Annotated in this window: 102 protein-coding genes and 7 pseudogenes (1 of these 109 running past the window's edge); 47 read left to right on the top strand and 62 right to left on the bottom strand. The window is 71.4% G+C overall.

Annotation, left to right across the window (positions count from 1 at the left end):
* The 3 genes from ACZ4MF_RS22005 to ACZ4MF_RS21995 form a co-directional block, all read left to right on the top strand.
* Positions 1–1,170 carry the 3' portion of a LutB/LldF family L-lactate oxidation iron-sulfur protein gene (locus ACZ4MF_RS22005; protein ID WP_467493628.1) on the top strand. Its footprint begins 342 nt before the window's first position, so 1,170 of the gene's 1,512 nt are visible here — the last part of the coding sequence; its start codon lies beyond the left edge, outside the window; its stop codon occupies positions 1,168–1,170.
* Entirely contained in the window at positions 1,167–1,808 is a 642-nt protein-coding gene (locus ACZ4MF_RS22000) for a LutC/YkgG family protein (RefSeq protein WP_467493627.1), read from the top strand. The genes ACZ4MF_RS22005 and ACZ4MF_RS22000 overlap by 4 nt, the downstream gene beginning before the upstream one ends.
* Positions 1,809–1,869: 61 nt before the next feature.
* A complete protein-coding gene (locus tag ACZ4MF_RS21995; protein ID WP_467493626.1) occupies positions 1,870–3,024 on the top strand; it encodes an ABC transporter ATP-binding protein in 1,155 nt (384 codons plus the stop codon).
* Here ACZ4MF_RS21995 and ACZ4MF_RS21990 read toward each other — a convergent pair.
* From ACZ4MF_RS21990 to ACZ4MF_RS21975, 4 genes are all read right to left on the bottom strand, one after another.
* Positions 2,921–3,991, bottom strand: a complete 1,071-nt coding sequence (locus ACZ4MF_RS21990; RefSeq protein ID WP_467493625.1) for an ABC transporter substrate-binding protein — start codon at positions 3,989–3,991, stop codon at positions 2,921–2,923. The genes ACZ4MF_RS21995 and ACZ4MF_RS21990 overlap by 104 nt on opposite strands.
* Positions 3,988–4,659: an ABC transporter permease gene (locus tag ACZ4MF_RS21985; RefSeq protein WP_362819428.1), complete on the bottom strand. Its 672-nt coding sequence runs from the start codon at positions 4,657–4,659 to the stop codon at positions 3,988–3,990. Before ACZ4MF_RS21985 ends, ACZ4MF_RS21990 begins: the two co-directional genes overlap by 4 nt.
* Positions 4,660–4,681: 22 nt before the next feature.
* On the bottom strand, positions 4,682–5,425 hold the full coding sequence (locus ACZ4MF_RS21980; protein ID WP_467493624.1) for an ABC transporter permease: 744 nt from the start codon (positions 5,423–5,425) through the stop codon (positions 4,682–4,684).
* 109 nt (positions 5,426–5,534) lie between these two features.
* Positions 5,535–6,110 (bottom strand): TetR/AcrR family transcriptional regulator, encoded by a 576-nt coding sequence (locus ACZ4MF_RS21975; RefSeq protein WP_467493623.1) that lies wholly within the window; start codon positions 6,108–6,110, stop codon positions 5,535–5,537.
* A 120-nt stretch (positions 6,111–6,230) separates the two neighbouring features.
* Here ACZ4MF_RS21975 and ACZ4MF_RS21970 point away from each other — a divergent pair, with 120 nt between their 5' ends.
* The 4 genes from ACZ4MF_RS21970 to ACZ4MF_RS21955 all read left to right on the top strand — a co-directional run bounded on the left by ACZ4MF_RS21970 (position 6,231) and on the right by ACZ4MF_RS21955 (position 10,969).
* Positions 6,231–7,088: an AAA family ATPase gene (locus ACZ4MF_RS21970; RefSeq protein WP_467493622.1), complete on the top strand. Its 858-nt coding sequence runs from the start codon at positions 6,231–6,233 to the stop codon at positions 7,086–7,088.
* A 53-nt stretch (positions 7,089–7,141) separates the two neighbouring features.
* Positions 7,142–8,443, top strand: a complete 1,302-nt coding sequence (locus tag ACZ4MF_RS21965; RefSeq protein ID WP_467493748.1) for a VWA domain-containing protein — start codon at positions 7,142–7,144, stop codon at positions 8,441–8,443.
* A gap of 68 nt (positions 8,444–8,511) precedes the next feature.
* Positions 8,512–9,495: a pyridoxal-phosphate dependent enzyme gene (locus ACZ4MF_RS21960; RefSeq protein ID WP_467493621.1), complete on the top strand. Its 984-nt coding sequence runs from the start codon at positions 8,512–8,514 to the stop codon at positions 9,493–9,495.
* Between the two features lie 508 nt (positions 9,496–10,003).
* A complete protein-coding gene (locus ACZ4MF_RS21955) occupies positions 10,004–10,969 on the top strand; it encodes a pirin family protein (protein WP_467493620.1) in 966 nt (321 codons plus the stop codon).
* Between the two features lie 383 nt (positions 10,970–11,352).
* Here the strand turns inward: ACZ4MF_RS21955 and ACZ4MF_RS21950 are convergent, their stop codons facing one another.
* The 4 genes from ACZ4MF_RS21950 to ACZ4MF_RS21935 all read right to left on the bottom strand — a co-directional run bounded on the left by ACZ4MF_RS21950 (position 11,353) and on the right by ACZ4MF_RS21935 (position 13,224).
* Positions 11,353–11,532 carry a hypothetical protein gene (locus tag ACZ4MF_RS21950; protein WP_467493619.1) on the bottom strand — a complete coding sequence of 60 codons (180 nt, stop codon included), beginning with the start codon at positions 11,530–11,532 and terminating at the stop codon, positions 11,353–11,355.
* A gap of 94 nt (positions 11,533–11,626) precedes the next feature.
* Positions 11,627–12,115, bottom strand: coding sequence for a hypothetical protein (locus tag ACZ4MF_RS21945; protein ID WP_467493618.1), 489 nt, complete (start codon positions 12,113–12,115; stop codon positions 11,627–11,629).
* Complete coding sequence (locus tag ACZ4MF_RS21940) at positions 12,105–12,446, bottom strand: hypothetical protein (RefSeq protein WP_467493617.1); 342 nt, start codon at positions 12,444–12,446, stop codon at positions 12,105–12,107. The genes ACZ4MF_RS21945 and ACZ4MF_RS21940 overlap by 11 nt, the downstream gene beginning before the upstream one ends.
* A 355-nt stretch (positions 12,447–12,801) precedes the next feature.
* Positions 12,802–13,224 (bottom strand): SsgA family sporulation/cell division regulator, encoded by a 423-nt coding sequence (locus tag ACZ4MF_RS21935; RefSeq protein ID WP_467493616.1) that lies wholly within the window; start codon positions 13,222–13,224, stop codon positions 12,802–12,804.
* A gap of 911 nt (positions 13,225–14,135) precedes the next feature.
* Between ACZ4MF_RS21935 and dmpG the strand changes: the two are divergent.
* Positions 14,136–15,099, top strand: a pseudogene (gene dmpG, locus ACZ4MF_RS21930) (4-hydroxy-2-oxovalerate aldolase).
* A gap of 44 nt (positions 15,100–15,143) precedes the next feature.
* On the opposite strand, the gene ACZ4MF_RS21925 reads toward dmpG, so the two are convergent.
* The 6 genes from ACZ4MF_RS21925 to ACZ4MF_RS21900 all read right to left on the bottom strand — a co-directional run bounded on the left by ACZ4MF_RS21925 (position 15,144) and on the right by ACZ4MF_RS21900 (position 21,627).
* Positions 15,144–15,821: a GTP cyclohydrolase II gene (locus ACZ4MF_RS21925; RefSeq protein ID WP_467493615.1), complete on the bottom strand. Its 678-nt coding sequence runs from the start codon at positions 15,819–15,821 to the stop codon at positions 15,144–15,146.
* Positions 15,822–16,007: 186 nt separating this feature from the next.
* The gene (locus ACZ4MF_RS21920; RefSeq protein WP_467493614.1) at positions 16,008–17,054 is read right to left on the bottom strand and encodes a zinc-binding dehydrogenase; all 1,047 of its coding nucleotides are present in this window, start codon (positions 17,052–17,054) and stop codon (positions 16,008–16,010) included.
* Positions 17,055–17,272: 218 nt separating this feature from the next.
* Complete coding sequence (locus ACZ4MF_RS21915) at positions 17,273–18,364, bottom strand: tetratricopeptide repeat protein (RefSeq protein WP_467493612.1); 1,092 nt, start codon at positions 18,362–18,364, stop codon at positions 17,273–17,275.
* A complete protein-coding gene (locus tag ACZ4MF_RS21910) occupies positions 18,361–19,530 on the bottom strand; it encodes a DUF4331 family protein (protein WP_467493611.1) in 1,170 nt (389 codons plus the stop codon). Before ACZ4MF_RS21910 ends, ACZ4MF_RS21915 begins: the two co-directional genes overlap by 4 nt.
* Positions 19,531–19,566: 36 nt before the next feature.
* Entirely contained in the window at positions 19,567–20,895 is a 1,329-nt protein-coding gene (locus ACZ4MF_RS21905) for a Dyp-type peroxidase (RefSeq protein WP_467493610.1), read from the bottom strand.
* A 108-nt stretch (positions 20,896–21,003) separates the two neighbouring features.
* Entirely contained in the window at positions 21,004–21,627 is a 624-nt protein-coding gene (locus ACZ4MF_RS21900; RefSeq protein ID WP_467493604.1) for a hypothetical protein, read from the bottom strand.
* Positions 21,628–22,043: 416 nt separating this feature from the next.
* Between ACZ4MF_RS21900 and ACZ4MF_RS21895 the strand changes: the two genes are divergently transcribed.
* Both ACZ4MF_RS21895 and ACZ4MF_RS21890 read left to right on the top strand, forming a co-directional pair.
* Positions 22,044–22,391 carry a MarR family winged helix-turn-helix transcriptional regulator gene (locus ACZ4MF_RS21895; RefSeq protein ID WP_467493609.1) on the top strand — a complete coding sequence of 116 codons (348 nt, stop codon included), beginning with the start codon at positions 22,044–22,046 and terminating at the stop codon, positions 22,389–22,391.
* Between the two features lie 302 nt (positions 22,392–22,693).
* A complete protein-coding gene (locus ACZ4MF_RS21890; protein WP_467493608.1) occupies positions 22,694–24,427 on the top strand; it encodes an FUSC family protein in 1,734 nt (577 codons plus the stop codon).
* On the opposite strand, the gene ACZ4MF_RS21885 is transcribed toward ACZ4MF_RS21890, so the two are convergent.
* The 6 genes and pseudogenes from ACZ4MF_RS21885 to ACZ4MF_RS21860 form a co-directional block, all read right to left on the bottom strand.
* Positions 24,424–25,011: a TetR/AcrR family transcriptional regulator gene (locus ACZ4MF_RS21885; RefSeq protein WP_467493607.1), complete on the bottom strand. Its 588-nt coding sequence runs from the start codon at positions 25,009–25,011 to the stop codon at positions 24,424–24,426. The genes ACZ4MF_RS21890 and ACZ4MF_RS21885 overlap by 4 nt on opposite strands.
* Before the next feature lie 111 nt (positions 25,012–25,122).
* Complete coding sequence (locus ACZ4MF_RS21880; protein ID WP_467493606.1) at positions 25,123–26,634, bottom strand: MFS transporter; 1,512 nt, start codon at positions 26,632–26,634, stop codon at positions 25,123–25,125.
* Between the two features lie 45 nt (positions 26,635–26,679).
* Positions 26,680–28,017: an NAD(P)/FAD-dependent oxidoreductase gene (locus tag ACZ4MF_RS21875; protein ID WP_467493747.1), complete on the bottom strand. Its 1,338-nt coding sequence runs from the start codon at positions 28,015–28,017 to the stop codon at positions 26,680–26,682.
* A gap of 108 nt (positions 28,018–28,125) precedes the next feature.
* Positions 28,126–29,073, bottom strand: a pseudogene (cydB, locus tag ACZ4MF_RS21870) (cytochrome d ubiquinol oxidase subunit II); the annotation flags it as partial.
* A 21-nt stretch (positions 29,074–29,094) separates the two neighbouring features.
* On the bottom strand, positions 29,095–30,630 hold the full coding sequence (locus ACZ4MF_RS21865) for a cytochrome ubiquinol oxidase subunit I (RefSeq protein WP_467493605.1): 1,536 nt from the start codon (positions 30,628–30,630) through the stop codon (positions 29,095–29,097).
* 147 nt (positions 30,631–30,777) lie between these two features.
* Complete coding sequence (locus ACZ4MF_RS21860; RefSeq protein ID WP_467493604.1) at positions 30,778–31,401, bottom strand: hypothetical protein; 624 nt, start codon at positions 31,399–31,401, stop codon at positions 30,778–30,780.
* A gap of 540 nt (positions 31,402–31,941) precedes the next feature.
* Here ACZ4MF_RS21860 and ACZ4MF_RS21855 point away from each other — a divergent pair.
* Both ACZ4MF_RS21855 and nicT read left to right on the top strand, forming a co-directional pair.
* Entirely contained in the window at positions 31,942–32,262 is a 321-nt protein-coding gene (locus tag ACZ4MF_RS21855; protein ID WP_467493603.1) for a hypothetical protein, read from the top strand.
* A gap of 208 nt (positions 32,263–32,470) precedes the next feature.
* Positions 32,471–33,532, top strand: coding sequence for a Nickel transporter NicT (gene nicT, locus ACZ4MF_RS21850; protein WP_467493745.1), 1,062 nt, complete (start codon positions 32,471–32,473; stop codon positions 33,530–33,532).
* Here nicT and ACZ4MF_RS21845 read toward each other — a convergent pair.
* Complete coding sequence (locus ACZ4MF_RS21845) at positions 33,429–34,817, bottom strand: HAD-IC family P-type ATPase (protein WP_467493744.1); 1,389 nt, start codon at positions 34,815–34,817, stop codon at positions 33,429–33,431. The genes nicT and ACZ4MF_RS21845 overlap by 104 nt on opposite strands.
* Before the next feature lie 477 nt (positions 34,818–35,294).
* Here ACZ4MF_RS21845 and ACZ4MF_RS21840 point away from each other — a divergent pair, with 477 nt between their 5' ends.
* Together ACZ4MF_RS21840 and ACZ4MF_RS21835 are read left to right on the top strand one after the other, a co-directional pair.
* Positions 35,295–35,927, top strand: a complete 633-nt coding sequence (locus ACZ4MF_RS21840; protein ID WP_467493602.1) for a TetR/AcrR family transcriptional regulator — start codon at positions 35,295–35,297, stop codon at positions 35,925–35,927.
* A 140-nt stretch (positions 35,928–36,067) separates the two neighbouring features.
* Positions 36,068–36,577, top strand: coding sequence for a hypothetical protein (locus tag ACZ4MF_RS21835; RefSeq protein ID WP_467493601.1), 510 nt, complete (start codon positions 36,068–36,070; stop codon positions 36,575–36,577).
* A gap of 123 nt (positions 36,578–36,700) precedes the next feature.
* Here the strand turns inward: ACZ4MF_RS21835 and ACZ4MF_RS21830 are convergent, their stop codons facing one another.
* Positions 36,701–37,804 carry an AI-2E family transporter gene (locus ACZ4MF_RS21830; RefSeq protein ID WP_467493600.1) on the bottom strand — a complete coding sequence of 368 codons (1,104 nt, stop codon included), beginning with the start codon at positions 37,802–37,804 and terminating at the stop codon, positions 36,701–36,703.
* 910 nt (positions 37,805–38,714) lie between these two features.
* Here ACZ4MF_RS21830 and ACZ4MF_RS21825 point away from each other — a divergent pair.
* From ACZ4MF_RS21825 to mgtA, 3 genes and pseudogenes are all read left to right on the top strand, one after another.
* Positions 38,715–38,993: pseudogene (locus ACZ4MF_RS21825) on the top strand (diacylglycerol/lipid kinase family protein); the annotation flags it as partial.
* A gap of 101 nt (positions 38,994–39,094) precedes the next feature.
* Positions 39,095–39,709, top strand: a complete 615-nt coding sequence (locus ACZ4MF_RS21820) for a hypothetical protein (protein ID WP_467493599.1) — start codon at positions 39,095–39,097, stop codon at positions 39,707–39,709.
* Positions 39,710–39,865: 156 nt separating this feature from the next.
* The gene (gene mgtA / locus ACZ4MF_RS21815) at positions 39,866–42,592 is read left to right on the top strand and encodes a magnesium-translocating P-type ATPase (protein WP_467493598.1); all 2,727 of its coding nucleotides are present in this window, start codon (positions 39,866–39,868) and stop codon (positions 42,590–42,592) included.
* 263 nt (positions 42,593–42,855) lie between these two features.
* Here mgtA and ACZ4MF_RS21810 read toward each other — a convergent pair whose 3' ends face one another.
* The 5 genes from ACZ4MF_RS21810 to ACZ4MF_RS21790 form a co-directional block, all read right to left on the bottom strand.
* Positions 42,856–43,533, bottom strand: coding sequence for an HdeD family acid-resistance protein (locus ACZ4MF_RS21810; protein ID WP_467493597.1), 678 nt, complete (start codon positions 43,531–43,533; stop codon positions 42,856–42,858).
* Between the two features lie 246 nt (positions 43,534–43,779).
* Positions 43,780–44,823, bottom strand: a complete 1,044-nt coding sequence (locus tag ACZ4MF_RS21805; protein WP_467493596.1) for an NAD(P)-dependent alcohol dehydrogenase — start codon at positions 44,821–44,823, stop codon at positions 43,780–43,782.
* A 23-nt stretch (positions 44,824–44,846) separates the two neighbouring features.
* The gene (locus ACZ4MF_RS21800) at positions 44,847–46,103 is read right to left on the bottom strand and encodes a cytochrome P450 (protein ID WP_467493595.1); all 1,257 of its coding nucleotides are present in this window, start codon (positions 46,101–46,103) and stop codon (positions 44,847–44,849) included.
* Between the two features lie 59 nt (positions 46,104–46,162).
* Positions 46,163–47,566: an NAD(P)/FAD-dependent oxidoreductase gene (locus tag ACZ4MF_RS21795; RefSeq protein WP_467493594.1), complete on the bottom strand. Its 1,404-nt coding sequence runs from the start codon at positions 47,564–47,566 to the stop codon at positions 46,163–46,165.
* Positions 47,563–47,781 carry a ferredoxin gene (locus ACZ4MF_RS21790; protein WP_467493593.1) on the bottom strand — a complete coding sequence of 73 codons (219 nt, stop codon included), beginning with the start codon at positions 47,779–47,781 and terminating at the stop codon, positions 47,563–47,565. Before ACZ4MF_RS21790 ends, ACZ4MF_RS21795 begins: the two co-directional genes overlap by 4 nt.
* A 314-nt stretch (positions 47,782–48,095) precedes the next feature.
* Here ACZ4MF_RS21790 and ACZ4MF_RS21785 point away from each other — a divergent pair, with 314 nt between their 5' ends.
* Entirely contained in the window at positions 48,096–48,248 is a 153-nt protein-coding gene (locus ACZ4MF_RS21785; protein WP_467493592.1) for a hypothetical protein, read from the top strand.
* Between the two features lie 764 nt (positions 48,249–49,012).
* Here the strand turns inward: ACZ4MF_RS21785 and ACZ4MF_RS21780 are convergent.
* On the bottom strand, positions 49,013–49,180 hold the full coding sequence (locus tag ACZ4MF_RS21780) for a hypothetical protein (protein ID WP_467493591.1): 168 nt from the start codon (positions 49,178–49,180) through the stop codon (positions 49,013–49,015).
* Positions 49,181–49,292: 112 nt separating this feature from the next.
* Here ACZ4MF_RS21780 and ACZ4MF_RS21775 point away from each other — a divergent pair, with 112 nt between their 5' ends.
* Positions 49,293–51,293 carry a flippase-like domain-containing protein gene (locus tag ACZ4MF_RS21775; RefSeq protein WP_467493590.1) on the top strand — a complete coding sequence of 667 codons (2,001 nt, stop codon included), beginning with the start codon at positions 49,293–49,295 and terminating at the stop codon, positions 51,291–51,293.
* Between the two features lie 20 nt (positions 51,294–51,313).
* A pseudogene (locus ACZ4MF_RS21770) lies at positions 51,314–51,574 on the top strand (transposase); the annotation flags it as partial.
* A gap of 79 nt (positions 51,575–51,653) precedes the next feature.
* Here the strand turns inward: ACZ4MF_RS21770 and ACZ4MF_RS21765 are convergent.
* The 3 genes from ACZ4MF_RS21765 to ACZ4MF_RS21755 all read right to left on the bottom strand — a co-directional run bounded on the left by ACZ4MF_RS21765 (position 51,654) and on the right by ACZ4MF_RS21755 (position 55,097).
* The gene (locus tag ACZ4MF_RS21765; protein ID WP_467493743.1) at positions 51,654–51,998 is read right to left on the bottom strand and encodes a hypothetical protein; all 345 of its coding nucleotides are present in this window, start codon (positions 51,996–51,998) and stop codon (positions 51,654–51,656) included.
* A gap of 586 nt (positions 51,999–52,584) precedes the next feature.
* Entirely contained in the window at positions 52,585–53,982 is a 1,398-nt protein-coding gene (gene dctA / locus ACZ4MF_RS21760; RefSeq protein WP_467493589.1) for a C4-dicarboxylate transporter DctA, read from the bottom strand.
* Positions 53,979–55,097: a PrpF domain-containing protein gene (locus tag ACZ4MF_RS21755; RefSeq protein WP_467493588.1), complete on the bottom strand. Its 1,119-nt coding sequence runs from the start codon at positions 55,095–55,097 to the stop codon at positions 53,979–53,981. The genes dctA and ACZ4MF_RS21755 overlap by 4 nt, the downstream gene beginning before the upstream one ends.
* Before the next feature lie 146 nt (positions 55,098–55,243).
* Between ACZ4MF_RS21755 and ACZ4MF_RS21750 the strand changes: the two genes are divergently transcribed.
* Both ACZ4MF_RS21750 and ACZ4MF_RS21745 read left to right on the top strand, forming a co-directional pair.
* Complete coding sequence (locus ACZ4MF_RS21750; RefSeq protein ID WP_467493587.1) at positions 55,244–56,155, top strand: LysR family transcriptional regulator; 912 nt, start codon at positions 55,244–55,246, stop codon at positions 56,153–56,155.
* 189 nt (positions 56,156–56,344) lie between these two features.
* Positions 56,345–56,818, top strand: coding sequence for a hypothetical protein (locus ACZ4MF_RS21745; RefSeq protein ID WP_467493586.1), 474 nt, complete (start codon positions 56,345–56,347; stop codon positions 56,816–56,818).
* Between the two features lie 336 nt (positions 56,819–57,154).
* On the opposite strand, the pseudogene ACZ4MF_RS21740 reads toward ACZ4MF_RS21745, so the two are convergent.
* The 4 genes and pseudogenes from ACZ4MF_RS21740 to ACZ4MF_RS21725 all read right to left on the bottom strand — a co-directional run.
* Positions 57,155–57,391, bottom strand: a pseudogene (locus ACZ4MF_RS21740) (aldo/keto reductase); the annotation flags it as partial.
* 176 nt (positions 57,392–57,567) lie between these two features.
* Positions 57,568–58,581, bottom strand: coding sequence for an NADP-dependent oxidoreductase (locus ACZ4MF_RS21735; RefSeq protein WP_467493585.1), 1,014 nt, complete (start codon positions 58,579–58,581; stop codon positions 57,568–57,570).
* 42 nt (positions 58,582–58,623) lie between these two features.
* On the bottom strand, positions 58,624–59,199 hold the full coding sequence (locus ACZ4MF_RS21730; protein ID WP_467493584.1) for a TetR/AcrR family transcriptional regulator: 576 nt from the start codon (positions 59,197–59,199) through the stop codon (positions 58,624–58,626).
* A 5-nt stretch (positions 59,200–59,204) separates the two neighbouring features.
* The gene (locus ACZ4MF_RS21725; protein ID WP_467493583.1) at positions 59,205–59,900 is read right to left on the bottom strand and encodes a type 1 glutamine amidotransferase domain-containing protein; all 696 of its coding nucleotides are present in this window, start codon (positions 59,898–59,900) and stop codon (positions 59,205–59,207) included.
* A 203-nt stretch (positions 59,901–60,103) separates the two neighbouring features.
* Here ACZ4MF_RS21725 and ACZ4MF_RS21720 point away from each other — a divergent pair, with 203 nt between their 5' ends.
* Positions 60,104–61,063: a LysR family transcriptional regulator gene (locus ACZ4MF_RS21720; RefSeq protein ID WP_467493582.1), complete on the top strand. Its 960-nt coding sequence runs from the start codon at positions 60,104–60,106 to the stop codon at positions 61,061–61,063.
* On the opposite strand, the gene ACZ4MF_RS21715 is transcribed toward ACZ4MF_RS21720, so the two are convergent.
* Positions 61,038–61,355 (bottom strand): hypothetical protein, encoded by a 318-nt coding sequence (locus tag ACZ4MF_RS21715; RefSeq protein ID WP_467493581.1) that lies wholly within the window; start codon positions 61,353–61,355, stop codon positions 61,038–61,040. The genes ACZ4MF_RS21720 and ACZ4MF_RS21715 overlap by 26 nt on opposite strands.
* Before the next feature lie 126 nt (positions 61,356–61,481).
* Between ACZ4MF_RS21715 and ACZ4MF_RS21710 the strand changes: the two genes are divergently transcribed.
* Together ACZ4MF_RS21710 and ACZ4MF_RS21705 are read left to right on the top strand one after the other, a co-directional pair.
* Complete coding sequence (locus ACZ4MF_RS21710; protein WP_467493580.1) at positions 61,482–62,075, top strand: PadR family transcriptional regulator; 594 nt, start codon at positions 61,482–61,484, stop codon at positions 62,073–62,075.
* Between the two features lie 64 nt (positions 62,076–62,139).
* A pseudogene (locus ACZ4MF_RS21705) lies at positions 62,140–62,271 on the top strand (SGNH/GDSL hydrolase family protein); the annotation flags it as partial.
* A 47-nt stretch (positions 62,272–62,318) separates the two neighbouring features.
* Here ACZ4MF_RS21705 and ACZ4MF_RS21700 read toward each other — a convergent pair.
* Both ACZ4MF_RS21700 and ACZ4MF_RS21695 read right to left on the bottom strand, forming a co-directional pair.
* A complete protein-coding gene (locus ACZ4MF_RS21700; protein ID WP_467493579.1) occupies positions 62,319–63,362 on the bottom strand; it encodes a PP2C family protein-serine/threonine phosphatase in 1,044 nt (347 codons plus the stop codon).
* A 139-nt stretch (positions 63,363–63,501) separates the two neighbouring features.
* Positions 63,502–63,927, bottom strand: coding sequence for an ATP-binding protein (locus ACZ4MF_RS21695; protein WP_467493578.1), 426 nt, complete (start codon positions 63,925–63,927; stop codon positions 63,502–63,504).
* 193 nt (positions 63,928–64,120) lie between these two features.
* Here ACZ4MF_RS21695 and ACZ4MF_RS21690 point away from each other — a divergent pair, with 193 nt between their 5' ends.
* Both ACZ4MF_RS21690 and glpK read left to right on the top strand, forming a co-directional pair.
* Entirely contained in the window at positions 64,121–64,888 is a 768-nt protein-coding gene (locus tag ACZ4MF_RS21690) for an IclR family transcriptional regulator (RefSeq protein WP_467493577.1), read from the top strand.
* 45 nt (positions 64,889–64,933) lie between these two features.
* Positions 64,934–66,463 (top strand): glycerol kinase GlpK, encoded by a 1,530-nt coding sequence (gene glpK / locus ACZ4MF_RS21685; RefSeq protein WP_467493576.1) that lies wholly within the window; start codon positions 64,934–64,936, stop codon positions 66,461–66,463.
* A gap of 40 nt (positions 66,464–66,503) precedes the next feature.
* On the opposite strand, the gene ACZ4MF_RS21680 is transcribed toward glpK, so the two are convergent.
* The 7 genes from ACZ4MF_RS21680 to ACZ4MF_RS21650 all read right to left on the bottom strand — a co-directional run bounded on the left by ACZ4MF_RS21680 (position 66,504) and on the right by ACZ4MF_RS21650 (position 75,711).
* On the bottom strand, positions 66,504–67,820 hold the full coding sequence (locus ACZ4MF_RS21680) for a serine hydrolase domain-containing protein (protein WP_467493575.1): 1,317 nt from the start codon (positions 67,818–67,820) through the stop codon (positions 66,504–66,506).
* Between the two features lie 97 nt (positions 67,821–67,917).
* Entirely contained in the window at positions 67,918–69,591 is a 1,674-nt protein-coding gene (locus tag ACZ4MF_RS21675) for an ABC transporter family substrate-binding protein (protein WP_467493574.1), read from the bottom strand.
* A 66-nt stretch (positions 69,592–69,657) separates the two neighbouring features.
* Positions 69,658–71,742 (bottom strand): dipeptide ABC transporter ATP-binding protein, encoded by a 2,085-nt coding sequence (locus ACZ4MF_RS21670; protein WP_467493573.1) that lies wholly within the window; start codon positions 71,740–71,742, stop codon positions 69,658–69,660.
* Positions 71,739–72,692, bottom strand: coding sequence for an ABC transporter permease (locus tag ACZ4MF_RS21665; RefSeq protein WP_467493572.1), 954 nt, complete (start codon positions 72,690–72,692; stop codon positions 71,739–71,741). Before ACZ4MF_RS21665 ends, ACZ4MF_RS21670 begins: the two co-directional genes overlap by 4 nt.
* 1 nt (position 72,693) lies before the next feature.
* Positions 72,694–73,677, bottom strand: a complete 984-nt coding sequence (locus ACZ4MF_RS21660; protein WP_467493571.1) for an ABC transporter permease — start codon at positions 73,675–73,677, stop codon at positions 72,694–72,696.
* Positions 73,678–73,839: 162 nt separating this feature from the next.
* Entirely contained in the window at positions 73,840–74,274 is a 435-nt protein-coding gene (locus ACZ4MF_RS21655; protein WP_467493570.1) for an OsmC family protein, read from the bottom strand.
* 42 nt (positions 74,275–74,316) lie between these two features.
* On the bottom strand, positions 74,317–75,711 hold the full coding sequence (locus ACZ4MF_RS21650; protein ID WP_467493569.1) for an FAD-binding oxidoreductase: 1,395 nt from the start codon (positions 75,709–75,711) through the stop codon (positions 74,317–74,319).
* 311 nt (positions 75,712–76,022) lie between these two features.
* On the opposite strand from ACZ4MF_RS21650, the gene ACZ4MF_RS21645 reads away from it, so the two are divergent.
* Both ACZ4MF_RS21645 and ACZ4MF_RS21640 read left to right on the top strand, forming a co-directional pair.
* Positions 76,023–76,370 (top strand): tetratricopeptide repeat protein, encoded by a 348-nt coding sequence (locus tag ACZ4MF_RS21645; RefSeq protein WP_356033037.1) that lies wholly within the window; start codon positions 76,023–76,025, stop codon positions 76,368–76,370.
* A 93-nt stretch (positions 76,371–76,463) separates the two neighbouring features.
* Positions 76,464–77,108, top strand: coding sequence for a peptide deformylase (locus tag ACZ4MF_RS21640; RefSeq protein WP_467493568.1), 645 nt, complete (start codon positions 76,464–76,466; stop codon positions 77,106–77,108).
* 40 nt (positions 77,109–77,148) lie between these two features.
* Here ACZ4MF_RS21640 and ACZ4MF_RS21635 read toward each other — a convergent pair whose 3' ends face one another.
* Positions 77,149–78,579, bottom strand: a complete 1,431-nt coding sequence (locus ACZ4MF_RS21635) for a dihydrolipoyl dehydrogenase family protein (protein ID WP_467493567.1) — start codon at positions 78,577–78,579, stop codon at positions 77,149–77,151.
* Between the two features lie 166 nt (positions 78,580–78,745).
* Here ACZ4MF_RS21635 and trxA point away from each other — a divergent pair, with 166 nt between their 5' ends.
* On the top strand, positions 78,746–79,120 hold the full coding sequence (trxA, locus tag ACZ4MF_RS21630; protein WP_467493566.1) for a thioredoxin: 375 nt from the start codon (positions 78,746–78,748) through the stop codon (positions 79,118–79,120).
* Between the two features lie 49 nt (positions 79,121–79,169).
* Here trxA and ACZ4MF_RS21625 read toward each other — a convergent pair whose 3' ends face one another.
* The gene (locus ACZ4MF_RS21625; RefSeq protein WP_467493742.1) at positions 79,170–80,183 is read right to left on the bottom strand and encodes a LacI family DNA-binding transcriptional regulator; all 1,014 of its coding nucleotides are present in this window, start codon (positions 80,181–80,183) and stop codon (positions 79,170–79,172) included.
* Positions 80,184–80,330: 147 nt separating this feature from the next.
* Between ACZ4MF_RS21625 and ACZ4MF_RS21620 the strand changes: the two genes are divergently transcribed.
* Positions 80,331–81,017 (top strand): TetR/AcrR family transcriptional regulator, encoded by a 687-nt coding sequence (locus ACZ4MF_RS21620; protein ID WP_467493565.1) that lies wholly within the window; start codon positions 80,331–80,333, stop codon positions 81,015–81,017.
* 24 nt (positions 81,018–81,041) lie between these two features.
* Positions 81,042–82,208 (top strand): FAD-dependent oxidoreductase, encoded by a 1,167-nt coding sequence (locus ACZ4MF_RS21615; protein WP_467493564.1) that lies wholly within the window; start codon positions 81,042–81,044, stop codon positions 82,206–82,208.
* Between the two features lie 7 nt (positions 82,209–82,215).
* Here ACZ4MF_RS21615 and ACZ4MF_RS21610 read toward each other — a convergent pair whose 3' ends face one another.
* Positions 82,216–82,899: a TetR/AcrR family transcriptional regulator gene (locus ACZ4MF_RS21610; protein WP_467493563.1), complete on the bottom strand. Its 684-nt coding sequence runs from the start codon at positions 82,897–82,899 to the stop codon at positions 82,216–82,218.
* Positions 82,900–82,998: 99 nt separating this feature from the next.
* Between ACZ4MF_RS21610 and ACZ4MF_RS21605 the strand changes: the two genes are divergently transcribed.
* Together ACZ4MF_RS21605 and ACZ4MF_RS21600 are read left to right on the top strand one after the other, a co-directional pair.
* Complete coding sequence (locus tag ACZ4MF_RS21605) at positions 82,999–83,562, top strand: NAD(P)H-dependent oxidoreductase (RefSeq protein WP_467493562.1); 564 nt, start codon at positions 82,999–83,001, stop codon at positions 83,560–83,562.
* A 217-nt stretch (positions 83,563–83,779) separates the two neighbouring features.
* The gene (locus tag ACZ4MF_RS21600) at positions 83,780–85,201 is read left to right on the top strand and encodes an amidase (RefSeq protein WP_467493561.1); all 1,422 of its coding nucleotides are present in this window, start codon (positions 83,780–83,782) and stop codon (positions 85,199–85,201) included.
* Between the two features lie 40 nt (positions 85,202–85,241).
* Here ACZ4MF_RS21600 and ACZ4MF_RS21595 read toward each other — a convergent pair whose 3' ends face one another.
* On the bottom strand, positions 85,242–85,586 hold the full coding sequence (locus ACZ4MF_RS21595) for a hypothetical protein (protein ID WP_467493560.1): 345 nt from the start codon (positions 85,584–85,586) through the stop codon (positions 85,242–85,244).
* Positions 85,587–85,788: 202 nt separating this feature from the next.
* On the opposite strand from ACZ4MF_RS21595, the gene ACZ4MF_RS21590 reads away from it, so the two are divergent.
* Positions 85,789–86,235: a type II toxin-antitoxin system PemK/MazF family toxin gene (locus tag ACZ4MF_RS21590; RefSeq protein ID WP_467493559.1), complete on the top strand. Its 447-nt coding sequence runs from the start codon at positions 85,789–85,791 to the stop codon at positions 86,233–86,235.
* A gap of 37 nt (positions 86,236–86,272) precedes the next feature.
* Here ACZ4MF_RS21590 and ACZ4MF_RS21585 read toward each other — a convergent pair whose 3' ends face one another.
* Positions 86,273–87,151, bottom strand: coding sequence for a TIGR02452 family protein (locus tag ACZ4MF_RS21585; protein WP_467493558.1), 879 nt, complete (start codon positions 87,149–87,151; stop codon positions 86,273–86,275).
* A 275-nt stretch (positions 87,152–87,426) separates the two neighbouring features.
* Between ACZ4MF_RS21585 and egtA the strand changes: the two genes are divergently transcribed.
* From egtA to egtD, 4 genes are read left to right on the top strand one after another with little or no spacing between them, the layout of a single operon-like run.
* Complete coding sequence (gene egtA, locus ACZ4MF_RS21580) at positions 87,427–88,782, top strand: ergothioneine biosynthesis glutamate--cysteine ligase EgtA (protein ID WP_467493557.1); 1,356 nt, start codon at positions 87,427–87,429, stop codon at positions 88,780–88,782.
* Positions 88,779–90,131, top strand: coding sequence for an ergothioneine biosynthesis protein EgtB (egtB, locus tag ACZ4MF_RS21575; RefSeq protein ID WP_467493556.1), 1,353 nt, complete (start codon positions 88,779–88,781; stop codon positions 90,129–90,131). The genes egtA and egtB overlap by 4 nt, the downstream gene beginning before the upstream one ends.
* A complete protein-coding gene (gene egtC / locus ACZ4MF_RS21570; protein ID WP_467493555.1) occupies positions 90,131–90,946 on the top strand; it encodes an ergothioneine biosynthesis protein EgtC in 816 nt (271 codons plus the stop codon). Before egtB ends, egtC begins: the two co-directional genes overlap by 1 nt.
* Positions 90,943–91,902, top strand: a complete 960-nt coding sequence (gene egtD, locus ACZ4MF_RS21565) for an L-histidine N(alpha)-methyltransferase (RefSeq protein WP_467493554.1) — start codon at positions 90,943–90,945, stop codon at positions 91,900–91,902. The genes egtC and egtD overlap by 4 nt, the downstream gene beginning before the upstream one ends.
* 13 nt (positions 91,903–91,915) lie before the next feature.
* Here egtD and ACZ4MF_RS21560 read toward each other — a convergent pair whose 3' ends face one another.
* Positions 91,916–93,169 carry an extracellular solute-binding protein gene (locus ACZ4MF_RS21560; RefSeq protein ID WP_467493553.1) on the bottom strand — a complete coding sequence of 418 codons (1,254 nt, stop codon included), beginning with the start codon at positions 93,167–93,169 and terminating at the stop codon, positions 91,916–91,918.
* 183 nt (positions 93,170–93,352) lie between these two features.
* On the opposite strand from ACZ4MF_RS21560, the gene ACZ4MF_RS21555 reads away from it, so the two are divergent.
* A complete protein-coding gene (locus tag ACZ4MF_RS21555) occupies positions 93,353–93,568 on the top strand; it encodes a dodecin (protein WP_071377825.1) in 216 nt (71 codons plus the stop codon).
* A gap of 10 nt (positions 93,569–93,578) precedes the next feature.
* Here the strand turns inward: ACZ4MF_RS21555 and ACZ4MF_RS21550 are convergent, their stop codons facing one another.
* On the bottom strand, positions 93,579–94,094 hold the full coding sequence (locus ACZ4MF_RS21550) for a phosphatase domain-containing protein (protein WP_467493552.1): 516 nt from the start codon (positions 94,092–94,094) through the stop codon (positions 93,579–93,581).
* A 247-nt stretch (positions 94,095–94,341) separates the two neighbouring features.
* On the opposite strand from ACZ4MF_RS21550, the gene ACZ4MF_RS21545 reads away from it, so the two are divergent.
* From ACZ4MF_RS21545 to ACZ4MF_RS21535, 3 genes are all read left to right on the top strand, one after another.
* Entirely contained in the window at positions 94,342–95,349 is a 1,008-nt protein-coding gene (locus tag ACZ4MF_RS21545; RefSeq protein WP_467493551.1) for an LLM class flavin-dependent oxidoreductase, read from the top strand.
* Positions 95,350–95,422: 73 nt separating this feature from the next.
* Complete coding sequence (locus ACZ4MF_RS21540) at positions 95,423–95,611, top strand: antitoxin (protein ID WP_467493550.1); 189 nt, start codon at positions 95,423–95,425, stop codon at positions 95,609–95,611.
* Between the two features lie 33 nt (positions 95,612–95,644).
* Positions 95,645–97,975, top strand: coding sequence for an ATP-binding cassette domain-containing protein (locus ACZ4MF_RS21535; RefSeq protein ID WP_467493549.1), 2,331 nt, complete (start codon positions 95,645–95,647; stop codon positions 97,973–97,975).
* Here the strand turns inward: ACZ4MF_RS21535 and ACZ4MF_RS21530 are convergent.
* From ACZ4MF_RS21530 to ACZ4MF_RS21510, 5 genes are all read right to left on the bottom strand, one after another.
* Complete coding sequence (locus ACZ4MF_RS21530) at positions 97,965–98,825, bottom strand: lysophospholipid acyltransferase family protein (RefSeq protein ID WP_467493548.1); 861 nt, start codon at positions 98,823–98,825, stop codon at positions 97,965–97,967. The genes ACZ4MF_RS21535 and ACZ4MF_RS21530 overlap by 11 nt on opposite strands.
* Positions 98,825–99,595: a GNAT family N-acetyltransferase gene (locus tag ACZ4MF_RS21525; RefSeq protein WP_467493547.1), complete on the bottom strand. Its 771-nt coding sequence runs from the start codon at positions 99,593–99,595 to the stop codon at positions 98,825–98,827. Before ACZ4MF_RS21525 ends, ACZ4MF_RS21530 begins: the two co-directional genes overlap by 1 nt.
* Before the next feature lie 238 nt (positions 99,596–99,833).
* A complete protein-coding gene (locus tag ACZ4MF_RS21520) occupies positions 99,834–100,583 on the bottom strand; it encodes a succinate dehydrogenase/fumarate reductase iron-sulfur subunit (protein WP_467493546.1) in 750 nt (249 codons plus the stop codon).
* Positions 100,580–102,529 carry a fumarate reductase/succinate dehydrogenase flavoprotein subunit gene (locus ACZ4MF_RS21515; protein WP_467493545.1) on the bottom strand — a complete coding sequence of 650 codons (1,950 nt, stop codon included), beginning with the start codon at positions 102,527–102,529 and terminating at the stop codon, positions 100,580–100,582. Before ACZ4MF_RS21515 ends, ACZ4MF_RS21520 begins: the two co-directional genes overlap by 4 nt.
* A gap of 1 nt (position 102,530) precedes the next feature.
* Positions 102,531–103,202: a succinate dehydrogenase gene (locus ACZ4MF_RS21510; RefSeq protein WP_356033040.1), complete on the bottom strand. Its 672-nt coding sequence runs from the start codon at positions 103,200–103,202 to the stop codon at positions 102,531–102,533.
* Between the two features lie 120 nt (positions 103,203–103,322).
* Between ACZ4MF_RS21510 and ACZ4MF_RS21505 the strand changes: the two genes are divergently transcribed.
* Positions 103,323–104,207, top strand: a complete 885-nt coding sequence (locus ACZ4MF_RS21505) for a LysR family transcriptional regulator (protein WP_467493544.1) — start codon at positions 103,323–103,325, stop codon at positions 104,205–104,207.
* Positions 104,208–104,221: 14 nt separating this feature from the next.
* Here ACZ4MF_RS21505 and ACZ4MF_RS21500 read toward each other — a convergent pair whose 3' ends face one another.
* From ACZ4MF_RS21500 to ACZ4MF_RS21485, 4 genes are all read right to left on the bottom strand, one after another.
* Positions 104,222–106,375, bottom strand: coding sequence for a putative bifunctional diguanylate cyclase/phosphodiesterase (locus ACZ4MF_RS21500; protein WP_467493543.1), 2,154 nt, complete (start codon positions 106,373–106,375; stop codon positions 104,222–104,224).
* Positions 106,372–107,184: an SAM-dependent methyltransferase gene (locus ACZ4MF_RS21495; protein WP_467493542.1), complete on the bottom strand. Its 813-nt coding sequence runs from the start codon at positions 107,182–107,184 to the stop codon at positions 106,372–106,374. The genes ACZ4MF_RS21500 and ACZ4MF_RS21495 overlap by 4 nt, the downstream gene beginning before the upstream one ends.
* A gap of 277 nt (positions 107,185–107,461) precedes the next feature.
* The gene (locus ACZ4MF_RS21490; RefSeq protein WP_467493541.1) at positions 107,462–108,424 is read right to left on the bottom strand and encodes an SCO0930 family lipoprotein; all 963 of its coding nucleotides are present in this window, start codon (positions 108,422–108,424) and stop codon (positions 107,462–107,464) included.
* Positions 108,425–108,634: 210 nt separating this feature from the next.
* The gene (locus ACZ4MF_RS21485; protein ID WP_467493540.1) at positions 108,635–109,096 is read right to left on the bottom strand and encodes a hypothetical protein; all 462 of its coding nucleotides are present in this window, start codon (positions 109,094–109,096) and stop codon (positions 108,635–108,637) included.
* 10 nt (positions 109,097–109,106) lie between these two features.
* Between ACZ4MF_RS21485 and ACZ4MF_RS21480 the strand changes: the two genes are divergently transcribed.
* Positions 109,107–109,271 carry a hypothetical protein gene (locus ACZ4MF_RS21480; protein ID WP_467493539.1) on the top strand — a complete coding sequence of 55 codons (165 nt, stop codon included), beginning with the start codon at positions 109,107–109,109 and terminating at the stop codon, positions 109,269–109,271.
* A 32-nt stretch (positions 109,272–109,303) separates the two neighbouring features.
* Positions 109,304–110,068 (top strand): bestrophin-like domain, encoded by a 765-nt coding sequence (locus ACZ4MF_RS21475; RefSeq protein WP_467493538.1) that lies wholly within the window; start codon positions 109,304–109,306, stop codon positions 110,066–110,068.
* A gap of 96 nt (positions 110,069–110,164) precedes the next feature.
* Here the strand turns inward: ACZ4MF_RS21475 and ACZ4MF_RS21470 are convergent, their stop codons facing one another.
* A complete protein-coding gene (locus tag ACZ4MF_RS21470) occupies positions 110,165–111,082 on the bottom strand; it encodes an SAM-dependent methyltransferase (protein ID WP_467493537.1) in 918 nt (305 codons plus the stop codon).
* Between the two features lie 463 nt (positions 111,083–111,545).
* Here ACZ4MF_RS21470 and ACZ4MF_RS21465 point away from each other — a divergent pair.
* A pseudogene (locus tag ACZ4MF_RS21465) lies at positions 111,546–111,812 on the top strand (transglycosylase SLT domain-containing protein); the annotation flags it as partial.

Genomic DNA, 111,812 nt, shown 5'->3' with positions numbered 1-111,812 from the left:
GAGACGGGCGAGTCGGAGGTCGTGAAGGTCAAGTCGATGGCCACGCAGGAGATCGGGCTCAACGAAGCCCTTCTCGAAGGGGGCATCCGCGCCTACGAGACCGATCTCGCCGAGCTGATCGTGCAGTTGGGCAGGGATCGGCCCTCGCACATCCTCGTCCCGGCCATCCACCGCAACCGGGGCGAGATCCGGGAGATCTTCGCGAAGGAGATGGGCGCGTGGGGCCGCCCGGCCCCCGAGGGTCTGACCGACACGCCCGCCGAACTCGCCGAGGCGGCCCGGCTGCATCTGCGGGAGAAGTTCCTGCGCGCCAAGGTCGGCATCTCCGGCGCCAACTTCATGGTCGCCGAGACCGGCACCCTGGTGGTGGTGGAGTCCGAGGGCAACGGCCGTATGTGCCTCACCCTCCCCGAGACGCTGATCTCCGTCGTCGGCATCGAGAAGGTGGTGCCGACCTGGCGGGACCTGGAGGTCTTCCTCCAGACGCTGCCCCGCTCCGCCACCGCCGAGCGCATGAACCCGTACACCTCGACGTGGACCGGCACCACCGACGGCGACGGTCCGAGCGCCTTCCACCTCGTCCTGCTCGACAACGGCCGCACCGACACCCTCGCCGACCGGGTCGGCCGCCAGGCCCTGCGCTGCATCCGCTGCTCGGCCTGCCTCAACGTCTGTCCGGTCTACGAACGCGCGGGCGGACACGCCTACGGCTCGGTCTACCCGGGCCCGATCGGCGCCATCCTCAGCCCTCAACTGAGGGGCACCGCAAGCGAGATCGACGCCTCGCTGCCGTACGCGTCGAGCCTGTGCGGGGCGTGCTACGAGGTCTGCCCCGTCGCCATCGACATCCCGGAGGTGCTGGTGCACCTGCGGGAGCGGGTGGCCGAGGGCGGTCCGGCCGTGCGGGAGGGCAACCGGGTGCTGCTGAAGCCCGCCAAGGGGCACGCGGCCGAGCGGGCCGCCCTGCGCGCGGCCCGCTGGGCGCTGACCCACCCCGGCGCCCTGCGCACCGGACAACGGTTCGCCTCCCGCACCCGTCACCTGCACCCCCGCACGCTGCCCGGCCCCGGCCGGGCGTGGACCGGCACCCGGGATCTGCCACGGGTGCCGGCGGAGCCGTTCCGGGACTGGTGGCAGCGCACCCGCGGCGGAGAGGACGGGGTCAAGTGAGCAGCAGGGAACGGGTGTTGGGCCGGGTGCGGCGGGCGCTCGCCGACGTGGGTCCGGACGAGCGGCCGTACGAGGAGGTCGTGGGCCGGGACTATCTGCGCGCGCACGGGCGGCGCACGACCGCGCAGACGGTGGACCTGCTGGCACAGAACCTGGCGGACTACCGGGCGCTCGTGCACCGCGCCGACGACGAGGAGCTGCCGTACCTGGTCATGCGACTGCTGGCCGAGCGCGGCTCGCAAGAGGTGCTGGTGCCGCCGGGGCTGCCGCCGGAGTGGATGTCCGCAGCGGACCCGGTACGGATCCACGACAGGGTGGTGAGCACACCGCAGCGGCTGGACCGGGTCGGCAGTGTGGTGACGGGGTGTGCGGTGGCGATCGCCGAGACCGGCACGATCGTCCTGGACGGCTCCCCCGACCAGGGCCGCCGCCGCATCTCGCTGATCCCGGAGCACCACATCTGTGTCGTCCGGGTTCCGGACCAGGTCGTCTCCTCCGTGCCCGAGGCCCTCGAACGCCTCGATGCGGCACGGCCGTTGACGTGGATCTCGGGTCCCTCGGCGACGAGCGACATCGAGCTGGACCGGGTCGAGGGCGTGCACGGCCCGCGCACGCTGGAGGTGATCCTGCTCGGCTGACCGGTGCCCCGTTTCACCACGCCGGCGCGCAGGGCGCGGACGACGCCGTTAGCGTGGGGGAATGATCCGGTTCGAGCAGGTCAGCAAGCGGTATCCGGACGGTACGACGGCCGTGGACGACCTCTCCTTCGAGGTCGGCGAGGGTGAGCTGGTCACCCTCGTCGGGCCGTCCGGCTGCGGCAAGACGACGACCATGATGATGGTGAACCGGCTCATCGAACCCACCTCCGGCCGGATCCTCGTCGAGGGAGAGGACGTCGCCCGCGTCGACCCGGTGCGGCTGCGCCGGCGGATCGGGTACGTCATCCAGCAGGTGGGCCTCTTCCCGCACCGCACCGTCCTGGACAACACCGCGACGGTGCCCGCGCTGCTCGGCTGGAAGCGGGCGAAGGCCCGGGCGCGGGCCGCGGAGCTCCTCGATCTGGTCGGGCTCGACCCGGCGACGTACGGCCCGCGCTACCCGGAGCAGCTGTCCGGCGGGCAGCGGCAGCGGGTCGGGGTGGCGCGGGCGCTCGCCGCGGATCCGCCGGTGCTGCTGATGGACGAGCCGTTCGGCGCGGTCGACCCGGTGGTGCGCGAGCAGTTGCAGGACGAGTTCCTGCGCATGCAGGCCGCGGTGCGCAAGACGGTGCTGCTGGTCACGCACGACATCGAGGAGGCGGTCCGGCTCGGTGACCGGATCGCGGTGTACGGGCAGGGGCGGATCGAGCAGTTCGACACGCCGGCGGCGGTGCTGGGGGCGCCCGCCACGCCGTACGTCGCCTCCTTCGTGGGCGCCGACCGCGGCCTGAAGCGGCTGTCGGTCACCGAGATCGAGCCGGACGACCTGGAGCAACCGCTCGTGGCCCGGCTGGACGAGCCCGCCGAGCGGGCCCGGGAGCGGCTGCGGGCCGAGGGCGCGCGCTGGGCGGTCGTCCTCGACCCGGACGGCGATCTGCACGGCTGGGTCGGCCTCGACGCGCTGGCGGCGGGCGGCACGGTCGGCGCGCACACGCACCGGATGACCGCGTGGGTGCCGGTGGGCGCGCCGCTGAAGCAGGCGTTCGGGGTGATGCTCCAGTACGACGCCGGGTGGGTCGCGGTGCTGGACGGCGCGCGTTTCCTCGGCGTGCTCACCCCGGCGAAGCTGCACGAGGCGCTGCGCCGCTCGGTGGACGCGGACGCGCGGGGCGTGGCGCGGGGGCAGGTGCCGTTCGACTCGGTGTCGGACGCCTGAGCCGGACCGGGCCGGCGTGCGGCCGACCGGCCTGTTTCAGCAGGCCCTTGTCCGTGAGATAGGTGCGGGCGACGTCGGCGGGCAGCCGGCGCCAGCTGTCGACCTGCTCGTTCATGGACGCCAGGTCGGCCGTCGTCAGGACGTCACCCAGCGTGCCGAGCGCCTTGGAGACGCCTTCGCCGCCCGCGCGGGAGCGGTTGACGACCGGGACGACGTAGTCGGCGTTCTGGAGGTGCTTGTCGTCGGCGAGGAGCACCAGACCGAACTGGTCCAGCGTGGCGTCCGTGGTGGTGGTCAGCACCATCTGGTCCCGGCCCGCCTGCACGGCGCGCTTGGCCTGGGTGGTGCCGACGCCCTTGGGGTCGACGCCGGTGATGTCGATGCCGTAGATCTTCCTCAACCCGGGTTCGCAGTAAGGCCGTTGGACACACTCGTCGCCCGCCGCGAGGCGCACCTTCAGCCCCGAGGCGCCCAGGTCGCTGAGGTTCTTGAGGCGGTGTTCGCGGGCGTAGTCGGCGCGTACGGCGAAGGCGTTCTGGTCGACGGCCCGGCCGGGCGGCAGGACGGTGAGGCCGCGCGGGATGGCGAGCCGCCGCAGGGCCCGCATCGTCGCGTCGAGGTCGGGTGAGCCGACGGGGGTGGCGCCGGCGCCGTGGGCCTTGGCGTTCAGCCAGTCGGCGAGGGTGGCCGCGTACTCGGGCACGACGTCGATCTGGCCGGACTCCAGCGCCGGTTCGTACAGCTCCCGGTTGGCGACCGTGATCATCGAGGTCTTGTAGCCGGCCCGGTTCAGGAGCTGGGCGTACATCTGGGCGAGCAGGTCGCTCTCGGTGAAGCCGGCGGAGCCGATCGTGAGGTGGTGGCTGTCGCCGGGCGGTGCGGTGACCTCGCCGCGGTTCTCCAGGGAGGGACCGGTGGCGCAGCCGGTGAGGGCGAGGAGGAGGGCGGCGGGCAGGGCTCTTCTCATCGGCCGCCCCGGGCCCACACCGGTGCCAGCCGTTCGGCGGTCTCGAAGACGCCCTCGACGACGAGCGCGAACGCGGCGACCAGGATCGCGCCGGCCACCACCTGGGGGGTGCTGGCCAGGTTGAACCCGGCGGTGATGATGCGGCCGAGGCCGCCGCCGCCCGCGAGCGCGGCGATGGTGGCGGTGGCGACGAGCTGGACGGCGGCGATCCGCACCCCGGTCATGACCAGCGGGAGCGCGAGGGGCAGCTCCACGCGCAGCAGCATCTGCGCTCCGGTCATCCCCATGCCCCGGGCCGCCCGGACGACGCCGCGGTCGACCTCGCGCATGCCGACGTAGGCGTTGGTGAGCAGCGGCGGGACGGCGAACAGCACCAGTGCCACCACGGTGGGCCCCTCGCCCCACCGGCCGACCGGGGTGAGGAGCAGCAGCACCAGGACGGCGAAGGTGGGCACGGCACGGCCGACGTTGGAGACGTTCACGGCGAGCGCGCCGCCCCGGCCGAGGTGGCCGAGGACCAGGGCGACCGGGAGCGCGACGGCGCAGCTGACGGCGAGGCAGACGACGGTGAGGACGAGGTGCTGGAGCAGCCGGTGCCGGATGCCGTCGTCGCCCGACCAGTGCGCGGGGTCGGTGAGCCAGTGCCAGGCCGCGGTGAGCGTGTTCATCGCCGGGCCGCCGTCCGGTCGTTCATGTGCGGCCCGCCCGCGTGCCGGGGAGCCGGGTGCGCGGCCGCCCGCGTGCGGCGGGCGCGCGGGCCCGGCCGACCCTCGTCCACGGTGTGACGAGCCGCTGCACGCCCAGCAGGAGCAGGTCGGCGGCGACGGCGATCAGTACGCACAGCACGGACGCGGTGAGCACCTGGGCCTTGAAGTAGGTGTTCATGCCCGCGTAGATGAGGTTCCCGAGGCCGCCGAAGCCGACGATCGCGCCGACCGTGACCAGGGAGACCGCCGACACGGTGGCGATGCGCAGCCCGGCCATCGCGGCGGGCAGGGCGAGCGGCAGCTCGACGGTGAGCAGGAGGCGGACCGGGCCGTAGCCGAGGCCTCGCGCGGCCTGCCGGGTCTCCTCGGGGACCGCGCGCAGACCCGCGAGGATGTTGCGGACGAGGAGGGTGAGGGAGTACAGCACGAGTCCGGCGACGACGAGGGTGGCGGACAGGCCGTACACCGGCAGGAGCAGGGAGAACATGGCGAGCGACGGGATCGTGTAGAGGATCGTCGTCACGGCGAGGACCGGTCCCGCCGCCCAGCCCCAGCGGCGGGCCAGCACCGCGAGCGGCAGGGCGATGACGATCCCGATGAGCACCGACAGGGCGGTCAGGCGCAGGTGCTGGAGGGTCGCGTCGAGCAGGATCTGCCGGCGGGTGCGCAGATAGGCGCCGCAGATCCATGCGTTGCGTGCGAGGCAGTCGTGCGGCGGGGTGGTCACCGTCTCATTGGACCGGGTGGGCGAGCGCGGGGCCCGTTGTGCTGGCCCGTACGGGGCGCGGGGCTGTATCGGCCTGCGGCTGCGACGGACGCGGGCGGCCGACGGCCGGTCAGTCCATCCCCGCCGCGTCCATCAGCGCGGTCACCGTCGTCACGGCCAGTCCGTCCGCCAGGTGTTCCACCCGCGCGCCGGCCCGCGCGCTGGCGCCGTCGAAGACCAGGACGAGCTGGCGGGCGAGCAGTTCGGGGTCGCGGGCGCCGCCGCGCTCGGCCTCGGCACGGAAGCTCTCCGTCAGCCGCTGCTTGACGGCGCGGGCGACCACGCTCGCCGGGTGCTCGGGGTCCTTCAGCTCGACCAGGACGGCCAGGTAGGGGCAGCCGCGGTAGTCGGGGTCCGCGGCGGCCTCGGTGACCTGCTCGAAGACGTGGAGGATGCGCTCGCGCGGGGTCGCGTGGTCCGGGTCGGGGTGCGCGAGGCGGGCCTCGTACCGCGGGATCCGCCGCTCCAGGCTCGCGGCCAGCATCGCGTCCTTGCTGTCGAAGAGCTGGTACATGGACCGCTTGGAGACGCCGGCCTCCCGGCACAGGGCCTCGATGCCGATGCCGACGCCGTCGCGGTAGGAGAGCCGCGCGGCCGCGTCGAGCAGCCGGTCGCGGGAGGACGCCTTGTCGGTGGTGGTGGCCATACGGCGAGGTTACCCGGGCGACGGGCCAGTGGGAAACCGATCGGTGTATTCACGTGACACGGACACTGAACAAGCGCTTAGATAGGAGCCGGACCCGCTCCCGATCCGCCGGAGGCCCCGTTGTTCACGTCCGTCGACGACGTCTCCGCCCGCCTCGCCGAGACCGGCTACCTCGCCTCGCCCGCCGTCGCGACGACCGTGTTCCTCGCCGACCGGCTGGGCAAGCCGCTGCTGGTCGAGGGCCCCGCCGGGGTGGGCAAGACCGAGCTGGCCAAGGCCGTCGCCCAGGTGGCCGGGGCCCGGCTGGTCCGGCTCCAGTGCTACGAGGGCGTGGACGAGTCCCGGGCGCTGTACGAGTGGAACCACGCCAAGCAGCTCCTGCGCATCAGCGCGGGCCGCGACGAGAACTGGGACGAGACCCGCACCGACATCTTCGGCGAGGAGTTCCTGCTCCCCCGCCCCCTGCTCACCGCGATCCGCGGGGACGAGCCGACGGTGCTCTTGATCGACGAGACCGACAAGGCCGACGTCGAGATGGAGGGTCTGCTGCTGGAGGTGCTCAGCGACTTCCAGATCACGGTCCCGGAACTGGGCACGGTCACCGCGACCCGCCGCCCGTTCGTCGTCCTCACCTCCAACGCCGGCCGGGAGCTGTCCGAGGCACTGCGCCGGCGCTGCCTGTTCCTGCACATCGGTTTCCCCGAGGAGGAGCTGGAGCGGCGGATCGTCCGGCTGAAGGTGCCGGGCCTGACCGAGGCGCTGGCCGGGTCGGTGGTCCGGGTGGTCGGCGCGCTGCGCGCGATGGACCTGCGCAAGGCGCCGTCCGTCGCCGAGACCGTCGACTGGGCGCGCACCCTGCTGGCCCTGGGCGCGGAGGCGCTGGACGAGACGGTCGTCCGGGACAGCCTCGGGGTGATCCTCAAGCACCAGGACGACATCCAGAAGGCGGCGGCGAAGCTCGACCTGGACACCCTGTGACCGAGGTCGCCGAGCGGATCACCGGCCTGGTCGGGGCGCTGCGCGCGCACGGGATGCGGATCGGCACCGGCGAGAGCGTGGACGCGGCCCGCGCCGCGCGCGAACTCGGCTTCGCGGACCGGGAGTTGCTGCGGGAGGGACTGGCCGCGACGCTGCTGCACGGGCCCGGGCAGCGGGCGGTGTTCGACCCCGTCTTCGACCTCTACTTCCCGCGCGCGGTGGGCGGCCCGGACGGCGCCGGATCCGGCCGGGACGAGCTGCGCGACCGCCTGGCCGAGGCGCTGGCCGCGGGCGACCGGGTGTCGATGGCCCGGCTGGCGGCCGAGGCCGTCGACGGCATGGGCGGATACGGCGGTTCACCCGGCTCCGACGGCTTCTCGGCGTACCAGACCCTGGACCGGCTGCGCCCGCAGACCCTGTTGGCACGCGTGCGTGCGGACATCCGGGGCGGGAGCGGCGACGGAAGCGCCGACGGCTTCGCGGACCGGCTGCTGGACGACGAGATCCGCGGCCGGATCGAGCAGTTCCGGCGGATGGTCGGCGCGGAGGCGCGGCGCCGGGTGGCCGAGCGGCGCGGGCGGGACGAGATCGCCCGGCGCGGTGTCGTACCGACCGCGGACCGGGTGGACTTCCTGTTCGCGGGCCGGGACCAACTGGCCGAGCTGCGCAGGGCGGTTCAGCCGCTCGCGCGCAAGCTCGCCACCCGGCTGGCCGCGCGCCGGCGCCGGGCCGCGCGCGGCTCGGTCGACCTGCGCCGCACGCTGCGCTCCTCGCTGTCCACGGGCGGGGTGCCGATGCGGCCGGTGCTGCGCCGGCGCCGCCCGGTCCGCCCCGAACTGGTCCTGCTGTGCGACGTGTCCGGCTCGGTGTCGGGATTCTCGGACTTCACGATGCTGCTGGTGCAGGCGCTGCACGACCAGTTCAGCAAGATCCGGGTGTTCGCCTTCGTCAACCGGCTGGACGAGGTGACCGCACTGCTCGACCACGGCCGGGCCGACCCGGACGGGCTGAGCGCCCGCATCCGCGCCGAGGCCACGCTGACCGGCTGGCACGGCAGCAGCGACTACGGCGTGGCGCTGGGCGAGTTCGCCGAGCGGTACGGCGCCGCGGTCGGCCCGCGCACGACGGTGTTCGTCCTCGGGGACGCGCGCACCAACATGAGCGATCCGAACCTGGCCGCCGTGCGCGAGGTCGCGCGGCGGGCCCGGCGGGTGTACTGGCTGAACCCGGAGCCCCGGGACCGCTGGGGCACCGGCGACTCGGCCGCACCCGCCTACGCGGAGCTGGTCGAGATGCACGAGTGCCGTACGGCCCGTCAGCTCAGCGCGTTGATCGCGCGGCTGCTGCCGGTGTGATCGACTGGTACGCGACGACCGCGATCCGCATCTGAACCGCGCCCGACCGGCGCCGAAGGACGTACGCCATGAACGCCTCCCCCGTCTCGCTCGGCACCTTTCCCACCCCCGTCGAACCCGCGCCCCGGCTCGCCGCCGCGCTCGGGCTCGGCCCGGAGGACCTGTGGATCAAACGGGACGACCTGACCGGTCTGGGCGGCGGCGGGAACAAGATCCGCAAGCTGGAGTGGACGGCGGGCGCGGCGCTCGCCGAGGGCGCCGACACGCTCGTGACCACCGGCGCCCCGCAGAGCAACCACGCCCGGCTGACCGCCGCCGCGGCCGCCCGGCTGGGCCTGGCCGCCGTGCTCGTGCTGCGCGGCACGCCCGGCGCCGCACGGTCCGGGAACCTGGCCCTGGACGGGCTGTTCGGGGCGCGGATCGCCTGGGCGGGCCAGGTCGACCAGGCGGGGCTGGACGCGGCGGCGGCCGACGTGTGCGCGCGGCTGCGGGCCGAGGGTGCCCGGCCCGCGCTGATCCCGTTCGGCGGGTCGGGCGTGCTCGGCGCCCGGGGTTACGTGCGCTGCGGCGAGGAGCTGGACGAGCAACTGCCCGAGCTGCGCACGGCGGTGGTCGCGCTCGGCTCGGGCGGCACCATGGCCGGGCTGGTCGCGGCCCTGGGCGCGGGCGCGGTGCTCGGTGTCGACGTGGGCGCGCTGGCCGACCCGGCCGCGGCGGTCGCGGCGTTCGCGACACCGCTGACGGCGCAGCAGGTCACGGCCGAAGAGCTGCGGGTGCGCCGGGACCAGGTGGGTGACGGGTACGCGACGCTGACCGGCCCGGCCGCCGAGGCGCTGCGGCTGGCCGCCCGTACCGAGGGCCTCGTCCTCGATCCCGTCTACACCGGCCGCGCCCTGGCCGGTCTGCGCGCGGCCGTCGCCGACGGCGGCATCCGGCCGGGTGAGAAGACGGTCTTCGTGCACACCGGCGGGCTGCCCGGCCTGTTCGGGCACGCGGACGCGGTGGCGTTCGCGGAGCAAGGGGCGACGGAGTTCGCCGGTCACGCGGGCTGAGCGGGACCGGGGAGGGGCCGCGGAAGAATTCGGCGCGCCGATCGCGAGGGTGACCGCGCCGGGCACGACCTCGGCGCGGGCGAACTCGGCCGGCCCGTCGGTGCGTTGCGTCATCGGCACCTCTGCGCGCACATCGGTGACATCACGACCGCCCCCGCGTCCCGCGCCCCGCCGTAAGCGGCCCGCACCACGCCGCCGCCGGCCGCCGGTGCCGGCGAGCAGCCCGTCGTACGCGACCGGCTGCGCGCCGACGACGACCGTGCCGGCCCGCGGCCGGTGGCCGTCGGCGGAGGCGGAGGCCACGTACGTCGCCTCGCTCGGCGTGTCGACGCCGTACGCGCCGAAGTCCCGGCCCCGCCGGCGCACGGACTCGGTGTCCCGGCCCGGGCCCTGTGAACCGGCGAGACTCCGTGGATCCGCGGCCCGATGGCACCGCTCGGACTCCATTCGCGGGTCGGGTGGCCCGTCCGCCCGGCGGCGCGGGGCGCCGGCCGCTAGGTTGGGCGGCATGAGCAACCTTGACCGCGCGCCCGTGCCCAGTGTCTGCGGCGGCCGTGGGTTCGTCGTCGCCGAACCCGTGCGCGAGCTGCTGAGCCCCCGTCATGTGAAGCTGGGCGAGTCGACCGAGGTGCGCCGGCTGCTGCCCAACCTGGGCCGACGCATGATCGGCGCGTGGGCCTTCGTCGACCACTACGGCCCGGACGACATCGCCGACGAGCCCGGCATGCAGGTCCCGCCGCACCCGCACATCGGCCTTCAGACGGTGAGCTGGCTGCATGACGGCGAGGTACTGCACCGCGACTCGACCGGCAGCCTCCAGACGATCCGCCCCAAGCAGCTGGGCCTGATGACCTCGGGCCACGGGATCAGCCACTCCGAGGAGAGCCCGCGGCCGCACGCCCGCTTCCTGCACGGCGCCCAGCTCTGGGTCGCCCTGCCGGACGAACACCGGCACACCGACCCGGAGTTCGAGTTCCACCCGGACCTGCCGACGGTCACCGCTCCGGGCCTGACCGCCACGGTGATCCTGGGCCGCCTCGACGGCTCGGCCTCCCCCGGTACGGCGTACACCCCGATCATCGGCGCGGACCTCGCCCTGACCCGGGGCGCCGACGTCCGCCTCCCCCTGGAGCCGGACTTCGAGTACGGCGTGCTCGCGATGTCCGGCGAGGTACGCGTGGACGGCGTGCCGGTGCTCCCCGGCTCGATGCTGTACCTCGGCTGCGGCCGCACCGAACTGCCGCTGCGCGCCGAGTCGGACGCGGGAATCATGCTGCTGGGCGGCGAACCGTTCGCGGAGGAACTCGTCATGTGGTGGAACTTCGTCGGACGCACCCAGGACGATGTCAAACAGGCCCGGGAGGAGTGGATGAACGGGTCGAGATTTGGTGTCGTGAAGGGGTACGACGGGGATCCTTTGCCCGCGCCGGAGCTGCCGCCGGTGCCACTGAAGGCGCGAGGTCGAGTGCGTTGAGCCGGTGGTTTCCAGCCCAGCACGCACACAGCCGGGCGGGGTGAAGCGCACCCAGCCCGGTTCACTCAGAACGCTTGGGCAAACCACCTTCACACCACCCGTTCCACTCCGCCTTGAAATGCAGGTTTCGCCAGCCGTGGTCAGCTCTGGTCGGACTGATGCTGACCCGCTGCCGACTTTACTGACAGGCAATCAGGTCGCTCCGGGAACTCCGCTCGCACTTTCCGCATCCCACTCACCTCCGCCTTCTCGAACTTGCGCCACGAGTACGAGCGCCCTCGTCGTCGACCGCATCGTCCCGGAGGGGTTTGAGGATCTCTCCTGTGAAGGCGAGGCGCCCTGGCACGTGCAGGTGAAGTCGCGGCAGGAACGTGTGGGTGACCTCAGCGCTTCCGACGTGGCGGGAACGCCAACGCCAGGCCGAGCGTGCCCTGCTGTACTGCCTGGCCGACTCCCGACAACTCGACCAGCTCACCAGCCGCATCCTGTGCCATGGCATCGGCGGCCTGATCCGCACCGTGCAGCGCGTCGCCGATGACGCGGAAACTCCGCTGCCGTTCCACGACTGGATCCTTCGGGCCCACGAACGCTTCCTCGCCGCCCCAGCACCGCAGGAGCCAGGCTTTCTGGAAGGCGCGGCCGGAGCCACCCTCGCCTTCATGAGCGCCGAGCCCGACGCCGTGTCCGCGACAGGCTGGGATGCATGCCTGTTGCTGATCCACGAGGTAAGCAGATGCGGCAGGACGACAACAGCCCAGTCGAGGACGCAGTCTTGGCCGTCCTCGGCGGCATGGCGACCGAAGAGGCAGCCCAGCAGGTGCCCACCTCGCGGACCACCAGAGCCGACAGCACGGCCAGGGCGATGAGCTGGGCCACGTGGTTGGTCGTGGTCAGCCCGCCGTGGAAGACGGAGATGATCACCAGGGCTGCCTGCGCCAGAGCCCCGACCAGAGCGGTCAGCCGCGGACCGGCGAAGGAGGCGGTCAGAGTCGGCGCGATGACCAGCAGCGGGCCCAGATGAACACCGGTGCCTATGCCGATGTCCGTCACGGTGATGGCCACGATCAGTGCGAGCGCGATCACCAGCAGCCCGCGCCCCGCGCGCTGCTCCAGGAGCATCGATTCCTGCCAGACCTCAATCATCATCCGAAGGGGCCCACCACTTCCTCTCACCCAGAGCGGACAGGTCCTCGCGCTCGTCCAACAGCTCCCGGAGGGCGGCATCCGCCTTCTTCCTGTCCTCTTTCGTCAGCTCAACAGGTGCATTGCTGTAAACGGTGTACCGGTCGCGATCAATGATGTTGGCGGCTCTCAAGGTGAACGTCAGGAGCGGGCGCCACCCCCTTCGATGACCGACTCTCACCTGTATCTGGACCTTGTAGTCACGAGGCTCAAGAAGGGAGCCCGCAAATGGTGCCTCGAACTCCATGAAGAGCTGCTGAGCTTCCCTGCCGGCCACGGCGAACCCTGCTGGCAACTTTGGCTCCTCATCCAGCCGAGGCCGGAGACGGGACGGCGAGGAAACCCACAGAAGTGGCAGATGAGAGGCCGGCTCGTCAGGAAAGGTCAACCTGAGACCTTGCACGACTATCGGTCTGGCACCGGTGTTGTGCAGGACGAGCGGAAGCCGCAGGCGAGTCATGGAGCAATGGGCCATCGCCGCAAAGGATTGAGGCTCCCACGACTCCAGGCGCCCTTGCCTTGCGTTGATCCACCAGAAAGACGAGATGGTGAAGATCAGTGCGCAGAGTGATATAGCGCCCGCGCCAGAGAGCGGCGACGGCTGGTTTTGAAGAGCCACGGTCATCAGTGGAAGCATTGAAATGGTCCCTTCATCCATCACCGAGGAGTTGCACCAACGAAGCGTCCAGGTCGACGTGCCCGGTCTCGGCTCCCCTGGGCACCAGTTCCTCCGTGTCGTGCAGGAATGCTCCGACATCCCGTCCCGAAGCTTGGAGCAAAGCCGTACCAGCGGGCGGCCTGAGCAGGATGTACACGTCACGGGGGTCATTGTCGATGGCGGGCCATACCCGTATGTCTCCCTCACCGGCTGGGCCCTTCAGCCCATCAGCCAGAAGATCACGACCGATGATCCATTCCACTGCTTCATCGCTGTCGAGAACGGTGAATGCGGCGCGGACAACGTATGGATCACTCGGTTCGTAACGCAGCCGCATGGTCAGTGACACCGACGCCTCGCTCGAAACGACAAGCTGCACAGGGAGCCCCCGCGCCACGGTTTTGGATGACTTCATCGGTATTACTCCTAGTGCCTCGAGTCCATCGAGAACGGCCACCGGAAGGACTGCCGTCGACATTGAAGAGGCTGGACAGAGGTAGGAGATGCCTACGGGACAGCCAGCATCGATTGCCGGACAAGGATGATCTCCATATCAGTGATCAGCGCCAGTCGGACGGTGACGCGGTGACCCCTGCCGCACATTGTCGGCGCGGCTGCACCTCAAAGTTCCATACAGCGTACGGAACCTTCAACCCAGTAGAACATACGCCGTATGGAAAGTGAAGGTGGGAGCTGCCGTACAGGGCGACCGACGAGTCTCTTCCCGAATCCGCGGTAGGGGACGAGGAACAGAATTCCGCCGCCGTCGAACTTGATGGAGGCACGTCGACAAAGTGCCGTCCCGGCCGTTGCGAAGTACTGACCGGCAGGGTGGTCTGAAGGCCCAGTCGCTGCCAAAGAGGATGTGCCCAGGGCCGGCGAACGCCGGCAGGGAGCGGGTAGGGCAGCGAGGCTGGAGGACAGGTCGGGGTCGAAGTAGACCGAGCGGAAAACCTCCAGTACGTCCAGTATGATGCGGCCGGTCTCGCCCGCGATGGCGACGGCCCTGTGGTGAGAGGCGTAGGGGACGAAACCGCCAGCGCGGCTGAGGACGCACCGGTCTTCGGGGCAACGGCGACCGACGTCGTTGCGGACCAGCATGTAGGCGGCGCGGGTGGTATCGAGCAGGAAGTCGGCAGCGAACGCGGGAATGCCGTCGACAGGCGGTGCCGGCGATTCGGCGGGGTGACGAAGACCACGGTGCCGTGCTCTGCCTCAGTCTGTCCTGCCCTGCCGACGCAGCTGCCCTGCTTGTTGGTCGGCAAAATAACGCCGTCCGCGTCGAGTTCGTCCGAAACGCAGGCTGCATCGGCCGTCGCGGCGACGATGCCGGGCATCGGCAGCCCTGTGTGTCCGGAACAGGCCCGCACCGTCGCCGGCGTACTCGGCGCCGCGGGCGTGGCCGCCATCGACATCACCCACGGCGACGGACTGCTCGGCTCCAGCATCACCTACGGCATCGGCGCACACAGCGATCGGGAGTGGATCGAGGGCGTGGTAGGCGCCGCGCGTATTGCGGTCTCCACCGCCTTGCTGCTTCCCGGCATGGGCACCGCCCGAGACCTGAAGCAGGCCCACTTGCTCGGCATCCGCTCGGTGCACGTCGCCACGACTGCACGAAGACCTACATCTCGTCCCAGGGCATCGGCACGGCCCGCGATCTGGGCATGGACGTCTCCGGTCTCCGCATGCTGCCCCACATGGCCGGACCAGCCGAACTCGCCCAGCAGGCCGCGCTCATGGAGTCACACGGTGCGAACTGCGTCTTCGTCACCGACTCCGGCGGCCACCTCACCGTGGACGCGGTACCTACCGCGGCCGCGTCTACCCCGAGGTACTGCAACCGACGACCGCAATCGGCATGCACGCTCGCCACGACCTCGCCCTCGGCGTCGCAACACCGTCGTCGCCGTCGCGAACGGTGTCACCCGCGTCCACGCCTCACTCGCCGGGCAGGGGGCGGAGCTGGACCTGCCCCTTGAACGCCCTCGTCGCGGTGGCCGACCAGGTGGGCTGCGTCACGGCTGCGACCTCTTCGCCTGGACGGACGGCGTCGACGATCTCGTCCGCCCGCTTCAGGACCGAGACGTCAGGATCGGCCGCGAGACGCTCAGTCCCGGTCGGTCAGGCGTCTATTCCAGCTTTCTGCGCCACGTGAGGGGTGGCGACTCGGCGCTATGGAAGGGACGCCCGCAGCACCCTCGTCAAGGTCGGCCGCCGTGACCTTGTCAGAGGTCAGGAGGACCTCTTCCTGGACGTGGCGCTCGATCTGTCGGCCAACCGGCCGTGAAGCGCATTCCGCGCTCGCCCGCCGCCGACGATGGCCATCGGTCTTCAGCCTGCCGTCAGTTCCGTCAGCGGCAGGGTGTGCTGGGTCTGGAGGACCTTCGCACGGAGGTAGCGGACGTTGTGGGCCGTGGTGAAGACGCCGGTCGGCACCCGGTGGCGTACGGTGACGCCCAAAGTGCCCAACTGTCCAGCCTTGTCAGGGTTGTTAGACAGCAGGTCGAGCTCGCCGATGCCGAGGGCGGTGAGCATCTGCGCGGCGGCCGTGTAGTCGCGGGCGTCCTCCGGAAGGCCGAGCGCGGCGTTCGCCTCGTAGGTGTCGAGTCCCTGGTCCTGCAGGGCGTATGCGTCGAGCTTGTTGTACAGGCCGATGCCGCGGCCCTCCTGACGGAGGTAGAGCAGGACGCCGCCGATGGTGGCGATGCGTTCGACCGCCTCGCGCAGCTGCGGGCCGCAGTCGCAGCGGGCCGAGCCGAAGACGTCGCCGGTCAGGCACTCGGAGTGCAGGCGCACCAGCGGGGTCCGGTCGGGATGTGACGGGCCGAGAACGACGGCCACATGTTCCTGGCCGCCGGCAAGGCTGTGGAAGGTGACGATGTCAGCGGTCACCGTACAGCCGTCGCCGAAGCGAAGTGGAACCGTCACACGGGTGCGGACCGTGGCCGTCGGCAAGCCGGCCGTATTACTGCTGTCGATGGGTGCGGTGGTGTCGCGTGAGTTGTGCATGTCCGTTGTCCTGGGCGGCAGTTGTGGGTGTCGGTCGCGCCATGGGCCTCGCCGCTGCGGCCCGTCGGTCAGGGTGTATGCGCCGCATTCGACCTCGCTCTGCGCAGCCCTGATCGTCGCGGGACCGCCGGCCGCACGTCTCCGACGAGTGCGCGGCCGGCACGCTCGCGTGCCCGGGGCGAGTCGTCAGGGCACGAGGATGAGACGGATCGGGTCGCCGATCTTGCGCTCCAGGCGGTGGATCGCCTCAGGAGCGTCGGCCAGGGGGATGTGGTCGGTGATGGACGGAGCGAGGTCGAGGCGGCCGCTGCCGGCCAACCGGATCAGCTCGTAGACGTGGTCGAACGAGGATCCGTAGTGTCCGTACACCTTCTTGTTCTTCAGGTTGAAGGTCATCTTCTCGGAGATCGTCAGCGGTTCCATGGTGATACCCACCAGGACCAGCGCGCCTCGGTTCCCGAGAAGGGGCGACGCCTGTTCCCGGACACGGGGAACGCCCGCGAAGTCGAAGGCGTAGTCCAGTCCCAGTCCCTCGGTGGCCCGCAGCACGGCCTCGGCGAAGCCGGGGTCGGTGGGGTCGAGCGCGATGTCCGCGCCGAACGCGAGGGCTCGCTCGCGCGCACGGAACAGCGGGTCGACGGCGATGATGGGCGCGGCGCCCATCATGCGGGCCAGCCGGACGGCGTGAGCGCCCACTCCACCGACTCCCCAGATGCCAACCGACTGGGCGGAACGCACCTGCACGGTCTCGACGAGAGCCGCGTAGGAGGTGGAGACGGCGTCAGGGATGATCGCCGCCTGGTCGAAGGGAAGTGAGTCGGGGATGGGGACGACGGTGTCCTCACGGGCGATCGTGTACTGGGACCAGCCACCGTCGTAGTCGACGCCACGGCCGCGGAACGATGTGCACGTGCCGCCCCTGACGCAGGTGGCGCACTCGCGGCACGGCTGTCCCGCCTGCAGGGCGACCCGCGTGCCGACGGCCAGGTCCCGCTTGAGGCCGGGGCCCAGGGCATGGATGACACCGGAGAGTTCATGCCCGAGGGTGAGCACATTGGACTTCAGGTGCACCGGCGAGATGCTGCCGTCGATGAGGTGGAGGTCGGAGAGACACACCCCGGCCGCCTTCACCTCGATCAGTACTTCGCCCGGTCCGGGCTCGGGGACCGGGATCTCCTCCACCAGGAACTTCTTCGTGTCCAGGTGGACGCGTCCTGCCAGCATGGTGTCCATCGTCGTGGGCCTTCTTGAGTAGTGGTTGCGGCTCCGGGGGCTGCAACGGCCCGTGGAACCACTCACGAGTAAGGGATGTTTCAGGGGACGAGGGTTGGGGCGTCGCCCGTTGAGGCCTCGGGCCGCGTCTGCCCTCGGCAAGGTGGTGCGGGGTCGGCCGGACGCACCCTCTGACGTCCGGCCGACCCCGTCGGGCCCCATGGCCGCCGCCGCGGCGGCTATGGGGCAGCCTGTGCGACCCGGTTCTGCGCGAGGACAGCGCGCTGGTACAGGGCATGGGCTCGGGCTGTCTGGCGGAACGCGAGGTTCTGCATCGCCAGCTGGAGCCCGCGGTCAGCGTCGGCCCCCACGGTGAGCCAGAAGTCGGCCGCGTGGTCGGCGTAGGCCTCTGGGTGACGCAGCATCAGTTCGTCGTAACGCGCTGCCGCACGCTCGCGCCACTGTTTCGCCTCGTGGACCCGGCCGACTGCGTGCAGCGCGGCCGCGAAGTGGGCGGCGTACTCCGGGTCGTCGCTGGTCCGGGCGAGAGGACGCAGGAGGGCGACAGCGGCGTGAAGCGATCCGCGCGACAGCTCGACCTCGGCCAGGTGGCCCAGTGCCGGCGCGTAGCCGGGTACCCGCTGCCGGGCGGCTTCGTACCAGGAGCGGGCCGCGTCGAGGTCACCCTCGCGGTGCCACATCACACCGCGCCTGAAATCCAGCTGGGCCAGCGGAAACGGCGAGGTTGCCCGGTAGTGTCGCCGCACCTCGTCGAACAGCCGCTCCGCCTCGGTGACCTCCCCGCGCTCCGCGTGGAGCACGGCGAGCGCGCCAAGCGTGGTGAACTCGTTTTGCCGCTCTCCCGCTTTGTGGATCAGAGCCATGGCATCCGTGAAGCAGCCGAGGGCCTGCAGGACCACGGCTCGTTCCGCGTCCAGTGTGGCCTCGTCCGCGCCGTTGCGGCCCGCAGCGCCGAGGTCGGCGGCAGCGTCGGCGAAGCGGTGCAGGGTCGCTCGGGATCTGGCTCGGGCGAGGAGGGCGGTGGCGTCGTCCGGCGCCGCCTGCACCAGCCGCTCAGCCAGAGCCGCAGCCTGTTCGTAGTCGGTGACGCGGCCCAGGAGATGGCCCCGGAGGTTGAGGAGGTCGATCAGGGCTGCCCCCTGGGCCACCGCCAGAGGCGCCGCCACCGCCGAGTGAGCTCCCCGCGCCTCCCCCGCACCCGTTCGGCTGAGCCGTACGGCCAGCCCATCGATCTGCCCCCGCAGATTCATGACGGCGATGGTGCCGCTCGTCGTGACCGGCTCGCACTCCTGGGCGGACGCCCCGGTCATGCTGCTTCCTGGGGAGGCATCATCGCGGCCAGGCGGGCGCCCAGGTCCGGCGGGGTCGGGTTGGGAGTGTTGAGGTAGGGGAAGGTGTGAGTGGCGGGCTTGGTCGCCTGGTCGACGCCGTCGCTGAGACGCTCGCCGTCGACGCCGCCCACGAGCAGGGTGTAGAGCGTGTCCACGATGTCGTCGTTGAGCGAGCGGCCACCGCAGGTGGTGTGCGGGCGGCCGGCGACCAGGGCGGTCTCGATCTCGAACCAGCCGTCCTCGGAGAAGGGCTTGGACAGGTCGACGACGAGGAAGTCCGCGAGCAGCAGTTCGGTCAGCGGGTGGTTGCCCTGCTCGTCCAGCGGCCAGTCGGTCTTGCCGTCCAGGCCGTCGAACCAGGCCAGGTTGGCGTTGAACCGTGCGCGGTAGGCGCCCGCGTAGTCGGGGCGGATGGCGAAGGTGTCCTCCTCGTTGTAGAGGTCGCGGATCTCCAGATCGCGGTTGACGGTGTCGTACTTCCTGCTCGACAGGACCACGTTCTTGATCTCCGGCCGGCCCATGCGCTCCAGCTGGATCGGGCGCAGCCCGCCCGCGGTCAGGGTCTCGCCGACGACCGCCACCAGGGAACCGGCGGCCGGGCCGAGCACCGCGGCGTCGACCTCGAGGACGATGCTCAGGCAGTTCAGGCCCTCCAGGACGTTGCCGGCGTCGGGCCTGAGGGCCAGCTTCCCCGTCATGTCGGTGGCGATCACGCCCACGAAGTCGATGAAGAACGGGTCGAGCCGCGACCCGGCGAAGATCTTCAGGCCTTCGGCCTCGGTGGGCATCTCGTTCCCGACCTGGAAGGCGACCGTCCGGCCGCCCGGCGCCCGGCACGTGCCCATCTGCACCAGAGTGTCGGCGCCGTCGAGCTGGTGAGGGGCGTCGAAGGTGAAGTCGAACAGGTACTCGTCCTCACCGACTTGGAAGGCCGCTGCGGCGCCCTCGGCCACGGACGTGACCGGCCGGACACGGAAACGGTGGGTGATCGCGTCGGAGAACAGCGCCGTGGGGGCCGAGGCCGGCAGCACGTTGAGTACGAGCACCAGGTTCCCCGGCCGCTCCGGGCTCGGGAAGGCGTACACGTCGCAGATGTCGGATGCGGGGTCGGCTATGACGCGCGGCCCGGAGAAGTGGTCAGCCATGGGAAAGCTCCTTGTCGTGTTGCGGGCGGGGAGAGGTCAGGTGTCGAGGTCGGCGATCCAGCGCAGTGCCGACAGGCCGGGCATGAAGCAGTACTCGCCGCCCCGGTTGACGACGAACGGCGGCAGGCCCTTGAAGCGGCGGCGGATCGGCTCGCGCGGGATGGTGAACTGGCCGTCCTCGTTCCCGCCGATCAGCGGGTCCTTCTCGTCGGGGGCCCCGATGAACTTGCCGTCGTTCAGCCACTGCCGCTGGACGAACTCGAACTGCCGCGCAAGGTGGGCTCCGACGAAGGCGAACATGATGCCGCGGTCGGCGCCGTCGTCCTCCAGCACGCCCTTGGGCAGCGGCGGACCATAGGTCGTGCCGCGCCTGATCATGCGGTGCAGGCGCACCTCACCGGTGACGACCGCGTCCCGCGGGTTCATCCGTCGGGCGTGGGAACCCACAGGGCACTTCAGGCCCTGCGGGTCGTCGCCGTACATGAAGTCGTTGTTGCGCGCGGGATCGGCACCGAGTTCCGGATCGTCCTTGTCCGGCGTCAGTGCCAGCGGGGCGCCACTGGGCCAGCGGCCGACGAACTTGGCCGCGATCAGCTCCTCGTCCGCGCGGTCCTTGGCGCGGTCACGGATGTACTGACGGAACTCCGCCACTCGCGTGTGCAGTTTGCGGAAGACCACGTACGTTCCGTTGCGGCCGAGCACCTCGGGCTGCGGAACGGGTTCGATGCCACCGGTCTCGTCCTCGTACCCAAGGACGAACTCGCCTGCCTTGAGCGGGACTTCTCGGGGGTTGGTGCCCGGAATCCCCGTGCCCTCGATCGCCGGCTGACCGATGCCGTCGCGGAAGCCGAACGGTTCCTTCTCGTCCGGTCCGACGTGGACCTCCTGCTGCCAGACGGGGACTACCCCGGGCAGATCACGCAGGGCGTCACGGGCGAGGAGGACGATCGTCTCCAGGCGGGCGTCGTCCGGGGCGAGGGCGGCCAGGATGATGTGCACGTCCTCCGACCCCAGCGGGCCTTCCCAGTTCTCCGGCGCACTGTCCCCCACGTCGCCGAGTTCGTCCGCCCGCGCGGCCATGCCCTCCTGGAACTCGGGCGGGAAGGTGGCCAGCGACTCCTCGGGCACGCCCAGGGCCTTCAGACCCTGGAAGCTGAGTGCCACCGCGAGCGAGACCTGACGCTGGGGGTCGAACGAGGCGACCGAGTCGAGGACGGGGGTGAGTCGGCGCAGCAGCTCGCGTCCCTGCCGCCGGTCGTCGACGCGAAGGGCGAGATAGGAGCCCGCGTAGGGTGTCGGACGTGGCTCCAGAGCGGCTGCCTGGATGTCGTCGAGTTCTAGGGCGCTGCCCTTGACCGTCGTCATGATGCCTTCCGGAACTGTGTAGCGAGGGCGCGGTCGTCACGCCCGGTGGGGTTCCTGGGAGGGAGTGGGAGGTGCCACCCCCTCCCAGGGGTGTGGGGGGTCAGCGGGTCAGCTGGCGGCCTGGGCGAGGAGGGGCTTGAGGGCGGGGTGGGCGAGGGCTTCCTCGGCGGTGGGGTCGTCGAGGACTTCCTGGAAGGCGGCGTCGAGCTTCTGGGCCTTGACGACCTGGGGCATGGTGAGGGTGCCCAGGGGGTTGAAGTAGGAGGCGGCCTGCTCCTGGCCGTCCTGGAGGATCTTCTTCAGGCGGGCGGTGGAGTTGCGGACGTTGTCCTCGAAGTCCGGGCGGTCCATGTCGGTCAGGGCGCTCATGCCGCCGGCCTCCTCGACCCACGCGAACAGCCCGTCCCACTCGGTGGTGTGCTGCAGCCAGTCCGCGAAGTGCTCGAAGCCGACGGTCAGGATCGCGTCGTCGACGTAGGGGTCCCACTCGGTCTCGAAGGTGGTGGCCCACAGCAGCATCCTGCCGCCGTCGAAGACCACGTGCCGGGTGTCGCGCAGACCGGTCTTGATGGTCTGCGCCGGGTCCTGGCGGCGCAGCTCCTCCACGAACCGCTGGACCGCCGCCCGGATCTCTTCCTCGTGTCCCGGCTTGATGTGGAAGTAGGTGGCCAGCTCCGAGACGACCCCGTCGGTACGGCCCTTGCCCGCCTTCTTCGTGAGCGTAGCGGTCATGGTTTCCTCCAATAGCACGTATGCGTGAATGCGGTGGCATCTACGGCATCTGCAGATGGTCGCGAGTTCTGCGTTTCCGCGACCCCCTCTGTGAGACAGATCGACTCACAACCCATCTATGAGTCAACTTGTCTCACTATGACCTGGGTCACATGCACGTTGCACCCTCGCGACGTACTGGGGCCGGGCGCTCAGCCGAGCAGCATGTCGACCCCCTCACCGCGCCCTGGCCGAGCTGGTGGCCCAGCACTTCGAGCGCACCTTGCTGGTCCTGTGCGCCACGCTCGCCGGCAAGGCGAGCACACCCTCTCACCGGAAGCGTGCACGTGGCGCTCCGGCCGACGGGTGCAGGCGGAACACCACTGGAAGGCGACTCTCAGCAGCCGGGCGACGGGATGACAAGGACGAGCGAGGCTATGACCACACGGTGCTCGTCGCCCTGTCCGAAGCCCCCGGGCGGACGGTCGCGTGCCCATGAGCTCAGCCACGAGCTGGGCTGGGAGAAGAGCCGCCTCCACCACCAGCTCACCCGCATGTGCAAGCGCGGCCTGGTGGAGCGCCGGAGCGGCGCGTCACGCGCCATGTACGCGGTGATCACGACAGAAGGGCGGACCGCCCTGGAAAGAGCCGCGCCCAGCCATGCCCAGGAGGTGCGGCGCCTGGTCATCGACCGTCTCACAGCGGTGCAGATCGACCATCTCGCTGGGATCTCCCCTGCCGTTCTTGACCATCTGCAAACCGATCACCCGGCTGTCAGCGAGTGACTCGGCAACGGCTCTCGCGCTGATCGGCGGGATGGTGAGAGCCGGTCACGAGCCGACCCGAGTGCTCTCGGCGCGGGCACGACACCAAAGCCAGCCCCTCGGCCACCGCGGACATCGAGATGATCCGTGCCCAGGGCGGTCCATGGTCCCGCAAGCTGACCGTCCTTGTCACGAACCGAGCTGGGCCGTGCTCGACGGGCGCACCGCGGGGCGTTGAAATGAGACCAGCGCTACGGCAACCAGGACCCACTCCCATGGCACCCACAGCAGAGACCCGGCGGTCGCGCCGTCCAGGGACAGCCGTGACCACATGGCTGCGCCGTGCCCTGAGCACAGCGCGCGCGGGGTTTCCGCTCGCCACCGCCCTGCGCGGTGTCGTCGCTCTGGCTCTTCCCCTCCTGCTCGGGCTGTGGACAGGACACATGGTGGCCGTGTTCGCCGGGATCGGTGCCCTGTGGGGTGTGGGGCAGGACGGTTCGTCCCCCTACCGCTTGCGCATGCAGCGACTGCTGGCCGTAGGGCTGGCCAGCGCCCTCGGCCTGCTCATCGGGGAACTGGCGCTGCGCAGTGGGCACACGGCGGCAGTGGCGGGCTGTCTGGTCTCGACCGCTGTGGTCGGGGGACTGATCAGTCTGCGTGGCCCCGTTCTCTCCGTGACCGGCATGCACGTGCTCCTCGGAACCACCGTCGGCAGCGGCATCGCCCTGTCCGGATCATGGTGGCAGCCGCCCCTGGCGCTGCTGTCCGGAGTGCTCCTGGTCACCTTCTTGTCCACGAGCCCGTGGCTGTGGCGGCGGCACCGGATCGAGTCCGACTCCGTGCGCGCCGTGTACCGCACCGCCGCGCAGGCGCTGACGGCCGTCGGCACCCCGCACGCCGAGGCCGCACGACGCTCCATGACGCTGGCGCTCAACGACGCGCACGACGTCATGGCTCCCGACCTGGCGGCCGCAACCCGCCATAGGCCGGAAGATCCCGACACCAGTCGACTGCTCGACGCTCTGCGCCTCGCCGTTCGCCTCGGCGAGGTGGTGTCGGCGCTCGTGTGGGAGGGACGCCGCCTCCCGCCCGGCGTGGCCGACCTCCCATCGAAGATGGCCGAGCGCCTGCTTCCCGCAGGGAGGAGCACCGCCACCGGGCAGGGCCTCCTGCCGGCCGAGAAGGCGGTACCCGAGAGCTACCTGCGCTCACCCGCGGTACGAGCCCTCGTGGAACTGTGCGGGACAGCCGACGCGGAAGCCGGCGCGGATGTGGTCCTCTCGGCGCCGGCACGCCCGCGCCCGGGTCGGACCGTCCGTCAGCGGTACGCCGTTCTGCTCTCTGCCTGTGTCCTCGTCGCCTACATCAGTGCCGTCCTGCTGCATGGCCCACGAGGGTACTGGCTGCCCATGACCGTGGCCTTCATCTACAAGCCTGACTTCGGCCCCGTCCTGCGCCGGGCGGTGCATCGCTGCGTCGGCACGGTCGTCGGCGTCGCCGCGATCGGTGCGGTTGCCCTGCTGACCGGCAACACCCCGTACGCACTCGTCGGGACGGTGGCGGTCTTCGGCGCGCTCATGGCAGTAGGCGTCCGCCATCACTATGCCGTCGCCACCACCGGTCTGACCGGGATCGTCTTCGTCCTCGTCGATCTGCTCGGAGACCACCGGACGCTGTACGGCACCCGCATTTTGGACACCACCCTGGCCGCGGCCATCGTGCTGGTGGCGAACTTCCTGGTGTGGCCGGACTCCGCCGGCAGTTGGGCCGCGGCGCAGACCGAAGCCGCTCTGATCGCCGTCCGCCGCTACCGCGACCTGGCGCCGAACGCCACGTCCGCCCAGCGTCAGACACTGCGCCGCGCCGCCTACCGCCGCCTGGCCGACGCCCGGCGCGCGGCGGCTCAGGCCCGCGCCGAACCTCTCCCGCCCAAGCGCACCCTTCCGGACTGGGAGGCAACGATCACGGCCGCCGAGCAGGTCTGCGACGCCGTGACGGCCGAGATCCTGGCCGACACCGCAGGCTCCGGAGGAGATCATGCGCCGGGCAGTGCCTAGGCCCAGGCCCGCAGAGCGGCATCCACGACGATCTCCACCGTGTCACGCCCCAGACGGTTCCCGGCGATGAAGCGCTCGAAGAACAGGGGGCCGACCGTGGCCATGGCCATGGTCTCAGGCGTGACGTCGGACCGGAGCTGGCCGCGTTCGACGGCCGCGGCAACAGCGGGACGCACGGCATCGGCGATCTGGGCCATCAGCGTCTGCCGGAGGTGACGCATGCCTTCGTCGTTCCGTGAGCCACCGATGACCGCGACAAGAACGGCACCGGTGTTCTCGTCGTCCAGCCGCTCGGCGAGGACGCCCAGGTTGTGGATGAGCTCGGCTCGCGGATCGTGACCCGAAGCGGCCCGAATCTCCTCGGGCACCGGGGGCAGTGGGGGCATGCCGGCCTCCAGCGCGGCCAGGCGAAGCTCGAGAAGGCCGGGCCAGTGCCGGTAGACCGTGGCCCTGCCGACGCCGGCACGGGCGGCGACCGCTTGATGCGTCACGGCCTCCAGCCCGCCTTCCGTGAGCAACTCGGTAGCCGCCGCGACCATGGCCTCGCGACTGCGCAACAGACGCGGATCAGTTCTGACGTGCATCTACTCCACCTTTCTGTGGGACAACGCGTCTTACAGCATCACTATGAGTCATCTTGTCTCATAGTAGCGGAAGAGAGAAGCCCCAGACCCGTACGACTCCCGCGGTGTGCGTCACATGTGAACGGCGGGTGCGGCGCTCTCGTCGTGCTGCGGCACGCCACGGCGGTACAGCAGTACGGTCACCATCAGACCTACCACGAAGACGGCCGCCGACCACCAGTAGGCCGTGGAGTAGCCCTCGAGACCGGCCTGCGCCAGGACGCCGGGGTCCTTGGGGTTACGGCCGGAGAGGTAGTTGGTGGCGGCGTCGGAGGCCATCGTGCTGAGCAGGGCGACGCCGATGGACCCACCCACCTGCTGGACGGTGTTGACGGCGGCGGACGCGACTCCGGCATCGGCCGCGGCTACACCGGAGGTGGCCAGGCTCATCGCGGGCGCGATCACCGTACCCAGTCCGATGCCGACGAGCACCAGTTGGGGCAGCACCTGCGTCATGTATCCGCTGCCCAGGTCCAGCGTGGTCATCCACACCAGGCCGGCGGCCGCGATGGCCATCCCCAGCGGAACCACCGGCTTGGGACCTATGCGCCGCACCAGGACGTTGTTGGCCACCGCGGAGGCGGACGACGACGCCACGATCATGGGCAGGAAGGCGAAGCCCGTCTTCAGGGCGCTGTAACCGAGGCTCTGCTGCAGGTAGTAGGTGAGGAACAGGAACACGCCGAACATGCCCGCGCCGGTGACGAAGAGGGCGGCGAAGGAGGCACCGCGGTTGCGGTCCAGCAGGACTCGCAGGGGCAACAGCGGATACGCCGCCCTGGTCTGCCACCACACGAAGACGGCAACCAGTACGGCTCCGGCCGCCAGCATGCCCCAGGTCGCCGGCGAACCCCAGCCGTGCGTCTCGGCGTTCGAGAACCCGTAGACCAGGCAGAACAGGCCGATGGAGACCAGCGCAGTGCCGAGGACATCGAGCTTGGAGGACGTGTCGCGCGGCGTGCGGTGCAGCAGAGCGGCCCCACCAACGAACGCCACCCCCGCGAAGACCACGTTGACGTACATGGTCCAGCGCCAGTCGAAGTACTGGGTCAATACCCCACCGAGGATCAGGCCGATGGCTCCGCCGGCTCCGGCGATCGAGCCCGCGACGGTGAAGGCCTTCGCCCGCTCGCGCGGATCGGTGAAGGTGGTCATCAGGAGCGACAGCGCGGACGGGGCCAGCAGGGCGGCGAACAGGCCTTGGACGGCGCGGGCGATGACGAGCATGGCGAACCCGTTCGCCGCGCCTCCCACCATGGAGGCGGCCGCGAAGCCGGCCAGACCCACCAGGAACGTCACCTTCTGACCGACCAGGTCCGCGACCCGGCCGCCGAGCAGCAGCAGGCTGCCGAAGGCCAGCGCATAGGCGGTGACCACCCACTGCCGGTCGGCGTCCGAGAAGCCGAGGTCGTGCTGGGCGGACGGCAGGGCGATGTTCACGATGGTGCCGTCGAGGACGCCCATCAGCATGGACAGGGAGATGACCAGCAGGATCCACCAGCGGCGCTGGTGCGACGGGTCGACAGGCGCATTCTCAGGTGCGGCCTCGGCGCCGCGAGCGGCGGAGATGGCGTTCTGGGACATAGGGACAGCCCTCCAGACAAGGACGGACACAAAGGGGGGAAGGGATCAGGTACGGCTGCGGGGCGGCGTGGCCGCTTCGGTGAACGGGTCGCGCGGGTGCTCCAGTTCGATGAGGCCGACGGTGTCCCGCTTGAGCAGGGAGGCCAGGAACCAGTCCACGAACACGCGTATCTTGCGGTTCGGCGTCGGGACACGACTGCCGTGGTAGAGCCGGTGGAACCACCACGCCGGCCGTCCCTTGAGCTTGAGCTTGTTGAACAGGATCGCGACGCCTTTGTGGAGGCCGAGGCCGGCCACCGCGCCGAGGTTCTTGTGCCGGTACTCCTTCACCGGTCGTCCGCGCAGAGCCGCGAGCACGTTGTCGGCCAGCACCGGGGCCTGTCGTACGGCGTGCTGCGCGTTGGGCGGGCACCACGCGCCCTCTTCGCCGGCCAGGTCGGGGACCTGGGCGTTGTCGCCTGCGGCCCACACGTGATCGAAATCCCTGACCTGCAGCGTGGGCAGGGTGTCGACGTGGCCGCGCGGGCCGAGCGGCAGGCCGAAGTGGGCCAGGGCGGGGTTGGGGCGGACGCCGGCGGTCCACACGATCGTCGAGGCGTCTGTCTCGACTCCGTTCGCCAGTACCACGTGCTGGTCGGCGCAGGACTCCATGGAGGTCTCGAGGTACACCTCGATGCCGCGTGCCTGAAGCTTCTCCATCGTCCAGACGCCGAGGTCGGCACCCATCTCGGGCAGGATGCGACCGGCGGCCTCGACCAGGATGAAGCGCATGTCCTCCCTACTGACATTGCGGTAGTTACCGGCGGCGTCGCGGGCCATGTCCTCGACCTCCGCGATGGTCTCCACGCCGGCGAAGCCTCCCCCTACGAAGACGAAGGTCAGCGCCTTGCGCTTCACCGTCTCGTCCGACGTCGAGTCCGCCCGGTCGAGCTGGGCCAGGACGTGGTTGCGCAGGCTGATGGCCTCCTCGACCGACTTCATGCCGGTGGCGTGCTCGGCCAGGCCGGGGATCGGGAAGGTGCGGGAGACCGAGCCGAGCGCGACGACCAGGTGGTCGAAGGACAGTTCGAGCGTGTCACCCGCCGCGGTGCTGACGTGGGCGACCTTGTCCGCCTGGTCGACGGAGACGACGTGGCCGGTGACCACCTCCGCACCGGTCAGAACGCCGCGCAGCGAGGCGACCAGGTTGCGCGGGGCCACGTTGCCGGCTGCCGCCTCCGGGAGGAAGGGCAGGTAGGTCATGTACGAGCGGGGGTCCACGACCGTGACGGTCGCCTCGCCGCGGCGCAGCTTCTTCAGCAGGCGCATCGCGGTATAGAGGCCGACGTAGCCGCCGCCGGCGATGAGGATGCGCGGCCTGTCCGGGACAGGGGCAAGGGTCACGACGGTTCCCTGTGCGTGAGACGGGACGTGAGAGCGTGCGGGAGCGGATCCGGATGAGTCGGCCCGCGGGATGTGCTGGGTGCCGATGCGCTTGCGGAACACCCAGTACGTCCAGGCCTGGTAGCCCATGACCAGCGGCGCGAAGACGGCGCCCACCCACGTCATGATCCCCAGCGTGTACGCCGAGGAGGACGCGTTGGTGACGGTCAGACTCCAGGCCGGGTTCAGCGTGGAGGGCATGACGTCGGGATAGAGCGTCAGGAACAACGTGGCTGCCATGGCCGCCACCGTGGCCGCGGAGAAGGTGAACGCCCATCCCTCCCGGCGAACCCTGGTACAAGCGAGTGCGATGCCCCAGGCCACCAGCGCGACGACCACCGTTGCCAAGCTGCGGCCGTTGCCCCGGTCCCCTTGCGTCCAGAGCAAGAAGGACGCGGCGGGCGCGGCTGCCAGAACGCCGAGCCTGAGGGCGAGTGTTCGGGCACGGTCACGGATGTCGCCGACCGTCTTGAGCGCGACGAACACCGCTCCGTGGACGGTGAAGACCGCCAGCAGGGTCACCGCGCCGAGCAGCGCGTACGGGTGGAACAGGCCGCTCAGGCCACCGGTGTAGACGTGCCGCCGGTCGATGGCCACGCCGTGGACGATGTTGGCGAAGACCAGCCCCCACAGCAGCGGCGCCAGCAGCGAGCACCAGAAGATGGCGTGCTCCCAGTTCCGTTTCCAGCGGACGCTGTCGCGCTTGGCGCGGTACTCGAAACCCACGGCCCGCACGATCAGGCAGACGAGGACGGCGAACAGCAGAAGGTCGAAGCCGCTGAACAGGGTGGCGTACCAGCCGGGGAAGGCGGCGAAGGTCGCAGCGCCGGCCGCGATCATCCAGACCTCGTTGCCGTCCCAGACGGGCCCGATGGTGTTGAGCAGCACGCGGCGTTCGGGCTCGTCACGGGCGAGGAGCTTGGTGAGCACGCCGACGCCGAAGTCGAAGCCCTCCAGGACGAAGTAGCCCGTCCAGAAGAAGGCGATGAGCAGGAACCAGAAGTCGTGGAGGTGCATGGCGAAAGTCCTGACGGCTGGTCAGTAGGCGAACGTGAGGATCTTGTCGTCGTCCTCGGCGGAGGACGGACCGCGCAACCGGGGGTCACGCTGCGGCGGCTGCTCGTCGAGCCGGGGCCCGGCCGTGGCGTACTTGACCATCAGCTTGACTTCAATGACGGCGAGGACTCCGTACAGGAAGGTGAAACCGATCAAGGTGGTGAGCATCTCCCCGGCACTCACCCCCGGTGACACGGCGTCCGAGGTGCGCATCAGGCCGTAGACCACCCACGGTTGGCGGCCCGTTTCCGTGAAGATCCATCCGAAGGAGTTCGCGATCAGCGGGAATCCCAGGGTCCAGACGGCGGCCCGCCAGGCCCACTTGGTCAGCACCGGCCCGACGGCCCGGTTCTTTGTGAGCACCAGGTGCGGGACCTCGTCCGGCCGGGTGACGAAGTGCGGGGCGATCCAGCGCCGGTTGCGGGTCAGCCACAGCCCGGCCACGCCGATGGCGACGGAGGCCATCCCGAATGTGATCATGAAGCGGTACGACCAGTACTCCAGCGGGACGTTGGGAAGGTAGTCCCCCGGGGCGCCGCCGTATTGCGCCGCCATGGCCGACGCCGCGTTGTTGATGCCGGTGACGGGAGTGTGCGGGTCGCTGTGGGCGAGGAACGACAGCACGTACGGGATGTCGATGTCGACGGAGTTCTGGTGCTTGCCCACGTTCGGGACGGCGAACAGCGAGAACGGGGCGTTCGCCGCGGTGTTCCACAGACCTTCACCGGCGGCCATCTTCAACGGCTGCTGGTCGACCATCAGTTTGCCGAGGGCGTCGGCGTCGAGGACGGTGGCGAAGCCCGCGACGGCGAGCACGGCGAGGCCGACCCGCAGGGAGGTCCGTATGACGCTGATCCGTCCCGCCTCCACCACGCCGCCCCCGGCCTGCGTGCGCTTCGCGCGCCACAGGTGCCAGGCGGCGATGCCGGTCACGAGCGCTCCCCCGGTGACGAAAGCGGCAGTGAGCGCGTGCAGGGCGGCGAACACCGCCGTGGGCTGCAGGAGCACTTCGGCGAAGTCGGTCAGCCGGGGTCGGCCGTGGTCCATCCGGTAGCCGACCGGGTGCTGCATCCACGAGTTCGCCGCCAGGATGAAGTACGCCGACAGCACAGTGCCGAGGGACACCATCCAGATGCAGAACAGGTGCAGGCGGCGGGGAAGCCTGTCCCAGCCGAACATCCACAACCCGATGAAGGTGGATTCGAAGAAGAAGGCGATGATCGCCTCCATCGCCAGCGGCGCCCCGAAGATGTCGCCCACGAAGCGGGAGTACGCCGACCAGTTCATGCCGAACTGGAACTCCTGGACGATGCCGGTGACCACGCCCATCACCATGTTGATCAGGAAGAGCTTCCCCCAGAACTTGGTGGCGTGAAAATACTTGTCCTGCTTCGTGCGCACCCACGCCGTCTCCAGCCCGGCCGTGATGCCGGCCAGGCTGATCGTCAGCGGCACGAAGAGATAGTGGTAGACGGTGGTGATTCCGAACTGCCAGCGGGCTATCACGTCAGGCGACATGGGCGTAGGTACTCCCTCTCCAGGGAATCCCGCCAGGCGACTTTGTGAAAGTGAATACATTCACAAAGTCGCCTGCGGTGAGCGATCGAGGTCCTGGGAGGAAGCGGGAATGGTCGCTCCCTCCCAGGGGTGTGGGGGGTCAGCGGGTCAGCTGGCGGCCTGGGCGAGGAGGGGCTTGAGGGCGGGGTGGGCGAGGGCTTCCTCGGCGGTGGGGTCGTCGAGGACTTCCTGGAAGGCGGCGTCGAGCTTCTGGGCCTTGACGACCTGGGGCATGGTGAGGGTGCCCAGGGGGTTGAAGTAGGAGGCGGCCTGCTCCTGGCCGTCCTGGAGGATCTTCTTCAGGCGGGCGGTGGAGTTGCGGACGTTGTCCTCGAAGTCCGGGCGGTCCATGTCGGTCAGGGCGCTCATGCCGCCGGCCTCCTCGACCCACGCGAACAGCCCGTCCCACTCGGTGGTGTGCTGCAGCCAGTCCGCGAAGTGCTCGAAGCCGACGGTCAGGATCGCGTCGTCGACGTAGGGGTCCCACTCGGTCTCGAAGGTGGTGGCCCACAGCAGCATCCTGCCGCCGTCGAAGACCACGTGCCGGGTGTCGCGCAGACCGGTCTTGATGGTCTGCGCCGGGTCCTGGCGGCGCAGCTCCTCCACGAACCGCTGGACCGCCGCCCGGATCTCTTCCTCGTGTCCCGGCTTGATGTGGAAGTAGGTGGCCAGCTCCGAGACGACCCCGTCGGTACGGCCCTTGCCCGCCTTCTTCGTGAGCGTAGCGGTCATGGTTTCCTCCAATAGCACGTATGCGTGAATGCGGTGGCATCTACGGCATCTGCAGATGGTCGCGAGTTCTGCGTTTCCGCGACCCCCTCTGTGAGACAGATTGACTCACAACCCATCTATGAGTCAACTTGTCTCACTATGATCTGGGTCACAAACCCTTCCAGCCCCCCATCCGGGACCATCGACCACGTTCGACATTTCCGTACGCCGTATGGTACGAATTATCTCGATTCCATACGACGTATGGAACATTTAGCAGCGCCGCCGTATCTGTGGCCTGCGTCGACCGTCGGCCGCCGGCCGACCCCCACAAGGGGTAGATCACGCCGTTGCGGCCTCGACTACCGAGGCGCATCCATCACTCGCACCAGCAATCGCTGGGAGCGGACTGCGCCCGCTGAAGGGAAAACCATGAGGAAGCTCACGAAGCGCTTCGCTCTCGCTGCCGCATCCACCGCGGTCGCGGGTGGAGCCGTTCTCGGTGCCGGTGGCTCCGCCTCGGCCGCGACGCCTGTATCCGAGCATGTCCAGCACTCAGCCGTGAGTGCCAAGACCGACGGCCACCGCTGGCACCGCGACGTCTCCTACCGGCACGACCACGAGCACAAGTACTGCCGGGACGACTACCGCGGCCGACAGCGCAACGACGGGGACAGGTACACCCGTTGGGACCGGTACGACCGCCACGTTCGCTACTGCAGTGGGGACGACGAGTACCGCGGCTGGAAGCACGACAGGACGTACCGGTACGACCACGACTGGAACCGGTACGGCCGCAGCTCGTATCGGAACGACCACGGCTCCTTTCGGAACGACGGCGACTGGAACCGCTACGGCCACGACGGGAACCGCAACCAGTGACGCTGACGCCGCTTGCGCTGCGGACTCAGCCGCGCCCGTAGCTTGACGCTTGAGTCGCCCGGTGGACGGGAGCAGGCCCAACCAGCCCTTTCTCGCCCACCGGGCGCCTCCCGGCCTGTCCCGTAGAAACGAAGGAAGACCACACATGACAGCCCCACGCACGGCTACCAGCGGATCCCCCTCCCGCTGGCGCCACAGGTCCGGCTCGATGAGCCGCGCCGAGTGGGGCCGCGTCGCCGGAATGGCCGCCTTCGTCATCGGACTCCACGTCATCGGGTGGTTCACGCTTGTCGCGATCGTTGCGCCGGAGCACTACAGCCTGGGCACCAAAGGCTTCGGAATCGGCATCGGAGTGAGCGCGTACACCCTCGGCATGCGGCACGCCTTCGACGCCGACCACATCGCGGCGATCGACAACACCACTCGGAAACTGATGGAGGAGGGCCGACGTCCCCTGTCGGTCGGCTTCTGGTTCTCCCTGGGGCACTCCAGCATCGTGTTCTTCCTGGCGCTCTTGCTCTGCCTGGGCATCAAAGCCCTCGCCGGACCGGTGCGGGACGACAACTCCGAGCTGCACCACGTCACCCAGCTGATCGGTACGACCGTCTCCGGGACGTTCCTCTACATCATCGCCATCATCAACAGCGTCATTCTGGCGGGTATTTGGGCGATTTTCCGGCAGATGCGCTCGGGCCACCTCGACGAGGCCGCACTGGAGCAGCAGCTCGACAATCGTGGCCTCATGAACCGCCTGCTGGGACGAGTGATGAAGTCGATCACCAGGCCTTGGCAGATGTATCCGCTCGGCCTTCTGTTCGGTCTCGGCTTCGACACCGCCACGGAGGTCGCGCTGCTGGTGCTGGCAGGCTCTGGAGCGGCCTCCGGGCTGCCCTGGTACGCCATTCTCTGCCTGCCGGTACTCTTCGCGGCCGAGATGAGTCTGCTGGACACCATCGACGGTTGTTTCATGAACTTCGCCTACGGCTGGGCCTTTTCCAAGCCGGTGCGCAAGGTCTACTACAACCTCGTCATCACGGGCCTGTCCGTCGCCGTCGCGCTGATCATCGGCACTGCCGAGCTGCTGGGCCTGCTCGCCGACAAGGCCGGCCTGCACGGCGCGTTCTGGGACTGGGTCGGCGGCCTGGACCTCAACATCATCGGCTTCGTCATCGTCGGCCTCTTCTTCGCCACGTGGGCCACTGCCCTGGCCGTGTGGAAGTTCGGCCGGATCGAGGAGAAGTGGAGCGCTGGGCTGCGGCAGGCCGACTGACAGCGGTAGTGCCCTTCCCCATTGCCCGCCCGTGCCGCTCCTGGCGGCACGGGCGGGCGCAGCTGCAACGGTGCTGGGGACCGACCGCGTCGTCAGGCCCAGGCGATGGCGTCCTCAACAGGGACGCGGGGCAGCCTCGGGAACCACGGGTCGGCACCGGGATGACCGATGTTGACCACCAGATGTGAACGCCAGCTGGTACCCGTGAAGAACTCCTCGACCACGCCGGCCCTGTCGAAGCCGGCCATGGGGCCGGCCGATAGGCCCGCCGCGCGCACCGCGAGCAGAAAGACCCCAGTCTGCAGTGCGGAGGTTCATCCGTTCCGGTGCGTGGGTGCGGCGAAGACACCGACTTCGAAACCGCCCTCACCGGCCTCGCGGCGAGAGAGACCATTGACATGCCTTTGATGATCAGCACGATGTCACCGGAGGTGTCCGTGACCGTGACGGACACCATCCGCCGCTCATGGTCGAAGGGCAGCACGCCGTCGCGCTTCCACTCGCTGAGCACCGGGCGCTGGGCGGCTGCGGCCGGGGAGTCCCACAGCGTGGCGTCGAGCGGGTTCCCGCCCACGGGCCGACCCTGGTCGTCCACGTCCGCCTCGGTGCACAGCAGGCCCAGGCGCAGCACCTCCCCCGCCGGGACGTCGACGAACGGGACGGCTCGCATGAAGTCGATGCGGCCCTGGGTCAGGGTGCCGGTCTTGTCGGTGAAAAGGACCTCGACGTCGCCGAGGTCCCCGATGCACACCAGCCGCTTGACCAGCACCTTGCGCCGGCTCATCCGCCGGGAGCCCGCGGCCAGGCTGGTGGAGACCACGGCGGGCAACAGCCGTGGGGTGATGCCCACCGCTATGGCCAGTGAGAACAGCAGGGCGTCGATCAGCGGCTTGTGCAGGAGCACGTTGATGATGAAGATCGAGGTGGTCAGCGCGCCCGCGACGTACACCAGGAGCATGGAGAACCGGCGCGGCCCCACCTGGAACTCGGTCTCCAGCTGGTGCCCGCTCAGCCCGGCGGCGATCTTCCCGAACTCGGCCTCGGCACCGGTGGCGACCACGACACCGCGGCCGCTTCCCGAGTGCACCACGGTCCCCGACAGGGCGCAGCCGGACAGGTCCGCCAATGCCGTCCCGGCCGGCACGGCGGGGGTGTCCTTCGCGAGCGGCAACGACTCGCCGGTCAGCACCGACTCGCCGCACTCCAGCCCCGCGGTCGCGAGCAGCCGCAGATCCGCGGGCACGATGTCACCCAGCCGCAGCTCGACCACGTCACCCGGGACCAGAGCGGTCCGACGACAGGCCGTCGCCGGGCACCCCGAGCTCGCCGAGGACCTTCGCAGAGGTACGGGTGGCCGCGGAAGCGACGCGCCCCGCGGCCACCGGCCGCACCGGCAGGGTGGCCGTCACGATCGGTGACCACTCCACAGGCCCCCGTCCACCCGCACAGCCAGACCCGTCACCGAGTGGCTGGAGGTGACCATCGGGCTGGGGCGCGGCTGCAACGGGAATGCTGGTGCCATCACAGAGCCAGTTTCTGTTGTCGCTCGATGGAGGCGGTGGCTTCCGCGGTGGTCCCTGGCACATGAGGCATTCTCGAGACGCGAACCTCTGCCCGGTGCAGGCGCCGCCTGGATACCAGCGCCTCGTCGGCCGTGCACGGCATGTGATCGAAGCCATTTCCATACAGTGCATGAAACTGATGCCGTACGAGATATGGAAAAGAAGGTGAGGCGCCCCCGCGCGGAACGAGGAAGAGGGACGTGCCTCTGACCGAGGCCGGAATCTACGCCGCCGTCCTACGGCTCATCGACGAGGACGGGGGCGAGGCGCTCACCATGCGCAAACTCGCCACCGAACTCGACGCGAACCCCATGTCGCTGTACCACCACGTGCCCAACAAGGAGGCCGTGCTGCGCGGCGTGGCGAGAACGGTCGGTGCACAGTTCCGCACCGTGTCGCTTCAGGATGCCCCCTGGCAGGAACGCATCCGCCTGCTCGCCACGGATTTCCGGACGCTGGCACACCGCCATCCCAACCTGATGGCCTATCCGTTCAGTCACCAGCCGGACTTCATCCGGCCCGACGACCCGTTCTGGACCACGCTCACCGCGATCACGACCGCCGCAGGGGTGCCACCGTCAGAGGTCCCCGAGATCGCCGCTCTCATGGCCGCTGTCGTCATCGGTGTCCTCAACGCCGAACTCAACGGCTCACTCGACCAGTGGTCGAACCTCACACCCTCCGGCATCGGTTCCGGTGAGGACGAGGCCACCTTCGCCGACCGGGCAGGCCCCGACCAGGACCGCATGTTCCGGCTGGTGGTGGACACGCTCATCGCCGGCCTGGAGAGCCGGCTCGCCACCGGTCGTAACGGCCGGAGCAACGGCCACTGAGTCCGGGTTTCAAGGCGTTAGGCCCTGACGCGTCTGTGTGCGGGCGAGTTCGGGCCGCGCTGCGACGCTGCAACACACAGGGAGCAGCCCATCGCCTCCGGAAAGACCATCCCACTCCAGCCGCTGTCCCCGCGCGGTGTGTGTTGTGGCTGGGCCGGGCGACCGATCTGTGGCCCAAGACAGCGCTCAGCGTCATCACGGCGACGGCCGCGCCGGGTCTGATCCTGCTGACCCTGGGCAGAGCCGACCTGGTGGTGTGCACCGTCGGCGGATCCACGTGCGCCCTTTTCGGGCACGGCCTTGACACCCTCACGGGTTGCGCATTCGGGCTGCTTGTCGCCATCGCGATCGCTGACCGCCGGGCAGTCGACCGCGCCCAGAGCGCCCTGGCGGCGGTGGACGCGGCCCATGAGACGGCCGCGCGGTTGATGGACCGGTCCACCGCCCCCGATCTCGCCGGTCTTGTCCGCGCTCGTTGCCGTCTGGGGAGCGCCTTGGCCGATTTGTGCGAAGCCGCTGAAGCGGCCTCCGGCGAGTTGCGGCGCCACGCCCCGGCCCTGCCCGAAGAGCGCATCGCCACCGCCGAGCACGAGAGCCGCAAGATGCTGACGCTGCTGTCCGGGTCACTCTCTGTGGGGCGATGCCGATGATCGACGCCGTCAGTGAGGAGGGCTTGCGCGACGGCGCGATCGGTTGGGCCCGTCACCGGCCCAGCCGCTGGCACGTCGCCATTTCCTGAGCCCACAGACCCCCGGCCGGATTCCGTACTGCGGTCATTCGGCTGCGTCGGACCGGTCGGGGTTCGCGGGGCTGTTGTCTGGCCGCATCGGCAGCCCCAGCCGCCGACCGCCGCGGTGAGCCCAGATGTCACCGAGGATGACTTGGATGATGCCGGTGACGGGAATCGCCAGCAGAGCACCGAGTATCCCGGCGACTTCGGCGGCGATCAGGATGGCCAGCAGCACGGTGAGGGGGTTGAGTTTGACCGTGCGAGACAGGATGACCGGTTGCAGGAGGTGGTTTTCGGCCTGCTGATAGACGATGAAGAAGACGATGGCTCCGATGCCGGCCGGCAAGGAATGAACGAACGCTACTGAGGAGGCGACGACAGCCCCTATGGTGGCCCCCACCAAGGGAATGAGGTCGGTCACGGCGACGAAGAGGGCCAGCAGGCCGGCGAACGGCACTCCGGAAACCAGCAGCACCACGTAGGTCAGGAGCCCGCAGATGACGCTGATGAGCAAGTTTCCGGTCAAGTAGCCGTTGACAGTACGGGCGCACGAGGCTCCGACGCGGCGTATGCGGGCTGCGGGCGCCTCGTCCACGAGTGCCAGGGATCGATCTATGGTCTTGGGGCCCTCCAACACCATCAGATAGGCCAGGACAAAAATGGTGAGAGCGCCCGTCACGGTGGTCGTAGCACTGCGGATGAACCTCAAGGCAGGTCTGCTCAGCCCGGTGGCGAACGCGCGAATTTGCGCCTGATGTCGCTGGACATACCGCAGTGCGTGGATCCGTTCCAGCAGGGTACCGACTGGCCCGCGGCCGGCCCGGGCGTCCCTGATCATCACGGGCAGACGACCGGCGAACCGGCTTCCCTCGTGAGCCAGGGGGATGACGAACAGGGCGACCACCGCGCCGACGGCCGCGGCCGCGGCCAGAAAGACCAGCAAGGTGGCCACCGACCGTCGGCACCGCGGCACCCGTCGCTGCAGCGCCTCGACCGCGGGATGCAGGGAGACGGCCAGGAACAATGCGATGACCGCCCAGATCAAGACCCGACGAGCCTGCACCACCAACTCGAGTACGACGTAGGTGGCGAGCACCAGACCGATGGTGGCGAGGATGGTTCGCACCGGAACCGGACGCGTCGCCATGGGTACTGGGTGCCCAGCCGCAGTCTCGGGAAACGAGGAGGGCTCCTCACCCGGAGAGACGTGATCTCCCTGCGTTGTCACACATGCCGGCCTCTGCCACGGGCTGCGTCAAGTCGCCGCCAGCCGACATGGGAGCAGGTGAACACAACCAGCGGATCCCTCGGCCGTCCCCCATGGATCGCCGCCGAGGCGACCGTGACCGGCTACGGCGGCTGACACCGATCGCCGGAAGGCCGGTCACGCCTTTCGCGCTGGCCGCCTCGATCGGCTGGCGCTGGAGAAGGCCCCGAGTTCTCCTCATGTACGCCGCGGCTGAAGTGGGCACCACGGTGGGAGATCGTCCCCATGATTGGTCGGCACCCGAACGTCTCGACCGAGCAGGCCGCGGAGCACTTCAAGGGCTTGCCGCCCATCACCCCAGGCGCTGGCCTGGTGGCTGATGCCGTGCAGTGGGAGCGGCAGCGAACCCTCTGTGCGAGCGTGCTTCCGTGGCTCATCCACATCCTGATCCGTGGGCCGTCCGACCCCGGGGCACGCGGGAGGGGTGAGGCGTGGGCCCGGCGGCGGTGGACGCGTTGCGGGGACCCGTCCAAGACACGGTGGATCAACGACGGTGGCGGGTCGACCACCTACGTCCCAGGCGCGGATGCGCAGGCCCCGCTGCAATCTGGTGCCGTAGGCCGCAGCTGTCGAAGGAAGTGTCGTGGCGGCGGTGGCCACACGTGGGATCGGCGGAGCGTCGGCCCGGTGGGGGACGGCGCCGCCAGCCGCGGGTGTGATCGGGGCAGCCCCGCTGTCGCCTGTGATGTGCGCCGGGCTGATGCATGCGGCTTGCCGGTACATGCCGTGACTGAGAACGCGTCGCGACCGGCGACCGGCGCGCGACGGCCCTATCTGATCGTGAACCCGCATTCCGGAGGGAGGGAAAGCGAGCCGGTTCCGGATCGCGGAACGCCCCCGTGCGTTCGGAGCTCAGGTTTTCCTGATCGATCATTCCCTGCCCCAGGACCTGGCGACTGTCGCGCGACGCGCCGTGGACGACGGTGCGGATCTGCTCGGGGTGGCCGGCGGAGACGGCACGCAGGCACTCGTCGCCGAGGTGGCCGCGGAGAGCGGCCCGCCGTTCATGGTATTTGCGGCGGGCACCCGCAACCACGTCGCGATGGATCTCGGTCTGGACCGTGAGGACCCTTCGGCCGCGCTGGAGGCCCTCAGGGACGGCGTCGAGCCGCGCGTGGATCTCGGGTGCGCAGGCGAGCGGGCGTTCGTCAACAACGTGTCGTTCGGAGCGTGTGCCGCCCTGTGCAGGACACGGCCTACCGGGAGGACAAGATCGGCACGATGGTACGGATCCTCCCGGAATTCCCGACCCGCCACCAGGGTCCGGAGCTGGTGGTACGCACAGGGCTGCTCACCGTGGACCGGCCGGACGCCGTACTGGTGAGCAACAACCCCTACCAGATCGAGGACCCGGCCGGGCCCGACAGGCGTGCGCAGCTCGACTCCGGACGCCCGGGAGTACTGGCCGCCAGGGCGGAGACGCCCGCCGAAACGGCCGCCAGGCTGCGAAGCGGGCAGTCGCACGGACTGACCCGTCTTGCGATGCCCAACGACGTCGTCATCCACGCCGACCTCCCGGCCGTCCCCGTCGGGCTGGACGGCGAAGCCGTCACCCTGCGCACTCCCGTGCGGGGCCGGATCAGTCCCCGGACTCTGCGGGTATGGGTTCTTCACCGTCGGCCGGGAGCCCTGCCCACGGGATGGTGGCCGCCGGGATGGGCCGTCGTCCAGCGGGCGGCCTCACTCGTCGGGCGGTCTCATGGCCGTCACACCGACCGCCCGGAGCACGCCGCACGGCGGGCAGCAGATACCGAAGACAGGGCCGAAGGCCCCATTGGGGGGTGAGCGGCGAAGGGTGGAAGGTGGGAGGGTGAGGCCGCTATCAGGTGATCCGTGTGGGGGCCCGTCCCTCCGTCCGCTCGGCGCTGCCGGACGTTCGTCCGGCTCTGTGCCGACGCGTTCGCCGGTGCGGGAGGGCAGACGCCCGGGCGGTGGGCGCTGATGGTGACCACGGTCGGGGCGAGGCCGGTGGCCGGGGGGCGTGCCGTCTCGGCGGCCGCCCTGCCCACCGCGCGAGTGCTCCGTGATCTCCAGGTGCCGGAAGGCGGCCTGTCGTCGGAGGAGGCGGCACGACGGCTGAAGCGCTGGGGCCCGAACGCCGTCCACTCCCACCGGGCCCGAGCGTGGCTGGTGCTGTGGCATCAGCTGCGGTCGCCGCTGCTCGGCCTGCTGCTGGCCGCGGCGGTCGTGTCGTACTTCGTCGGGGAGCGCAGCGACGCCCTGATCATCGGTGTGATCGTGGCGCTCTCCGTCGGCCTGGGTTTCGTCAACGAGTTCCGGGCGGAGAAGACCGCCCAGTCGCTGCACGCGAAGATCCAGCACCGCGCGGTCGTACTGCGCGACGGGCGACCACAGGAGGTGGCGGTCACCGCTCTGGTCCCGGGTGATGTGGTCGAGCTGCGGCTCGGCGACATCGTGCCCGCGGATCTGCGGCTGCTTCAGGCGGCCGGGCTCGAGTGCAGCGAGTCGGTGCTGACCGGCGAGTCGTTGCCGGTCGCGAAGGACACCGCTGCCGTGCCGGCCGGCACGGGCCTGGCGGACCTGTCCGGCTGCGCCCTGATGGGCACGGTGGTGCACTCCGGAAGCGGCCGCGGTGTCGTGGTCGCCACCGGCGCCGAAGCCGAGTTCGGGAAGATCGCCGCCGGCCTGAGCGGACACCAGCTGGAGACCGAGTTCCAGGTGGGACTGCGCCGCTTCTCCATGCTCCTGGTCTACGTCGCCGGGGCACTGACCACATCGATCTTCATCATCAACATCGCACTGCACAAGCCGCTGATCGACGCCCTGCTGTTCTCACTGGCCATCGCGGTCGGCATCACCCCGCAACTGCTGCCCGCGGTCGTCTCCACCAGCCTCGCCGCCGGCTCCCGGCGCATGAGCCGACGCAAGGTACTGGTCAAACGGCTGGTGTGCATCGAGGACCTCGGCGATATCGATGTGCTGTTCACCGACAAGACCGGAACCCTCACCCAGGGCCGCATCGACTTCATGCGGGCCGTACCCCTCCCCGGCACCCCGGCGGAGGAAGTGCTGCACCGGGGACTGCTGTGCACCGAATCGGACGTGGACGACCAGGGCCGGCCCGTGGGCGGAAACCCGCTCGACGACGCCCTGTGGGACTCCCCGGCCGCCGCCGCCCAGCGCCCGGTGCTTAGCGGCTGGACGCGGACCGGCGTCCTGCCCTTCGACCATGAGCGGCGGATGGTCACCGTCACCGTCACCGATCCCGCCGGTGACACCCTGCTCATCACCAAGGGAGCCCCGGAGACGGTACTGGAACGCTGCACGGAGGTCCCCGAGCAGGTCCGCGAGGCGCTGGACGCGGAGTTCGCCGCAGGCAACCGCGTCGTCGCGGTCGCGACTCGACCCGCCCACCCGGCCACCGCACTCAGCGCCGCCGACGAGCGAGACCTCCGTCTGACCGGTCTGCTGGTCTTCCTCGACCCGCCCAAACACGACGCGGCCGATGCGCTGGGACGGCTGGACGCGCTCGGTATCACGACGAAGATCGTCACCGGGGACAACCCCGCGGTCGCCGCCAAGGTCTGCCACGACCTGGGGCTGACCGACACCGCCGTGCTGACCGGGACCGACCTCGACGCCATGGACGACGAACGGCTCACCACCGCCATCCGCGACACCACCGTCTTCGCCCGGGTCAGCCCCGAGCACAAGGCCCGCATCGTGCGGATCCAGCGGAAGACCGGCGGCGACGTCGCCTTCCTCGGCGACGGCGTCAACGACGCCCTCGCGCTGCACGCCGCCGACGTGGGCATCTCGGTGGACTCGGCCACCGACGTGGCCAAGGACGCCGCCGACGTGATCCTGCTGGAGAAGGACCTCGGAGTCCTGGCCGAAGGCGTCGCCGAGGGGCGACGCATCTTCGCCAACACCATCAAATACGTCCTGATGGGCACGTCCAGCAACTTCGGCAACATGTTCAGCGCGGCCGGCGCCTCACTGTTCCTCCCCTTCCTGCCGATGCTGCCCTCCCAGATCCTGCTCAACAACCTTCTCTACGACACCAGCCAACTCGCCATCCCCACCGACGAGGTCGACGAGGAGCAGGTACGCCGCCCCGCACACTGGGACATCGCCTTCATCCGACGCTTCATGATCTGCTTCGGGCCGATCAGCTCCTTGTTCGACTTCGTCACCTTCGCCGTGATGCTGGGCGTCTTCCACGCCGACGCCGCCCAGTTCCACACCGGCTGGTTCGTGGAGTCCCTCGCCACACAGACCCTGGTGATCTTCGCCATCCGCACCCGCCGCATACCGTTTTGGCGCAGCCGCCCCAGCCTGCCTCTGACACTGACCGCACTGGGAGTCGTCGCCCTCGGCGCCGCCCTGCCGGCCACCCCCCTGGCCCACGTCCTCGGCTTCCAGCCCCTGCCGACAGCCTTCTTCGCCGCGGTGGCCGCCATGGTCGTCGTCTACCTGCTCCTCGTCGAACTCGGCAAACGGATCTTCTTCCGGACCACACGGCCACCCGCTCGCCCCGAACCCGCGCTCGGCCACCGGCATTTGCGCCGCCGTGCAGCACGGTTCAGCACCGTCACCCGCCTGCCGCACCGGCAAGCCCTCCGCCGTCCGCCGGTGAAGGGTCCGCACCCGACGGGCACGACCGTGTCTCCCCGCTCGCCCGTTCCTCGGACCCCATCTGCCTGATCCGCCGGAATCCCGCGTCCGTCCGCCGTGCGACTCGTCGTTTTCCGGCCGGTCGTGCCAGACGCATGCTCGACGAGCCTGCCCGTGTCACTCGAGCCGTTCATACGCCATTCGTGCCCAGCGCGCTCGGTCCCTGATCCGCGCAGCTCCGATGCCGCCGCCGTGGTGGTCACATCGTGGCGGGCTTCTCCACTCCTCTGACTCGGGCGGTACGTGAGCACGGCCCTGATGAGCCGATACCCGAGAACGCCCCCGTCGGCCGATCAGTGCTGGGGGTGCGCACGCGCGTGGAACAGAGGGCGCCGCTGGGTGGCGGTGCCGGGAGCGAGATGGCCGATCTCGACGCGTGTCCTGATGGCGCGGACCACCTCGGTCAGGCCCAGAACGATGGCCATGACGCCCACCACCAGTGTGAGTGTCGCGATGGAGGTGAACGGCATGATGATCATCACGATGCCGGCCATAGTGCCGATGATGCCGAAGGCCACGTGCCAGCCGCGCCCCGGCATGGTCTGATCGGAGGCTGCGGCAACCGTCTCCAGGCTGCCCCGCAGGAGCCAGCTGAAGCCGATCCACAGGGCGAGCAGGAAGATCGATTCGAGGGGGCCCCTGAAGCAGATCAGTCCGAGCAGGATGGAGACCGCGCCGGTGATGAAGTGCAGTACGCGAAGATGCCGGGGGACGTGGGTGCCGAAGGCGGCGGCGAGTTGGAAGACACCGGTGGCAAGCAGGTAGACGCCGAAGAGCACGCCGATGACGCGAAGCGTCGCACCGGGCCAGACCAGCGCGATGACGCCCAGGGCGATGGTGGCGAGGCCCAGGGTGAGCAGGATCTGCCAGCCCATGTTCGCCAGGGCTGCCATGCCTTCGGTCAGGGGGCCCTCTTGCGGCTCGGTGCCGTGTGGGGGAACGGGGCCGGAGGAATGTGAAGGAACTGTCATGGCACCTGCCTCCTTCTCGGAGCAGCGTCGTCACATCCGTCTATTCCATCGTCACCCGATCAGCCTCATGTTGCTCGCTGGAGAGGGCGGGGGTGTGGCGCACGAGGTGTTCCACGCACAAGCTCCTCCGGCTACGCATCCGGACAGCCCCTCGGCGGGAGCTCGGGAGGGGATTTCCCCGGGCCGCCCCGCGCCCGCGACCACAGCACATGTCCTGCTGTCCCGTTCGGGTTGAGACGTCGGTACTCATGCGTCGGGGGTGATGACGGCGCGTCCTTGGATCTTGCCGTCGTGCAGGAGCTGGTAGGCCTCGGCGGCACGTTGCAGGGGGAAGTGCTCGACCAACATCTTGATCTTGTCCTGCTGGGCGAGGGTGATCACTTCCATGAGTTCGGGGAGCGAGCCCCAGTAGGGCGAGGCGACCGAGCACTCGTGCGGCGGGCTGGAGAAGTTGACGGGCAGGGCTCCGCCGCCGAGGCCGACGATGGTCAGGTGGCCGAGCGTCCTGGCCACCTGTGCAGCCATCCGCAGCGTCGGGTCTGTGCCGACCATGTCCAGCACGAGCTGAGCGCCCTGTTGCGCCGTGATGTCCTTGATGCGCGCGATCGTCTCGTCGCCCGAGAGCAGTGCCTCGTGGGCGCCCATGCGCTTGGCTGTTTCCAGTTTGCCGGCGTCGGTGTCCACGGCGACGACGGTGGTCGCCGCGCTCAGCGCGCGCAGCATCTGGATGGTCATCTGGCCCAGGCCGCCGGCCCCGATCACGACGGCGGTCGAGCCCGGTCCCAGCAGGTGCAGTGACCGTTTGACGGCGTGATAGCTGGTCAGTCCGGCGTCGCTGAGCGGGGCGGCCTGGCGGGGGTCGAGGGTGCCCAGCGCAATGAGGTGTCGCGCCGCCGGGACCAGCAGGTACTCGGCCATTCCGCCGTCGCGCCCCCCTCCCAGGCCCGGGCCCTGACCACGGAGGTTCTGGCAGTAGTTCTCCCGGCCCTGACGACAGTTGGCGCACACCCCACAGCCCCAGGAGCCGTAGACGATCACGGGGTCTCCCGGCGCGAACCCGGTAACACCGGGCCCCAGCCGTTGCACCCATCCCGCGTTCTCATGGCCGAGCGTGAAGGGCAGATGTGTGAAGCCGGGTAGCGGTGCGGGTGCCTGCATGATGTGCAGATCCGAGTGGCATGCACCGGCACCCCCCACCTTCACCAGGACCTGCCCCGGCCCGGGCTCGGGCACCGGCACCCCGCGCAGCTCGGGCGGCTGCCGCCAACCGACGAGTTGAAAAGCCCGCATAGCGATCCTTTACACACACTGGGTCAGTCGCGGATGCCGTCGATGTCGACCAGGACGTGGCGCGGGCCGCGGAAGATCTGGTTGTGCCGGTACGGCGGCGGGTCCTCGACGAGCCGGGGATTCTGCACCCGGCGGACGAACTCACCGACCGCGACCTGGACCTCGAGCCGCGCAAGCGGAGCGCCGAAGCAGAAGTGGATGCCTTGACTGAATCCGAGGTGCTGGTTGTCGGGGCGTTCGAGGTCGAGTTCGTCGGGGTCGGTGAACCGTTCCGGGTCGCGGTTCGCCGAGCCGTACGCCAGGAAGATCGGCGCCCCCTTGGGGATGGTGGTGCCGGCGATGTCGATGTCTTCCAGGGCGGAGCGGGTGTGCCAGAACTGCACCGACGACTCGAAGCGCAGCAGTTCCTCCACCCCGGGCACGATCAGCTCGGGCCGGCGCCGCAGCTTGTCGAGGGCGTCGGGATGGCGCAGCAGGGTGAGGACACTGTGGGCGATGAGATTGACCGTGGTTTCGTGTCCCGCGAAGATCAGGAGCAGGGCGTTGCTCGCGAGCACGCCCTTGGACATCCGTCCCTCCGGGCCGTCCTCGTTCACCAATGCCGAGAGCATGCCGGGGCCGGGCTGCCGGGCGTACCGGTCGAGCAGCTCGACTGCGAACTGCCCGAAGTCTCGCACGGCCTGTCGACCCCCGGCCTGCCGGCTTCGGATCTCTTCGGAGGTGGCCTCGGGGCCGAAGTCCAAAGCGTCCAGGGCGGTCTCGATCCACTGGTGGAAGCGTGGCTCGTCCTCCAGCGGCACGCCCAGGACCTTGCAGATCACCGTCACCGGCAGGGGGTAAGCGAAGTCATCGACGGCATCGATCCGGTTGTTGCCCTTCATGTCGTCCAGGAGTCCGTCGACGATGCGGCGGATCTCGGGCTCCAGGTCGGAGATCAAGTGAGGCGAAGGAGGCGGGCCGGCGAAGTGCGGCATCATCGTCCGTCGATCGCGATCGTGCTCGGGTGGATCGCAGGTAATGATGTTCGGCTCGCTCAGTACTTCCCTGATCGGCTCCGCCGAGCTCTCTGCCTGGGCCTCGGCCGGGGCGGGGCACTTGCGCGGGTCCGAACTGACCCGGGGGTCGTGCAGCAGCGTGACGATCTCCCGGTAGGTGCTGACGACATAGGTGCCGTCCGGTTGCCGCGCCACCGGTGTCTTGCGCAGTTCCTCGTAGAAGGGGTACGGGTTGGCGCGGTTGGCGTAGCGGAGGGCCTGCTGCCAGGGGGTTTCCTCGACCACGGCTCCCCTCCTTCTTCCTGTCGGTGCTGTCCGCTTGCACGCTGCCCCGGCGGGCCGCGTCAGTGACGCCGCGGCCGGAACTCGGCCGTGCGCTCGCTCGGGGCATGGCCGGTCAGGACGACGTCGGGGATCGCCGTCGGGACCCGCGGGTCCGGGAACTCGGCCGGCATCGGCTTCGTGTCGGACGGCTGGTCCCAGCCCGGCGGCGGAGGCGGGAACGGACCAGATTGCTCGATCAGCTTTCCGTAGTACTCCAGCCACTTGCCGTGATCGAAGGACACGGCCGCGACAATGCGACCACGGTGACCGTAAGCCGCCGCGAAACGACGCTCTGCAACAGACCCCTGCGTGAAAACGATCTCGTCACCGAACGGCGGCACACCGACGGACTTGATATTGACGCCGAACTGACCGGACCAGAAGCCGGGCAGCAACAGATGCGGGCGATAGTGGGGCTCAAGGTTCACCATGTTGTGCGCCGCGACCTCGGCGCCCAAAACGGCGTTGTCCCAATGCTCCATCGCCAGAAACTGGTACTCGTACAGCACATGCGGCGCACGCGCCACATCTCCTGCCACGTAGATGCTGTCGGTGACGACACCGTTGATATCGAAGGCACGACCACCGGCGTCACACCCGACGCCCCAGAAACCGGCCGCCAGCCCCGAGCCCTCCAGCCATTCCACGTTGCGGATCGACCCCAGCGAGGCCACCACCACATCGGCCTCGACGGTGGATCCGTCCGAAAGCTCGGCACGCCGCACATGTGCGGCGCCGTCGCCCTCCAGTGACGACACGCCCAGCCCGCAGCGCAGGTCCACCCCGTGATCGCGCTGCATCTGCGCGGCGATCTCCCCGATCACCCCACCGAGCGCGCCGACCAGTGGCGCCGAACCCCGCTCGACGACGGTCACCGGGACGTCGAGCTCCCGGCAGACAGAGGCCACTTCCGAGCCGATGAACCCGGCGCCGATGACCAGAATCCGCGACGGCGACTCGGCCAACGCCTTCTGCAGCTGCGCGGCATCGTCACGCGAGCGAATCGTATGGACCCCGTCCAGGGCGGCCTCGGCCGGGTTCGGCCACTGGCGGGCGCGGGTGCCCGTGGCGATCAGCAACCGGTCGTACGGGACCTGCTCACCGTCGGCAAGGCGCACCTGCTTGGTGTCCCGGTCCAGTCCGGCGGCGGCCACCCCGAGCCGCCAGTCCGCATCCACTTCTCGCATGCGGGGCAGCTTGGTGTGGTCGGCCGGCACCCAGCCTTTGAGCACCTGCTTGGACAGCGGTGGACGATCATACGGCTCGTACGGCTCGTCACCGATGATGGTCAAAGAACCGGTGAAGCCCTCCTCGCGCAGGGTCTCCGCAGCCCGCAGCCCTGCCAGAGAGGCACCCACGATGACGATCCGGCCGCTGGCCCGGAACTCGCGCACCAGCTCCGCGACCGTTGCCCGCAAGGTCATGACGTCTCGCCCCGCTCCGCTCCGTCCACGCGGTCGATGACGATCGCCTGCACGGGGCACGCCGCAGCCGCTCGCTCGACCTGCAGGCGCCGCGCGTCATCGGGGTTCGGCTCATAAGTGAGCGCCTCTTGACCGTTCAACCTGAAGACCTCATGCGCCAGATACACGCACTGTGCGTATCCCTGGCATCGATTCAGGTCCACGACGATCCGCATGGGCAGACTCCTTCCGTTCTGCCTACCGCCCCCCCACGGCGACCATCGACCGGGTCATGAAGCCATGGGACGGTTCTCAAGCCTCCCGTGAGGCGACCGGGCCGGATGTCCCACCCGTTGCCTGGGCCGAGGCCACCGACTGAGCAGGTTCGCTCCTGTTCGCTGCGCCGCGGCGTTCATGGTGACGCTTGTCGGCTGTGAGCGTCACAGCTGGAAGAGGGCGGTACATCGACAGCGTCGGCATCAGGTGAGCCTCAGTCGTCGCGCCCTAAAAAAATACTCGTCCCGCCCTCCGACGATCGCAAACGGTCTGTTTGCGGACGATCTTCCGGGGCCGCACCACTGGGGCCGAGACGACGGTGTACCGCTCGGTGACCCGCTCATGCCGCGCCGCCTCGCCCGGCCGGGCCCTGGGCGAGGGTGAACTGGCCCGGCTGCCGCTCGGCCAACCACCCCAGTACGAATAGGCGCTTCGCCTTCGAACACAGTGCCTCCACCTTGACCGGCACCGTGCCCAGGCCGACTCTGGCCGCCAACTCCTCATTTCTGGACCCGTTGAGGAGCCCGTGCCGGTCCGCGAGGACCTCGAGGATGCGCTGACAGTCCGATCCGGGACCATCGGACGGGCACATACTGCCTTGAACCGCCGCGACATCCGCTTCCCCGCCAGACAGCCTCTGGCAGGGCGCGGGGGTGACGCACCTGCCCTACGCCCTGCCTGCCCGGCCAGGACTTCGAAGCCGCTGTCTTCCGAGGGCGGGACACATGGCGAGCACGATGCAGAGGAGGAGCGACAAAGGCCGATCAGCACCCCAGCACGTGCTCTGGATGGCGTGGGTTTGCGGACCACTCCAGGACGCGCTCGAATGGCGGAAGAGCGGACCCGTCTGCCCGCATCAGTTGGTCGGATGAAGCGGCGGTGCCCGCCAGAGCCCGCCTCGGGCCTCGGCCCGCCGACGAGGAGCCGACATGACCAAGGCCGGATCCGCCTGGGCGGCCGGCTGTGAATGAACGCCCTGGCATCCTCCCACTCTCCGTTGCTGCCGGAGGTGCTCAGGCCGCGGCGACGCCGCAGATCGACGCTCCTCCGCCGCGCCAGGCGCGCCGGGCGGCCGATCTGTCGCGGCTGCTCGTCTCCGGCGCCGTGCTGGTGGTGGCGGTGCTGCCCGCCGTCGCGGCGCTCGCCCCCACCCGCAGGATGCAGCAGGGGCTGCTCGACGCGGCGGGCGCGCTACCGCCGGGACTGCGCGATGGTGTCGTCGGGGCGGTGCAGGTGGTCGCTGTCGTCGCGCCGGTGGTGGCCGTCGGCGTACTGGTCGCCCGGCGGCACGGCGACGCAATGCTCCGGATCGTGCCCGCGGCGGCGCTGGGCGCGCTGCTTTCGTGGCCCCTCACCCACCTGGCCATGACTCGCAGCCGACCAGGCGTATGGCCGCACGGCGGGGCGGGGCGCGCTGCTGGCTGCCGGCTGGCCGCCGGCATCGTATCTGGCCGCCTGCACTGCGGCGGTCGTGGCGGCAGGTCCGTGGCTGGACACGCGTCTGCGGCGGACGTGGTGGACGCTGATCGTCGGGTGCGCCGGGCTGAGCATCACAGCCGCCGCTATCCTGCCGCTGGAGGCAGTCGCCGCGCTGGCCGTAGGAGGTGTGGCCGGATCGGCCGTGCTGCTGCTGGCCGGAGCCCCGGCGGACCGGCCGGCCCCGCAGGCGGTCGCCGACGCGCTCGTCGCGTGCGGGATCCCGCTCGCCGCGCTGCGGGAGACGCCGCCACCGGATCAGCGCTCCGGGGAAGGGGTCGGCTACGGCGCCGAGACCACCACCGGTGCGCGGCTCACGGTACAGGTGCTCGGCCCCGAGGACCGCAACCGCGACCTCTTCCATCGGCTGGCCCGGCTCGCGCTGCTGCGCCACCCCGCCGACACGGACGCGCATACCCCACTCGCCGCGGTCGAGCACGAACTCCTCATGCTCGTGTTCGCAGGCCGTACCGGCGCCCGGGCGGCCGAGCCGGTGATCGCGTACCCGGTGGACAAGGGCGGCGCACTCCTGGTGACGGTCGAGCACGCCGCCCGTCCGCTGTCCGCGTTCCCCGGCGAGGAGATCACCGACCAGATACTCACCGGCGTATGGACGTCCGTGGCCCGCCTCCAAAAGCACCGACTGGCGCACCGGGCGCTCCGCCCGGACCACATCCTCGTCGAGCCGGACGGTGCGTCCCGGCTCATCGCGTTCGCACGCGCCCGGCTGGGCGCCACGCCCGACGCGCTCGGCAGCGACATTGCCGAACTGCTGGCCACCACCGCGACACGCGTCGGGGTGCCGCGCGCCACCCAGTGTGCGCTGGCCGGCCTCGGCCCGCGGCTGCTGGCGACCGCCCTGCCCTACCTGCAGCCGCTCGCGCTGCTCGGCCCCGCACGGCGCGAGGTCGCCCGGTACGACCAGGCCCGCGCTCGTGCGGCGGGAGCGGGCACCAAGCGGCGCGTGGTACGGCCCGGCGGCCGCCCGAGCCTGCTGCGTGACCTCTCTGCCGCGGTCGTGGAGGCGACCGGTGCCGAGCCCGCTCCCCTCGCGCCCCTCGCGCGCTTCACCTGGAAGACCACCTTCGGCCTGGTCGGTGCATTCCTTGTCCTGCACTTGGTGCTGCCGCAGTTCGCCAGTGCCCCGGCGGTGGTGGCCGCGTTGCGAAAGGCCGACTGGTGGTGGGTGCTCGCGGCGCTGCCTGTCACCTTCATCTCCCAGGTGTTCTCCACCTGCCTTCAAATGGGCACCATTCCGGCCAGGTTGCCGTTCGGCCCCACGTACGAGGTGCAGTTCGCCAGTTCGTTCCTGAACCGGATCACTCCGAACAACGTCGGCGGCATGGCGCTCAACCTGCGCTACCTGCAGAAGACGGGGATCGAGACCGGGGCCGCCACGGCCTCCGTCGGCCTGCAGAGTCTCGTCAGCGCCGTCTCCAACGCCGTGCTCGCCGCCTGGTTTCTCGCCTGGGCCGGACGCCACCACACCGGAGTGCACCTGCACGTGCCCGCAGGCCGGTATGTGCTGCCGGCCATCGCCCTGGCCCTCTCGGCAGGGGGTCTGCTCGGTGTCACCCCGGCCGGCCGGCGCTTCCTCCGCGAAAAGGTGTGGCCGTTCCTGCGGGCGGCGGCGTCGACTGTGACGGGGGTCGCCTCCGATCCCGCCAAGCTGGCTCTCCTCGTCACCGGCGCGCTGGGCCAGCCCCTCATCCAGGTCGTCGGACTCGCGTTGAGCGTGCGCGCGTTCGGCGGTGATCTTCCCTTCGTCCAGGCCGGCGCCGTCTACATGGCGGCACGCCTCGTCGCCAACGCGGCCCCTGTCCCCGGCGGACTGGGTGCCCTCGAAGCCGGCCTCATCGCCGGTCTCACCGCGCTCGGCGTCACGGCCGGCGCAGCCACCTCGGCCGTGCTCGTCTACCGACTGCTCACCTTCTGGCTGAACGTCCCACTGGGCGCCCTGGCCCTGCGCGCCGTACAGCGCAAGGGCTACGCCTGACGCTGCTGCCGTCGCCGGCCTCCTGGGCCGAGTTCGTGCCCTTCCTTTCCCTCGACGTCGAGATACGCAAGGTCATCTGCAGCACGAACGCGATCAAAAGCGTCAACGCCCGCATCCGCAAGGCCATCCGCGCCCGCGGCCACGTCCCCAACGAGGCCGCCGCCCTCAAGTGCATCTGCATGGCGCTGATGAGCCTGGACCCGACCGGGAAGGGTCGCAAGAGGTGGACCATGCGCTGGAAGGCACTCCTGAACGCGTTCCAGATCGCCTTCGAGGGCCGCCTGACCCCGAGCAACAACCGACCACACAACAACCAAGATCAGCCGTTAAGTTGGCACACCCCCTCAACGCCCGCTACGGCTACGCCACCCACCGGACAGGAGCAGCAGTTCCAGCACCGGGTCGAGATCGAGAGCTGCCCTCCAGCTTCTCGGAGGAGAACTCGTGTTTCAGGAAGGAGACGTCGTACTCGTGACCGGGCTTTGGCGGCAGCAGTTGGGAGGCCTGGAACAGGCGCCACCCGTCGTGCAGCGCGGCAAGGCCGGTGGGATAGGGCGGCTCGTCGCTGCCGCCGGTCGTCGGGCGGGCCCGGCCGGTCCCGTCGTATCGGGACCAGCCCACGACATCGGAGTCCAGCGCCGACGTCGCGCGTCGGCCACCGTGACCACGCCTGCCACCCCGTCCCCGACCGCCGGCTCCCCGCACCCGACATCGGGCCGTCCCACCCCTGTCGCGCCGGCCCCGGTCACCACCCCGGGCGGCGCGCGATCGACTCCGCCGGCCACCAGTCCACCGCCGGCCGCCGGCGAGAGCCGGAACGGGCCGCTGTGGTCGGCCGGCTCGGTCGAAGAGGCGGGCGCGGCGCAGATGCGGCGCTGTGCTGCCGGCGTCGCTGACCTCGCAGATCAACGCCGTGTCACGGATGAGCCGCAGGCGGATCGGTGGGGAGCCGTAGCGGATGGCATCGGTGACCACTTCGCTCACCACGAGTTCCGCGGTGAAGGCGGCTTCCTGCTGGTGCCAGGCGGCCAGACGCTCACCGGCGGGTTCACGGGCCAGGGTCACGACGGAGGGTTCGGCGGGCAGCTTCCATGGAGGTCCGGTTCTGCATCCATGGCTACCCGATGCACCTTCTGCGCGGTGTTCGCCGGACTTGATCAGCGGTTGGAGGACTGGGCGTGCCGGAGGGCCGGACGTTCCTGAACAGCCCGGACGGCGAGTACGACGTCCTGGTGAGACGTGGGCGGGCCGGCCCGGAGTATCTGCTCCGGACCGGCCCGCCCATGCGACGTCAGCTTGCGGCGGGAACGGGGTCACGGGTTGGTGCGGACGTCTCCTTCGGATCGGGCTCGGCCGGCACCGCAGAAGGAGAGGGGGCAGGGGCGTAGGGAATGTCGCCGCGCAGGACGGCCTTGGCGCGGTCCTCGTCGAGTTCGCCTTCCCAGCGGGCGACGGCAAGGGTGGCGACGCCGTTGCCGACCAGGCTGGTCAGGGCGCGGGCTTCGGACATGAACCGGTCGACGCCGAAGATCAGCGCGAGGGCGGCGGGCGGGACGTGAGGGACGGCGCTGAGTGTGGCGGCCAGGGCGATGAAGCCGGAGCCGGTGACGCCTGCGGCGCCCTTGGAGGTGAGGAGCATGACGGCGAGCATGGCCAGTTGCTGGGTGAGGCTGAGGTGGATGCCGAGGGCCTGGGCGAGGAAGACCGAGCCCATGGTCAGGTAGATGGCGGTGCCGTCGAGGTTGAAGGAGTACCCGGCGGGCAGCGTGATGCCGACGACCGGTTTCGAGGCGCCGGCGTGCTGGAGCTTGGCCATCATGCGCGGCAGGACGGGCTCGGTGGAGGAGGTGCCCAGGACGATCAGCAGTTCTTCCTTGATGTAGCGCAGGAAGGGCAGCAGTCGCAGTCCGTTCAGGCGCATCACGGTGCCGAGGACGACCAGGACGAAGAGGAGGGCGGTCAGCCAGAAGGAGCCGACCAGCAGAGCCAGGTGGCGCAGGGTGCCCAGGCCGTAGTGGCCGATGGTGAAGGCCATCGAGCCGAACGCGCCGAGGGGGGCGAGCCGCATGATCCAGCGGATGAGCGTGAACAGGACCGTGGAGAACTTCTCGACGCCCCGGGCGATGCCCAGGCCGGCCTCTCCGCTGGCGTGCAGGCCGAAGCCGAACAGCACCGACACCAGCAGTACCGGCAGGATCTCGTTGCCGGTCAGGGCGCTGACCAGGGTGGCCGGGACGATGGCGAGAAGGAAGGCGGCGAAGCCCTCGTGGGCCGTGGTCGCCTCCGGCGGCAGGGCCTTGGTGGACAGGGTCGAGAGGTCGATGTGCAGACCGCTGCCCGGCTTGACGACGTTGACGACGACCAGGCCGATCACCATGGCCACGGTGGTCAGCACCTCGAAGTAGACCAGAGCCTTCAGGCTGACGCGGCCGACCGCGCGGGCGTTGCCCATGGAGGCGATGCCGTGGACGACCGTGCAGAAGATGATCGGTGCGATGAACATCTTCACCAGCGCGATGAAGCCGTCGCCGAGCGGTTTGAGGTCAGCGCCGGCGGACGGCCACAGGCCGCCCACGGCGGCGCCGAGGAGGACGGCGATCAGGCACTGGATGTAGAGGTGGGACAGCATCCGGCGGATGCGGCCCGGTGGTGCGGTGACGGTACCCGGGGCGGCGTCGTTGCGGCTCATGCGGGGCGTCCTTCCAGGACGGGAACGAGGAGTTCGGCTCGGGCGATACGCCGGGCGGCGCGGTGCAGCAGCACCGTGGGGGACGCGCCGTCCGGTGCGGGGACGGCTCGGGTGGTGACCACGCCGGCGGGGGTGCCCAGGCGCAGCGTGCCGTCGGCGGTCTGCCGGGCGACGCGGTGGGCGAGGGTGCCAGGGGTGGCGGCGGCCGTGGCCAGGGCCACGGCGGAGGTCAGGCCGATCGCCGGGTGCGGGGCGTGCATGGAGACCATGCGCACGGCCAGGTCGTACTCGTCCTGGTTGACGAGCATGCCCTGTGTGGTGCGATAGAGCGCGGGTCGGGCGACGATGCCCACCTTCGGCACCGCGTGGCTGACCGGATCGCCCTCGCGGGCCAGGCCCATGGCCAGCGCTGCCTGGCGGCGCAGCAGCGTCAGCGCGGGCACGGCGGTGGCGAACGCGGTGAGGGATTCCGTGCCGTCGAGGCCGAACGCCTTGGCCTCGAACAGCGCGGCCGGCGCGCCGGCGTCCACCAGGGATGCCTCGACAAGGCCGTCCGGGCCGGTCAGCTCGTCCAGCGTCCGGCCGGTCGGCAGTGCGCGGCCGGTCGTCGAGCCCGCCGGGTCCTGAAACCCGAGCAGGACCGGCACGCCCGGCGCCGAGGTACCCGGCACCACGGCCGTGCCCTCCTCCGGGGCCACGCCCGCGGGGGTGGGGATCGTGCCGGTGAGGCGGGCCCCGGTGTTGACGTTGAGCATGCGGACGGTGGTGGTGTCCGACGTGATCGGCACGAGATCGTGGTGGACGGCGTACAGGGCCACGGCGGTGGCGCAGTTGCCGCAGTTGCTTGCCCACTCCACGCGCTCGTCGCCGATTCCGACCTGTGCGAAGGCGTACTCGACATCCACACCGGCCTGGGCCGACGCCTGTACGACGGCGGCCTTGGAGGTGGTGGAGGAAGCGCCGCCCACGCCGTCGATCTGACGGGGGTCGGCGGCGTTGAAGGCGGCGAGCAGCAGGGCATCGACGTCCACGCCCGTGGCGGCCACGTCGCGGTGGTCGAAGATCCAGCACTTGCTGGTTCCTCCGCGGATCATCTCGCCCTGCAGACGCAGCACAACCGACTCCTCACAGCCAGGGAAGGGGAAGCCCACCGACGGTCTCGCCGTGCGTGGTGTCCTCCACGGTGAGTTACGGCAGCGTGAAGTACAATCTCGGAAAACTGGATAGCTATTAAGCTGAAGTGAACGCTGGAGGTGGCGGCATGCTCGACGTCCGGCGCATCCTGCTGTTCACGGAGGTCGCCCGGCGCGGCTCGGTGACCGCGACAGCCCGCGCCCTCAACTACACCCCGTCAGCGGTATCGCAGCAGATCAGCCGCCTGGAAACGGAGGCAGGCCAGCCCCTGCTGGAGCGCCACGCCCGGGGCGTCACCCTCACCGACGCCGGACGGGCGCTGGCCGAACGAGGCCAACGGATCGAACGCGAACTGCAGGCCGCGGAAAACGAACTCGCCGACCACGCCGGCCTGCGTGCGGGCACCCTGCGCATCGGCACCTTCCCCACCGTCGGCGCCTCGCTCCTCCCGCAGGCCGTGATCGCCTTCCGCGACGCCCACCCCGACGTGCGGCTGACCGTCCGCAGCGCCCGCATCGCCGGACTCTGGACCATGCTGGAGAACCGGGAGATCGAGATGTCGCTGATGTGGGACTACGACTGGAGCCGAATCGACCGGGAGGACATCGTCGTCACCCCCCTCCTCGACGACCCGCCGGCCCTCCTCGTCAGCGACCACCACCCACTCGCCGGCCGCGACACCGCCTCACTCGCCGACTTCACACACGACCCCTGGATCACCCGCGCCGACAACCACCCGGTGGCCGAAGCCCTCGTCCGCGGCTGCCGCGCCGTCGGCTTCGAGCCCCACATCGCCTACGAGGCCCACGACTACCAGGAAGCCCAGGCCATGGTCGCCGCCGGCATCGGCGTCGCCCTCGCCCCCATCCTGGCCCTGGAGGGCATCCGACCCGGCGTCCACGTCCTGCCACTCCAGCCGCCGGCCCCCGTCCGCCGCATCCTCCTGGTTCGCATGGCCGACCACTCCCTCACCCCCGCCGCCCTGACCTTCGCCGGACTCCTCCACGACACCGCCGCGGCCCGAACGCCCCGACACTGACACCCCGCATGGTCGCCCTGCACGAACGCCTGAACCAGCGGCTCACACCACATCCCGCCGGACCTGCCGCCGCAGACCCGGGCGACCCTTTTCCTGATCTCATACTTGCCGCCCTCAGATGCCGACCAACGACCTGGGGAGGAGTTCGAAGCCGGCGTCGGCGTCAACTACGCACGGCGGCGCCGAGCCATGGCCGACTGGCAGATGCCTCCATCCGGCTGGACCGAGATGTACTCCGGCATTCCCAGGCTCGGTCAGCTGGCCGCCCGGCGAGGCACGGCACTCGCCACGGTCCTCAGCTGGACGGAGGTCACCCAGGCCGAGCGACTCAACTGCCCTCTTCTCACCGCGATCAGCCTCACCGGCCAGGACAGAACAGGACTGATCGACGAGATCGCCCAATTCCTCACCCCGGCCTCCCAGAAAGGCGGACGCCTCACGCTCCGCCGCCGACTCGACGCATACGCCGCCCAACTCGCGGCGCAGTGCGATGCACCCACATCCAAGTTGCGTTCAGCGACGGCGAGGATCGGCACCACGAGCGTCTGCGTCATCGATCCGACCATCGCAGCGGCTCCGAGGGTCAGGACGAGCCCGGTCCCGGCCCGTCTCTGTCTGGACGAGTTGGGCGGGAACGAGAGGCAGCATGTTGAGGCGACATGACGGTGCTCCGTGCTCTGTGGTGCAGAGCGCGGGACGTGGGCGGGAAACCGTCGGGCGAAGGCGGGCGCCCCGCTGTGGAGGGCCACGAGCGGGGCGGTGCGGCGGGAGGTGGTGGGGTCAGTTCAGCGGTACGTCGAGGCGGGCACGGCGGTGGCTGAACGTGGCGATGGAGTGGGGGCCGTGGTAGCTGCCGAGGCCGGACTCACCGACGCCGCCGAAGGGCAGGTCGGGGATGCGGAGGTGGGCCATGGGCAAGCCGAATCCGAGGCCTCCGGACGATGTCTCGGCGGCGAGGCGGGCGCGCGTGGTCTCGTTCCCGGTGAAGCCGTACAGGGCCTGGTCGGTGTTCCACAGCTTCGTGGTGATGAAGACGTCCTCGCGGGCGAGTCCGGAGTCCCTGACGGCCCGGCCGACGCCGGACTCGTTGCCGTAGATGCGGGCGGTGTCGATGTGCCGGTAACCGGCGGTCAGGGCCGTGGTGACGGCGCCGTAGGCCTGCTTGTCATCAACTTGCCATACTCCGAAGCCGAGTTGCGGGATGGTGGTGCCGTTGTTGAGGGTGACGTGCTGCATTGCGGGATCAGTCCTTCAGTACGGTGACGGCGTCCGCCACGGCGTCGTCGTGGCCTCCGGTGAGTTCGAGGGGGCGATGGACACGCGGCTCTCCGGAGGGAGTGCATGCGGGAGGGCAGTGAGCCGGCCGGTGGGCTGGGGGGCCCACCGGCCGGCGTTCATGCGGCCTCGCGAGGTCAGGCCTGCGGGAGGCGGACGAGCATCTTGCCGGTGTTGGCGCCGCGCATCATGGCCTGGAAGGCCTCGAAGGCGTTCTCGATGCCGTCGACGACGGTCTCGTCGGTGACGAGCGAACCGTCCGCGAGCCAGCCGCCGACCTGCCGGGCGAAGTCCGGCACGAGGTGGAAGTGGTCGCTGACGTTCATGCCGCGCAGGTTGATGCGCTTGCCGATGGCGAGCGGCAGGTGCGCCGGGCCCGCGGGCAGTTCGGTGGCGTTGTACATCGAGATGGCGCCGACCAGGGCGACGCGGCCGCGCAGGTTCATGGTCCGGAGTGCGGCGTCGAGGTGGTCGCCTCCGACGTTGTCGAGGTAGACGTCGATGCCGCCCGGAGCGGCGGCGGCGAGTTGCCCGGCGATGTCGCCCGCGCGGTAGTCCAGACCGACGTCGTAGCCGAAGTCCTCGGTCAGCCGCTCGGCCTTGACCGGGCCGCCGGCCGAGCCGATGACGCGCGAGGCGCCGAGCTTGCGGGCGAACTGCCCGGCGACGGAACCGACGGCGCCCGCGGCACCGGAGACGAAGACGACATCGCCCTCCTTGACCGGGGCGACCTCCTTGAGGCTGGCCCAGGCGGTCAGGCCGGTGGTGCCGAGGACGCCCAAGTAGGCCTGGGCAGGGGCGAGGTCGGGGTCGACGAGCTGGACGTCGGCGGCGCCCAGCAGGGCGTACTCGCGCCAGCCGAGGAAATGGGTGACGGTCGCGCCGACCGGGACGTCGGGGGCCTGCGAGGCGACGACGGTGCCGACGGCCGAGCCGGTCATGGCCTCGCCCAGCTCGAACTGCGGGATGTAGGACTCGCCTTCGTTCATCCGCCCGCGCATGTAGGGGTCGACGGAGAGGTGGTCGTTGCGGACGACGACCTGGCCGGGGCCCGGGTCGGGCACGGTGGCCGTCTCGAACGCGACGTCCGAGTCCTTGGGCTCGCCGACGGGGCGGGCGACGAGGTGCCATTCACGGCTGGAAAAAGACATGACGATCCTAGGGAGTAGTGCAGTGTGAGGGAGGCGGGGAAGTCAGCTGCCCGCGGCCGCGGTGGAGACGGGTACGCCCAGCAGGCCGGCCACGAGGGCATCGGATCCCAGGGGCAGCAGGCGGTGCGCGTCGGTCGCGTTCTCCAGGCCGACCACGAGCGCGATGCAGATGTCCGCGGCCTTGGCGGGCCCGTCCCCTTCGACGGTGCCCGCCTCGGCGAAGAGTCCGGTGAGCAGGTGGCGCAGCTCGGCGGTGAAGTCGGAACATATCCCGCCGAAGAGGCGGGCCTTGTCGTCGAGGAGTTCGGCCGTGTGCGGGGAGTCGCCGGACAGGGCGAGGACGAGTTCGAGCTTGGCGGCGAGGACGCCCCGGACGCGGGCGGCGTACGGAAGGGTGGTGTCGGCCGCCGCCCGGCGGGCCCGCACGAGCGCCTGCTCGTGCAGGCGCCCGGCGAGCCGCCGGAAGGCGTCGTCCTTGCTGCGCACGTACTGGTAGACCGCGGACCGGGACACGCCCATGGTGGTGGCGATGTCGTCCATCGTGGTGCGCCGCACGCCGTACCTGGTCAGGCAGTCGTACGTGGCGTCGAGGACCTCGTCGAGCCGGCCGGTGCCCATCGGGGTCAGGCCAGCTTCTTGAGCAGTTCGACGGCCAGCGGGGCGGAGGAGGCCGGGTTCTGGCCGGTGACCAGGTTGCGGTCGACGACCACGTTCGGCACCCACGGCTCGCCGACCCGGACGTTCACGCCGACCTCGGTGAGGCGGTCCTGGAGCAGCCACTTCGCCTTGTCGGCAAAGCCGGCCTGGGTCTCCTCGGCGTTGGTGAAGGCGGCGACGTCGTAGCCGGCGAAGACGTTGGTGCCGTCGGCCTTGACGGCCGCCAGCAGCGCGGCCGGGGCGTGGCAGACCACGCCGAGCGGCTTGCCGGACTCCAGGGCGAGGGTGAGGAGGCGGCCGGAGTCGGCGTTGACCGCGAGGTCCTCCATGGGGCCGTGGCCGCCGGGGTAGAAGACGGCCGCGTAGTCGTCGAGGTTGACGTCTTCGACCTTGATCGGCGACTGCAGCTCGCTGAAGCCGGCCAGGGCGTCGGCGATGCGGTCGGCGTGCTCCTGCCCGCCGTTGACCTCGGGGGCGAGGCTGCCCTTGTCGACGGCGGGAACGACACCGCCGGGCGTGGCGACCACGATCTCGTGACCGGCTGCCTTGAAGGCCTGGTAGGGAGCGACGGCCTCCTCGGCCCAGAAGCCGGTGGGGTGCTTGGTGCCGTCGGCCAGCGTCCAGTGGTCGGCGCCGGTGACGACGAAGAGGATCTTCGACATGAGGTGGTTCTCCGAGGGTGCGGATCCCGTACGGGCCGTAGGGATCGAGGACGGTGCGTCGCCGCCGCTGACGTTTCCGAAGCACTGACACTTCGCACTCAGTTCGTCAGTGCGGCGATGTCCTCGAAGGTAGGACCGCTACCCCATCGGAATCCAATAGGCTCTTACATGTGAGAGATAGGGATCCCAATGGACAGCCGGGAATGCCGTCGCCGCAAGGCAGCGGCCCTCTCGATCTGAATCTGCTGCGCACGTTCCTCGCGGTGTACCGCGCCGGCGCCTTCACCGCGGGCGCCCGCGTGCTGGGCCTGTCACAACCGACAGTGACGACGCAGATCCGCTCGCTGGAGAACCAGCTGGGCCGGGAGCTGTTCGAGCGACTGTCCCGCGGCGTCGCCCCGACCCCGTTCGCCGACGAGCTGGCCGCGCGGGTCATGGAGCCGTTGGACGCCCTCGGCCCGGTCAGCGGCGGCGCCCTCTTCGGCGAGAGCGACGCGGAGCCCGTGCACCTGGCGGGGCCTGCCGAGTACCTCACGCACTGCGTCATGCCGACGCTCGCCCCGCTCGTCGACAAGGGGGTGCGCCTACGCGTCGCATTCGGCCTCACCGACGATCTGCTCGACGGACTGCGCGCGGGCCGGCACGACCTGGTGGTGGCCACCCTGCGCCCACGCGGCCGCGCGCTCGCCTCCGTGCCGCTGGCCGACGAGGAATTCGTCCTGGTCGCCGCACCTTCATGGGCCGAACGGATCGGATCACGCCTTGCCACCGAGGGACCCGCAGCGCTGCACGGAGTGCCGCTCGTCTCGTACGCCGAGGACCTGCCGATCGTCCGCCGCTACTGGCGCCATGTCTTCGGCAGGCGGTTGACCTGCAGTCCGACCGTCACCGTGCCCGACCTGAGGGCGGTCACAGAGGCTGTCGTCGGCGGCGCCGGGTTCAGCGTGCTGCCGCGCTACCTGTGCGCCGACGACCTGGCCTCAGGCGCCCTGGCCCTCCTCAACGATCCGGACGACCCACCGATCAACACCGGCTTCCTGGTCCAGCGCCCGGGATCGTCCACGAATCCCCATGTCGCACTGGTCCGCGACCACCTGCTGCGGTCCGCCCACGAGGCCTGGGGGCCGCCGCAGCCGATCACGATCCCCTCTCACCTGCGGTGAGCTGATCCGCGATCTTCAGTGCAGCGGCGAAGCCGACCCGCCGCTCGTCCCACACGTCGCCGCGCACGCACTCTCCGGCATGATCGACCGGATGGCCTGCAGCGCGTTCATCACAGGGCAGCGCATCGCCTTCGAGCGGCTCGTGACGACGCTCAACAAGATCTGGGAGAACGCGCTGCAGTTGCGGCCCCGCCCGACGGGCGAACGATGAGGCCTGTCCTACGTTCTCGGCGAGGAGCGCCTCGATGGCGGCCTCGTCACGGTTCTCGACGGCCTTGCGGAACGGATGCACGAGATCACCTGTGATCAATTAGTTGAATAGGCGCACCGGAGATTAGGGCCGCGCCGTGCGGGTTGTTCGCCCCTCTGTCGATATAGTCATGCCGATGATTAATCAACGGTGCGATATCCTGTCCACATGGCACTGCGCAACGCTGTGATGGCCGCGCTCCTCGGAGGAGAGGCGTCCGGATACGACCTCGCCAAGGGCTTCGACGCCTCCGTCGCGAACTTCTGGATGGCCGCCCCTCAGCAGCTCTACCGGGAGCTCGACCGCATGGAGCAGGAGGGTCTCATCGCCGCACGGGTCGTCGAGCAGGAGCGCCGGCCGAACAAGCGCCTCTTCTCACTCACCGAAGCCGGCCTGTCCGCCGTGCGCGACTACGTCGCCGAACCGCCGGGCAAGCCCACGACCATCCGCGACGAGCTCCTGGTCAAGGTCCAGTGCGCGGACGTCGGCGACATCGAGGCCGTACGCGCGGCAATCACCGAACGGATGGAGTGGGCCGCCGCCAAGCTCGCCCGCTACGAACGGCTCAAGGAGCGCCTCCTGCGGGGGCTCACGGAGGACGAGTACTGCGCACAGACCGAAAGGATCGGGCCGTACCTGACACTGCTGCGCGGCATGGCGTTCGAGCGGGAGAACCTCCAGTGGGGCGAGACCGCGCTCCGCATCCTCGACCGGCGCACGACCGCAGCCCCCGATCAGGCGCACGCCACACCACAGACGTGAACCTGTCGACGTGAGCCCTCCGGCAACAGGCCCCCGTACCGACTCACTGGACAGAGGCCCTGCCATGCCCAGCGCCCGGATCCCTTTCTCGCGGTACGTGGCCCTCGGTGACAGCCAGACCGAAGGCGTCGGCGACGGAGATGACCTGACGGGGCTGCGCGGCTGGGCCGACCGCCTCGCCGAGCACCTGGCCCGTGGTGACCTTCACCGCCGAGACCGCGAGCCGGGGGCCGGAGGCCGGGCTCACTCCGAGGGTTCACACAGGCGCACGGCGAGGGCGGCGATGTCGTCGTCGAGGCGTCCTCTGCTGTAGCGCAGGAGGTCGCGGTGCAGTGCCGTGAGCAGTTCGTGCGGCGGCGTCGGGGGCTGCCGGCTCATCCAGGCCGTCAGCGGGAAGAACTCGCCGTCGTGGGCGCGGGCCTCGGCGACCCCGTCGGTGTAGAGGAGCAGCAGGTCGCCGGGGACGAAGTCGTATGTGTCGACGTGGTAGTGATCGCCGATCAGGTCCGCGAGGTTGAGCAGCGGTGAGGGGGCGGTGGGTTCGAGGGCGCGGAGTTCTCCGTGGTTCAGGAGCAGTGGCGGGGGGTGGCCGCAGTTGAGGATCCCGATGCGCCCGCCCCCGTGCGGGATCTCGACGAGCAGGGCGGTGGCGAAGCGCTCGGTCGGCCCCTCGGAGGGAAAGGCGGCGTTGTATCGGGTGCTGCTGGCGTCCAGCCGGCGCGCGACGCCGACCATGTCGGCCTCGCCGTAGGCCGCCTCCCGGAACGCGTTGACGATCGCCGCGGCCGCCCCCACCGCCGGCAGGCCCTTGCCCCGGACGTCACCGATGAGCAGCCTGACCCCGAAGCGCGTGTCGACCACCTCGTAGAAGTCCCCGCCGATACGGGCCTCCGCCGCGGCCGCGAGATACAGCGACTCGATCTCGACGCCTCCGAGGCGGTGCGGCATGGGGCTGAGCACCACCTGCTGGGCCGCGTCGGCGACGAGCCGCACCTGGAAGAGGGTCCGCTCCCGCTGGAGCCGGACGTGGCTGCCGTACGCGGCCGCCACGGTGACCGCGATGATCCCCGCGGCCGTCCACCACGTCCCCAGCCCGGGGAACACCAGACTGAGCCCGATCATCAGAAAGAGGCAGACGGTGCCCAGCAGGACGGTGGGGAGCACCGGCCACATGGAGGCGGCGAGGGCCGGCGCCGCGGGCAGGAGGCGGCTGAAGGCCATGTCCGGAGGGGTGGAATAGGCCAGGCTTGCGATGACGACGGTCAGGACGACCGGCGACAGTCGCACAAAACTCCCCCGGCCGTGGCGGTGGCGGAGCCGCGGCCGTCCAAAATCGATCACACCTCACAGAATATCTACGCAATCCAGGCATAGCGCTCTGGCGCATCTGGGGCCGCGCCTGCCCCGGCCCGTCGGAGGACGCGTGCTAACCCGTCGCGAGATCGGCCCAGCGGGTGACCCCGCCGGGGTGGACACGTATGCCGTGCCGCGCGGCGAGGGCATGGACGATCGTCTCGCCCCGGCCGTGCTCGTCCGGGTCGACCCCGTCGAGGGAACAGCCCGTCGTGAGGTCGGGTCCCGCGTCGGTGACCTCGATGCTCATCGTGCGGTCGCCGTCGTCGGGGCTCCAGGACACCCGCAGCACGGCCGGCGGGCGGGCGTGGATGATCGCATTGGTGACCAGCTCGGACACCACGAGGAGCGCGTCCTCGACGACGCCCGGGGGCAGGCTCCAGTCGGCGAGGACCGCCGCCGTGCACCGGCGTACGGCGGTGACGGCGCCGGCGACGGGCGGCACCGGACACACGTGGTGGTAGGCCGCCCGAAGCAGCGTGTTGAGCTGTGCCGCCATGGTCTCTCCCGGTGATGCGAGCGACCGGTGCGGCGCCGTGTCCCGGCGCATACCGGCTGAGCAGCAAGTTACGGAGACAATTCGGACAGGTCAATGAACGGCGGTCGGCATTACCGAACGCGGATCTCCCGGGGCCTACGGGGCCCGGCCCGCCCGTACGGCGAAGCCCCCGCAGCGGTAATAGGCTCGCCTCATGGCCGGACCGGTCCAGTCGATCGAACGGGCGGCGGCGATCCTGCGCCTGCTCGCCGGCGGGCCCCGCCGCCTCGGGCTCGGCGAGGTCGCCGCCTCCCTGGGACTGGCCAAGGGCACCGCGCACGGCATCCTGCGCACGCTTCAGCACGTGGACTTCGTGGAGCAGGACGCGGCGACCGGGAAATACCAGCTCGGCGCCGCCCTGCTGCACCTCGGCACCAGCTACCTGGACGTCAACGAGCTGCGCTCGCGCTCCCTGAACTGGGCCGATGCCCTCGCCGCCCGCAGCGGAGAGGCGGTTCGCCTGGGCACGCCCCTGGAGGGCAGGGTGCTCGTCGTCCACCACGTGTTCCGGCCGGACGACACCTTCCAGACCCTGGACGTGGGCTCGCTGCTGCCCCTGCACGCCTCCTCGCTGGGCAAGGTGCTGCTCGCCTACGGGACCGCGACGATCGAGGCCGGCGGGGAGACGGGGCTGGAGGCGTACACCCGGCACACCCTCGTCGATCGCGAGCAGCTCACCCGGGCGCTCGCCGAGGTCCGGGAACTGGGCTGGGCCGCCGAGATCCAGGAGATGAGCATGGGCGAGGCCGGGCTCGCCGCGCCGATCCGCGGGCACGGCGGCCTCGTCGTCGGCGCCATCGGACTGTCCGGGGCGGTCGAGCGGATCTGCGACAGCCAGGGCCGTCCCCGCCCGAGTCTGATCACCCTGATCCGCGAAGCCTCGCGGGCGATCTCCCGGGACCTCGGAGCCACCCGATGGTAGGCCGGGCCGGCCGCCTCCTCGACCCCTCGGAAGGCAGACCCGATCATGGCTGAACGGTATGTAATGTCCATCGATCAGGGCACCAACTCGACCCGATGCATCCTGTTCGACCGCCGCGGGCGGCTGGTCTCGGTGGCGCAGAAGGAACATCAGCAGCACTTCCCCGAGCCCGGCTGGGTCGAGCACGACGCCGTCGAGATCTGGCAGAACCTCCGGCGCATCGTGCCCGAGGCCCTGTCCGTCGCCGGTGTCGACCCGGGGCAGGTCACCGCCATCGGTCTGGCGAACCAGCGCGAGACGACCGTGCTCTGGGACCGGCGGACCGGCGCCCCGCTCGGCCGGGCGATCGTCTGGCAGGACACCCGCACGGCACCGCTCGTCGAGGAGCTGAGAGAGAACCCCGGCGAGGAGTTCTTCCTCGAACGGTGCTGTCTGCCGCCCTCGACCTACTTCTCGGCGCTGCGGCTCCGCTGGCTGTTCGACCACGTCAAGGGGCTCCAGCAGCGCGCCGACGACGGCGAGGTGCTGTTCGGAACGATGGAGAGCTGGCTGATCTGGAACCTCACCGGGGGCCCCGAAGGGGGCCTGCACATCACCGACGCGACCAACGCCAGCCGCACGATGCTGATGAACATCCGCTCGCTGACCTGGGACGACGAACTGCTCGCCTTCTTCGGAGTGCCCCGCTCGATGCTGCCCGAGATCCGGTCGTCCGCCGAGCTGTACGGCGATGCCCGCGCGCTGCTGCCGGGCGTCGCCATCACGGCCGCGCTGGGCGACCAGCAGGCCGCGCTCTTCGGCCAGACCTGCTTCTCCCCCGGCGAGGCGAAGTGCACGTACGGAACGGGCAGCTTCCTGCTCCTCAACACCGGCGCCGACATGGTGCGGTCCCGGCACGGGCTCCTCACCACCGTCGCCTACAAGATCGGGGACCAGCGGCCGGCCTACGCCCTGGAGGGCTCGATCGCCGTCACCGGAGCGCTCGTCCAGTGGTTCCGGGACCGGCTGGGCCTGATCAGCAGCGCTCCGGAGATCGAGACCCTCGCCCGGACGGTCGAGGACAACGGCGGCTGCTACATCGTCCCCGCCTTCTCGGGGCTGTTCGCGCCGCGCTGGCGCAGCGACGCCCGCGGGGTCATCGTCGGCCTCACCTCGTACATCACCAAGGGGCACCTGGCGCGGGCCGTGCTGGAGGCCACCGGGTGGCAGACCCGAGAGGTCGTCGACGCCATGAACGCCGATTCCTCGGTCCCCCTCCAGCAGCTCAAGGTGGACGGGGGCATGACCGCGGACAACCTGCTCATGCAGTTCGTGGCCGACGTGCTGGACGTGCCCGTGGTGCGGCCCATGGTCGCCGAGACGGTCTCGCTCGGCGCCGCGTACGCGGCCGGGCTCGCCGCCGGCTACTGGCCGGACCTGGAGGTGCTGCGCCGCAACTGGCACCGGGCCGGGCAGTGGCTGCCCGACATGGACCCCGCGCTGCGGGAGGCGGAGTACGAGAACTGGCAGCGGGCGGTGGAGCGGTCCCTGGGCTGGGCCCGGCCTCCCCGCTCCGCCGACCCGGGCCCGCCGTGACGCCGGACCGGCCCGCCCGCCGTCGTGCCGTGCGGTGCCGTCAGCGCAGTGCCGCGACCCAGGGGGCCGGCGAGAGGTCCGTGCCCGTGACGGTGCCCGCGCCCGTGACGGTCAGGATCCGCCGCAGCGAGGTGGCCGCCGTGCGGGCCGCGGGCGGTGTCGCCGACGGGCACAGGGCCGCGACGACGTAGTGGCCCAGGGCGTCGTCGATCGGGCTCGGTTCGAAGCCGGTGCCGTCGGAGTTGAGGCGCTCGTACTTCATGAGGTTCCAGCCCACGGCCACCTGGCGGCTGCCGTCGGGGCTGGACAGGGCGACGGTGCCGGCGCCGAAGACCGCGCCGTCGTGCCCCCAGAAGCGGCCGCAGCCGGTCACGTCGACGGAGTAGATGCCGAGTCCGTAGTTCATGCCGCCGCCCGCCGGAACGGTGGTCCGCATCTGCCGGAGGGCCTCGGGTCCGACGAGCGTTCCGCCCAGCAGGGCGCGGTAGAACCGGTTCAGGTCGTCGGTGGTGGAGACGATCGCGCCCGCCGTGTAGGCCCAGGACATGTCGTAGACGCTGTAGTCGCGTGGCGGGTCGATCAGGCCGTAGTAGCTCTCGTACATGCGGGCGTGCGGGCCCCGGATGTACGCGGAACGCGGGTAGGAGGTGTGCCGCAGTCCGGCCCGGTCGATCACGTGGCGGGTGATGTACGCCTCGGGGTCCTGGCCGGTGACCTTGGCGAGCAGCAGTCCGGCGATGACGTAGTTGGTGTTGGAGTACGACCACTTCTCGCCGGGCCGGCCGGTGGCGGGCGCGGCCAGTCCGAGCCGGACCAGTTCCTCGGGCGGGACGGAGCGGAAGCGGTCCTCGTCGAGGCTGGCGGTCGACCCCTGCGCGAGCGAGGGGAAGGCGCTCAGGACGTAGTCGCCGATGCCGCTGGTGTGGTTGAGCAGCATACGGACGGTGATCTCGCGGCCGCGCTCACCCGGGATCAGGTCCGGCAGGTAGTCGCCGATGGGCGCGTCGAGGCGGATCCGGCCGCGCTCGACCTGCTGGAGGACGGCCACGGCGGCGAACGTCTTGCTGATGCTGCCGATCCGGTGCCGCATGTCCGCGCGCACCGGGCGGCCCGTGTCCACGTCGGCGACCCCGGACGCGCCGGCCCACCGGTCGGAGCCGTCGCGCACGGAGGAGTAGATGCCGTACATGCCCGCGTCGTGCACCGCGTCGAGCGTCCGGCCGAGCGCCGCCGGGTCCAGCGCGGCCGGTGCGGGCGGCGCGGCGGCCGGTCTCGCGGCGGCGGACGCGACCGGCGCCGCGACGGTCAGCAGCAGCGTGGTGGCCAGGGCTGTTCCGAATAACCGGGGGATGCGCAAGGGATGTCCCTTCCGTGACGGACGAACATGGCCCGGACATCCTCATCGGGGGTGGACGGCCCTCGCATCCTCCCCACGGATGATCACACCCCTGAGGTCACTTCTGCCAACCCACCGTCTCCGGGAGCGGGTTGTAGAAGATGGTCGCGCCGATGTTGGCGAGGCCCTTCTTCACTGCGTAGGTCGAAGGACCGCTGTACAGCGGGAGGAAGGCGTACTGCCGCAGAGCGTCGCGCTCTACCTTGTTGACCGCCGTGATCTGCCGGTCGCGGTCGGCGATGGCGCCGGTCGCGCGGATCTCCTTGTCCAGCGCGGGCGTGCCGGCGCCGGTGATGTTGGAGTCACGGTCCGAGCAGTAGAAGTCGCACAGGTAGCGGGCGCCGAACGGGTCCGTGGAGCGGTTGCCGGAGACGAACAGGTCGAACTTGCGTCCGCTGAGGATGCCGGCGAAGTCGGCCTCGTCGGCCTTGTCGATGACGAGCCGGATGCCGGCCTGCTTCAGCATCGCGGCGAGGGCGCCGGCCGTGGCCTTGCCCAGCGGGTCGTCGCCGAGGAGCGTGTAGCCGATCTCCAGCTTCCTGCCGTTCCTGGCCCGGACGCCGTCGCTTCCGGGCTTCCAGCCCGCCGCGTCGAGTTCCTTCCGCGCCTGCGCCGGCGCGTACGTCAGCACGGCCGAGACGTTGTCCTGGTAGCCCTTCTGGAAGCTGTACAGCACGGCCGAACCGGGCAGCGGCTCCCGGTAGTCGAGGCCCTGGAACCGGATCTTCGCGATCTGGGTGCGGTCGACGCTCTCCTCGACGGCCTCGCGCACGGCCCTGTCCGCGAGGAGCGGGGACTTGGTGTTGAGGTAGAGGGAGTACTCGAAGGGGCTGCCGCCGCGGCGGATCTCGGTGCCCTTGAGCCCCTTGACCTGCTTGAGGCTCTCGGCGTCGACGGCGGGGACGGAGTCGAGCTGGCCGTTCTTGAAGGCGTTGACCGCGGCGGTCGACTCCAGGTTGACGTAGACGCGCTTGTCCAACTTGCCTTTCCGGCCCCACCACTTGGGGTTGCGGACGAAGGTGATGTTCCCCGAGTGGGTGTCCCAGGAGCCGATCGTGTACGGTCCCGCGCCCCACTCCGGATGGGCCTTCTTGACGTAGGCCTTGTCGAAGTTCTCGACCGTGGCCGCCTTGGGGTGCAGGAAGGTCGTGAACAGGCTGGACCAGGAGGGGTCGACGCCCTTGAAGGTGAGCACGGCCTGCTTGGCGTTCTCGCCCTTCTCGACGGAGGTGATCCGGTCGTAGCCGTCCGTGGACGAGGCGGCGTAGGCCTTGTCCGAGCCGTTGTTCGCCTGCCAGGTGGCCCTGATCGCGGTCCAGTCGATCGGGGTGCCGTCGTTGAAGACGGCCTTGGGGTTGATGGTCAGCGTGACCTTCTGGTCGCCGCCCTCGACGGACACCTTCACATCGCTGAAGTAGTCGGGGTTGTACTGCACGTCGCCGGTCGGCGAGTAGGTGATCGCGTCGGCGTTGTACCAGGACCACACCCGGCTCGCGGTCAGCGTCGCGTTGACGTTGAACGGGTTGCCCTGGTCGTCGAAGGTCCCGGCGGAGGTGTAGGTGCCGCCGTCCTTGATCCGGTCGTACGGCGTGGGGTTGTAGTCGGCGGCCCCCGACGCCGCAGCCGGGGTGTCCTTCGCGTCCGAGCCCGTGCCGGACGAGGACCGGCACGCGGTGGCGGTGACACAGATCGCGGCGAGGAGAGCGACGGGCAGGGCCAGTCGTGCGCGCATGACAGATCGTTCCTTCTGGGTCGGCGGGGGGTGCGGAGGGTGGACGCGGTGCCGGAGACGGGCGGGTCAGACCGCGTGGCAGGCGTACTGGTGGCCGGGGCGGCCGGGCACGGGGGCGGGCGCGGGGCGCTCGGTACGGCAGAGGTGCCGTACGGTGTCGTCGGCGCGGCGGTACAGCGGACAGCGGTCCACGAAGACGCAGCCGGCGGGCAGTCGGGCGGCGCCGGGCTGCTCGCCCTCCAGGACGATGCGTTCGCGGGCGCGCTCCCGCGCCGGGTCGGGCACCGGGACCGCGGACAGCAGCGCCCGGGTGTAAGGGTGTCGGGGGTCGGCGAAGACGGCCTCGGTCTCGCCGGTCTCGACGATGTGGCCGAGGTACATCACCGCGACGCGGTCGCAGACGTACCGGATCACGGCCAGGTCGTGCGCGACCACGAGGTAGGCGAGGCCGAGTTGGGCCTTGAGGCGTGCCAGCAGGTTGATCACCCCGGCCTGCACGGAGACGTCGAGGGCGGACAGCGGCTCGTCCAGGGCGAGCAGCTTCGGCTCCGTCGCCAGGGCGCGGGCGATGCCGACGCGTTGGCGCTGGCCCCCGGAGAGCGCGGCCGGGAACCGCGCGCCCGCCGTGTCGTCCAGGCCGACCAGGGCCAGCAGTTCGCGCACCCGGGTGCGGATCGAGGCGCGGTCCCGGCCGGCGGCCCGCAGGGGTTCGGCGAGGAGCTGGAAGACCGGCATGCGCGGGTCCAGGGCGCCGAGCGGGTCCTGCATGACGATCTGGACGTCCTGCCGCAGCGCGCGGGCGCGCGCACCGGGGGCGAGCGTGGCGACGTCGGTGCCGGCGATCTCGATCCGGCCGCCCTCGGGCCGCCGCATCCGCAGGATCTCCATGAGCGTCGTCGTCTTGCCGCTGCCGGACTCGCCCACGAGGCCCAGGGTTTCGCCGGCGCGCAGCTCGAAGCCGACGCGGTTGACGGCGTGCAGCGTGCCGATCCGGCGTTTGAGGAGGGCGCCCCTGGTGACCGGGAAGGTCTTCACGAGGTCCTCGACGCGCAGCACCACCTCACCGGCCCCGGCACGGACCGCGGGCACCCGGTCGTCGGCCGGTGCGGCACCGCCCGCCGGGTCGAGGGTGCCGTCGGCGATCTCCTCGGCCCGCAGGCAGGCCGCCTGCCCGTGCCCGCCGACGTGACGCAGCGCGGGTTCGTCGGCGCGGCAGGCGTCGAGGGCGACGGCGCAGCGGCTCGCGAAGGGGCAGCCGGCCTCCAGGCCGACCAGGGCGGGCGGTTCCCCGCCGATGGGGACGAGAGGCCGGCGCTCGCCGCCGTCCACGGTCGGTACGGCGGCGAGCAGCCGCGCGGTGTACGGCATCGTCGGCCGGCGGAACAGCTCCTCGACGCCCGCGTGTTCCACGAACCGGCCCGCGTACATGACGGCGACGTCGTCCGCGTGGCCCGCGACGACCCCGAGGTCGTGGGTGATGAGGACGAGTCCGGCGCCGGTCTCGCGCTGCGCCCGGCGCAGGACGTCGAGGATCTGCGCCTGGACGGTGACGTCGAGCGCGGTGGTGGGCTCGTCGGCGACGAGGACGGAGGGCCGGTTGGCGATGGCCAGGGCGATGACCACGCGCTGGCGCATGCCGCCGGAGAACTCGTGCGGGAAGGCGGCGGCGCGGCCGCGCGGGTCCGGGATGCCGACGAGGTCGAGGAGTTCGACGGCCTGTTCCCAGGCGGCGCGCCGGGTCAGGTCCTGGTGGACCCGCAGGGCGTCGGAGAGCTGTCGGCCCACGGAGAAGATCGGGGTGAGCGCGGAGAGGGGGTCCTGGAAGACCATGCCGATGGATCTGCCGCGGACGCGGGACAGCTCCCGGTCGTCCAGGCCGATCAGGTCGCGGCCCTCCAGCAGCACATGGCCGCCGACGTCGGCGGAGGGCGGCAGCAGGCCCATGATGCCCGTCGCGGTGGCCGACTTGCCGGAGCCGGACTCGCCCACGATGCACAGGGTGCGGCCGGGCAGCAGGTCGAAGCCGATGCCGCGTACCGCCTCGACGGGGCCGGCCTCGGAGGGGAAGGAGATCCGCAGGTCCCGCACGGAGAGCACGGGGGCGGGCGCGCCGGCGGCCGCGGGGCTGGGCGCGGGGGTCGCGAGGGTCATCGTCGGCCTCCCGCCGAGCCGGTCACGGACGTGGGGTCGAGGGCGTCGCGCAGTCCGTCGCCGATGAGCGTCATCGACACGGTGAGCAGGACGACGAGTCCCGCGGGGAAGGCGAACAGCCAGGGGGCGCTGGTGACGGTGCCCGCCCCGTCCGCGAGCATCGTGCCGAGGGAGACGTCCGGGGTCTGCACGCCGAACCCGAGGAACGACAGGGCGGTTTCGCTGAGCACGGTCGTGACGACGCCCAGGGTGAGGTTGACGATCAGCAGGGAGCCCAGGTTGGGGATGATGTGGCGCAGGACGATGCGCAGCGGGCCGACGCCCATGAACCGCGCCGCCGTCACGTAGTCCCGTTCGCGCAGCGAGGTCGAGACGGACCAGATCACCCGCGCGGTCGGCATCCAGCCGAACACGGTGAGGACGACGATCAGGACACGCCAGTCGCCCGCGAGCCGGTGCGAGACCAGGGCGAGGATGAGGAACGACGGGACGATCAGCAGGAAGTGGACGAGGGCGAGGGTCGCCCGCTCGACGCGGCCGCCGGCGTAGGCGGCGCCGGCGCCGACGAGCGCGGCGACGACGATCGTCAGCACGGACACGCTCGCCGCGATCATCAGGGAGCGCTGGAGCCCGTGCACGGCGCAGGCGTAGATGTCGTTGCCGCCCTGGTTGGTGCCGAACCAGTGCGCGGCGCTCGGCGGACGGGTGAGCGCGGTGAAGTCGGCGTCGGTGTAGGCGTAGGAGGTGATCCGGTCGCCGACGGTGCTGAACAGCACCAGCAGCAGGAGGATCACCACGCCGGCGACGGCGGGGCGGTTGCGGGTGAAGCGGCGCAGATAGAGCCGGCCGAGGCCGAGCTCGGTCCGCTGCGGCGCGGAGTGGGCCGCCGTACCGGACGGGGCGTCGGACGTCGTGCGCGCCGGGGCGTTCGGGGTCGCGTCGGTGGCCACGTCAGCTCACTCTCACTCTCGGGTCGAGGAAGACCGTGGCGATGTCCGCGAGGATCGCGCCGATCGCGGTGAGGGCCGCGGCGAAGGCGGCCGTCGCGACCGCGCCGTGCACGTCGTTCTTGGCGATGGTCTGGACGAAGTAGCGGCCCATGCCGTTCCAGCCGAAGACCGTCTCGGTGATGACGGCACCGGTGAAGATCGCGGGGACGCCGAACGCCACGGAGGCCGCCGTCGGGATGAGCGCGGCCCGCAGCGCGTGCCGGCGGATCGCCTGGCCGCGGGTGAGCCCGGTGGCCCGGGCGGTGCGCACGAAGTCGGCGTCGATCGTGTCGAGGAGCAGCGAACGCTGGGTCAGGTGATACCCGACGTACCCCATCAGGGTCAGGGTCAGGGTCGGCAGGATCAGGTGCAGCAGGCGGTCGCCGATGACCGGGAGTGTTCCGGTGACGTCGGGTGAGTTCTCCCCGGCGACGTAGAGGAAGTGAAGTCCGGCGTGCTGGTTGAGCCAGATGGCGGCGAAGACCACCGCGAGCGCGGCCACGGACGTCGGGACGTTGAGCACCGCGATGGACACCGCCTGCGAGATCCTGTCGGCGAAGCCGTACTGCCGGGCCGCGGTGTACACCCCGAGCGCGACGCCGACGACGACGGACAGGACCGTCGCGACGAGGACCAACTCCGCGCTGACCAGCGCCCGGTAGCCGACCTCGCCGTTGACGGAGACGCCGGTGGGTGACTTCCCCCAGTCGAAGTGGAGGACCACCGAGGTGAGCCAGTCCCACCAGCGGTGCACCAGCGGGACCCGCGGGTCGAGGTCGTACGGCGCGAGGGCCCGGTCGATCTGGGCCTCGCTGCGGACGGGCCGCAGGTCCTTGAAGTTGGACCGGGGGTCCAGGAACCAACTGGCCAGGAAGTACGTGGCGTTGGTCGCGACCACGATCATCAGCAGCCAGCCGGCCGCTTTGCGCAGCACGGAGCGGACCATCCGCAGCACCTCCCCAGGGCGTGATCATCACTTTGGTTCGTACCTTGCGGAGAAGGCCAGGCTTGGGCCGGTCCCGCCATGAGGCCGACACACTGCCGCAGCAAACGGTCCGGAATACCCGGCAACTCGGAGTATGTCGGCACGCCTCGGTGTTACACGGAGTCAGGCGTCCGCGACGGTCGCCGTCACGGGTGTTCCCGTCTCCACCGTGCGGCTGACCGTGCAGAGCCGGTCGTGGGAGGTCTTGACGGCCCGGGGCAGGATGGCCCGGGCCCGCTCGGCGCCCTCGCCGTCGGGGAACGTGACGTGGAAGGTCACGGTGAGGTCGGTGAGGCGGTTGCCGAGGTCGTCGTCGACCTTGGTGCCCTGCACGGCGACGGTGAAGGACGTGGGCTCCGCGTGCCGGGTGGTCGCGACGTCCACGTCGACCGCCGTGCAGCCGCCGAGCGCCGCGAGGAGCAGCTCGACCGGGGTGAACTCGGTGTCCCCGGCGGCCCCGGTGCCGAAGGGGACGGAGCCGCCGCGGGCGTTGGTGGCCACGAAGCGGCCGGTGCTGGTGCGCTCGACGGTCACGGAGCGCAGGGAGTCGTCGGTCATGCGGGCGACCCTAGCGCCGCGGGCAGCACGCCGCGGGCCGCCTCACCGGCCGATGACCTTGCCGGGGTTGAGCAGGCCGCGGGGGTCGAGGGCGTCCTTGACGGCCTGATTGAGTGCCATCACCTGCGGGCCCAGCTCGGCGCGCAGCCCTTCCCGCTTGAGCAGGCCGACCCCGTGCTCGCCGGTGACCGTGCCGCCCAGCGCCAGCGCCTCGGAGATGATCTCGTCGAAGGCGGCCTGCGCCCGCTCCCGCGCCGCGTCGTCGCCCGGCCGGGTGATGAGCAGCGGATGCAGGTTGCCGTCCCCGGTGTGCGCGATGTTGGCGATGAGCGTGTCGCGGCGCGCGGCGATGGCGTGGATGCGGCCGAGCATCTCGGGGACGGCGGACCTGGGGACGCAGACGTCCTCGGTGAGCACCGGGCCGAGCCGTTCCACGGCCGGGTAGGCGAGCCGGCGGGCCTCGAACAGGGCGTCCGCCTCCTGCGGGTCGGTGGAGCGCTCGGCCCAGGTGGCGCCCGCGTCCTCGAAGCAGCGCAGCATGGTGTCGGCCTCCTCGTCGCCCGCCTTGCCGGGCGCGTCGGTGCGGCCGAGCAGGACCACGTCGGCGTCGGCGGACAGTCCCATCCGCTGCCACGCGTCGACGGCCTGGAGGCAGTACCGGTCGATGAGTTCGAGGGCCGAGGGGACGACCCCGGCGGCGGCCACCGCGGCGACCGCGCGGCCCGCGTCCACGGGGGACGAGAAGTACGCGGCGACCGTGTGCTCCGGCGGGCGGCTGGGCCGTAGCCGGAGCGTCACCTCGGTGATCACGCCGAGGGTGCCCTCGGAGCCGACCATCAGGCCGGTGAGGTCGTAGCCCGCGACGCCCTTGGCCGTACGGCGGCCGACGCGGACGAGTTCCCCGGTGCCGGTGACGAACTCCAGGCCCAGCACGTAGTCGCGGGTGACGCCGTACTTCACACAGCACAGCCCGCCCGCGTTCGTGGCCACGTTGCCGCCGATGGTGGACCAGCGGGCGCTGGCCGGGTCCGGCGGGTACCAGAGGTCGTGCGCGGCGCAGGCGGTGCGCAGATCCTCGTTGACGACGCCGGGTTCGACGACCGCGAGCCGCTCCAGCGGGTCGATGCGCCTGATGGCGGTCATGGCCTCGGTGGACAGCACCACCGCCCCGTCGACGGCGTTCGCGCCGCCGGACAGACCGGTGCCGGCCCCGCGGGCGACCACCGGGGCCGCGTGGTCGAGGCAGGCGCGGACGGCCGTCCGCACCTCCTCTGCGGTCCGCGGCCGTACGACCGCCGCGGGCTGTCCGTGGGGCGCCCACGCGGCCTCGTCGTGCGCGTACCCCGCGAGCACGGCGGGGTCGGTGACGACGCGCCCCTCGGGCAGGTCACGGCGGAGCCGTTCGATCAGGGCGGGATCCGGGAGTTCCTGGGGCATGGCAGCACCGTAACCGGGAAGTGCGGCGCGCTCACGGGTGCCGGCGTGAACGGCGGTGGCCCCGCTGGGGCTCACGCACGCCCCGTACGCACTGGTGGCCTCCAGGCCGGCCCGCGGCCTGGGGTCGGCCGGCCTGCTGGAGCGCACCCCCTGTCGACTCCCGCGTCATCGGCCTCGCCCACTGCGCCGCGCGCGCCGTCCTGGAGCGCGTCCTCGCCCCGCACGGTGCCCCGAGACACGGAACAGCTAGTGGAATATTGAACGAACGCGTCCTGTTGGGGCCGTCGAAGGAGGTCACAGTGGAGACGCGAGTGGAGACCACGTACTACGACCACGGAACGCCCGCCGAGCGCTGGGAGCGTGCGCGGCAGTTCTTCGACGCCAGGGACTACGCGGGCGCGGCACGGGTGCTGACCGGGCTGGTCGAGGAGGTGCCGGAGCAGACGGGACCCCGGCTGCTGCTGGCCCGCGCCTACTACCACTCGGCCCAACTGCGCCGCGCCGAAGCCGAGTTGCTGACCATCGTCGAGCGTGACCCGGTGGAGCACTACGCCCGGCTTCTGCTGGGGCGCACGCTCCAGCGGCAGGCCCGGCACGAGGAGGCGGAGCGGCACCTGCGGATCGCCTCGGCGCTCGCGGGCGACCTCCCGCGGGAGTGAACGCGGGCCGAGGGCCCGGTTCCGTACGGGGACCGGGCCCTCGGCGCGTGTACCGGGGCCGCCGCCGGCACGGTGGCATGGCATCCTGACGCGATGGCACCCTCCCCTGATCACGCGCCGCCCGCCGAGCGGGTCGAGGAACTCCTCGCCGCCGGCGGTCCCTTGCCCATCGTCGCCGCCGGACAGCCCGTGCTGCGGCGCGCCGCCGTGCCGTACGACGGTCAGCTCGGCCCCGCCCTGCTGGCCCGCTTCGTCGAGGCCCTGCGCCTGACCATGCACGCCGCTCCCGGTGTGGGTCTCGCCGCGCCGCAGGTCGGCGTGCCACTGCGGATCGCGGTCGTCGAGGACCCCGCCCCGGTGCCCGAGGAGGTGGCCGTGGTCCGGGGCCGCGTCCCGCAGCCGTTCCGGGTTCTGGTCAACCCGGTGTACGAGCCCGTCGGCGATGCGCGTGCCGCGTTCTTCGAGGGCTGCCTGAGCGTGCCGGGCTGGCAGGCGGTGGTGGCCCGGCACGCCGCGGTACGGCTGCGCGGCCAGGACGAGCAGGGCCGCGCCCTGGACGAGGAGTTCGCCGGCTGGCCGGCGCGCATCGTCCAGCACGAGACGGACCACCTCGACGGCACCCTCTACCTGGACCGCGCCGAACTGCGCTCCCTGTCCACGAACGAGGCCGCCGCGGCCCTGTGGGCCCAGCCGGCACCGCGGGCGGCAGCCGAGGCCCTCGGCTTCGACCTACCGTAGACCCCGACGCCGCGTCAGCCGAACTCCGCCCGCCGGGCGGTCAGTTGTCGCGGTACGCCTCCAGCAGCCGCAGCCACACCTCGCTCAGGGTCGGGTACGACGGGACCGCGTGCCACAGCCGGCTGACCGGGACGTGTCCGGCGACGGCGACCGTGGCGGAGTGGATGAGTTCACCGACGCCGGGACCGACGAACGTGACGCCGCGCAGGATCTCGTCCTCCAGGTCGACGACCATACGGGCGCGGCCCTTGTAGCCGTCGCCGTACAGACCCGCTCCGGCGACCGAGGAGAACTCGACGTCGACGGCGCGGACACGGTGGCCGGCCGCTTCCGCCTCGGCGAGGGAGAGGCCGACCGCGGCCGCCTCGGGGTCGGTGAAGACGACCTGGGGGACGGCGTGATGGTCCGCGGTGGCGGCGTGCGCGCCCCAGGGTTCCTCCGGGAGGGGATGGCCGGCGGCGCGGGCCGCGATGGCGGCGCCGGCGATGCGGGCCTGGTACTTGCCCTGGTGGGTGAGGAGAGCACGGTGGTTGACGTCGCCGACGGCGTACAGCCAGTCGGTGCCGGTGACGCGCAGGCTGTCGTCCACGTCCAGCCACTGGCCGGGGGCAAGGCCGACGGTGTCGAGGCCGATGTCGTCGGTGTGCGGGACCCGGCCGGTGGCGAAGAGGATCTCGTCGGCCGCCAGCCGGTCGCCCGCGTCGGTGACCACCACGACCGTGCCGTTCTCCCGGGTCACCGACGCCACGGACGTGCCGGTGCGGACGTCGGCACCCGCGTCGGTGAGCGCCTCGGCGACCAGTTCCCCGGCGAAGGGCTCCATGCGGTTCAGCAGGCCCTTGCCCCGGACGAGGAGGGTGACCCGGGAGCCGAGGGCCTGCCAGGCGGTGGCCATCTCGGTGGCGACCACACCGCCGCCGACGACGATCAGCCGGCCGGGCGCCGCCTCCGCGCTGGTCGCCTCCCGGCTGGTCCAGGGCTTGACCTCGGCGAGTCCGGGCAGGTCGGGCAGTTGGGCGCGGGTGCCGGTGGAGACGGCGACGGCGTGCCGGGCGGTGAGGGTGGTGACCGCGCCCGACGGCGCGGTCACGGTGACCGTCCGGGGACCCGCGAGCCGGCCGTGGCCTCGGTACAGGTCGGCGCCGATGCCCTCGACCCAGGCGACCTGGCCGTCGTCCTTCCAGTGGGACGTGTAGTCGTCGCGGCGGGCGAGGACCGCGGGGGTGTCGAGCGGGCCCTGGACCGCCCGGTCGAGGCCGGGCAGGCGGCGCGCGTCCGCCTGGGCGATCACGGGCCTGAGCAGGGCCTTGCTGGGCATGCAGGCCCAGTACGAGCACTCACCGCCGACCAGCTCGCCCTCGACGATCGCGGTGGTGAGTCCGGCCGCACGGGTGCGGTCGGCCACGTTCTCCCCCACGGGTCCGGCCCCGAGCACCACGACGTCGTACGCGATGGATTCCGTTTCCGTCATGGGGTCAGTCTGGCGGGTGGTGTGCGCGGCGGCCACATGGGTACGCGCGCGGACACACAGGTGTGCGCCTGCGGACACGCAGGCGTGCACCTGTGGAATAGGCGGCCTGACAGCCGTGTTTGCGCCGACGGCACAACCCCCACACCGGGAAGTAGGGATTCACACCATGAGCAGCACCGTGGAGCTGACCAAGGACAACTTCGACCAGACGGTCACCGAGAACGAGTTCGTTCTCATCGACTTCTGGGCGTCCTGGTGCGGGCCGTGCCGGCAGTTCGCGCCGGTCTACGAGAAGGCCGCCGAGGCCAACCCCGACCTGGTCTTCGGCAAGGTGGACACCGAGGCACAGCCGGAGCTGGCGCAGGCCTTCAGCATCCAGTCGATCCCGACGCTGATGATCGTCCGGGACAAGATCGCCGTGTTCGCCCAGCCGGGCGCCCTGCCCGAGGCCGCCCTGACGGACGTCATCGGCCAGGCGCGGAAGCTGGACATGGACGAGGTCCGCAAGAGCGTGGCCGCCCAGCAGGGCGGCGCGCAGTAGCGCGACGGCGAGCGTACGGGTGCACGGGCCGGGGCCCCGGTCGGGCGGGTCAGGTGGACTCCCGCCGGACGACCGAGGCCCCCAGCACCGTGTGCACCTCCGGCTCGCCGCCGGGGTCGCGCACCGCCCGGTCGACCAGGTCGGCCAGGTCGCGGCCGGACGGCAGGTCGACGTGGACCGTGCTGAGGCGGGGGCGCAGCAACCGGCCGAGCATCAGGTCGTCGGCGCCGATCACGGCCACGTCCTCGGGGACCCGGACCCCTTCGTCCTGCAGGGCGCGCATCAGCAGCATCGCGTACTCGTCGTTGTAGGCGAACACGGCGTCGAGCCCCAGCTCCCGCCACTTGGCGGCGAGTCGGGCGGCGGACGCCTCCGTGTACGCGAGCGGCAGTTCGGTCGCGGCCGCGTCCGTGCCGCGCAGGGCCTCGCGCACACCGGCGAGCCGGGGCCGCGAGTAGAACTCCAGGCCGGGTTCCCGTGGTACCACGACCCCGATCCGGCGCCGGCCGACGGCGTGCAGATGCGCGCCCGCGCAGTGGCCGACCGCGTCGTGGTCCGTCAACAGGGCGTGCGCGCCGTCGACGCGCACGGGGCCGAGCGTGACCACCGCCCGGGCACCGGAGCGCTTGAGGACCTGCACCCCCTGCGGCCCCAGTTCCGCGCCGGGCACCAGGACGGCGACCGGCCGCAACTCGGCCCAGGCGCGGGCGGCTTCGTCGCCGCGTGAGCCGTCCGTGCCGTACTGCACGACGGTGTAGTCCAGACGGCCGAGCGCCTGCTGGAGTTCGTTGAGGAACCCGCTGTAGAGGGGGCCCGCCGGAATCGCGGGGGCGGGCATCAGGACCATACGGCTGTGCCCGGCGCGCAGGCTGCGGGCGGCGGCGTGGGGCACGTACCCCAGTTCCCGGGCGGCCTCGTGGACGCGCCGGCGCGTCGGCTCGCTGATCCGTACGGCACTGGTGTTGTTGAGGACATAGGACACGGTCGCGCGGGAGACTCCGGCCAGGCGGGCGACGTCGGCGCTCGTGGGCGTGTTCGGTATCTGCACCATGACAGACCGCATCTTGGCAGAGGCGCGGGGGCCGGGATCGGGCGGGGCGACGTGATTCATCGTTCGACGAAATCCCGTGCGGTCCGGGATTCCACACCATCGGAGGAACATGTTCGCTACGAACTTGTTCGCGACGAACATGTTCGTTAGGGTGGATCCATGACCGTTCCCGACCCCCCCGGCTCCCCGCACCCCTCCCGCTCCCGCCGCGAGCGCCCCGCCAAGCCCGCCCTCACCCGGGAGGGCATCGTCACCGCCGCCGTCGCGATCCTGCGCGCGGAGGGGCTGCGCAAGGTGACCATGCGGCGCCTCGCACAGGAGCTGGACACCGGTCCGGCCTCGCTGTACGTGTACGTCCGCAACACCGACGAGCTGCACGCGGCCGTCCTGGACGAACTGCTCGGCACCATCGGGCCCGCCCCGGCCGCGGGCGACTGGCGGGAGCGGCTGGAGCAGGTGCTCACCGCGTACACGGCGATGCTCCTGGACCACCCGAGCCTCGCCCGCTCGGCTCTGACCGCACGGCCGAGCGGCCCGCACTATCTGCGGCTCATCGAGACCCTGCTGGAGCTGCTCCACGAGGGCGGGGTGCCGCACGCGCAGGCGGCGTGGGGCGTCGACCTGCTGCTCCAGCACGCCACCGCGACCGCCGCGGAGCACGCCGGGGAGGAGTCCCCGGCCGACTGGCAGGCACTGTCCCGCGCCCTGCGCGCATCACCTGCCGACACCCACCCGCGCATCGCCGAGAGCGCCGGCGCCCTGCTGTCCGGCACCCCCGAGGCCCGCCTGTCGTGGACCTTCCAGACCCTGATCAACGGCATCGAGCGAACGTCGGTGCCCGACTGACGCACCACCTCCCAGGAGCCCACCATGACCAGCTCTTCTTCCCTTCCCTCTTCCTCTCCCCTCCCGCACCACCCCGTCGCCGTCGTCGGTGCGGGGCTCGGGGGACTCGTGCTCGCCCGGGTGCTGCGGGTGCACGGCGTCGAGGCCGCCCTGTTCGACCTGGAGGCCTCGGCAGGCGCACGGACCCAGGGCGGCATGCTCGACATCCACGACGACTCCGGCCAGCAGGCGCTGCGCGCCGCCGGGCTGCACGAGGAGTTCCTGCGGCGGGTCCTTCCCGGCGGCCAGGCCGTGCGGGTGCTCGACCGGTGCGGCACGGTCCGGCTGGCCGAGTCCGACGACGGCACCGGCGGCCGGCCCGAGATCGACCGGGGCGAGCTGCGCGCGCTGCTGCTCGGTTCGCTGCCCGAGGGCACGGTCCGCTGGGGCGCCAAGGTCACCGGGGCGCGCCCGCTGGGCGGCGGCCGGCACGAGGTGACGCTCGCCGACGGCACGGCGTTCACCACGGACCTGCTGGTCGGCGCGGACGGCGCCTGGTCCCGGATCCGCCCGCTGCTCTCCCCCGCCCGGCCCGCGTACACGGGGGTGTCGTTCGTCGAGGCGGATCTGCGGGAGGCCGACCTGCGGCACCCGGCGAGCGCGGCGGTGGTCGGCGGCGGCATGCTGTTCGCGCTCGGCGCGGGCCGGGGGTTCCTCGCGCACCGCGAGAGCGACGGCAGTCTGCACGTCTACACGGCCGTCGAGGCGCCGGAGGAGTGGCTGGACGGCATCGACTTCGGCGACCCGGAGGCGGCGAAGGCGGCCGTGCTGAAGGAGTTCGACGGCTGGGACGAGCGCCTGCGGGCCCTGGTCGCCGACGCGGACGGGCCGTTGGTGCCCCGGCGCATCCACGCGCTGCCGGTCGGGCACCGCTGGGAGCGGGTGCCCGGGGTCACCCTGCTCGGGGACGCGGCGCATCTGATGTCGCCGTTCGCGGGCGAGGGCGCCAACCTGGCGCTGATCGACGGCGCCGAACTGGGCCTCGCGCTGGTCGCGCACCCCGGGAACCGCGAGGCCGCGCTGGCGCGTTACGAGGACCGGATGTTCCGGCGTGCCGAGGTGTCCGCGCGGGAGTCGGCCCAGAACAGCGACCGGCTGCTGCGCGCCGACGCCCCGCAGGGGCTGCTCGACCTGTTCGCCGAGCACTCCTGAGCGAGCGTCAGCAAGGTTGCGGCTCGGTGCGGGTCACCCGGGCGACCAGGTCGGTCCAACCGGCCTCCAGCCGCTCCATGGGCATCCCGCGCTGGCGGTGCTGATGATGGATCAGCGCCGGGTCGAGCGAGGCCAGCAGCGTCTGGGACAACAGGTCGCAGTCGGCGTCCGGCACGATCTGCCGCAACAGCATCGCGATGTGCGTGCGCCGCGCCCCGATCGCCGGATGCGAGAAACGCCGGGTGGGGTCCGGCTGGGCGGCCAGCTGGAGGTCGAGCTGCTCGGCGGAGCGGTACAGCACCGCCACGCCGAACGCGCGCAGCCGGTCCAGGGGTGGCGCCCCGGGGCCCAGTGGCGGGGGCCCGCCCAGGAAGTCGGCCTGGAGCTGCCGGTCCGAGTGGTCGAGCAGGGCCATCAGCAGCCCCGTACGGTCGCCGAAGCGGCGGAACACCGTGCCCTTGCCCACCTGGGCCGCCGCGGCGACGGCCTCCATGGTGACGCCGGCCACGCCGTGCTCGGCGATCAGCCGGGCCGCGGCCTCCAGCAGGCGGGCCCGGTTGCGGGCCGCGTCGGCGCGCAGGCACGGCTCCTCGGGGGAGGGCGCGACCTGAAGCAGCTGGGGAGCGTCGAGGGGCTCCTCGGGCGTCGGGAAGGGCGGCAGGGCGGCGGACATGAAGTCAGCGTAAAGCATCGGGAACAGAACTGGACCGCGGTCCGCTTATGGTGGTACACAATTAAACGGACCCCGGTCCGGATCGTAACAGCGATGTTTCAGCCCCTTGGAGTTCCCATGTCTGTTCGTATCCTCGCGCTCGTCGGCAGCCTCCGCGCCGGTTCGCACAACCGCCAGCTCGCCGAGGCTGCCGTCAAGCTCGCTCCGGAGGGCGCCGAGGTCGTGCTGTACGACGGTCTGGCCGACGTCCCCTTCTACAACGAGGACATCGACGTCGAGGGCGGCGTCCCGGCCGCCGCCGCGAAGCTGCGCGCGGCCGCCCAGTCCGCCGACGCGTTCCTGCTGTTCTCGCCCGAGTACAACGGCACCATCCCCGCCGTGCTGAAGAACGCCATCGACTGGCTGTCCCGCCCCTACGGCGCCGGCGCCTTCGGCGGCAAGCCCGTCGCCGTGATCGGCACCGCCTTCGGCCAGTACGGCGGCGTGTGGGCGCAGGACGACACCCGTAAGGCCGTGGGCATCGCCGGCGGCAAGGTGATCGAGGACATCAAGCTGTCCATCCCGGGCTCCGTGACCCGGTTCGCCGAGACCCACCCGTCGGACGACGCCGAGGTCGCCGCCCAGCTGACCGAGGTCGTCGCCCGTCTGCACGGCAACGTGGGCGAGGCCGCGGCCGCCTGAGGCCACGGTCACCCGCGAGGGGCGTACCCCACAGGGGGCCGGAGTCCGCTCCGGCCCCCTCTCGCACGGCCGGACCGCCGGCGGCCGCCCGCGCCCACTCCGACGGTGGATCACGGGAGGGGCGACCACCTCCCGAGGTGAAATGGCTGTGGAAGTCCGGGACTTGAGGTTACCGTTCGGTAGACGTCGTGCCCGGAGCCTCCCGGAGGTGCTGCCCGTGACTCCCGACCGTGCCACCGGCCTCGTGGAGACGCGCCGTGCGCTCGCCCACGGGGAGGTGACCTCGCGCGCACTGGTGGAGCGGACGCTGGCGCGGATCGAGGCCACGCAGGGGACGCTGAACGCGTTCCGGATCGTGCGGGCCGAGGCCGCGCTCGCCGAAGCCGACGCAGCGGACCGGGAGTTGGCCGCCGGGACGCGGCGCCCGCTGCTCGGAGTGCCGGTGGCGGTGAAGGACGACATGGACGTGACGGGCGAGCCGACCGCGTTCGGCCGCCGCGGCGACTTCCCGCCGGCCGCCGCGGACGCCGAGGCGGTACGGCGGCTGCGCGCGGCCGGTGCGGTGATCGTCGGCAAGACCAACACCTGTGAGCTGGGTCAGTGGCCGTTCACCGAGGGGCCGGCGTTCGGGGACACCCGCAACCCGTGGCACACCGGGCACACCCCTGGCGGTTCCTCCGGAGGCTCGGCCGCCGCCGTCGCCGCCGGACTCGTGCCCGCCGCGCTGGGCTCCGACGGCGCCGGTTCGGTGCGGATCCCGGCCTCGTGGACCCACCTGGTCGGCATCAAACCGCAGCGCGGCCGCATCTCGACCTGGCCGCGCGCCGAGTCCTTCCACGGGATCACGGTCAACGGCACGCTCGCCCGCACGGTCGCCGACGCGGCCCTGCTGCTGGACGCGGCGAGCGGCAACCACCCCCGGGACCCGCACCGGCCGGCCGCCCTCACGGTGGCGGACGCCGTCGGCCGCGACCCCGGCCGGCTGCGCGTCGCGCTGTCCCTGAAGCCGCCGTTCACCGCGCTGCCGGCCCGGCTGCACCCGCGGATCCGCACCCGGATCGTCCAACTCGCGGACCGGCTGGCCGCGTTGGGACACGAGGTCGAGGAGGCCGATCCGCCGTACGGGCAGATCGGGCTGGCCTTCCTGCCGCGCGCCACCGCCGGGATCGCCGAGCTGGTCCGCGAGACCTCCGACCCGGCGCTGCTCGATCCGCGCACCCGGGACGCGGCCCGGCTGGGCCGGCTGCTCGGCGGGGTCCCGCTGCGGGCCGCCCGGCGCGCGGAGCCGGTGCTGCGCCGACGGATCGGCCGGTTCTTCGCCTCGTACGACGTGATCCTCGCGCCGACCACGGCCGCTCCCCCGCCCCTCGTCGGCGCGCTGCACCGGCTGGGCGGGCCGGCCCTGGACCGCGCGATGATCGCCGCCTGCCCGTACGCCTGGCCGTGGAACGTGCTCGGCTGGCCGGGCGTGAACGTGCCCGTCGGCTTCGTGGACGGCGGCCTGCCGGTCGGCGCCCAGCTCCTCGGCCCGGCCGGCAGCGAGCCCCGACTGGTCTCCCTCGCCGCGCAGTTGGAGTCAGAACTGCGCTGGCACGAGCAATGGCCACCGCAGCGGACGGCGAACGCTGCGGCGGCGTGAGGGCAGGGGGCACGCTGCCTGCCGGGGTCGTGCGGAGCGGTCACGCCGTGAGCAGGGCGATTCCCAGGGCGATCAGGGCGGCGGCCTTGAGGAGTTCCGGCGCCACGTACCCGAGGTGGCTGTGCGAGCGGGGCAGGTCCTCGCCCGCGAGGACGCGGTCGGAGCGGCGGTTGAGGACGGGGCGGACCACGGCGAGCTGAGCGAGGAGCAGCACGGCGACCGCCGCGGTCGGTGCGACGACCGCGGCCGGCGCACCGCCCACCACGACCGCGACGATCACCACGACCGCCAGGACCGCCTCGCCGGCGGCGACGGCGCGCTCGGCACGGACGGGACCGGCGAGCCCCGGCCGCCGGCCGAGGGCGCCCTGGTCTGGCTGCCGCACGGCTCCGCCCGCGGGCTCACCGCCGGTGCGGCCGGGCTGACGTACATGACCGTGCACCGCCGCCGTCCCGGCATGTCCATCGGCACGCGCCGGGCCGACGCCTGACCGCCGGGGCGCTCCCAGGGCATCTCCGCACCCACCGCAACAGCCATTCGGCGGGCGCCCGTTGCCCCGTCGCGGCCGACCGCTAGGGTGTGCCCCCGTGAGCACGTTTACCGAAGAGAACGTCCCCGGCCGGTACGGCCCCCACGCCACCACCGAGGCCGACCCGCGCGAGGTCGGCCGGGTGCGCACCGAGTACTCCCCCGCCCACGACGGCGACCCCGACCCCGGCGAGATCGTGTGGACCTGGGTGCCCTTCGAGGAGCACGACGGCCGGGGCAAGGACCGCCCGGTGCTGGTCGTCGCCCGGGAGGCGGCGGGCACCGTCCTCGCCGTACAGCTGACGAGCAAGAGGCACGACGGCGACCGCGACTACGTGGCGATCGGCAGCGGGCCGTGGGACCGCTCGGACCGGGACTCCTGGGTGGACGTGGACCGTGTGCTGCGGCTGCACGAGCAGGGCATGCGGCGCGAGGCGTGCGCACTGGACCGCGGGCGGTTCGACCTGGTTCGCCGGCGGCTGCACGAACGCTACGACTGGACCTGACCGGCACCGCCGCCGGCCGTCAGGCGAACGACCGCGATCAGGCGAACGCCCGCGCGAAGGCCTCCCGCACCACCGCTCCCGGCGTCCGGTCCAGCACCCCGAACACCACGTGGTCGAAACTCCCGGCGAACCGGCCACCGGGTCCGAGCTGGGCCCGGAAGGCACCCGCGACCTGCGCCGGGTCGTTCTGGAACACGCCGCAGCCCCAGGCGCCCAGCACCAGCCGGCCATAGCCCTGGGCGGCGGCCGTCTCCAGCACCCGCTCGGCACGGGCCGCCAGGGCGCCCGGCAACGCGTCGGCGCGCTGCGGTGCCGTACGCCGTACGACGCCCGCGTTGGGGGCGGCCGCGGTCAGGAAGCCCGCACGGAACGGCTCGGTCAGCAGCCGGCCGCGGTCGTCGCGGAAGACCGGAACGGCCGGTGAGTGGATCACCCGGTCCGTGTAGCACGGGTCGCGGTCGGCGCGGTGGTGATCGTAGAAGCGGCGGGCCGCGAGCAGGCAGGTGTGCAGCGCGGAGGCGCGGCACAGCGCCTCCTCCTGGGCCTGCGCGCCGTTGAGGTAGCCACCGCCCGGATTGCGGGCCGAGGCGAAGTTCAGGACGGCGACCGGAGCGTCGGACAGCCGGCGGGCGGCCTCCAGGCTGCTCTCACCGGTCACCTCGAAGACGGTGCCCCCGCAACCGGCATCCTCGGCGCCCTGCGTGCCCCGCGCTCTCTCGGCAACGGCTTCCCCGGCCGCGGGCGCGTCACCCGTTTGCCGTACGGAGACCGGTTCGGGCCCGAACATCCGCGTCCCGGCCCGCGCGGCCTCGATGTCCGCCGCGAGGAAGACCTCCCGGCCGTCCGGCGCGCGGTACCGGCCCGCGGCCACGATCGCTTCCGTCTCCGCGGCGATCCCGCGCAGGCGTGCGCTCACGGCGCCACCCCCGTGGACGCCGTGACGACCGCCCGCGCGGTCTCCCCCGTCGTGCTCATGCACGCATCCTGGGTGATGCTGGTCGTACGCCGCAACGGAGTTTCCCGCGCCGGAACACCCCGGAGAACGCGCGGGAAACGGATATGACCGAACCGGAACATCCGGTGGGGCACTCTTGTGCGAACCAGCTCCAGGGTCTTGGGTAGAGCGCATGCCTGCCCGGCCCCATGACGAACCGGGCAGATGGCATGGTGGAATCTCAGGAGGATCCCGACATGTCCGACTCGAAGAGCGACGGTGGTGACTGTACGGACCACCGCACCGCCGTCACCGAGGCCGAGGTGGAGGCCCTGGTCCGGGGCATCTGCTTCAAGACCGGGCCGCCGCGAGCGCTCGGTGTCGAACTGGAATGGCTGGTACACGAGCTGCGCGCGCCGCAGCTCCCCGTGACACCCGAACGACTTCGGGCGGCCTTCGCCGCCCTGCGGGCCCTGCCCCTGCGGTCGCCGCTCACCGTGGAGCCGGGCGGCCAGCTGGAGCTGAGTTCGCCGCCCGCCGCCTCCCTGATGGAGTGCATCCGCACCGTCTCCGCCGACCTGGACACCGTGCGCGGCGTCCTCGCCGAGGACGGTCTCACCCTCGTCGGCGTCGGCCACGATCCCTGGCACACCCCGCGCCGGTTCCTGCACGAGCCGCGCTACGACGCCATGGAGAGGTGCCTGGACCGCACCGGTCCGGCCGGCCGGCACATGATGTGCGCCTCCGCGTCCGTGCAGGTCTGCGTGGACGCCGGGCAGGAGGAGCCCGGCCCGCTCGGACACGAGCGGCGCTGGTGGCTGGCGCATCACCTGGGCGCGGTCCTGGTGGCCGCGTTCGCCAACTCCCCGCTGATCGGCCAGGAGCCCACGGGCTGGCAGTCCACCCGGCAGCTGCTCTGGATGGAGATCGGCGCCGGCCGCGCGGGCGCTCCCCCGCTGCACGGCGACGCCCGCGGCGCCTGGGCCCGGCATGTGCTGGACTCACCGGTGATGTGCGTCCGCCGGGACGACGGCGGGCCGTGGGAGGTGCCCGAGGGGCTCACCTTCCGGGAGTGGACCCGCTCCGGCACACCCCGGCCGCCCACCCGGGCCGACCTGGACTATCACCTGACCACGCTGTTCCCGCCGGTCCGGCCGCGCGGTCATCTGGAGCTGCGCATGATCGACGCGCAGCCCGGCGAGGACGGCTGGATCGTGCCGCTCGCGGTGACGGCGGCGCTGTTCGACGATCCGGCGGCCGCCGAGACGGCGTACCGCAGCGTGAAACCGCTGGCGGAGCGGACGCTGCACCGGCCGGCGCCGCACAATCCGCTGTGGACCGACGCGGCCCGCTCCGGGCTCGCCGACCCGGAGCTGCGCGAGATCGCCGCCGAGTGTTTCGCGGCGGCGCTGGAGGCGCTGCCCCGGCTCGGCGCCGACGCCGAGGTGATCGGCGCGGTGGCCGCGTACCGGGACCGTCACGTCGCCCGGGGCCGCAGCCCGGCCGACGACCTGCTGGACCGGCGACGCCGCACGGAGCCGACCCGGCCCCACCGCACCGGAAACACGGGAGGCACTCCCCCCGACCGCCGCAGGAAGGACATCCGCACATGAGCGCCCCCGAGACCGGCACGCACACCGGTACGGCCGAGCCGGACGCCCCGGACGGCGAGGCCCTGCGCGAGCGCGCGCTCGCCTCGCTCGTCACCGCCCGGGACCGCACCACGCTGCTGACGACCTGCGTCGAGGACCCGGACCTGACCGCCCAGCACTCCCCGCTGATGTCCCCGCTGGTGTGGGACCTCGCGCACATCGGCAATCAGGAGGAGCTGTGGCTCCTGCGGGCGGTCGGCGGCCGGGAGGCGATGCGGCCCGAGATCGACGGCCTGTACGACGCCTTCGAGCACCCACGCGCCGCGCGCCCCTCGCTGCCGCTGCTGCCGCCCGCCGAGGCCCGCCGCTACGCGGCCGAGGTGCGCGGCCGCGTACTGGATCTGCTGGAGGGTGCCGACTTCCACGGCTCCCGGCTGACCGAGGCCGGCTTCGCCTTCGGGATGATCGCCCAGCACGAACAGCAGCACGACGAGACGATGCTGATCACCCATCAGCTCAGAAAGGGGCCGCGGGCGCTGACCGCCCCCGACCCCGACCCTGCGCCGCCGTTCACCGGCCCGGCCGAAGTCCTCGTACCCGGCGGCCCGTTCACCATGGGCACCTCCGGTGAGCCGTGGGCGCTGGACAACGAACGCCCGGCGCACGTGCGGGAGGTGGCGCCGTACTGGATCGACACGACCCCGGTGACGAACGCGGCGTACCAGGTGTTCATCGAGGACGGCGGCTACGACAGCGAGCGCTGGTGGACGCCGGAGGGCTGGGCGCACATCCGGCAGCACACGATCACGGCCCCGCTGTTCTGGCACCGGGAGGGCGGGCAGTGGCTGCGCCGCCGGTTCGGGGTCACCGAGCCGGTCCCGCCGGACGAGCCGGTGCTGCACGTGTGCTGGTACGAGGCCGACGCCTACGCCCGCTGGGCCGGGCGGCGGCTGCCCACCGAGCCGGAGTGGGAGAAGGCCGCCCGGCACGACCCGGCCACCGGCCGCTCGCGCCGCTACCCGTGGGGCGACGCCGACCCGGCGCCCGAGCACGCCAACCTCGGTCAGCGCCACCTCGGCCCGGCGCCCGCCGGCAGCTACCCGGCGGGTGAATCCCCGCTCGGCGTACGGCAGTTGATCGGGGACGTGTGGGAGTGGACGGCGAGCGATCTGCTGCCGTACCCCGGTTTCCGGGCCTTCCCGTACAAGGAGTACTCGGAGGTGTTCTTCGGCCCCGAGTACAAGGTGCTGCGCGGCGGCTCGTTCGCGGTGGACCCGGTGGCCTGCCGGGGCACGTTCCGCAACTGGGACTACCCGATCCGCCGGCAGATCTTCTCCGGGTTCCGCACCGCCCGCTCGGAGGTCGCCTGATGTGCCGTCACATCGCCTACCTGGGGCCGGAGATACGGCTCGGGCAGCTCCTCACGGAGCCGCCGCACAGTCTGGTGCACCAGTCGTGGGCACCGCAGCGGCAGGCGTCCGGGACGGTCAACGCCGACGGCTTCGGCGTGGGCTGGTACGCCCCGCAGGACCCCGTCCCGGCGCGCTACCGGCGGGCCGGGCCGATCTGGGCGGACCTGTCCTTCGCCGACCTGGCCCGGGTGGTGCGCTCCGGCGCCGTCCTCGCGGCCGTACGGGACGCGACGCTGGCGGGCGCGGACGCCGAGGCGGCCGCGGCGCCGTTCGCGTCCGGGCGGTGGCTGTTCAGTCACAACGGCGCCGTCGCGGGCTGGCCGGACGTGGCCGCCCCGCTGCTGTCCGCCCTGCCGCCGGTCGACCTGCTGGCGCTGGAGGCCCGCAGCGACTCGGCGTTCGTCTGGGCGCTGGTCCTGCACCGGCTGCGCTCGGGCGACGAACCCGGCCAGGCAATCGGCGAAACCGTTCGCCGGCTGGCTGGGGCGGCGCCCGCCTCCCGGCTCAATCTGCTGCTGACGGACGGCGAGACCATCGCCGCCACCCGCTGGGGCGACAGCCTCTGGTACCGCACGGAGCCCGGACGCAGCACGGTCTGCGCCTCCGAGCCGTACGACGACGACCCGCTCTGGCAGGAGGTCCCCGACCGCACCGTGCTCACCGCGAGCCGCGCCGGTGTGCTGCTCGCCCCGCTGGAGGACCCCGCGTCCTCCCCCGCTCTCGACTCCGCTCGAGCGGGGGGACCCCCATCGTCGAAGGAGCCCTGTACGTGAGCCCCCTTCTCGTCACCCGCACCCTGCCCGAGGACGCGACGGACGCCGCGCTGCGCGCCGACGTCCTGCACGGCCTGACCGACCACCCCAAGTGGCTGCCGCCGAAGTGGTTCTACGACGCCCGCGGCAGCGAACTGTTCGAGCGGATCACCGAGTTGCCCGAGTACTACCCGACACGCGCCGAGCGGGAGATCCTCGCCGCCCGCGGCGGCGAGATCGCCGCGGCCAGCGGTGCCCGCACGCTGATCGAGCTGGGCTCGGGCTCCTCGGAGAAGACCCGCCATCTGCTCGACGCGCTCGCGCCCGCGGCGTACATCCCGGTCGACGTCAGCGAGAGCGCCCTCACCCAGGCCGGGCAGGCACTCGTCGAGGAGCGGCCGGGCCTCGAAGTGCACGCGCTCATCGCGGACTTCACCGCCCCGCTGGACCTGCCCGCCACCCCCGGGCCCCGGCTGCTGGCGTTCCTCGGCGGCACGATCGGCAATCTGCTGCCCGACGAGCGCGCGAAGTTCCTGGCCGCCGTGCGCGCCCTGCTGGCGCCGGGCGACGGGCTGCTGCTCGGCACCGACCTCGTCAAGGACGAGCGGGTGCTGGTGCGGGCCTACGACGACGCGGCCGGGGTGACGGCGGCGTTCAACAAGAACGTGCTGGCCGTCGTCGACCGTGAGCTGGACGCCGACTTCGACCCGGACGCCTTCGACCACGTGGCCCTGTGGGACCCCGAGCGCGAGTGGATCGAGATGCGCCTGCGCTCCCGTCTCGCGCAGACCGTGAAAGTGCCCGCGCTGGACCTCGCCGTGGACTTCGCGGCGGGCGAGGAGCTGCGCACCGAGGTGTCGGCGAAGTTCCGCCGCTCCGGGGTGACCGAGGAACTCGCCGATGCGGGGCTGGAGTTGACCCACTGGTGGACCGACGCGCAGGACCGGTTCGCGCTGTCGCTGAGCATGGCCCGGTGAGCCGGCGGGTGCGTCACAGACGGGGGGTCAGCTCCTCGGTGATCCTGCGGGAGGCCCGGCGGGCCTCGGTCTGCGGGTCCGCCCCGGTCAGCACCCGGGTCATGTACCGCTTGACCGGGTTGTCGGCCTCGACGTCGGCCCACTGAGGAGTGCTGGGGGTCGCCCGGCCGTGCGCCGCGCCCGCGGCCATGGCGGCGACCCCCTCCTCTCCCGCGACCGCGCCCGCCAGCGTGGTCTTGTTGGGCACGTAGTTCATGGTGCGGGCGAGTTCGGTGTCCCACGTGGCGCCGGTGAGCGCGCCCACGACGGCCGTCGCGGCGAACTGGTCCCTGGTGTTCTGCGGGACGACGAGGTCCGAGCCGCCGGTGAACACCGTGCCGGGCTGCGCGGCGTTCTTCCCGGGCACCGGGAAGAAGCCCAACTTGCCCTTCAGGGACGGGTTCTGCTGCACGATCGACTGGGCGAGCCCCGGTACGGCGACGATCTGGGCGACCCTGCCGCCCGCGAACACCCCGGCCTGCGGCGGGTGTTCCTCGTCGGCGCCCACGGGACCCCGGCCGAGCGCCTGGAGCCGCCGGTAGAAGTCCATGCCGCGCAGCGCGGCCGGGGTGTCCAGGGCGCCCTTCCAGTCGTAGTCCTTCTGCATGGCGAGGTCGCCGCCCTCGTCCCAGACGAACCCGGAGAGTGTGTACCAGTCCTGGCCGGCGAGGTAGATCCCCTGGTTCCCGCCGGAGTCGAGCCTCTCCGTGTCGGCGAGCCACTCCTCGCGGGTCTTCGGCGGGGCGGTGATGCCGGCCGCCTCGAACAGGTCCTTGCGGTAGATCACGACGCGATTGGCCGCGTACCAGGGGATGCCGTACTGCGCGTTGCTGTCCTTGCCGGGCTCGGCGAGGGCGGGCAACCACGCGTCCTGGCCCCAGTCCCGCATCGACTCCAGGGTGAGGTCGGCGAGCCGGCCGCCGTCGGCGTACAGCGGCACCTGGGTGTTGCCGACCTCGACGACGTCGGGTCCGTCGCCGGAGGGAGCCTTCAGGGCCGCGCGGACCTTGGCGACGATGCCGGTCCAGTCCTGGATGCGGATGTCGAGGCGCAGGTCCCGGTGGGTGCGTTCGAAGTCGTCGGTGAAGCGCCGGAGGAAGTCCTTGGAGGCGCTGTCCTTCATCAGCCACACGGTGACGGTCGTGCGCGGGTGCGCGCCCGGAAGCATCCCGCAGGCGCTCACGAGGGAACCGGTGGCACAGACGAGGGCGAGCAGACGACGTCTCACGAGGGGTCCTGTTCTGTCTGGCAAGGGGTGCGGACAGGTGTGGGGGCCCGACGTGGGGGGACGAGCGGCGGCGCTCGCGCGGGTGTGCTGGGATTTTGGTATGGACCAATGCGAAGGTCAAGGGGCGGCCCGGGCGGGGATGGGGCACGGTGGAGGGTGGCGTGACACGAGAGGAGCGTTCCCATGTCGAATCACACCTACCGCGTCACCGAGATCGTCGGCACCTCGCACGAGGGCGTCGACCAGGCCATCCGCAACGCCATCGCGCGCGCCGACCAGACGCTGCGCAATCTCGACTGGTTCGAGGTGACCCAGGTCCGCGGCCAGATCGAGAACGGGCGGATCGAGCACTACCAGGTGGGGCTGAAGGTGGGCTTCCGGATCGAGGACGAGGGCTGACGCCCGTCTCTCACGTACGGCCTTCGCGCTCCTGAGCCTCTTGCAGCGCCTCGGACTTCGCCGTCCAGCGTGCCCGTACGACGCCGAACCCGGCGCGCTCGGCGTCGTCACAGACCAGTTCGTCGTCGTCGACGAGAAAGCGGACCTCGCGGCCCTGGGCGAGTCGGCGCAGGATCTCCAGCTTGATGAACCGGGCGGGCCTGCGATCACCTCTTCCCCCACCCGCCCGCCCTGTGTCGCCCCGCATGAACACCCGCCCCTCGGGCAGCCCATGGGCCGCGAGCCAGTCCAGTGTGTCGCGCCGGCACCGCTCGGGGCGGCCGGTGAGATACACCACCTCGCACTCACGCGCGCTCTCCACGACCAGCGCGACACCCTCGGCGATCGGCGGGTCCTGCGGCGCGGCCGCGAAGAATCCGTCCCAGTTCCGCGGCTTTCCCTCCAGGAAGTGCTGCCGGTGGGCCGTGTCGGCGAGGGTGTTGTCGAGGTCGAACACGGCGAGCGGCCGCCTGCTGCTGTCGGTCACACCGCCACCCTAGGGGGTGTCGTTTGGATCATGCCGGCGTCGCGGGCCCTGGCAGGCGCATCTGCCGCGTTGTCGTCACTCGCCGACTCCCCCACGCTCGGCTTCGCTCGCGCGGGAGGGGCCCCACGACCCCGCTCGGGGCGGCCGGCCACGCACCGTTCGTCACAGCCGGCCTGAACCGAACGCCACCCCCTGGCCAGCGGCCCGCGCCCGGGAATCCCCCGCCCTCCAGAGCGTTGGCATCTGCGTGAGCAGTTCAGTGATCGCCCGGGCCCGGTTCTCCGTCCTCGACCGTTCCCGCACCCGCGAGGGCCGTCCGCCCGCCGAGGCGCTGCGGGACACCGTCGCGCTGGCCCGGGAGGCGGAGGCGCTCGGCTACCACCGGTTCTGGGTGGCCGAGCACCACGGCGTGCCCGGGGTCGCCGGTTCCGCGCCGACCGTGCTCGCCGCCGCCATCGCCGCGGCCACCCGCACGATCCGGGTCGGCACCGGCGGGGTCATGCTGCCCAACCACCGGCCGCTCGTCGTCGCCGAGCAGTTCGGCGTCCTGGAGGCGCTGTTCCCTGGCCGGATCGACATGGGGCTCGGGCGGTCCGTCGGCTTCACCGACGGGGTGCGCCGGGCGCTCGGCCGGGACAAGGAGGACGCCGAGGACTTCGCCGCCCAGCTCGGCGAGCTGCTCGGCTGGTTCGAGGGCACCTCGCCGACCGGGGTGCACGCCCGCCCCGCGGAGGGCCTGCGGGTACCGCCGTTCGTGCTGGCCCTGGGCGAGGGCGCGCGGGTCGCGGCGCGCGCCGGGCTGCCCCTGGTCATCGGCGATCTGCGCGGCCGCGAGAAGATGCTGCGCGGCATCGACGCGTACCGCACCGGCTTTCGCCCCTCCCCCTGGGCGGCCGAGCCGTACGTCGTGATCTCCGGCACGATCGCGGTGGCCGGCACCGAGGAGGCGGCCCGGCGGCTGCTGGTCCCGGAGGCCTGGTCGATGGCGTACGCCCGCACCCACGGCACCTTCCCGCCGCTCGCCCCGGCCGAGGAGACCGAGGCCCGCCCGATGACCGCGAAGGAGCGCGGCATCTTCGACGCCGGGCTCGCCGGGCACCTCGCGGGCACCGCCGAGCAGGTCGGACAGCAACTGGAGACGGTGCTGAAGGAGACGGACGCCGACGAGGTGCTGGTCACGACGAGCACCTACGACCGTACGGCCCTGCTGGACTCCTACCGGCGGCTCGCCGCGCTCTTCGCCCCGGGGGCCTGAGCCTCCGAGATGCGGACACAGCCGGGGACGGTGAATCTGGGAGGGGAAGCCTCAAGCGACGAGGAGGGCTGCCATGTCCATGATGGACAAGCTCAAGCAGATGCTCAAGGGCCACGAGGATCAGGCCGGCCAGGGCGTCGACAGGGCCGGGGACTACGTGGACGAGAAGACCCAGGGCAAGTACCAGTCCCAGGTCGACACCGCGCAGGACAAACTGAAGGAACAGCTGAGGCAGCAGGACACCGACAACCCTCCGCAGTAGCGGTGCGCGGGCACGGACTGGAGTCGCCCGTCGATGCACCACCCACATGACCCCTACGTCCGCGTCCGCGGGGCCCGCGAGCACAACCTCAAGAGCGTCGACGTGGACGTCCCGCGGGACGTACTGGCCGTGTTCACCGGCGTGTCCGGCTCGGGGAAGTCGTCGCTGGCGTTCGGCACGATCTACGCCGAGGCCCAGCGGCGCTACTTCGAGTCGGTCGCGCCGTACGCGCGCCGGCTGATCCACCAGGTCGGGGCGCCCAAGGTCGGCGAGATCACCGGGCTGCCGCCCGCGGTGTCGCTCCAGCAGCGCCGCTCGGCGCCGACCTCACGGTCCTCGGTGGGCACGGTCACCAACCTCTCCAACTCCCTGCGCATGCTCTTCTCGCGCGCCGGGACGTACCCGCCGGGCGCCGAGCGGCTCGATTCCGACGCGTTCTCGCCGAACACGGCAGCCGGTGCCTGTCCGCAGTGCCACGGGCTCGGCCACGTGCCGGAGACGACCGAGGAGTTGCTCGTCCCGGACCCCGCGCTGTCGATCCGCGAGGGCGCGATCGCCGCCTGGCCGGGGGCCTGGCAGGGCAAGAACCTGCGGGACATCCTCGACACGCTCGGCTACGACGTCGACCGGCCCTGGCGCGAACTGCCCACCGGGCAGCGCGAGTGGATCCTGTTCACGGACGAGCAGCCGGTGGTCACCGTCCACCCGGTGCGGGAGGCCGACCGCATCCAACGGCCCTACCAGGGCACGTACATGAGCGCCCGACGGTATGTGCTGAAGACCTTCTCGGACACCAAGTCCCCGACGCTGCGCGCGAAGGCCGAGCGCTTCCTGGCCACCAGGCCGTGCGAGGTGTGCGGGGGCAGCCGGCTGCGGCCGGAGGCGCTCGCGGTGACCTTCGGCGGGCGGACCATCGCCGAGCTGGCCGCGCTGCCGTTGACCGACCTGGCCGCGCACCTCGACGGCGACACCGAGACCGCACGGGTGCTCACCGACGACCTGAAGTCCCGGATCGGGCCGGTCGTCGAACTCGGCCTCGGCTACCTCAGCCTCGACCGCGCCACCCCGACCCTCTCGGCGGGCGAGCTGCAACGGCTGCGGCTGGCCACGCAGTTGCGCTCCGGCCTGTTCGGCGTGGTGTACGTCCTGGACGAGCCGTCGGCGGGACTGCACCCGGCGGACACCGAGGCGCTGCTGACCGTGCTGGAGCGGCTGAAGGCGGCCGGGAACTCGGTGTTCGTGGTGGAGCACCATCTGGAGGTGGTGCGCGGCGCCGACTGGCTGGTGGACGTCGGCCCCGGCGCGGGCGAGCAGGGCGGACGCGTGCTGTACAGCGGGCCGCCGGCCGAGCTGGCGTCGGTGGCGGAGTCCGCGACGGCGGCGTTCCTCTTCGACGAGTCCCCGGGTGCGGCACGTGAAGTCCGTGCGCCGCGCGGCTGGTTGACGGTCGGCCCGGTGACCCGGCACAACCTGCGGCAGGTGACGGCCGCGTTCCCGCTCGGCGCGTTCACCGCCGTCACCGGGGTCTCCGGTTCCGGGAAGTCCACGCTCATCGGCGAGCTGACGGAGGAACTGGCGGGCGTGGACCGGCTGGTCGGGGTCGACCAGAAGCCGATCGGCCGGACCCCGCGCTCCAATCTGGCCACGTATACCGGCCTGTTCGACGTCGTCCGCAAGGTGTTCGCCGGCACCGAGCAGGCGCGGGCGCGCGGGTACGGCGTCGGGCGGTTCTCCTTCAACGTCGCCGGAGGGCGCTGCGAGTCGTGCCAGGGCGAGGGGTTCGTCAGCGTCGAGCTGCTGTTCCTGCCGAGCACGTACGCCCCCTGCCCGGACTGCGGCGGGGCCCGCTACAACCCCGGCACGCTGCAGGTGACGTACCGGGGGCGGGACATCGCCGAGGTGCTCGACCTGACGGTGGAGGCGGCGGCGGAGTTCTTCGCCGACGTCCCGGCCGCCGCCCGGAGCCTGCGCACCCTGCTCGACGTGGGCCTCGGCTATCTGCGGCTCGGGCAGCCGGCGACCGAGCTGTCCGGCGGCGAGGCCCAGCGGATCAAGCTGGCGAGCGAGCTGCAGCGCGGCCGGCGCGGCCACACCCTGTACCTGCTGGACGAGCCCACGACCGGGCTCCATCCGGCCGACGTGGAGCTGCTGATGGAGCGGCTGCACGGCCTGGTCGACGCCGGTCACACGGTCGTGGTGGTGGAGCACGACATGACGGTGGTCGCGGGCGCGGACTGGGTCATCGACCTGGGCCCCGGCGGGGGTGACCGGGGCGGGCGGATCGTGGCCGCCGGTCCGCCGATGCGCGTGGCGGGGGCGGCGGGGAGTGCGACGGCGCCCTATCTGGCGCGGGTCATGCCGTGACGGGTGGCTGCGGGACGACGGCGGCAGTTCCCGCGTCCCTTCGGGGCGCTGCCAACGCCGCGTGGGTCCAGGCGGGCGCGGACGCCATCGGCTGAGCCGCGGCGGCCAGTGTCCGCCGGTCCGCGCAGGTGCCCGGCGCGATCAGCGGCCGCATCTCCACCTCGGCGACCAGATCACGGGCGCGGGCCACCCGCCACAGGGAGGCGAGCAGGGTGTCCTCGCCGACGAACGCGGCCGCCGTGCCCGGGGCGCCGCCCTCCTGCCGGTAGCGCAGGCCGACCGGCTGCACGGGCACGCCCGCGTCGAGCGCGGCCTGGAACACCGCCCGGCGGAAGTGCCCGTGGGCCCGCCCGCACCAGGTGCTGCCCTCGGGGAAGGCGGTCACGGCCGAGCCCGCGCGCAGCGCCCCGGCGATCCGCTCGACCGTCGCGGGCAGGGCCCGCAGCCGGTCCCGCTCGATGAACAGCACCCCGCCGCGCGCCGCCAGCGCGCCCGCCACCGGCCACTGCCGTATCTCGGTCTTGGCGAGCATGCGGGCGGGGCGTACGACGGTCAGCAGCGGGATGTCCAGCCACGAGACGTGGTTGGCGACGAGCAGCAGTCCGCCGGCCGGGGCGGGGGTGCCGGTGAGGCGGACCCGGACTCCCATGGCCCGCACCAGCGCGCGGCACCACCGCCTGACCCACTCGGCGGGGATCCTCCCGCCGAGCGGGGACAGGGCGATCCCGGCCAGCAGCAGGGCCACGACCGCGGCCAGCCGCAGCACGGCCCGTGGTACGGCGACCGCGGTGCGGGCCGGCTCCACACACGCGCCCGGGGTGCAGGGCGCGGTCGGCAGCCAGACGCTCATCAGGCCGGCACGAGGGAGAGGAAGTGCCGCAGATAGCGCGCGTTGACCCGGCGCATCGACAGCAGCACGTACAGGTCGGCGACCCCGAAGTCCGGATCGTGCGCGGGCTCGCCGCACACCCAGGCGCCGAGGCGGAGGTAGCCGCGCAGCAGTGCGGGCAGCTCGTGGTGCCCGGCGGGGGATTCCGTGTTCGGGACCCAGGGCAGCAGCGGCCGTACCCGGAACTCCCCGGGGGCCAGGTGCTTGGCCCGCACCCGCTCCCAGGTGGCGGTGGCGAGGGCGCCGCCGTCGGCGAGCGGCACCGAGCAGCAGCCGGCGAGCCACTCGTGCCCGCGGTCGACCATGTAGCGGGCGATGCCGGCCCAGATCAGGCTGATGACGGCGCCGTCGCGGTGGTCGGGGTGCACACAGGAGCGGCCGACCTCGACCAGCGAGGGCCGGATCGTGTCGAGCCCACCCAGCTCGAACTCGCCCTCGGAGTAGAGCCGCCCGGCGACCGCGGCCCGCTCCGGGGGCAGCAGCCGGTAGGTGCCGACGACCTGGCCGGTCGCGGTGTCGCGGACCAGCAGGTGGTCGCAGTGGGCGTCGAAGGCGTCGATGTCGAGGCCCGGCTGCGGGGTGGCCAGCAGGGCCCCCATCTCCCCGGCGAAGACGTCGTGCCGCAGCCGCTGCGCGGCCCGGACGTCGTCCTCGTCGCGGGCGAGGGTGACGGTGTAGCGGGTGGGGGCCGCGGGCTGCGGGGGACGGTCGAGGGTGGACACGCCGGTCATGGCTCACTCCTGGTCACGGGCCGGTTCGGCGACGGGGACGGCGGGCTGCGTGCGTACGGCCCGTCGCTCCTGTTCTTCCGATGCCGGTTGGCGTGCGCGTGACCGGGGCCAGGAGAACGGATGTGGGAATGTTGAACGCCGGTCGCCCGCGATCAAGGAAAGCCAGACGGGGCCGGGGATGAGCACCACTCCCGGCCCCGCCCGTCCGCCCCCTGTCGGCGAACGTCTCTGCGGTGGGCTACCGCTTGGCCACCTTGCGGGTGGCCCGCAGCCACTCCCTGTTCATGCTCGTGATCGACACCAGCGGAATCCCCTTCGGGCAGGCGGTCGCGCACTCACCGGTCAGCGTGCAGCCACCGAAGCCCTCGGTGTCCATCTGCGCCACCATGTCCAGCACCCGCGTCTCCCGCTCGGGCGCGCCCTGCGGCAGCACGTTCAGGTGGTTGACCTTGGCGGAGGTGAACAGCATCGCCGCGCCGTTGGGGCACGCGGCCACGCACGCTCCGCAGCCGATGCACTCGGCGTGTTCGAAGGCGAAGTCGGCGTCGGCCTTCGGCACCGGCGTGGCGTGGGCCTCCGGCGCGGAGCCGGTGGGCGCGGTGACGTAGCCGCCGGCCTGGATGATCCGGTCGAACGCGGACCGGTCGACGACCAGGTCCTTGATCACCGGGAACGCGGCGGCCCGCCACGGCTCGATGTCGATCGTGTCGCCGTCCCGGAAGGACCGCATGTGCAGCTGGCAGGTGGTGGTGCGCTCGGGGCCGTGCGCGTCGCCGTTGATCACGAGGGAACAGGCGCCGCAGATGCCCTCGCGGCAGTCGTGGTCGAAGGCGACGGGGTCCTCACCGGACAGGATGAGCTGTTCGTTGAGGACGTCCAGCATCTCCAGGAAGGACATGTCGGACGAGATGCCGTCCACCTCGTACGTGGACATCGCTCCGTCGGCGTCGGCGTTCCGCTGCCGCCAGACGCGCAGGGTGAGCTTCATGCGTAGCTCCGTTGGGTGGGGTGGACGTACTCGAAGACCAGGTCTTCCTTGTGCAGGGTGGGAGCGGTTCCGGTGCCGGTGAACTCCCAGGCGGCGGCGTAGCCGAACTCCTCGTCCCGGCGGGCCGCCTCGCCGTCGGGGGTCTGGGACTCCTCGCGGAAGTGGCCGCCGCAGGACTCGGCGCGGTGCAGCGCGTCGAGGCACATCAGCTCGGCCAGTTCCAGGTAGTCGACGATCCGGTTCGCCTTCTCCAGCGACTGGTTGAACTCCTCGCCGGTGCCGGGCACCTTGATGCGCCGCCAGAACTCCTCGCGGATCTGCGGGATGCGCTCCAGCGCCTTGCGCAGCCCGGCGTCGGTGCGCGCCATGCCGCAGAACTCCCACATGAGTTCGCCCAGTTCGCGGTGGAAGGAGTCCGGAGTGCGGTCGCCGTCGACGGACAGCAGCAGGTGGAGCCGGTCCTCGGTCTCGGCCAACACCCCCTGGACAGCGGGGTGTTCGTCGGTGACCTGCTCCTGGTGCGGGTTGCGGGCCAGGTAGTCGTTGATGGTGGCGGGCAGCACGAAGTAGCCGTCGGCGAGGCCCTGCATCAGCGCGGAGGCGCCGAGCCGGTTGGCCCCGTGGTCGGAGAAGTTGGCCTCGCCGATCGCGAACAGGCCGGGGACGGTGGTCTGCAGGTCGTAGTCGACCCACAGTCCGCCCATCGTGTAGTGCACGGCGGGGTAGATCCGCATCGGCACCTCGTACGGATCCTCGTCGGTGATCCGCTGGTACATGTCGAAGAGGTTGCCGTACTTGGCCTCGACGGCCTTGCGGCCCATGCGCCCGATGGCGTCGGCGAAGTCCAGGTAGACGCCCTGCCCGCCGGGGCCGACCCCCCTGCCCTCGTCGCAGACGTTCTTCGCGGCGCGGGAGGCGATGTCGCGGGGGACGAGGTTGCCGAAGGAGGGGTAGATGCGCTCCAGGTAGTAGTCGCGCTCGTCCTCGGGGATCCGGTTCGGCGCCCGGGTGTCGCCCTGGGCCTTCGGCACCCAGATCCGGCCGTCGTTGCGCAGCGACTCGCTCATCAGGGTCAGCTTGGACTGGTGGTCGCCGGTGCGCGGGATGCAGGTCGGATGGATCTGCGTGAAGCAGGGGTTGGCGAAGTAGGCGCCGCGCCGGTGCGCCCGCCAGACGGCGGTCGCGTTGGAGTTCATGGCGTTGGTCGAGAGATAGAAGACGTTGCCGTAACCGCCGCTGGCGAGGACGACGGCGTCCGCGAAGTACGTGTCGATTCGGCCGGTGATCAGGTCCCGGGCCACGATGCCGCGCGCCCGTCCGTCCACGACGATCAGGTCGAGCATCTCGGTGCGCGGGTGCATCTCCACGTTCCCGGCGGCGATCTGCCTGCTGAGGGCCTGGTAGGCGCCGAGCAGGAGCTGCTGTCCCGTCTGGCCGCGGGCGTAGAACGTGCGCGAGACCTGGACGCCACCGAAGGAGCGGGTGTCGAGCAGGCCGCCGTACTCGCGGGCGAAGGGCACACCCTGGGCCACGCACTGGTCGATGATCTCGACGGAGATCTGGGCGAGGCGGTGGACGTTGGACTCGCGGGCGCGGAAGTCGCCGCCCTTGACGGTGTCGTAGAAGAGCCGGTGGATCGAGTCGCCGTCGTTGCGGTAGTTCTTCGCCGCGTTGATGCCGCCCTGCGCGGCGATGGAGTGGGCGCGGCGCGGGGAGTCCTGGTAGCAGAACTGGACGACGTGGTAGCCCTGTTCGGCCAGGGTGGCGCCGGCGGAGCCGCCGGCCAGTCCGGTGCCGACCACGATGACCGTGTGCTTGCGCCGGTTGGCGGGGTTGACCAGCTTGGCCTCGAAGCGGCGCTTGTCCCAGCGCTCGTGGATCGGGCCGGAGGGGGCCTTGGTGTCGACGGCCGGTTCCCCGGTCGTGTAGTGCGCGTAGTCGGTCATGTCAGCTCACCACTCCGGTCATGACGCCCACGGGTACGGCGATGAAACCGGCCGTGAGCAGCAGCGCGAGGACGTTCGCGAGGGTCTTCAGGGCGCGGTCGCGGGTGCGGCTGCCGACGCCGAGGGTCTGCGCGGCGCTCCAGAAGCCGTGCCGGACGTGCAGGCCGAGCGCGAGCATCGCGACGATGTAGACGACGTTGCTGTACCAGTGCGAGAAGTCGCCGACGACGTTCTGGTACGGGTGGCCGTGCTCGAAGCGGCCCGGGTGCACGGTGCCGGTGGTCAGGTCCAGGACGTGCCAGACGATGAACAGTCCGAGGATGATCCCGCCCCAGCGCATCGTGCGGGTGGCGTAGCTCGCCCGGGGCCTGGAGTGCACGTACTTGCTGGGCCGGGCCTTGATGTCCCGGCGGCTGAGCTGGTACGCGGACGTGGCGTGGGCGACCACGGCGACGACCAGCACGACCCGGATGAGCCAGAGCGTCCACTCGTAGTGCATGAACGGCTCACCGATGGTGCGCAGCCAGTGGGCGTAGTGGTTGAACTCGCCCGCGCCGAAGTAGATCTTCAGGTTCCCGATCATGTGGACGACCAGGTACGCCAGCATGATCAGGCCGCTGACGGCCATCACGGTCTTCTTGCCGACGGAGGAGTCCCACATCGTGCGCGCCATGGACGGCCGTCGGTCCGTCCGCGTTGCCAGTGCCATGGCACAGCACGCTAGGGCCGGAGGACCCGATCGGTCCAAGACATGATGCAGTTTGTTTCCATAGGCTGAGGCTATGGTGTGGGGATGCAGCTCCAGCAGCTCCAGTACTTCGTCGCCGTCGCCGAGACCCGGCACTTCACCCGGGCCGCCGAGCTGGTGCACGTCGCCCAGCCGTCGCTGTCGCAGCAGATCAGGGCGCTGGAGCGGGAGCTGGGCGCGGACCTGTTCCTGCGCGCCCGGGGCAACATCACGCTCACCGACGCGGGCGAGGCGCTGCTGCCGCTCGCCCGGCGGATCCTGGCCGACGCGGACACGGCCCGCCACGAGGTGCAGGAGCTGGTGCAGCTGCGCCGGGGCCGGGTGCGCCTCGGCGCCACCCCGAGCCTGTGCACGGGCCTGCTGCCGGACGTGCTGCGCGCCTTCCACGACCGCTATCCCGGCATCCGGCTGCTCGTCGAGGAGAGCGGCTCGCACGACCTGGTACGGGAGCTGGCGCGCGGCGCCCTCGATCTCGCGCTGGTCGTGCTGCCGCTGCCGGCGCCGGCGCCCGCGCTGACGACGGTGGAGCTGCTGCGGGAGGAGCTGGTCGTGGTGTCCTCACCCGAGGCACCGGCACCCGGCGGGGGCGGGCGGACGGTGCGCATCGCCGACCTGGAGGGCGAGCGCCTGGTGATGTTCCGGCACGGGTACGACCTGCGGGAACTGACGGTCGCGGCATGTCGCGCGGAGGGGTTCGAGCCCGAGTTCGCCGTTGAAGGGGGCGAGATGGATGCGGTGTTGGGATTCGTGCGGGCAGGGCTGGGCGCGGCGGTGGTGCCGCGCATGGTGGCGTCAAGGTCGGGGCGCAGCCTACGGGTGACCCCGCTGGCGCGCCCCGGACTGCATCGCACGATCGCGCTCGCGCACCGCAGTGACGTGGCACCGCCGCGTGCGGCACGGGAGTTGCAGCGGATGCTGCTGGAGCGGTAGCTCCCGCCCGCGGCTCAGCCCGTCGCGTCCACCAGCGCCAGGTCGTGCAGCCGCTCCGGCGGGCCCGGGCGGGCGTAGTACCAGCCCTGGGCCGTGTCGCAGCCCAGGACGCGCAGCTGCTCGGCCTGGGCGCCGGTTTCGACGCCCTCCACGGTGACCGCGAGGTCGAGACTGTGGGCGAGGGTGACGATGCCCTCCACGATCTTGAGGTCGACCGGGTCGGCGGGGAACTGCTGCATGCCCTGGGTGAAGGAGCGGTCCAGTTTGAGGACGTTCACCGGCAGGCGGCGCAGGTTGGCGAGGTTGGAGTAGCCGGTGCCGAAGTCGTCCAGGGCGATGTCGACGCCCATCTCGGCCAGCCGGCGCAGGGGTTTGAGGAGATCGTCGTCGGCGCCGATCAGGGCCGACTCGGTGACCTCCAGGCACAGCGCGTCCGGGGCGACGCCCGCCCGTTCGAGGATCTCGACCGTGTCCTGGACCAGCCCCGGATGACTGAGCTGGCAGGGCGAGAGGTTGACGTTGATGCGCAGCGGGCCGGCGGCGGTCTCCTCGCCGTAGCGTTCCCGCCAGGCGCGGGCCTGGCGGATGGACTCCTCCAGCACCCAGCGGCCGAGCGGCACGATCAGGCCGGTGTGCTCGGCGAGCGGGATGAAGCGGTCCGGGCCGAGCACGCCGTGCTGCGGGTGCAGCCAGCGCACCAGGGCCTCGGCGCCGCGCACGCTGCCGTCGCCGAGGTGGACCAGCGGCTGGTACTCGATGAAGAACTCGCCGCGCTCCAGGGCCGTGGGCAGGGCCGTGGTGAGGCCGTGGCGGGTGATGGCGCGGGCGTCGGCCTCGGGGTCGGCCAGTTCGGAGCGGTTGCCGCCCGCCGACTTCGCCCGGTACATGGTGATGTCGGCGCTGCGCAGGACCTCCGCCGCCGTGCGTTCGCCGGCCGGGCCCTCGACGATGCCCAGGCTGCCGCGCACCATCAGGTCCCGGCCGTCGATGCTGATCGGGGTGATCAGGGCGGTCATGATGCGCTCGGCGAGATCGTCCACCGTGCGCTCGGTGCCGGGGCCGGTGGTCAGGGCCACGAACTCGTCGCCGCCGAGCCGGGCGACCATCTCGCCGGGCGCGGTCGCACAGGACTGGAGCCGGTCGGCGACCTCCACCAGCAGCCGGTCGCCGGCCGCGTGCCCGAGGCTGTCGTTGATGGTCTTGAAGCCGTCCAGGTCGAGGTAGCACAGGCCGAAGCGCTGGCCCTCGCCGGCCGCCAGCGCCTTCTCCAGCCGCTCGAAGAACAGAGTGCGGTTGGGCAGGCCGGTCAGCGCGTCGTGCGTCGCCTCGTACCGCAGCCGGAGGTTGAGCAGGCGGCGCTCGGTGGTGTCCTCCATGAGGGCGAGCTGGTACTGCGGGTCGCCGTCGGCGTCCCGCAGCAGGGAGACCGTCAGGTTGGTCCACAGGACCGTGCCGTCGGGGCGGTTGAACGCCTTCTCCATGTGGTAGTGCTCGCGCTCGCCGCGCACCAGTTCCTCGTACAGCTTCCAGGTCTGCGGGGCGTCCTCGGGGTGCACCCAGTCCTGCACCCGGCGGCCGCGCAGGGTCTGCGAGGACAGCCCGAACATGCGCAGCAGCGCCTCGTTGACCTGGAGGACATGGCCATCGAGGTCGGCGATGCCGATCCCTATAGCGGCGCCCTCGAAGACCGCGCGGAAGCGGGCCTCGCTCGCGTGCAGCGCCTGGGCGACCACGCCCTGGGCGCGCAACGCGGCCTGAGCGATGGACTCCTGCTCGGCGAGGGTGCGCTCGCGCAGCGCCTGCGCGTACCCGGCGGCCATCGCGTGCTGCAGCCGCGAGGAGCGCAGCCGGGGCGCGTCCTGCGGGGCCTCGGGGCCCTCCTCGCCGCAGTACAGCACCAGATAGGCGTCGACGCAGTCCAGGGTGCGGGTGAGCGCCTCGGGGTCGGTGCAGTGCGCGTCCACCAGGGCGGCGCCGACGGCCTTCGCCCCGTCGGCGTCGAAGCTGTGCGCCCGCAGAAGACCGCTCAACCGGCGTGCGAGCGGAAGCAGTTGTTCCTCGAACTCGGCGCGGGTCAGCGAGGTGGAGGTCACCGGGTAGACCGCCCGGCTCCAGATCGTCGCGAACCGGCGCAGTCTGCCCTCCGGCCCGTCCGGCTCCGCGCTCACGCCGTGCGCCCCACGCCGGCGAATCCGGAGAAGGCGAACGGATCCTCGTCCTCCGGCGCCGTTTCCGGGCGCCAGTGCGGCATCTGCACCAGTCCGGGTTCCACCATGTCGTACCCCTCGAAGAACCGCGCGATCTCGTCGCGCGAGCGCATGATCAGCGGGTTGCGAATGTCCTTGTATACGTCCACCGCGCCCTCGGCCCGCTCGGCCGGCACCGGGATTCCCTCGTACGAGGCATGGGTGAGGATCAGCATGCTGCCCGGGGCCAGCGCCTCGCGCAGCTCGGCCACCGCACCGTAGGGGTCGTCCGCGTCTTCCACGAAGTGCAGTATGGCAACGAGGAGAAGGGCAACCGGCCGGTTCAGGTCGATCAGCCGCTCCACCTGGGGGCTCGCGAGGATCTCCCGGGGCCTCAGCAGATCCGCCGCGACCACGTCCGCGTCCGCGTCGTCCGCGAGCACCGCCTGGCTGTGCGCGACGGCGACCGGGTCGTGGTCGACGTAGACCACGCGCGCGCCCGGCGCGGCCACCCGGGCCACCTCGTGGACGTTGCCGAACGTCGGGATGCCGGAGCCGATGTCGAGGAACTGGGTGAGGCCCTCCTGGACCGCGAAGCGCACCGCCCGCCGCATGAACGCCCGGTTGGCCTGCATGACCTTCGGCAGGCCCGGCATGAACTCCATGGCCTTGCGCGCCGCGTCCCGGTCGACCTCGAAGTTGTGCGAACCGCCCAGGTAGAAGTCGTAGATCCGCGAGACGCTCGGCACCGAGATGTCGATGCTCCGTGGGGCCCAGGCGGGACGCTCCATGTATCTCTCCAATGCGTGGACGACAGGGGTAGGCGATCCGGTGTTCGAGCTGAGGCTACTGATCGCCCGCCCGAGGAGCGACCCGAACCGGAAATTGACCATCCGTTCCCGGTCACTGCCTGCGGCATGTGCCCGTACGGCCCCGCCGGGTCACGGCTGTTCGAGCCCGGAACGCCCGCGCACAGCACAACGGTCCGCCCCCTCCGTGCGGTTGCGGAGGGGGCGGACCACGGTGGCGCTCCGGGCCGGGCGGGATGATCGACCCTGGGGAGGTGATCTACTTGCCCGGGGCGCCGACCGGCTTGCCGTCGGGCGAGACGGCGTACCAAGTGCCGCCCACGCCCTGACCGTTGGTGTCACCGGGGGCCTTGTCCCCGGAGAAGGTGTAGATCGGCCAGCAGTTGACGGTCATCTGCGGCGTGCCGTCGGGACGGGTGAAGCCCATCAGGCCCTTCTTCTTGACGCCCTGCGTGTCGTCGGCCTTGACCGGGGCGACGGCCGGCCACTTCACCAGGCAGGCACCGGTGCAGTTCGAGATGACCTTGGGCCAGGCCTTGTCCTTCAGGAAGCGGTAGACGGTCCTGCCGTTCTTGTCGACGATGATGTCGCCGAGCTTGGGATCCTTGCGCACGGACAGGCCCGGCAGGGCGGCCAGCGAGGCCTTCTTGCCGTTGGGGGCCAGCGCGAACCACTTGCCGCCCACGCCCTGGCCGTTGACGTCACCGCCGTTGACGTCCTTCACGTAGCGGTACGCCGGCCAGCCGCCGATGGTGAGCTGCTTGGTGCCGTCGGCGCGGGTGACCGAGCCGAGCAGTGCCTTGTCGACGCCGGCCCCGGCGCTGGCGTCGCCGGCGGGCACCGGCGGCCAGGTGGAGGCGCAGTCACCGGCGCAGTTCGACTTGGGCGGGTTGGCCGTGTCCTTGTCGAACCGGTAGAGAGTGAGGCCGGAGCCGTCGGTCAGCACGTTGCCGAGGTCGGGGTTGGCGGCCACGGTGAGCTTGCCCGCCGGGGCGGCCGGGGTCGGGGAGGCGGAGCTCTGGTTGCCGTCGGCGCCGTAGCCGTTTGCGGCCCCCGTGCCGACACCGGCGCCGGTGGTCGGGCTGCCCGCGGGCGCGGTGGCGCCGACGTTCTGGGCCGCGGAGGCCGGGGTGGTGCTGTTGTCCTGACCGCACGCCGTCGTCAACGCCAGCACCGAGACGGCTGTCGCCGCCAGTGAGACGGTCCGCCAGGAGGTCTTCATCTTCAACTCCCCATTTTCGCCTGGATGTTGCAGCGCCCTGACGCGCCGCCGCACGGCCATGGGTACGCACCGGAGGGTCGAAAGTGTTCAACGGTGCCGGGAATTTCTTTCCGGCTCCTGTGCGCCACTGGCGCGCGCCGGCGCATGTTTCACGCCAACCGTGCGCTTCGGCACGTCAAACCATTGATCAGGAGATGTCCCTCCTTCGGATCAATCCCGCGGCAGTACGGCGTACTTCCGGATTTCGCCCCTCATGATCGTCGTCGTGCATGGACCCGAAGTGACCCGATGCGCGCCCGCCGTAAGGGTGTTGGCCGTGTTGACGCTGGGCTGGACCCTGGTGGGCTGGCCGGCCGGCAGCGCGTCGGCCGACGCCTGCGCGTACGCCTCCACGGGACCGGACGGCACGGTGGCGGTGGCGTGGGCCGGTGACGGCTCCCACTGGCCCGACCCGCCCTGCCCCACACCGCCCCCGCCCCCGTGCCCGCCGAAGCCCACCCCGACCCCGATCCCGAAGCCGCCACCGCCGCCACCGCCGAAGCCGGCGCCGCGTCCGCATCCGACGCCGCGGCACTCCCCGAAACCCGCCCCGAGGCCGCGGCCCCCGGCCCGGCCCGCGCCGCCGCCCCCGGCTCCCCCGGCTCCCCGGCCGGTGCCGAAGCCCACGCCCACGCCGCCGCCTGTGCCGAAGTCGGCGCCCCGGCCCTCGGTGGCCCCGGTGCGCTATCCCGTGTACCACCCCCACCCCGTTCGCCACCCGGCGCCGAGCACCACCTCGCCGGTCACCTACGTCCTGCTCATCACCGTCCCCGCGATCGTCGCCGTCGCGGCCCTGCGCCCGCGCTGACGGGCCGGCCCGCTCACCCTTGGAGGTATCCGTTGCCGGATTGGCTTGTTCTCGTCCTCGCGATGCTGGGCGCCTGTGCCGTGGTGGTGCTCGTCACCTTCGTGCGCAACAGGCGGGCTCCCGAGGACGAGGACCCCAGCGAGACCCCGGACGTCATCGAGTACATGACGATGTGGATCGGCGTCGTGTACGCCATCGTCCTGGGCCTCGCCATCGCGGGCGTGTGGGAGGCCCGCAGTTCCGCCGGTGACTACGTGCAGAACGAGGCCCAGGCGCTGCACGAGATCTCGGAGCGGGTCCGGGTCTATCCGCCGGACGTGCGCGACCGGATCCGCAGCGACGTCGACGCCTACGTCTCCTACGTCGTCGACCACGAGTGGAAGACGATGGCGGACGACGAGCGCGTCACCGACCGCGGTTCCGCGCTGCTCCAGAAAGTGCGCCAGGACGTCACCGACTACAAGCCGAGGAACGACTTCGAGGCGCAGGCCTACCAGCCGCTGCTGGACCAGATGACCGCGGCCGACCAGGCCCGCAACGCCCGCTCCGACTCCACCGGGGCGACCATGCCGCCGGTGGTGTGGTGGGGGCTGCTCGTCGGCGGGCTGGTCACCGTCGGCATCGTGTTCGCGCTCCAGATCCGGCGCACCGTGCGCGAACTGGCGCTGGCCGGGCTGTTCTCCGCGACCATCGCCTTCATGCTGTTCCTCATCTGGGACTTCGACGCCCCCTACAGCCGGGGCATCGCGGTGACCGCGGAACCGTTCACGAACCTGTTCCCTGGCCTGCCCAAATAGTCACCGGAGGGCGCGCACCCGTGCCGCAGGCGCACTTCTGCGAACGGCCCTGGACGGGGCGCCACCGGCCGGTGGCGCCCCGTCCAGGGCCGTTCGTCAGCTCGGGTCGGGTGAGGTGTGCCGGCGGCCGCTGAGCAGCGTGATGCGGGCGGTGCCGGGCTGTCGCGGGTCGAACGCGGCAGGCGTGGGCCCGCCGTGTTCCGCCGCGAGGTCGGCCAATTCGCGCGTGGTGGCGGTCCAGCCGTGCGCGGCCAGCCGGGCGAGGGGGTCCGCGGTGCTCTCGTTGCGCCACAGCGCGGCGAGCGTGTGCAGGGTGTCGGTCCCGGTGGTGGCGTCGAGCGCCGTGCGGGTGTTGTCGGTGTGGAACATCGCCCGGCTGCCGTACTCGACCGCTATGCGGCTGGCGGGGGCGCTGAGGGCGCCGAGCCGCGCGAGAAGGCCGTCGCCCTCCTCCTCGGTGAGGTAGACCATGATGCCCTCGACCAGCCAGGCGGTCGGCAGCTCGGGGTCGAAGCCGTGCTCCCGCAGGGCGCCGGGCCAGTCGTCGCGCAGGTCGCAGGTGACCGGGATGCGCTCGCTGCCGCAGAGCGGGACCCGGCCGGTGATGATCTTGTCCTTGAAGGTGAGGACGTCGGCCCGGTCGATCTCGAAGACCCGCACGGGTGCCGGCCAGTCCAGGCGGAACGCCCTGGCGTCCAGACCGGCCGCGAGGACGACGACCTGACGGCAGCGGGCGGCGACCGCCTCGCGGAGCCAGTCGTCGAAGTAGCGCGTGCGCAGGGCGAAGTAGTCCCCCATGGCCTGGCGCAGCAGTTCGCCGCGCGGGCCGGACCACGCCGCGAGTGCGCCGCCCGCGGCCACGGCGACCTGGACCGCGACCGGGTCCTGGAACAGCCGGTCGGGACGGCCGCTCTCGGCGGCGCGCGCCGCCGCCACCGCCAGTGCGGTGGAGCCGACGGCCGTCAGTTCGGCGCCGCCGACGGCGGTGACGACGCGGGCGGAGTCCGAGCCCATCGCGGAGCCCGGGCCGGCCGTCGGGGCCTGTGCGCCGGACCGCCATGCGGCACGGGCCGCCTCGCGGTCGAGGGCCCTGCCGCCGCACCTCCCCGAAACCCTGTATTTCCCTAGGAGCCGGCCGAGCCCCGGGCGTGGGCTCGAAAGGGCCCGGCAGGGCTCCGGCAGGGCCTTCGCCTGTGACGGCACCCATAGGACGCAGATCACGTCCTATCGCGCCTCGTAGCACCACACTCGCCCGAACAGCGCATAAAGCCCGCAAAACCATAAATACCGGACATATCTTCGAAGTGGGGTAGTACGTCACATCATTGCGCTCCGGCCCACGCCCCGCTAACCATTGCTGTCGTTGCTGGAAGCCACGAAACGGACCGGGCGAAGAGACACCGCACCCGCCCGCTCCGGCCCACAGCGCGGGGCCCCGCCCCTCCGACGACGACCCCCACTGGAGAGTTCCTTCCACATGGCCATCAACACCGCCCTCACCACCCGCCTGCGCACCCTCACCCTCACCGGCATCACCGCCACCGGCATCGCGGCCGCCGCCGTCACCCTGATGCCCGCCAACGCGCACGCCGCCGACATGACGCAGGCACCCGCCCGGGTGGCCAAGACCACTTCCAGCAACCACACCGCCGGCACCAGCGGCAACCTCGACGGCTGGATCAAGCAGGCCCTCGGCATCATGAAGGCCAAGGGCATCCCGGGCAGCTACGACGGCCTCAAGCGC

Source organism: Streptomyces sp. NPDC025793 (assembly GCF_055558375.1).
The sequence above is the reverse complement of the archived record's forward strand: the minus strand, read 5'-3'. Positions and strand labels throughout refer to the sequence as shown.

What these genes read in the sequence shown, in the direction of transcription:
- egtA (WP_467493557.1), top strand. Translation starts at nt 87,427, where the DNA reads ATGTCCGACTCGAAGAGCGACGGTGGTGACTGTACGGACCACCGCACC.
- ACZ4MF_RS21655 (WP_467493570.1), bottom strand. Translation starts at nt 74,274, where the DNA reads ATGACCGACGACTCCCTGCGCTCCGTGACCGTCGAGCGCACCAGCACC.
- ACZ4MF_RS21865 (WP_467493605.1), bottom strand. Translation starts at nt 30,630, where the DNA reads ATGTCGCCTGACGTGATAGCCCGCTGGCAGTTCGGAATCACCACCGTC.
- trxA (WP_467493566.1), top strand. Translation starts at nt 78,746, where the DNA reads ATGAGCAGCACCGTGGAGCTGACCAAGGACAACTTCGACCAGACGGTC.
- ACZ4MF_RS21945 (WP_467493618.1), bottom strand. Translation starts at nt 12,115, where the DNA reads ATGATGATTGAGGTCTGGCAGGAATCGATGCTCCTGGAGCAGCGCGCG.
- ACZ4MF_RS21470 (WP_467493537.1), bottom strand. Translation starts at nt 111,082, where the DNA reads ATGGGCTCGGACTCCGCCCGCGTCGTCACCGCCGTCGGCGGCGCCGAA.
- ACZ4MF_RS21520 (WP_467493546.1), bottom strand. Translation starts at nt 100,583, where the DNA reads ATGAAGCTCACCCTGCGCGTCTGGCGGCAGCGGAACGCCGACGCCGAC.
- ACZ4MF_RS21725 (WP_467493583.1), bottom strand. Translation starts at nt 59,900, where the DNA reads ATGTCGAAGATCCTCTTCGTCGTCACCGGCGCCGACCACTGGACGCTG.
- ACZ4MF_RS21995 (WP_467493626.1), top strand. Translation starts at nt 1,870, where the DNA reads ATGATCCGGTTCGAGCAGGTCAGCAAGCGGTATCCGGACGGTACGACG.
- ACZ4MF_RS21905 (WP_467493610.1), bottom strand. Translation starts at nt 20,895, where the DNA reads ATGACGACGGTCAAGGGCAGCGCCCTAGAACTCGACGACATCCAGGCA.
- ACZ4MF_RS21610 (WP_467493563.1), bottom strand. Translation starts at nt 82,899, where the DNA reads ATGCTTTACGCTGACTTCATGTCCGCCGCCCTGCCGCCCTTCCCGACG.
- ACZ4MF_RS21530 (WP_467493548.1), bottom strand. Translation starts at nt 98,825, where the DNA reads ATGAGCGTCTGGCTGCCGACCGCGCCCTGCACCCCGGGCGCGTGTGTG.
- glpK (WP_467493576.1), top strand. Translation starts at nt 64,934, where the DNA reads ATGGCTGAACGGTATGTAATGTCCATCGATCAGGGCACCAACTCGACC.
- mgtA (WP_467493598.1), top strand. Translation starts at nt 39,866, where the DNA reads ATGGTGACCACGGTCGGGGCGAGGCCGGTGGCCGGGGGGCGTGCCGTC.
- ACZ4MF_RS21990 (WP_467493625.1), bottom strand. Translation starts at nt 3,991, where the DNA reads ATGAGAAGAGCCCTGCCCGCCGCCCTCCTCCTCGCCCTCACCGGCTGC.
- ACZ4MF_RS21735 (WP_467493585.1), bottom strand. Translation starts at nt 58,581, where the DNA reads ATGTCTTTTTCCAGCCGTGAATGGCACCTCGTCGCCCGCCCCGTCGGC.
- ACZ4MF_RS21920 (WP_467493614.1), bottom strand. Translation starts at nt 17,054, where the DNA reads ATGGACACCATGCTGGCAGGACGCGTCCACCTGGACACGAAGAAGTTC.
- ACZ4MF_RS21790 (WP_467493593.1), bottom strand. Translation starts at nt 47,781, where the DNA reads ATGCGGATCGTCGTGGACCTGAATCGATGCCAGGGATACGCACAGTGC.
- ACZ4MF_RS21650 (WP_467493569.1), bottom strand. Translation starts at nt 75,711, where the DNA reads ATGCCCCAGGAACTCCCGGATCCCGCCCTGATCGAACGGCTCCGCCGT.
- ACZ4MF_RS21515 (WP_467493545.1), bottom strand. Translation starts at nt 102,529, where the DNA reads ATGACCGACTACGCGCACTACACGACCGGGGAACCGGCCGTCGACACC.
- ACZ4MF_RS21810 (WP_467493597.1), bottom strand. Translation starts at nt 43,533, where the DNA reads ATGACAGTTCCTTCACATTCCTCCGGCCCCGTTCCCCCACACGGCACC.
- nicT (WP_467493745.1), top strand. Translation starts at nt 32,471, where the DNA reads ATGAGCCGCGCCGAGTGGGGCCGCGTCGCCGGAATGGCCGCCTTCGTC.
- ACZ4MF_RS21690 (WP_467493577.1), top strand. Translation starts at nt 64,121, where the DNA reads ATGGCCGGACCGGTCCAGTCGATCGAACGGGCGGCGGCGATCCTGCGC.
- ACZ4MF_RS21745 (WP_467493586.1), top strand. Translation starts at nt 56,345, where the DNA reads ATGGCCGACTGGCAGATGCCTCCATCCGGCTGGACCGAGATGTACTCC.
- ACZ4MF_RS21605 (WP_467493562.1), top strand. Translation starts at nt 82,999, where the DNA reads ATGTCTGTTCGTATCCTCGCGCTCGTCGGCAGCCTCCGCGCCGGTTCG.
- ACZ4MF_RS21510 (WP_356033040.1), bottom strand. Translation starts at nt 103,202, where the DNA reads ATGGCGCGCACGATGTGGGACTCCTCCGTCGGCAAGAAGACCGTGATG.
- ACZ4MF_RS21505 (WP_467493544.1), top strand. Translation starts at nt 103,323, where the DNA reads ATGCAGCTCCAGCAGCTCCAGTACTTCGTCGCCGTCGCCGAGACCCGG.
- ACZ4MF_RS21880 (WP_467493606.1), bottom strand. Translation starts at nt 26,634, where the DNA reads ATGTCCCAGAACGCCATCTCCGCCGCTCGCGGCGCCGAGGCCGCACCT.
- ACZ4MF_RS21625 (WP_467493742.1), bottom strand. Translation starts at nt 80,183, where the DNA reads ATGCGGTCTGTCATGGTGCAGATACCGAACACGCCCACGAGCGCCGAC.
- ACZ4MF_RS21675 (WP_467493574.1), bottom strand. Translation starts at nt 69,591, where the DNA reads ATGCGCGCACGACTGGCCCTGCCCGTCGCTCTCCTCGCCGCGATCTGT.
- ACZ4MF_RS21710 (WP_467493580.1), top strand. Translation starts at nt 61,482, where the DNA reads ATGGCACTGCGCAACGCTGTGATGGCCGCGCTCCTCGGAGGAGAGGCG.
- ACZ4MF_RS21730 (WP_467493584.1), bottom strand. Translation starts at nt 59,199, where the DNA reads ATGGGCACCGGCCGGCTCGACGAGGTCCTCGACGCCACGTACGACTGC.
- ACZ4MF_RS21900 (WP_467493604.1), bottom strand. Translation starts at nt 21,627, where the DNA reads ATGACCGCTACGCTCACGAAGAAGGCGGGCAAGGGCCGTACCGACGGG.
- ACZ4MF_RS21640 (WP_467493568.1), top strand. Translation starts at nt 76,464, where the DNA reads ATGGCACCCTCCCCTGATCACGCGCCGCCCGCCGAGCGGGTCGAGGAA.
- egtB (WP_467493556.1), top strand. Translation starts at nt 88,779, where the DNA reads ATGAGCGCCCCCGAGACCGGCACGCACACCGGTACGGCCGAGCCGGAC.
- ACZ4MF_RS21620 (WP_467493565.1), top strand. Translation starts at nt 80,331, where the DNA reads ATGACCGTTCCCGACCCCCCCGGCTCCCCGCACCCCTCCCGCTCCCGC.
- ACZ4MF_RS21795 (WP_467493594.1), bottom strand. Translation starts at nt 47,566, where the DNA reads ATGACCTTGCGGGCAACGGTCGCGGAGCTGGTGCGCGAGTTCCGGGCC.
- ACZ4MF_RS21635 (WP_467493567.1), bottom strand. Translation starts at nt 78,579, where the DNA reads ATGACGGAAACGGAATCCATCGCGTACGACGTCGTGGTGCTCGGGGCC.
- ACZ4MF_RS21525 (WP_467493547.1), bottom strand. Translation starts at nt 99,595, where the DNA reads ATGACCGGCGTGTCCACCCTCGACCGTCCCCCGCAGCCCGCGGCCCCC.
- ACZ4MF_RS21965 (WP_467493748.1), top strand. Translation starts at nt 7,142, where the DNA reads ATGCGGATCGGCACCGGCGAGAGCGTGGACGCGGCCCGCGCCGCGCGC.
- ACZ4MF_RS21895 (WP_467493609.1), top strand. Translation starts at nt 22,044, where the DNA reads ATGACCACACGGTGCTCGTCGCCCTGTCCGAAGCCCCCGGGCGGACGG.
- ACZ4MF_RS21915 (WP_467493612.1), bottom strand. Translation starts at nt 18,364, where the DNA reads ATGACCGGGGCGTCCGCCCAGGAGTGCGAGCCGGTCACGACGAGCGGC.
- ACZ4MF_RS21495 (WP_467493542.1), bottom strand. Translation starts at nt 107,184, where the DNA reads ATGGAGCGTCCCGCCTGGGCCCCACGGAGCATCGACATCTCGGTGCCG.
- ACZ4MF_RS21540 (WP_467493550.1), top strand. Translation starts at nt 95,423, where the DNA reads ATGTCCATGATGGACAAGCTCAAGCAGATGCTCAAGGGCCACGAGGAT.
- ACZ4MF_RS21695 (WP_467493578.1), bottom strand. Translation starts at nt 63,927, where the DNA reads ATGGCGGCACAGCTCAACACGCTGCTTCGGGCGGCCTACCACCACGTG.
- ACZ4MF_RS21925 (WP_467493615.1), bottom strand. Translation starts at nt 15,821, where the DNA reads ATGCACAACTCACGCGACACCACCGCACCCATCGACAGCAGTAATACG.
- ACZ4MF_RS21490 (WP_467493541.1), bottom strand. Translation starts at nt 108,424, where the DNA reads ATGAAGACCTCCTGGCGGACCGTCTCACTGGCGGCGACAGCCGTCTCG.
- ACZ4MF_RS21615 (WP_467493564.1), top strand. Translation starts at nt 81,042, where the DNA reads ATGACCAGCTCTTCTTCCCTTCCCTCTTCCTCTCCCCTCCCGCACCAC.
- ACZ4MF_RS21860 (WP_467493604.1), bottom strand. Translation starts at nt 31,401, where the DNA reads ATGACCGCTACGCTCACGAAGAAGGCGGGCAAGGGCCGTACCGACGGG.
- ACZ4MF_RS21555 (WP_071377825.1), top strand. Translation starts at nt 93,353, where the DNA reads ATGTCGAATCACACCTACCGCGTCACCGAGATCGTCGGCACCTCGCAC.
- egtC (WP_467493555.1), top strand. Translation starts at nt 90,131, where the DNA reads ATGTGCCGTCACATCGCCTACCTGGGGCCGGAGATACGGCTCGGGCAG.
- ACZ4MF_RS21720 (WP_467493582.1), top strand. Translation starts at nt 60,104, where the DNA reads ATGCCGTCGCCGCAAGGCAGCGGCCCTCTCGATCTGAATCTGCTGCGC.
- ACZ4MF_RS21955 (WP_467493620.1), top strand. Translation starts at nt 10,004, where the DNA reads ATGAGCAACCTTGACCGCGCGCCCGTGCCCAGTGTCTGCGGCGGCCGT.
- ACZ4MF_RS21935 (WP_467493616.1), bottom strand. Translation starts at nt 13,224, where the DNA reads ATGAAGTCATCCAAAACCGTGGCGCGGGGGCTCCCTGTGCAGCTTGTC.
- ACZ4MF_RS21985 (WP_362819428.1), bottom strand. Translation starts at nt 4,659, where the DNA reads ATGAACACGCTCACCGCGGCCTGGCACTGGCTCACCGACCCCGCGCAC.
- ACZ4MF_RS21750 (WP_467493587.1), top strand. Translation starts at nt 55,244, where the DNA reads ATGCTCGACGTCCGGCGCATCCTGCTGTTCACGGAGGTCGCCCGGCGC.
- ACZ4MF_RS21830 (WP_467493600.1), bottom strand. Translation starts at nt 37,804, where the DNA reads ATGGCGACGCGTCCGGTTCCGGTGCGAACCATCCTCGCCACCATCGGT.
- ACZ4MF_RS21960 (WP_467493621.1), top strand. Translation starts at nt 8,512, where the DNA reads ATGAACGCCTCCCCCGTCTCGCTCGGCACCTTTCCCACCCCCGTCGAA.
- ACZ4MF_RS21910 (WP_467493611.1), bottom strand. Translation starts at nt 19,530, where the DNA reads ATGGCTGACCACTTCTCCGGGCCGCGCGTCATAGCCGACCCCGCATCC.
- ACZ4MF_RS21805 (WP_467493596.1), bottom strand. Translation starts at nt 44,823, where the DNA reads ATGCGGGCTTTTCAACTCGTCGGTTGGCGGCAGCCGCCCGAGCTGCGC.
- ACZ4MF_RS21975 (WP_467493623.1), bottom strand. Translation starts at nt 6,110, where the DNA reads ATGGCCACCACCACCGACAAGGCGTCCTCCCGCGACCGGCTGCTCGAC.
- ACZ4MF_RS21660 (WP_467493571.1), bottom strand. Translation starts at nt 73,677, where the DNA reads ATGGTCCGCTCCGTGCTGCGCAAAGCGGCCGGCTGGCTGCTGATGATC.
- dctA (WP_467493589.1), bottom strand. Translation starts at nt 53,982, where the DNA reads ATGAGCCGCAACGACGCCGCCCCGGGTACCGTCACCGCACCACCGGGC.
- ACZ4MF_RS21670 (WP_467493573.1), bottom strand. Translation starts at nt 71,742, where the DNA reads ATGACCCTCGCGACCCCCGCGCCCAGCCCCGCGGCCGCCGGCGCGCCC.
- ACZ4MF_RS21885 (WP_467493607.1), bottom strand. Translation starts at nt 25,011, where the DNA reads ATGCACGTCAGAACTGATCCGCGTCTGTTGCGCAGTCGCGAGGCCATG.
- ACZ4MF_RS21535 (WP_467493549.1), top strand. Translation starts at nt 95,645, where the DNA reads ATGCACCACCCACATGACCCCTACGTCCGCGTCCGCGGGGCCCGCGAG.